Consider the following 86,869-nt stretch of genomic DNA (forward strand, 5'->3'; position numbering starts at 1 on the left):
CCAGATGCACGGTCTCGCCGGTGACGCTGGCGGTGACATAGAAGCCCTGGGTGACGTTGCGGTACTGGGTCTGGTTCTGCGGGCGACCGTAGGCGTCAGGCTGAGTGGTGGTCATTGGCACGCTCTGGCCGACCTGGATCAGCGCGGGCACGCCTTCGCTGGCCTGAATCTGCTGGATGCCGCCGTCGCGGCTGGCGGTGCCGTAGCTAATGATGCGGGTCTGGCTGTCGCCGCTGTTCTGCTGGTTGTTTTCATTGGTATCGACGGTGATCAGCAGACGTTTGGCTGGTGTATCCAGCTGGGCGAGCAGCGTGCGCAGGTCCTGGATCTTGCCGGGGGCAGCGTTAACGATAAGCTGGTTGCCGTAGGCGCTGACGGTGCCGTCCTTGCCGATGAAGTTCTGCGCAACCGGGAGCAGGTCGGTGCTGGTGCGGTTGCTCAGGTTGACGACTTCGGTGTCGGCCATTGCCGAGCAACTGGCGGTGAGGAGGAGGGCGGTGAGCAGGGTGCGTAGGGACATGTCCGTGATCTCTGCGAGTCATTTGGGCTTGATAGTGCCAGTTTGTCGGCCTGGAGTGTAGTAAGCGGGCTTGCCTGTGGTGAGCGGGCTTGCCCCGCGCTGGGCTGCGTAGCAGCCCCTATAAAAAACGCCGCGTTCTTACGGAAAGAATGCGGCGTTTGGTTTGGGGCTGCTGCGCAGCCCAGCGCGGGGCAAGCCCGCTTACCACAGGACCACAGGCAAGCTGGCTCACCACAGGCAAGCCCTTACAGCAGGGATCAGGCCCCGCGCACCATATCGACATGGGGAATCCCGACTTCCAGGAATTCCTCGCTGACGATCTTGAAGCCCAGTCGCTCATAGAACGGCGCCGCATACACCTGCGCGCTCAGGAACTGCTTGGTCTGGCCACGTTGCTCGGCCACGCCAATCACCGCTTCCATCAGCTTGTCGCCGACCTTCAGCCCGCGCCAGTCCTTGAGTACCGACACCCGGCCGATCTCGCCGCTGGGCAGCAGGCGCGCGGTACCAATCGGAAAGTCGCCTTCGAATGCAAGGAAATGCACTGCGTCTGCGTCGTCCGCATCCCACTCAAGTTCAGGTGGGACGGACTGTTCAGCGATAAATACCGCTTCACGAATGCGCCGAATCTCGGCGATATCCTTATGCCAGTCCGCGACACCTACGTGAATCCTATTCATCGGCAAACCCCAGGCTTCCTTGCTTGACCAGTTCGCACAGCAGGTCGCGGGCGTCTTCGTCCAACAGCCATTCGCCGAGGTTTTCGGCGTGCAGGGCATCGGCGGCGCAGACCAGTTTCAGCAGTTCGCGCAGTTTGCCCGGCAGGTAACGGCTCTGGCCGCTGGCGAACAGCAGGACGTCATCGTCGACTTCCGACCAGGCCATGCGCGCGCTTGGGTTGCGCACCAGGATCGCACCGTCCTGCAGGCTGTTGATGAAGTCGTCTTCGCCCAGTTCTTCGCCCGCCACCAGTTCCGGGTAGCGCGGCTCGGTCATGAATTGGCCGAACCAGGTCAGCAGCATGCGCTCGTCGCTCATGTGCTCGGCCAGCAGGCTCTTGAGGCGGTCGAGGGCGTCGCTCTGGATCTGGTGCGGGTCGCTGACCGGCTGCGCGTCGGCGTCGGTGTAGCGCTCTTCGTCGGTCAGGTACTGGGCGAGGAAGTCGGTGAAGTGGGTCAGCACTTCGGCGGCGCTTGGGGCGCGAAAGCCCACCGAGTACGTCATGCAGTCATCTTCGGCGATGCCGAAATGCGCCAGGCGTGGCGGCAGGTAGAGCATGTCGCCCGGTTCCAGCACCCATTCGGCGCTTTCTTCGAATTCGGCGAGGATGCGCAGGTCGGCGTGTTGCAGCAGCGGGCTTTCGGAGCTGCACATCTGGCCGATCTTCCAGTTGCGCTTGCCCTGGGCCTGCAGCAGGAACACGTCGTAGTTGTCGAAGTGCGGGCCTACGCTGCCGCCGGGTGCGGCAAAGCTGATCATCACATCGTCGATGCGCCAGCTTGGCAGGAAGCGGAACTGCTCCAGCAACTCGGCCACTTCCGGCACGAACTGGTCGACCGCCTGTACCAGCAGGGTCCACTCACGCTCAGGCAGGGTGCTGAAGGCGTCTTCGGCGAAGGGGCCGCGGCGCAGTTCCCACGGGCGTTCGCCGTGTTCGATCACCAGGCGCGATTCGACTTCTTCTTCCAGGGCCAGGCCGGCGAGTTCGTCGGCGTCGATCGGGCTTTCGAAGTCAGGGATCGCCTGGCGGATCAGCAGTGGTTTTTTCTGCCAGTAGTCGCGCAGGAATTCCCGTGCCGTGATGCCGCCCAGAAGTTGAAGAGGGATATCAGGATTCATGTGTAACCTATTGAAAAAAAGCACTTTTCAGACTGAAATAAAAACGCCCGGCGCGGCCGGGCGTCTCAAGGGGGCTTGCGCTAATCAGATGCGCTTGGCTTGCTCTACAGCGTTGCCGATGTAGTTGGCCGGGGTGAGCAGTTTCAGCTCGGCCTTGGCCGCGGCTGGCATGTCCAGGCCGTCGATGAAAGTTTGCAGTGCTTCAGGGCTGATGCCCTTGCCACGGGTCAACTCTTTCAGCTTCTCGTAAGGGTTTTCGATGTTGTAGCGGCGCATCACGGTCTGGATCGGCTCGGCCAGCACTTCCCAGCACGCGTCCAGGTCAGCGGCGATTTTCTGCGCGTTGAGCTCCAGTTTGCTGATGCCTTTGAGGCTGGCTTCGTACGCGATCACGCTGTGGGCAAAGCCCACGCCGAGGTTGCGCAGTACGGTGGAGTCGGTCAGGTCGCGCTGCCAGCGGGAGATCGGCAACTTGCTGGCCAGGTGCTGGAACAGGGCGTTGGCGATGCCGAGGTTGCCTTCGGAGTTTTCGAAGTCGATCGGGTTGACCTTGTGCGGCATGGTCGACGAACCGATTTCACCGGCAATGGTGCGCTGCTTGAAGTAGCCCAGGGAGATGTAGCCCCAGATATCGCGATCGAAGTCGATCAGGATGGTGTTGAAGCGCGCAATGGCGTCGAACAGCTCGGCGATGTAGTCGTGCGGTTCGATCTGCGTGGTGTACGGGTTGAAGCCCAGGCCCAGCTCGTCTTCGATGAAGGCGCGGGCGTTGGCTTCCCAGTCGATCTCCGGGTAGGCCGACAGGTGGGCGTTGTAGTTGCCGACAGCGCCGTTGATCTTGCCCAGCAGTGGGACTGCAGCGACTTGAGCGATCTGGCGCTCCAGGCGGTACACCACGTTGGCGAGTTCCTTGCCCAGGGTAGTCGGCGATGCCGGCTGGCCGTGGGTGCGCGACAGCATCGGCACGTCGGCGAAACGGATGGCCAGCTCGCGGATGGCTTCGGCGGTCTGGCGCATCAGCGGCAGCATCACGTCATCACGGCCTTCGCGCAGCATCAAGGCGTGGGACAGGTTGTTGATGTCCTCGCTGGTGCAGGCAAAGTGGATGAATTCGCTGACCTTGGCCAGTTCCGGCAGCTTGGCCGCCTGCTCCTTGAGCAGGTATTCGATGGCCTTGACGTCGTGGTTGGTGGTGCGCTCGATCTCTTTCACACGCTCGGCGTGCTCCAGGGAGAAGTTGTCCGCCAGGGCATCGAGTACAGCGTTGGCTTCGGCGGAGAACGCCGGTACTTCGCTGATGGCGGGGTGAGCGGCCAGGCGCTGGAGCCAGCGCACTTCAACCAGTACACGAGCACGGATCAGGCCGTATTCGCTGAAAATAGGGCGCAGGGCCTGGGTTTTGCCGGCGTAGCGGCCGTCAACAGGGGAAACCGCAGTGAGCGAAGAGAGCTGCATGGGGTGTTCTCGGACAGTCGGGCAACGAAATGGGGCGCGTATCATACATGAAAAAATTCGCCGGTCCGTTGCCAACTGACCGGCGTATTACGCGTAACGGCTTGAAAATAGCCTGTCGGTGCGACTTATTCGTTGCGCATCAACGGGTAAAGCTCTTTGAGCAATTTGCGTCGGCTGATCACCAGCTGCCAACGATGACCGCCCAATTGCCGCCACAACCGCGCCGACCGAATACCGGCCAGCAGCAGTGCGCGGATTTTCGAGGCGTTGTTCGGTTGCTGCAGGTTGCGCATGTCGCCGTGCACCTGGATGCGTTGGCGCAAGGTGCTCAAGGTGTCCTGGTACAGCGCACCGCAGGCGGCGATCACGTTTTCGTGGGCCGGGCCGAAGTGTTCTACCTGGGACTGGATCTGTGGCAGGCGTTTGCCGATGGTTTCCAGCATGTCTTCGCGCTTGGCCAACTGGCGCTCGAGGCCGAGCATCGACAGGGCGTAGCGCAGCGGCTCGCGCTGCAAGGTGCTGGGGTCGCGCTCCAGGGCGCCGATCAGGGCGCGATAACCTTCACGCAGTGCGAGGTCGTCGCCGCCGTAGACTTCCAGGGTGTCCTTGGGGTCGCGGATCAGCAGGCTGCCGAGCATGCAGGTCAGGCCGGCTTCGGTGACCTGGCCGGTCTTGGCGATCTTGTCCACCAGCACGGCGGAGAGAAATACCCCGCCGAGTGCCGTCAATTGCTCCTGGGTCGGGCTCATGCCGGGTTGCTCCAGGCTTCGGCGACTTCAATCACGCCGCCGCCCAGGCAGATTTCGCCGTCATAGAACACCACGGACTGGCCAGGAGTGACCGCACGTTGCGGGTCATCAAAGGTGGCGCGGTAGCCCGTCGCGGTTTTTTCCAGGGTGCAGGGCTGGTCGCCCTGGCGATAGCGCACCTTGGCCGTCAGGCGGCGCGGGGTGCTCAGGTCGATCGGGTTGACCCAATAGATCTCCGACGCCAGCAGCGCGCCCGAGAACAGCAGCGGGTGTTCATTGCCCTGGCCGACGATCAGCACGTTGTGCTCCAGGTCCTTGACCAGCACGTACCATGGCTCTTCGCCGGCATCCTTCAAGCCGCCGATGCCCAGGCCCTGGCGCTGGCCGATGGTGTGGTACATCAAGCCATGGTGACGGCCGATCACTTCGCCGTCGGTGGTCTTGATCTCGCCCGGTTGCGCCGGCAGGTACTGCTTGAGGAAGTCGCTGAAACGGCGCTCGCCGATAAAACAGATCCCGGTGGAATCCTTCTTCTTGGCGGTCGCCAAGCCGTGTTGCTCGGCGATCCTGCGGACTTCGGGCTTTTCCAGCTCGCCCACCGGGAACAGGGTCTTGGCGATCTGTTCACCGCCGACGGCGTGCAGGAAGTAGCTCTGGTCCTTGTTCGGGTCCAGGCCCTTGAGCAGTTCGGTACGGCCATCGATGTCGCGGCGACGCACGTAGTGGCCAGTGGCAATCAGGTCGGCGCCAAGGATCATGGCGTAGTCGAGGAACGCCTTGAACTTGATTTCGCGGTTGCACAGGATGTCCGGGTTCGGCGTGCGACCAGCCTTGTATTCGGCCAGGAAGTGCTCGAACACGTTGTCCCAGTACTCGGCGGCGAAGTTGGCGGTGTGCAGCTTGATGCCAATTTTGTCGCACACGGCCTGGGCGTCCGCGAGGTCGTCCATGGCGGTGCAATATTCCGTTCCATCGTCTTCTTCCCAGTTCTTCATGAACAGGCCTTCCACCTCATAACCCTGCTCCATGAGCAGAACGGCGGAAACGGAAGAATCCACGCCGCCGGACATGCCGACGATGACGCGCTTCTTTTGTGTGTCAGAAGGGGCTGGATCACGCATAGGGTTTCAACGGGTGTCTTGAAAAAGGACGCGATTCTAACAGGCCTGGGCCCGCAAGGCTAAAGAGAAGGGCGGATCAATTCCAGGCTGTGACGCTGGCCGGCCAGATAATCATCGATACAGCGGATGATCAGCTCGCTACGCCAGTCGTCGCGCACGGCCATCAGCTCGTCACGGCTCAGCCAGCGGGCGCGCAGGATGCCTTCGTCCAGTTGATAGTCCGGGTGGTGTTTCAGTGCCTTGGCAATAAAGCAGACGCGTTGATAGGTAACCCCGTTGCTGGGTGCGGTGTACAGGTAGATGCCGACGATGCCGGTGGCTTCCACGTCCCAGCCGGTTTCCTCGAGGGTTTCGCGCACGGCGGCCTCGGTCAGGGTCTCGTCTGGGTCGAGGTGGCCGGCAGGCTGGTTGAGCACGGCGCGGCCGCCCTTGAGTTCTTCGACCATCAGGAACTTGCCGTTGTCTTCGACGATGGTGGCGACGGTGATGTGGGGTTGCCAGGTCATGGGATGCCTCTCGATTCTGAATGCAGCGCAGTCTTGGAGCAGGATTACAGCAGTGTGGGAGGGGCAATCCCCCTCCCACAAGGATGATGCATAAGCAATCTGCATGATGCGCCTGACATTTTATGATTTTACCGATTTCAGCGCCTGGCGCAGCTTATCTCTCCAGAACCCTCAGTTTGGAGAGTGTCATGAACCCTATTGCCGATAAAAGCTACGAAGTACGCCTTACATCGCCACTGCCCATTGTCTTCATCCTGCTGTGGAGTTCCGGCTACATCGGCGGTGCGTACGGTGTGCGTTATGGCGAGCCCTTCACCATGACGTTCTATCGGTTTGCCCTGGCTGCCCTGGTGTTCCTGGGCGTTGCACTCGCCATCAAGGCGCAATGGCCTAAACGACTTGCCCCCTACCTCCATGCTGCGACAGTGGGGCTGCTGTTGCAGGCCCTGCAGTTCGGCGGCCTTTACACCGGCATCAGCCACGGCGTTCCCGCAGGGCAGGCGGCATTGATCGTCGGGCTGATGCCGGTGTTCGTGGTGATCGGTGCCTATTTCTGCCTGGGTGAACAATTGAGCTGGCGCGACCTGCCGGGTTCGATCCTGGGTGTTGGCGGCGTGGCCATCGTCGTGGCCAGCAGCTTTTTTGGCTCCGAGGCGTCAGTGGGTGGTTACGGCGCGGTGGGCTTGGCGCTATTGGGTATCACGCTTGGCACGCTCTACCAGAAGCGCTTTCTTGGCGGGGTGAATCTATGGGTGGGGTGTTTCATTCAGATGGTCACCGCGTCGTTGGTCATGTTGCTGCTGGCATACACCACTGAAACCATGCAGGTCACCGAGTGGGTTCCATTCGCAGCGTCGGTGGCCTGGATCACGCTGATGAACTCCGTGGGTGCGCTGACGCTGCTGTATTTGATGATTCGACGCGGGGAGGCGAGTAAGGCGACGAACTTGTTTCATGTGATTCCGGCGGTCACGCAGATCATGGCGTCGTTGGTGTTGGGTGAGGTGCCGAGTGGGGTGGCGATTGTAGGGTTTGTTGTTTCAGGGGCAGGGGTTTATTGGATGAATCATGTGCGCGCCAAGTAGGTAGTCTTGACAGGTATAGCGGGCGCCTTGCACTAATGGCAGGGAATAATTACTCACTCCCATGGGTGTGGCATGAGAGTCAATCTTGATATTCAGTCGCTGCGCAGTTTCCTCAAGGTCGCAGAACTGGGCAGTTTCACCCGGGCCGCGCAAGCGTTGAGCCTGACCCAGCCGGCAATCAGCCAGCAAATTCGACGACTTGAGGATTTGCTGGGTGTCGAGCTTTTTGCCCGCGACAATCGGCAGGTGTTGCTCACCCTCGAAGGAGAGCGCTTGACCGGCTATGCCCAGCAAATGGTCAGCGTCAACGACAAAGTGGGGAGCCTGTTTGATGCCAGTCGCACTCAAGAGTCCGTGACGCTGGGTATTCCCGAATATTTCAGCGAGGAAATCCTGCAGCGCGTTATTCCTGCTCTGGCGCTTGAATTACCTTCAGTGCGAATTGTGGTCAAGGTCGCGCGTTCCCTGTTGCTCGCGGAGGCGTTCAGTGAGGGACGAATCGATATTGGCCTGATGATTGATGAGTTGCCAAAAGTCGCTGGCGTGCCTTTGCATGCACTTTCGTTGATGTGGCTGGGTGGCGAGTGTGCGGCAGCCCCCATGGAAGGGCAGGAAGTTTCGCTGGCGCTGTTCAAGGCGCCCTGCGTGTTCAGGAGCCTGGCGATTCGGCGTTTGGAGGAGAGTGGCATCAGGTGGCGCTGCGTGTATGAGTCTGAAGACTTGATGTCGCTGCGTTCAGCGGTCCAGGCGGGAGTCGGTGTGACGCTTTTACCCTGGTTTGCCCAGGTGCCGGGCTTGAAAAACGTCGAAGCGCTCGCGCATTTGCCTGCGCTGCCGGGGTTTGGGGTTGAACTCAAGCAGCGGCCGGGCTGGGAGCCTTGGTACAAACCGCAGTTCCTGGCGATTATCGAGGCCGCATGGCGCGAGGAATACGGTGTTGCATAAACCCTGAAAACACAAACCCCGGCACGTGGCCGGGGTTTGTGATGCATCCCTACAACCTTACTTCAACTTGGCAATCGCCGCATTGAGGGTGTTGCTTGGGCGCATGGCCTTGCTGGTCAGCTCCGGGTTCGGCGCGTAGTAGCCGCCGATGTCCACTGGCTTGCCCTGTACGGCATTGAGCTCGGCAACGATGGTTGCTTCGTTCGCGGCCAGGGTCTTGGCCAGTTCGCTGAATTGACCTTGCAGTGCAGTGTCTTCGGTCTGGGCGGCCAGGGCCTGGGCCCAGTACAGCGCCAGGTAGAAGTGGCTGCCGCGGTTGTCGATGTTGCCGACTTTGCGCGATGGCGACTTGTTGTTGTCGAGGAACTGGCCGGTGGCCTGGTCCAGGGTCTTGGACAGCACCAGGGCTTTCGGGTTGTTGTACGTCACACCCAAATGCTCGAGGGAAGCGGCCAGGGCCAGGAACTCACCCAGGGAATCCCAGCGCAGGAAGTTCTCTTCCAGCAGCTGTTGCACGTGCTTCGGCGCCGAACCGCCGGCGCCGGTTTCGAACAGGCCGCCGCCATTCATCAGCGGTACGATGGACAGCATCTTGGCGCTGGTGCCCAGTTCCATGATCGGGAACAGGTCGGTCAGATAGTCGCGCAGTACGTTGCCGGTCACCGAGATGGTGTCCAGGCCTTTGCGGGTACGTTCCAGGGTGAACTTCATCGCGTCGACCGGCGACATGATGCGGATGTCCAGGCCTTCGGTGTTGTGGTCTTTCAGGTAGGCCTGGACTTTCTCGACCACGACGCCGTCGTGTGCACGCTTGGGGTCCAGCCAGAAGATGGCCGGGGTGTTGCTGGCGCGGGCACGGTTGACGGCCAGCTTGACCCAGTCCTGGATCGGCGCGTCTTGGGTCTGGCACATGCGGAAGATGTCGCCGGCTTCGACTTTCTGTTCCATCAGCAGGTTGCCCTTGCTGTCGGTCACGCGGACGACGCCGTCAGCCTTGACCTGGAACGTCTTGTCGTGGGAGCCGTACTCTTCGGCTTTTTTCGCCATCAGGCCAACGTTTGGCACGCTGCCCATGGTGGTAGGGTCGAAGGCGCCGTTGGCCTTGCACTCTTCGATCACCGCCTGGTAGATGGTGGCGTAGCAGCGATCCGGGATCACGGCCTTGGTGTCGTGCAGCTGGCCGTCGGTGCCCCACATCTTGCCGGAGTCACGGATCATGGCCGGCATCGAGGCGTCGACGATCACGTCGCTCGGCACGTGCAGGTTGGTGATGCCTTTGTCGGAGTTGACCATCGCCAGGGAAGGGCGAGCGGCGTAGACCGCCTGGATGTCAGCTTCGATCTGCGCCTGCTGCTCGGCCGGCAGGGCCTTGATGCGGGCGTACAGGTCGCCGATGCCGTTGTTCAGGTTGAAGCCGATTTGTGCCAGCACGTCTGCGTGCTTGGCCAGGGCGTCTTTATAGAATTCGGCAACGATCTGGCCGAACATGATCGGGTCGGAGACCTTCATCATGGTGGCTTTCAGGTGGACCGACAGCAGCACGCCTTGTTTCTTGGCGTCTTCAATTTCAGCGGCGATGAAGCTGCGCAGGGCGTTCTTGCTCAGTACCGCGCTGTCGATGATTTCGCCGGCCTTGACGCTGGTATTTTCTTTCAGGACGGTGGTGGTGCCGTCCTGGGCGACCAGCTCGATCTTGACAGCGTCAGCGGCTTCGATCTGCACGGCTTTTTCGCTGCCGTAGAAGTCGCCGTTGCTCATGTGGGCAACGTGGGACTTGGAGTCTGCAGCCCAGGCGCCCATCTTGTGCGGGTGCTTGCGAGCGTAGTTCTTGACCGACAGCGGCGCGCGGCGGTCGGAGTTGCCTTCGCGCAGTACCGGGTTCACGGCGCTGCCCTTGACCTTGTCGTAACGTGCACGGGTTTCTTTTTCCGCGTCGGTGGTTACGGTTTCCGGGTAGTCCGGCAGGGCGTAGCCCTGGGCCTGCAGTTCCTTGATCGCCGCTTGCAGCTGCGGGGTCGAGGCGCTGATGTTAGGCAGCTTGATGATGTTGGCTTCAGGGGTAACGGCCAGGTCGCCCAGTTCGGCGAGGTGGTCCGGTACGGCCTTGGTGCCCAGTTGCTCGGGGAAGCTTGCGAGGATGCGCCCTGCGAGGGAGATGTCGCGGGTTTCCACGGCAATATCAGCGGAAGCGGTGAAGGCCTCTACGATAGGCAGCAGTGAATAGGTGGCGAGGGCTGGGGCTTCGTCGGTGAAGGTGTAGATGATCTTCGAGCGGGTGGGCATATTCGGATTAACTCTCTTCTTTGCTGAAAGCGTGCGCAGAAACTCGAGATGCGCCGGGTGGAGCGCGTTCGTTCAAAGTCATCCATGAGCGAAAGGTCGAGGTTTCTTCGCGGTGATGTTGGGTTGCATCAGTCGAGCGTCAAGCGGGTGGACTATTGTATTAGTCCTGCTTTGTAGCGGAGGGCCCTGTTCCAGAGCGGTCTGCCATCGTGACTCTTTGGTCAGCGGCGGCATTATACATAGGTCGCTATGCTTACGCCGAGCCTTCATACAAAAGGTGTGTCGTCCATTGGTCTAAAGGTCGCAGGTACCGGGTTACGCCTAAAGTCGCACGAAGTGCTCAAGATTGGCGCTTTTCCCTTTGCTTTCAGGCTTGTAGGCGACAATTTATGCTGTTTTCGACGCAAATGAGCATGGCGCGAGGTTTCAGTCGCCATTTATCTGGAGTAGGCTCGAACGCAGCCAGATGTTCAATCCATAGATGGAGTTCAGCATGGGATACAAGAAGATTCAGGTTCCGGCAGTCGGCGACAAAATCACCGTCAATGCAGACCATTCTCTCAATGTTCCTGACCAACCGATCATCCCGTATATCGAAGGTGACGGTATTGGCGTCGACATCAGCCCGGTGATGATCAAGGTGGTCGACGCAGCTGTTGAAAAGGCCTACGGCGGCAAGCGCAAGATCTCGTGGATGGAGGTGTACGCCGGCGAGAAAGCGACCCAGGTCTACGACCAGGACACCTGGCTGCCCCAGGAAACCCTGGATGCGGTCAAGGATTACGTGGTGTCCATCAAGGGCCCGCTGACCACTCCGGTAGGGGGCGGCATTCGTTCGCTGAACGTGGCCCTGCGTCAGCAACTCGACCTCTACGTGTGCCTGCGCCCGGTGCGCTGGTTCGAAGGTGTGCCCAGCCCGGTCAAGAAACCAGGCGATGTGGACATGACCATCTTTCGCGAAAACTCCGAAGATATTTACGCCGGGATCGAGTGGAAGGCCGGCTCGCCGGAAGCGACAAAGGTCATCAAGTTCCTCAAGGAGGAAATGGGCGTCACCAAGATTCGTTTCGATCAGGATTGCGGCATTGGTATCAAGCCGGTATCGCTGGAAGGCACCAAGCGCCTGGCGCGCAAGGCCCTGCAATATGTAGTGGATAACGATCGCGACTCGCTGACTATCGTGCACAAAGGCAACATCATGAAGTTCACCGAAGGGGCCTTCAAGGAATGGGCCTACGAAGTGGCGGCTGAAGAATTCGGTGCGACCCTGCTGGATGGCGGCCCGTGGATGCAGTTCAAGAACCCGAAGACCGGCAAGAATGTAGTGGTCAAGGATGCTATCGCCGATGCCATGCTCCAGCAGATCCTGTTGCGTCCGGCCGAGTATGACGTGATCGCGACCCTCAACCTGAACGGCGACTACCTGTCCGACGCCCTGGCGGCAGAGGTGGGCGGTATCGGGATTGCGCCGGGTGCCAATCTGTCCGACACCGTCGCCATGTTCGAGGCGACCCACGGTACTGCGCCCAAGTATGCGGGCAAGGACCAGGTCAACCCGGGTTCATTGATCCTGTCGGCGGAAATGATGCTGCGTCATATGGGCTGGACCGAAGCGGCCGACTTGATCATCAAGGGCACCAACGGTGCTATCTCGGCCAAGACCGTGACTTATGACTTCGAACGCCTGATGGATGGCGCGAAGCTGGTGTCTTCGTCGGGCTTTGGGGATGCGTTGATTTCTCACATGTAAAAGCCTGGTACAAAAAAAACCGGCCAACCCAAGTCGATCGGGTGGCCGGTTTTTTATCGCATGTCACTCGCTTCGCGGGGTGTCAGGCCGTTTGTTTCTTTTCGTTATGAGCGGTTGATGGCGTGTTTTTTTCATGTGTTTCGGCTTTCACTGCACCGATATTCACGGCGTGCAGCCCTTTCGGTCCTTGAATGATTTCAAAGCTCACAGCTTGGCCCGCCTTCAGCGTTTTGTACCCATCCATGTTAATCGCTGAATAGTGCGCAAAAAGGTCCTCGGTTTTACCGTCTTCATTAACAAAGCCATATCCCTTGGCATTGTTGAACCACTTGACCTTGCCACTGATCTTGACGCCAGACATACCCATATCCCTCTGCACCAGACTCCATCACTGGAGTATCATCCAGTTTATCCGTCCTAACCCGAATAAATAAGGTTGACTGCGCGGACCTTTTTTACCCACTGTGGGTTCTATTGGTTGTAACACCGATTTGCCGATAGTCAAGGCGACTGAGCGGTCAGAGTTGAAATTCTGACAGGTCGCCCCCACCACTGTATTTGAACCACTGACGAACCTTTCTTTCCATGCATGCAATCAGCCAGATTCGACTAACATTCAATCAGGATCGACCGGATCACGAACACGATGACGACGGTTCTGCAGGCATTGCTGTTCAGGAGGCCAAGCCTGCTTTACAGGCGCCGCCGATGTACAAGGTGGTTTTGTTCAACGATGACTACACACCGATGGATTTCGTGGTCGAAGTGCTCGAGGTGTTTTTTAACCTGAACCGCGAGTTGGCGACCAAGGTAATGCTGGCCGTTCACACAGAAGGACGGGCAGTATGTGGAGTGTTTACCCGTGACATCGCCGAGACAAAGGCCATGCAGGTCAACCAGTACGCCAGGGAAAGCCAGCATCCGCTACTCTGTGAAATCGAGAAGGACGGTTAACGCCGACCACTTGGGTATGAGGTGAAGCTATGTTAAACCGCGAGCTCGAAGTCACCCTCAATCTTGCCTTCAAGGAGGCTCGTTCGAAGCGTCATGAATTCATGACCGTCGAACACCTGCTGCTGGCACTTTTGGATAACGAAGCTGCCGCCACGGTTCTACGTGCGTGCGGCGCCAATCTCGACAAGCTCAAGCATGACCTGCAGGAGTTTATCGACTCCACCACGCCACTGATCCCCGTGCATGACGAGGACCGTGAGACCCAGCCAACCCTGGGCTTCCAGCGGGTATTGCAGCGTGCTGTTTTCCACGTACAGAGCTCCGGTAAGCGTGAAGTCACAGGCGCCAATGTGCTTGTGGCGATCTTCAGCGAACAGGAAAGCCAGGCAGTGTTCCTGCTCAAGCAGCAGAGCGTTGCCCGTATCGATGTCGTCAACTACATCGCCCACGGTATCTCCAAGGTGCCTGGGCACGGCGATCATTCCGAGGGTGAGCAGGATATGCAGGACGACGAGGGCGGTGAGTCTTCTTCTTCAAGCAACCCGCTGGATGCCTATGCCAGCAACCTCAATGAGCTGGCGCGCCAGGGGCGGATCGATCCGTTGGTGGGGCGTGAGCTTGAGGTGGAGCGCGTAGCGCAGATCCTGGCGCGCCGTCGCAAGAACAACCCGTTGCTGGTGGGTGAGGCGGGCGTGGGCAAGACCGCGATTGCCGAAGGCCTGGCCAAGCGCATCGTCGACAACCAGGTGCCGGACCTGCTGGCCAATAGTGTCGTCTACTCCCTTGACCTGGGCGCGTTGCTCGCCGGGACCAAGTACCGTGGCGATTTCGAGAAGCGCTTCAAGGCCCTGCTCGGCGAGCTGAAAAAACGCCCGCAGGCGATCCTGTTCATCGACGAGATCCACACCATCATTGGTGCCGGTGCGGCATCCGGTGGGGTGATGGACGCTTCCAACCTGCTCAAGCCGTTGTTGTCGTCGGGTGATATCCGCTGCATCGGCTCGACCACCTTCCAGGAATTCCGCGGCATCTTCGAGAAAGACCGTGCCCTGGCGCGTCGCTTCCAGAAAGTCGACGTGTCCGAGCCGTCGGTCGAAGACACCATCGGCATCCTGCGCGGGCTCAAGGGGCGGTTTGAAGCGCACCACGGCATCGAGTACACCGATGAGGCGCTGCGTGCGGCCGCCGAGTTGGCGTCGCGCTACATCAATGACCGGCACATGCCGGACAAGGCCATCGATGTGATCGACGAGGCAGGGGCCTACCAGCGCCTGCAGCCGGTCGAGAAGCGTGTGAAGCGCATCGACGTGCCTCAGGTCGAGGACATTGTCGCGAAGATCGCGCGGATTCCGCCAAAACACGTCAACAGTTCCGACAAGGAGCTGCTGCGTAACCTGGAGCGCGACCTCAAGCTCACCGTGTTCGGCCAGGACGCAGCGATCGACGCGCTGTCCACCGCGATCAAGCTGTCGCGTGCGGGCCTCAAGTCGCCGGACAAGCCTGTCGGTTCGTTCCTGTTCGCCGGTCCTACCGGTGTCGGCAAGACCGAGGCGGCGCGGCAATTGGCCAAGGCCATGGGGATCGAGCTGGTGCGCTTCGACATGTCCGAATACATGGAGCGTCACACCGTGTCGCGCCTGATCGGTGCGCCTCCGGGCTATGTCGGTTTCGACCAGGGCGGCCTGTTGACCGAGGCGATTACCAAGCAGCCCCATTGCGTACTGCTGCTCGATGAAATCGAGAAGGCCCACCCGGAAGTCTTCAACCTGCTGCTGCAGGTAATGGACCACGGGACCCTGACCGACAATAACGGGCGCAAGGCGGACTTCCGCAATGTCATCCTGATCATGACCACCAACGCCGGTGCCGAGACGGCCGCGCGGGCTTCGATCGGCTTTACCCACCAGGATCACTCGTCCGATGCGATGGAAGTGATCAAGAAGAGCTTCACGCCGGAGTTCCGCAACCGCCTGGATACCATTATCCAGTTTGGTCGCCTCAGCCATGAGGTCATCAAGAGTGTGGTGGACAAGTTCCTTACCGAGCTTCAGGCGCAGTTGGAAGACAAGCGCGTGCAACTGGATGTCACGGAAGCGGCACGCAGCTGGATCGCCGAAGGTGGCTACGACGCGGCAATGGGCGCTCGCCCGATGGCGCGCCTGATCCAGGACAAGATCAAGCGGCCGCTGGCCGAAGAGATCCTGTTTGGCGAGCTTTCCGACCATGGTGGCGTGGTGCATATCGACCTGAAGGATGGCGAGCTGACCTTCGAGTTCGAAACCACGGCTGAAATGGCCTGATCGTTCTGCAATAACGCAAAAGGCGCCGAAAGGCGCCTTTTTGCTGTCTTGAAATGCAATTCTCAGAATGGGGCTTGCCCCCTCCCACAGGATCCCTTGGTGTTGGAGAAATCCCATGCACACAAAAACGCCCGGCATAACCGGGCGTTTTGTATTGACTTGCTTAGCGAGCGCGGTAAGTGATGCGCCCTTTGCTCAAGTCATAGGGCGTCAGCTCGACGCGCACTTTGTCACCGGTAAGAATACGAATGTAGTTCTTGCGCATCTTGCCGGAGATATGCGCGGTTACGACGTGCCCATTTTCCAACTCCACACGAAACATGGTGTTGGGCAGGGTGTCGACGACAGTGCCTTCCATTTCGAAGCTGTCTTCTTTCGACATGCAGTAAAGCCCTCGGTATCCAGTGAATGGCCCGGTGCAACTGCGCCAGGCAAAAGCGGCGTGCATTGTGCCCGAAAAAGGGTGTTTAAGCCAAGGGGTTCTAGTTAAGCGTGACCCATCTTTGATTAATCAGCAGTTCTATGGGGCGATATTGGGTCTTGTAGTTCATTTTTTTGCAGTTCTTGATCCAGTATCCGAGGTACACCGCCTCCAGTTCCAGGCGCAGTGCTTCACCGATTTGCCAGAGGATTGCAAAGCGCCCAAGGCTGCGACGCTCTTCGGCTGGCTCGTAGAAGGTGTAGACCGCTGATAGGCCGTTAGGCAGCAAATCGGTCACGGCGACGGCCACCAGACGGCCGTCCGCGCGAAATTCGTAAAAGCGCGAGAACGGCAGGTCACGCACCAGGAAGGTGGAAAACTGGTCGCGGCTGGGTGGGAACATATCGCCGTCGGCGTGGCGCTGCTCGATATAGCGCTGGTACAGGTCGAAATACTCTTCGGTGAATCGTGGCTTGGCAGCTGCCACCGTCAGGTCGGCATTGCGCTTGAGGATGCGCTTCTGATTGCGGTCCGGCAGAAACTGCGCCACGGGGATGCGTGCCGGCACGCAGGCATTGCAGTTCTGGCAGTGGGGCCGGTACAGATGATCGCCGCTGCGTCGAAAACCCATTTCCGAGAGATCGGCATACACGTGCACATCCATTGGCTGGCTGGGGTCGAGGAACAGCGTGGTGGCCTGCTCGTCGGGCAGATAGCTGCAAGAGTGGGGTTGAGTGGCATAAAACTTCAAGCGCGCCAACTCGGTCATGATCAACCCTCGGATAAGCTTTGAAATAAGTGTAAGCCAGGTGTGCGGATGTCGCCTAAGAAACCCATGGCCCGGAATTGCGTTGGTCCAGGTGGTCTTGTAGGAAATCGGCAAATTCACTGCGAGGAATGGCGCGAGCACCCAGGCTATGCAGGTGATCATTGGGCATCTGGCAGTCGATCAGTACAAAGCCCCAGGCCTGCAATTGCCGGGTCAATGTAGCAAAGCCGAATTTCGAGGCATTGTCGGCACGGCTGAACATGGATTCGCCAAAAAACAGCTGGCCCATCGCCAGGCCATACAGTCCGCCCACCAGCACGCCTTCGTCCCATACCTCAACCGAATGTGCATAGCCGCGCTGATGCAGTTCCAGATAGGCGCGCTGGATACCTTCGGTGATCCAGGTGCCATCGGCATACGCACGCGGCGCGGCGCACGCCTGGATGACGGCGGCAAAGTCCTGGTCGAAGGTCACGGTATAGCGCTGCTGGCGCAATAGTTTGCCCAGGCTGCGGGAGACATGCAGCTCGTCGGGGAATATCACGGTGCGCGGGTCCGGCGACCACCAGAGGATCGGCTGGCCCTCCGAGAACCAGGGAAAGCAACCGTGGCGGTAGGCTTGCACCAGTCGCTCGGCCGACAGGTCGCCACCGGCGGCGAGCAGGCCATTGGGTTCACGCATGGCCTTGGCCAGCGGGGGAAATGTCAGTGAGTCGCGTTGTAACCAGGTCAGCATGGCATCCAGGCTTGCGGAAGGGGAGGGGAGTGGCAGGCGGATCGCCTGCCCCAAGGGGTGTGATTATTGTCGACGCAGCGCTGTGGGGCCAGCCCGAATCGGCTGTTGGCGTGCATAAGCGTGAGCGGGTGTTTCTGCAACTCTCTGCGTGAGGCGTGGTCGTAATCGGGTCTGGCCCATGCAGGCCATTTGCCAAGCTTGCCTGGATTGGTAAAAACAGCTCATAAGCCTTTGTCAGCAAAGACAATGCATGCTCAAATTGAACATGTTGTGACACACAATTGGCTATGCTGCCTGAAGAAAGCCAAGTGGCGTGGCAACCGCAACACAAACCCGTACAATGCGGCCATTGTGGCGTTATCGCCATTTCATCCAGCAATCGCCCAGTGTTAAAAGTAGATTCCACGACGTTCGTTCATTTTTCAGCTGCTCGGATTGGGCAGTATTTGCAGTTATTCAACAGATGGACGCGCTAACAGGCGCAGGAAAAGACCCGTTTTGAAGAAATCCGCCGCAACACCTAAAGCAGCCGTCGTGCCGGCCTGGCGCCAGCACCTGCACTATCGACTCAAGGAAGGCGCGCTGATCGCTATCGGCGCGCTGTGCCTGTTCCTGATGATGGCCTTGCTCACCTATGGCAAGGACGATCCGGGCTGGAGCCACAACAGCAAGATCGAAGACGTGCAGAACTTCGGTGGGCCTGCCGGTTCCTACAGCGCCGATATCCTGTTCATGGTGCTGGGTTACTTCGCCTATATCTTCCCGCTGTTACTGGCGATCAAGACCTGGCAGATCTTCCGCCAGCGTCATGAGCCGTGGCAGTGGAGCGGCTGGCTGTTTTCGTGGCGCCTGATCGGCCTGGTATTCCTGGTACTGTCCGGTGCCGCCCTGGCGCATATTCATTTCCACGCACCCACCGGCCTGCCGGCGGGCGCGGGTGGGGCGCTGGGCGAGAGCCTCGGCGACCTGGCGCGCAAGACCCTGAATATCCAGGGCAGCACCCTGATGTTTATCGCGCTGTTCCTGTTTGGCCTCACCGTGTTCACCGACCTGTCGTGGTTCAAGGTGATGGACGTGACGGGCAAGATCACCCTCGACCTGCTGGAGCTGTTCCAGGGCGCTGCCAACCGCTGGTGGGCCGCCCGGGTCGAACGCAAGCGCATGGTGGCCCAGTTGCGCGAGGTGGATACCCGCGTCAACGAAGTGGTGGCCCCAAGCACACCGGACCGCCGTGAGCAGGCCAAGGTCAAGGAACGCCTGATCGAACGCGAGCAGGCCCTGAGCAAGCACATGTCGGACCGCGAGAAGCAGGTGCCGCCGGTGATCGCCCCGGCGCCGCCCAAGCCGGCCGAGCCAAGCCACCGCGTGCAGAAAGAGAAACAGGCGCCGTTGTTTGTCGACAGCGCCGTGGAAGGCACCTTGCCGCCGATCTCGATCCTCGACCCGGCCGAAAAGAAACAGCTCAACTATTCCCCTGAGTCCCTGGCGGCCGTCGGCCATCTGCTGGAAATCAAACTCAAGGAATTCGGCGTCGAGGTGTCGGTGGACTCGATCCATCCCGGCCCGGTGATTACCCGTTACGAAATCCAGCCGGCTGCCGGCGTCAAGGTCAGCCGCATTTCCAACCTGGCCAAGGACCTGGCGCGCTCCCTGGCCGTGACCAGCGTGCGCGTGGTGGAAGTGATCCCGGGCAAGACGACCGTGGGTATCGAGATTCCCAACGAAGATCGCCAGATCGTGCGCTTCTCCGAAGTGCTGTCGACGCCCGAATACGACAACTTCAAGTCGCCGGTCACCCTGGCCCTGGGCCACGACATCGGCGGCAAGCCGGTGATCACCGACCTCGCCAAAATGCCTCACCTGCTGGTGGCCGGTACCACCGGTTCGGGTAAATCGGTGGGCGTGAACGCGATGATCCTGTCGATCCTGTTCAAGTCCGGCCCGGAAGACGCCAAGCTGATCATGATCGACCCGAAGATGCTCGAACTGTCGATCTATGAAGGCATTCCGCACCTGCTCTGCCCGGTGGTCACTGACATGAAGGACGCCGCCAACGCCCTGCGCTGGAGCGTTGCCGAGATGGAGCGCCGCTACAAGCTGATGGCGAAGATGGGCGTGCGTAACCTGTCGGGCTTCAACGCCAAGGTCAAGGAAGCCCAGGACGCCGGCACGCCGCTGACCGACCCGCTGTACAAGCGCGAAAGTATCCACGACGAAGCACCGCTGTTGAGCAAGCTGCCGACCATCGTGGTGGTGGTCGACGAGTTTGCCGACATGATGATGATCGTCGGCAAGAAGGTCGAAGAGCTGATCGCGCGTATCGCCCAGAAGGCGCGGGCGGCCGGTATTCACTTGATCCTCGCCACCCAGCGTCCGTCGGTGGACGTGATCACCGGCCTGATCAAGGCCAACATCCCGACCCGCATGGCGTTCCAAGTGTCGAGCAAGATCGACTCACGGACCATCATCGACCAGGGCGGTGCCGAGCAACTGCTGGGCCACGGTGACATGCTCTACATGCCGCCGGGTACCAGCCTGCCGATCCGGGTCCACGGCGCCTTCGTCTCCGACGATGAAGTGCACCGCGTGGTGGAGGCCTGGAAGCTGCGTGGCGCGCCCGAATACAACGACGACATCCTCGCCGGTGTCGAAGAGGCCGGCAGCGGCTTCGACGGTGGTAGCAGCGGTGGCGACGATGATGCCGAAACCGACGCGCTGTATGACGAAGCCGTGGCGTTCGTGCTGGAAAGCCGCCGCGCCTCGATTTCTGCGGTGCAGCGCAAGCTGAAGATCGGCTATAACCGCGCTGCGCGCATGATCGAAGCCATGGAAAACGCTGGCGTCGTCACTGCAATGAACACCAACGGCTCGCGCGAAGTCATCGCCCCCGGGCAGATGCGCGACTGATTCCGTGCCGCGTGGCAGCACGCGGCGCGCCCTTACGACTCAATGAGGACTCCCATGCGTCTTATCCGCATGCTGTTGTTGCCGGCACTGGCCCTGACCGCTGTTTCGGCCCACGCTGACCCGGCCTCCGTCGCCAGCCTGAAAAACCTGTTGGACAAATCCCAGACCCTGACTGCGCGCTTCTCCCAGCTCACCCTGGATGCCGGTGGCACCCAGTTGCAGGAAACCGCCGGCGAGATGGCCGTGCAGCGCCCAGGGTTGTTCTACTGGCACACCGAAGGCAAGGCCGAGCAGACCATCGTCTCGGACGGCCAGAAAGTCACCCTGTGGGACCCGGACCTGGAGCAGGCGACCATCAAGAAGCTCGACCCGCGCCTGAACCAGACGCCGGCGCTGCTGCTGTCGGGCGATGTGTCGAAAATCAACGACAGCTTCGACATCACCTCCAAGCAAACCAGCAACGTGATCGAGTTCACCCTCAAGCCGAAATCCAAGGACACGTTGTTTGACACGCTGTCCCTGTCGTTCGGCAACGGCGTGATCAATAACATGCGCCTGGTCGACAGCGTCGGCCAGCGCACCGATATCCTGTTCTCCGGGGTCAAGGCCAACCAGCCGGTACCGGCGTCCAAGTTCAAGTTCGACATCCCCAAGGGTGCCGACGTGATCCAGGAATAAACTGCCCAGAGGTTTCAAACGCTGCCCATGGATCTGTTTCGAAGTGACCCGATTGCCCAGCCTTTGGCCGCGCGCCTGCGCTCGACCAACCTGGATGAGTACGTCGGTCAGGAACACCTGCTCGCTCGCGGCAAGCCTTTGCGCGAAGCCCTGGAGCAGGGTGCGCTGCACTCGATGATTTTCTGGGGGCCGCCGGGCGTGGGTAAGACCACCCTGGCGCGGCTGCTGGCAAAAGTCTCGGATGCACACTTCGAAACGGTCTCGGCCGTGCTGGCCGGGGTCAAGGAGATCCGCCAGGCCGTCGAGGTGGCCAAGCAGCAGGCCGGACAGTACGGCAAGCGCACCATCCTGTTTGTCGACGAAGTGCATCGCTTCAACAAGTCGCAGCAGGATGCGTTTTTGCCCTATGTCGAGGATGGCACGCTGATTTTTATCGGTGCCACCACCGAAAACCCTTCGTTTGAATTGAACAATGCGTTGCTCTCGCGGGCGCGGGTCTATGTGCTCAAGAGCCTCGATGAAGCCGCGATGCAAAAGCTGTTGCACCGCGCCCTGAGCGAAGACAAGGGCTTGGGCAAGCGCCAACTGAGCCTCAGCGATGAAGGCTTCAAGATTCTGCTAAGCGCCGCCGATGGTGATGGCCGGCGCTTTCTCAACCTGCTGGAGAACGCCTCCGACCTGGCCGAAGACGGCAGCGAGATTGGCGTTGACCTGCTGCAAAGCCTGCTCGGCGATACGCGTCGGCGTTTCGACAAGGGCGGCGAAGCCTTCTACGACCAGATTTCGGCGCTGCACAAATCCGTGCGCGGCTCCAACCCGGACGGCGCGCTGTATTGGTTTGCGCGCATGATCGACGGCGGCTGCGACCCGCTGTACCTGGCGCGCCGCGTGGTGCGCATGGCCAGTGAAGACATCGGCAACGCCGACCCGCGCGCCCTGAGCCTGTGCCTGGCGGCCTGGGAAGTGCAGGAGCGCCTCGGCAGCCCGGAAGGTGAGCTGGCGGTGGCCCAGGCCATCACGTACCTGGCCTGCGCGCCGAAAAGCAACGCGGTGTACATGGGCTTCAAGTCCGCCCTGCGTGCGGCCGCCGAACACGGCTCCCTCGAAGTGCCGCTGCATCTGCGCAATGCGCCGACCAAGTTGATGAAACAACTGGGCTACGGTGATGAATACCGCTATGCCCATGATGAGCCGGACGCCTATGCCGCCGGCGAAGACTATTTCCCCGACGAGCTTGAGCCGCAGCCGTTCTACCAGCCGGTGCCCCGCGGCCTGGAGCTGAAGATCGGTGAAAAGCTCAATCACCTCGCCCAACTCGACCGCCTCAGCCCCAAACAGCGGAGAAAGTAGTGTTCAAGACGATTCTTGCCGTGTCCGCAGCCGGCATCGCTGGTACATTATTGCGTTTCGCCACTGGTACTTGGGTGAGCGCCAATTGGCCGAAGCATTTTTATGCGGCGACCCTGGCGGTCAACCTGGTGGGTTGCCTGATCATCGGGTTGTTGTACGGCTGGTTCCTGTTGCGCCCGGAAGTACCGATTGAAATTCGCGCCGGCTTGATTGTCGGCTTTGTAGGCGGTCTGACGACCTTTTCATCCTTTTCACTGGATACGCTGCGCCTGCTGGAAAGCGGGCAGGCCCTGGTCGCCTTCGGGTACCTCGGCATCAGCGTGTTCGGCGGGCTGCTCGCCACCTGGGCCGGCCTGTCCTTGACCAAACTTTGATAAACGAGAGACCGACATGCTCGATTCCAAACTGTTACGTAGCAACCTTCAGGACGTAGCGGACCGCCTGGCTTCCCGTGGCTTTGCCTTGGATGTTGCGCGCATCGAAGCGCTGGAAGAACAGCGCAAGACCGTCCAGACCCGCACCGAAGCACTGCAGGCTGAGCGGAATGCGCGTTCCAAATCCATCGGTCAGGCCAAGCAACGTGGCGAAGACATCGCGCCGTTGATGGCGGACGTCGAGCGCATGGGCACCGAGCTGTCCGACGGCAAGGTCGAGCTGGAAGGCATTCAGTCCGAGCTGGATTCGATCCTGCTGGGCATCCCCAACCTGCCGCACGAGTCCGTGCCGATTGGCGAAGACGAAGACGGCAACGTCGAAGTGCGTCGCTGGGGCACGCCAACGGCCTTTGATTTCGAGATCAAGGACCACGTCGCCCTGGGCGAATTGACTGGCGGCCTGGATTTCGAAACCGCCGCCAAAATGTCCGGTGCGCGCTTTGCCTTGCTCCGCGGCCCGATTGCACGCATGCACCGTGCCCTGGCGCAGTTCATGATCAACCTGCACACCGGCGAGCACGGTTACGAAGAGGCTTACACCCCGTACCTGGTGCAGGCGCCGGCGCTGATGGGCACCAGCCAGTTGCCGAAGTTCGAGGAAGACCTGTTCAAGATCAGCCGTGATGGCGAAGCTGATCTGTACCTGATCCCGACCGCCGAAGTGTCGCTGACCAATATCGTTGCGGGCGAGATCCTCGATGCCAAGCAACTGCCGCTCAAGTTCGTCGCCCACAGCCCGTGCTTCCGCAGTGAAGCCGGGGCGTCGGGCCGCGACACCCGCGGCATGATCCGCCAGCACCAGTTCGACAAGGTCGAGATGGTGCAAGTGGTCGAGCCGTCGACCTCCATGGACGCCCTGGAAGGCTTGACCGCCAACGCCGAACGCGTCCTGCAGCTGCTGGAACTGCCGTACCGCGTGCTGGCGCTGTGCACCGGCGACATGGGCTTCAGCGCCGTGAAGACCTACGACCTCGAAGTGTGGGTACCCAGCCAGGACAAATACCGCGAGATTTCGTCGTGCTCCAACTGCGGTGATTTCCAGGCCCGGCGCATGCAGGCGCGTTTCCGTAACCCGGAAACCGGCAAGCCGGAGCTGGTGCACACCCTCAACGGTTCGGGCCTGGCTGTAGGTCGCACCCTGGTGGCGGTGCTGGAAAACTACCAGCAGGCTGACGGTTCGATCCGCGTACCTGAAGTGCTCAAGCCTTACATGGCGGGCGTCGAGGTCATCCGCTAAATGGAATTCCTGCCGCTGTTTCATAACCTGCGCGGCAGTCGTGTGCTGGTCGTCGGTGGGGGGGAGATTGCCTTGCGCAAATCCCGCCTGCTGGCTGACGCCGGCGCCGTGCTGCGGGTGGTTGCTCCCCAGATCGAAGACCAGTTGCGCGAGTTGGTGCAGGGCAGTGGCGGGGAATTGATTCTGCGCGGTTATCAGGAGGCCGACCTGGAAGGCTGCACCCTGATCATCGCGGCGACCGACGACGAGCCACTGAACGCGCAAGTGTCCAGTGACGCCAAGCGTCGTTGCGTTCCGGTCAATGTGGTGGACGCGCCGGCCTTGTGCAGCGTGATTTTCCCGGCGATTGTCGACCGTTCGCCCTTGGTGATCGCGGTGTCCAGCGGCGGCGATGCGCCGGTGCTGGCGCGCTTGATCCGCGCCAAGCTGGAAACCTGGATTCCGTCCACCTACGGCCAGTTGGCCGGGCTGGCGGCGCGCTTTCGTGCCCAGGTCAAAGGTTTGTACCCGGATGTGCAGCAGCGTCGGGCGTTCTGGGAAGAAGTGTTCCAAGGGCCGATTGCCGACCGTCAGTTGGCCGGGCAGGGCGATGAGGCTGAGCGTCTGTTGATCGAAAAGGTCAACGGCGCACCGCCTTATGCGCCGGGTGAGGTGTACCTGGTCGGTGCCGGCCCAGGCGACCCGGACCTGCTGACCTTCCGTGCCCTGCGCCTGATGCAGCAAGCCGACGTGGTGCTGTACGACCGTTTGGTTGCACCGACGATTCTGGAGCTGTGCCGTCGTGATGCCGAGCGCATCTACGTCGGCAAGCGCCGCGCCGACCACGCCGTGCCGCAGGACCAGATCAACCAGCAACTGGTGGACCTGGCCAGGCAAGGCAAGCGCGTGCTGCGCCTCAAGGGGGGCGATCCGTTCATCTTTGGTCGTGGCGGTGAAGAAATCGAGGAACTGGCGGCCCATGGCATCCCGTTCCAGGTGGTGCCGGGGATCACCGCAGCCAGTGGTTGCGCGGCGTACGCCGGGATTCCGCTGACCCATCGCGACTACGCACAGTCGGTACGCTTTATCACCGGGCACTTGAAGAATGGGACGTCGGACCTGCCTTGGAGTGACCTGGTAGGGCCGTCGCAGACCCTGGTGTTCTACATGGGCTTGATTGGCTTGCCGATCATCTGTGAGCAACTGATCAAGCATGGGCGTGCCGCGGATACCCCGGCGGCGTTGATCCAGCAGGGCACCACGTCCAACCAGCGCGTGTTTACCGGCACCCTGGCGGACTTGCCGCGTATGGTGGCGGAGCATGAAGTGCATGCGCCGACGCTGGTGATCGTCGGTGAGGTGGTGGTGCTGCGCGAGAAGCTGAAGTGGTTTGAAGGCGCCCAGTCACAAGTCTGAGCACCTGCGCACACATCGACTGTAGGATCGAGCTTGCTCGCGAAAATCGTCAACGATAACGCGCCCATCCTGAATGCACGCGGTGTTTTTGAGTTATTCGCGAGCAAGCTCGCTCCTACGGGTTTTGTATCAGCTCCAAATGCCTTTGCTGGTTAGCCGCGCTCGATCATGCCCGGCATCAAACGCCTGCAACGGCCCCTTCGGCACGATCGCCGTCGGGTTGATGGTGCGGTGGCTCCCATAGTAATGCCCCTTGATGTGTGTGAAATCCACCGTCTCGGCCACGCCCGGCCACTGATACATCTCCCTCAGCCAATTCGACAGGTTCGAATAATCGGCAATCCGCCGCAGATTGCATTTGAAGTGGCTGTAATACACCGCATCAAAACGAATCAGCGTGGTGAACAAGCGCACATCCGCCTCGGTCAGGTACTCGCCGGCCAGGTAGCGATGGTCGCCCAGGTGCTGCTCCAGGTGATCCAGTTCGGCAAACACATCATCAAACGCGCTTTCATACGCTTTTTGTGAGGTGGCAAAGCCTGCGCGGTACACGCCATTGTTCACGGCCGGGTAGATCCGCTCGTTGAGCCCATCGATGGTCGCGCGCAGCGGCTCAGGGTAGAAGTCCAGGGTGTTGCCGGTCAGGCCGTTGAACGCGCTGTTGAACATGCGGATGATCTCTGCCGATTCATTGCTGACGATGCGGTTGAGCTGCTTGTCCCACAGCACCGGCACGGTGACGCGGCCGGTGTAGTCGGCGGTGTCGGCGGTATAGCGCTGGTGCATGAATTCGAAACCATCGAGCTTATCGCCGGTGGAGCCGTGGGCCTTGTCGAAGGTCCAGCCGTTTTCCAGCATCAGCCAGCTGACCACGGACACGTCGATCACGCTTTCCAGGCCCTTGAGCTTGCGCAGGATCAGGGTGCGGTGGGCCCAGGGGCAGGCCAGGGACACATAAAGGTGATAACGACCGGCCTCGGCCTTGAAGCCGCCTTCGCCGCTGGGCCCCGGCTGGCCATCGGCGGTCACCCAGTGGCGGCGCTGGGCCTGTTCGCGCTGGAAAGCGCCATCTGCGCTACTTTCGTACCACTGGTCTTTCCAGTGTCCTTCGATCAGCAAACCCATGACTGGCTCCTTGGCTAATAAGCGTTGGAGCCCAGTCTAAAGGGATGAGTTCGAACTAAAAGCGCAAAGACCGGGCGTGAATGATCGATTAAATCGATTTGTCCCGTGCATCCCAGTATTGCCGGGCTAATTCGAACGCCTGTTCCCGTGGGTGGCCGAGGCCGCGCAAGGCCAGGGCCATGGTGGCGATCAGCGCCAGTTGCGGGTAGCTGTCTTCTACGTCGCCGCGCCACACGGCCTTCAAGTGATCAGGCTCCAGGGTTGCCGGCTTGACGTGGCGCTGGTCGGAGAGGGCAGGCCATTCTTCATCCCAGCTTTCGCCACCGGTGGTGCCATAGAGGTGGCTGATCGTGTCGGGGTTGATCTCGACTTCGCCGCCGTCGCCCTTGACCACGATCACATGATCGCCAAGCAGGCCGCTGGCATCGCGGTGCACGCCCTGGTAACCGGGGTGGAAAATGCTTTGCAGGCCGCAGCGCGCATTCAGCGGGTTGAGCAGGCGCGCCAGGGAGTGGATCGGCGAGCGCAGGCCGAGGGTGTTGCGCAGGTCGATCATGCGTTGCAGTTGCGGCGCCCAATCGCCCAGCGGGATAAACGCCAGGTTGCCTTGTTCAAACGCGGTCCCGACCTGCTGCCAATTACGGCACAGCGGGATGTGCAGGGTTTGCAGCAATTGTTCGGTGTACAGCCGGCCCGCCGTGTGTGCGCCGCCGCCGTGCATGAGGATGCGCACGCCATGTTGCGCCAGGCACTTGGCCGCCAGCAGGAACCACGGCAGGTGGCGCTTCTTGCCGGCGTAGGTCGGCCAGTCGACATCCACATTCAGTGCCGGGGCGTTCAAGCGTTCACGCACGGCTTCGGTAAAGCCGGCGAGTTCTTCCGGGCTTTCTTCCTTGTGGCGCAGCAGCATCAGGAAGGCGCCGAGCTGGGTGTCTTCGACTTTTTCGTCGAGCAGCATGCCCATGGCTTCGCGGGCCTCTTCGCGGGTGAGGTTGCGCGCGCCGCGCTTGCCTTTGCCCAGGATGCGCACGAACTGCGCAAACGGATGCTCGGCAGGGGTTTCAAGGGTCAGCGGGGCGAAGTCGGTCATAAGCAATTCGTCGGTCTGGGCAGGCCCGCCAGCTTGGCGGCGAGTTTGGCGGGAGTGCCGTTGAACAGTGTGTTGAGGTGCAGGCTGTTGCCCTTTTGCGGGCCGAGCTTCAAGGCCGTGTACTTGATCAGCGGCCGCGTGGCAGGGGACAGCTGGAATTCGGCGTAGAACTGGCGCAGCAGTTCGAGGATCTGCCAATGATCCGGGGTCAGCACCAGGGCCTCGGCGGCGGCCAGGGCATCGGCCACCTCAGGGGACCATTCGTTCAGGTCGACGAGGTAACCGTCCTTGTCCAGCTCGAGGGTGCGCGCGCCTACGGTCAGGGTGTTCATAGCCAGGTGTTGACCTTGCTGTAGTCGAGCGACAGCTGCACGAAACCCGGGTAGTCCACGCTGTCAGCCCAGTCCGGCAGCGGCAGATTGCGCGCCTGCATGTCTTCGGCCAGCACAAAAACCTTTATGCCCTTGGTGTGCAGGGCCGCGTTATGCAGCCCATAGGCGCCATCGCCGCAGAGCAGGATCGCGTCTTCGGCGCCACAGATACGCAGGCAACTGTCGAGGCGGCTGTCGGTAAACGGGGAGTGGGAAACCACATGTAGAGTCGACATCAGAGGGTCATCACCTGGTCGTAACGGTCAATCATCTTGGCGATCGCTTCGCTGTCCAGCGACTGGGCATTGGCCGGCTGCGTCAGCCCGCGCTCACCCAGGCTATGGCTGCAGGCGAACACGTCATCGATGCCGAACAGGCCCAACGCCTGCAAGTTAGCGCTGAGGTCCTTTTGCTGCACGGCCTTGGCATCCTGGTGCGGCGCCAGTTGGAACACGCCGTCATCCATGAACAGCACGCCGATCGGCAGATCGAATGCGCCTCCGGCCAGCACGATATCCAGCGCTTCGCGCGCGCTCGGCCCGGACCAGGGCGCCTGGCGGCTGATCACCAATAAGGATTTGGACATGTCACGGCCCTCCAAAACAGATCAGGCGGTCGGCAGCCTGGGCGGCGTCGTGCAATTGCCCCAGGCCCGACAATGCCCAGGGCGCATCCAGGTTGGCCGCGCTGCGTTGATAGCGCGTGGCTTCCTCGGCATTAAGCACGCCACGACGCAAGGCGGCAGCGATGCACACCACGCCGTCGAGTTGATGCACATTGACCAACTCGCGCCATTGGCGGGCGATGTCCTGCTCATCCTGGGGTGCAACGATGTTATTGGAGGCGCCGTAGACGCCGTCCTGATAGAAAAACAGCCGCACAATCTCATGCCCGCCGGCCAACGCCGCCTGTGCAAACAGCAGGGCGCGGCGCGAGGAGGGCGCATGGGCGGCGGAAAACACTGCAATCGCAAACTTCATGGAACACTCTGCAAGCAAACGTGGGGCAATGATAAAGCCGCCGCCACGAAAAAGCCCGCCATGATCAAAACGGTCACCCTCGATGATCGTTCTGACGATTGCCGGTAGGCGCCAGGCTGCCTAGTCTGTGGGAATCCGAAACCCAAATGGAGTCTCCATGTCAGGTCCCTTGGCGTCCCTCAAAGTGCTGGATTTTTCCACCTTACTGCCCGGCCCGTTTGCTTCCTTGATGCTGGCGGACATGGGCGCCGAGGTGCTGCGCATCGAGTCCCCTACGCGCATGGACCTGCTGCGGGTGCTGCCGCCCCATGACCGGGGGACTTCCGCCAGCCATGCCTATCTCAACCGCAACAAACGCAGTCTGGCGCTGGATTTGAAGCAGGCCCAGGCGCTGGAGATCGTGCGCGAACTGGTCAAGGACTACGACATTGTCCTCGAACAATTCCGCCCCGGCGTGATGGAACGCCTGGGTCTGGGGTACGAGGCGCTGAAGGCGATCAACCCGCGGCTGATTTATGTGTCGATCACCGGGTATGGCCAGACCGGGCCCTATAAGGACCGCGCCGGGCATGACATCAACTACCTGGCGCTGGCCGGGGTCGCCAGTTACACCGGGCGCCGGGACAGCGGGCCACTGCCCTTGGGCGTGCAGTTGGCGGACGTGGGCGGCGGTTCGCTGCATGCAGTGGTGGGGCTGCTGGCGGCCGTTATCGCCCGGCAGCAGAGCGGGGTCGGCCAATACCTGGATGTCAGCATGACCGATTGCTCGTTCAGCCTGAACGCCATGGTCGGCGCGGGTTACCTGGCGTGTGGTGTGGAGCCTGAGCGGGAGGGCCATGTGCTTAATGGCGGCAGTTTCTATGACTATTACCGCTCGCGGGATGGGCGTTGGATGGCCGTCGGCAGCCTGGAACCGGCTTTCATGCAGCAGTTGTGTGAAGCGTTGGGCCGCCCGGAGTTGGCCGCGCAGGGCTTGAAGCCTGAACAGCAGCCGGCGCTTAAGCAGGCCTTGCAGGTGGAGTTCGAGAAGCGCAGTTTCGAGCAATTGTGCGAGCTGTTTACCGGGGTGGATGCCTGCGTGGAGCCGGTGCTGACGCTCAGCGAAGCCGTGGCCCATCCGCAGTTGAAGGCGCGGGCGCTGGTCAGCCAGGTGCCCAGGGGTGATGGCTCTAGCCAGGCGCAGATAGCCTGCCCGTTGAAGTTTTCGGAAGGGTTGCCAGCGCCCCGGCACATTGGCGTCGCCGTGGGTGCGCACAGTGATGAAGTGTTGGCGGAGCTGGGCTTGAGCCCCCAGCGCATCAGCGAGCTGCGCAGCTCCAAGGTGATTATGTAGTGGCTGGGCGGACGCTATCGGGAGCAAGCCCCCTCCCACATTAGGCCTGTGAATACGATCAAAATGTGGGAGGGGGCTTGCTCCCGATGAGGCCTTTATTCCACTCTGGTTTCGCCGGTAAACACCAATGTCTGCCGACAGCGCCGACACAGGTACCGCCGCCCCTGAGCCACCATGCCATGGCGTTGCGACGAAAACGGAAAGTCACTGTCGGCACACGGGCAACGATAAATATAGCGGGTTACCTGGCGACGCTTCACGGCATAGGTGTGGCAGCGGTCCGGCGGCAGTTCATAGACCCCACGCATGATCAGTTGCCATTCCTCGCCATGGGGCTGGATGCGTTCGCCGAACAATTGGTGGGCAATCAGGTGCGCCACCTCATGGGCCACGGTCTGTTTCAGGAAGTGTTGGCTGTTTTCTCGGTACAACTGTGGGTTGAAGCGCAGCAGGTTCTCGTGCAAATGCGCGACACCGGCCTTCTGGCCCCGCAGCTTGAGGCTGACCTGGGGGCGTTTGAAGCTTCGTTTGAAAAAGGATTCGGCTTGCAGGAAACAATCTTCGACGCGGGTATTGAGTTGCTCGGGCATGCTGTACATATCTCCAGAGGCGTCCAGTATGCCGCAAAGCGGGGTGTTTCCGAATCTGTCAGGCGCCGAATGGTCATGCATAACGCACAAGGCCACCTTGCGGTGGCCTTTCCTTCACGATTGAACGGGTCAGTTAGTGTAGATCGGCCCCACGCCCAGCCCCCAGACAATCACGGTAAACGCCATGATCGCCACCAGCACCACCAGCCCTACGGCCAGTATCGAGCTGGAAAACAGGAAACCTTCATCCGGATCGATGCTCATGAAGGTCGGTACGCCGACATACAGCAGGTACACCGTGTAGCAGATCGCCGCAGTGCCCACCACCATGCCCAGCCACATATGCGGGTAGAGCGCCGCCAGCCCGCCGATAAACAGAGGTGTCGCGGTATAGGTGGCAAACGCCACGCACCGCGCCATGCTGGGGTTGGCGTCGTAGGTGCGGGCCATCCAGTGGATGAACGCGCCCATCACTGCCACGCCGCCGAGCATGGCCGCGTAGGACATGAGAGTCATCCACAGCGCACTTTCCTGGGTCAGCATGACCGGGGAGCGGTTGCCGATGACCCAGCCGACCTGGGTGGTGCCGATAAAAGCCGATACGGCGGGGATCGCCGCGAGAATCAGGGTGTGAGTGAGGTACATGTGGCCGATGCTTTCTTCTTTATCGCCACGAATTTCCCGCCATTCCTGGTCGGGATGGGTAAACAGCCCCACGACGTGATGGATCATGCCAGTCACTCCTGTCGTTATTACCATCGCCCCCCATCGGAGCGCCCACGGGCCAGATGGCCACAAAGGTCTGGATATATGTGTGCGACCTCAAGTCGCAGTATAGGAAGGGATGACCGGAATAACCGTAGGGCCTTTAGAGCAAATTGCGCTGTAAACAGGGGGCCTAATCGCGGCGGGGTCTTTTACTGTTAGCCCTTTAGCTGTTTTTTTTGCGTAAAATACCCGGCTTTTCGTCACACACCTCCAGCGGATCCAAGCGCCATGGGCACTCTTACGGTCAACCAGAACAAACTGCAAAAACGCCTGCGCCGCCTGGCCGGTGAGGCAGTCGCCGATTTCAACATGATCGAGGACGGCGACAAGGTCATGGTCTGCCTCTCCGGCGGCAAAGACAGCTACACCATGCTCGACGTGCTGCTGCACCTGCAAAAGGTCGCGCCGATCAAGTTCGACATCGTTGCGGTCAATATGGACCAGAAACAACCGGGCTTCCCCGAGCACGTGCTGCCGGCCTACCTCAAGGCGCTGGGCGTCGAGTACCACATCGTCGAAAAAGACACCTATTCGGTGGTCAAGGAACTGATCCCTGAAGGCAAGACCACCTGCTCGCTATGCTCGCGCCTGCGCCGTGGCACGCTCTACACCTTTGCCGATGAGATCGGTGCGACCAAGATGGCCCTGGGTCACCACCGCGACGATATCGTCGAGACCTTCTTCCTCAATATGTTCTTCAACGGCTCGCTCAAGGCCATGCCGCCCAAGCTGCGTGCCGATGACGGGCGCAACGTGGTGATCCGCCCGCTGGCGTATTGCAACGAGAAGGACATCCAGGCCTACTCCGACCTCAAGCAATTCCCGATCATCCCGTGCAACCTGTGCGGCTCCCAGGAAAACCTGCAGCGCCAGGTGGTCAAGGACATGCTGGTGGACTGGGAACGCAAGACGCCAGGGCGTACCGAAAGTATCTTCCGCAGCCTGCAGAACGTGCAGCCATCGCAATTGGCCGACCGCAACCTGTTCGACTTCACCAGCCTGAAAATCGATGAGAGCGCCGCGTCGCGCTTCGTCAATGTTGTGAACCTCTGAGCCCATTCAACGCTCTGACACACGGCGCTTGCGGGCGCCGTTTTCAATTCCATTGCCAGCATTCAACAGCAGGAGAGGGCATGCGCGATTACAAGTGGCTGCACGAATATTGTCTGAACCGCTTCGGTTCAGCGGCCGAGCTGGACGCCCACCTGCCGGTGCCCAAGACTCCGGCGCAGTTGCGCAAGATCAGTGATGATCGCTACCTGTCGACCTTGGCGCTGCGCGTGTTTCGCGCCGGCTTGAAACACAGCGTGGTGGATGCCAAGTGGCCGGCGTTCGAGCAAGTGTTCTTTGGCTTCGACCCGGAAAAAGTCGTGCTGATGGGCGCTGAGCATCTGGAGCGGCTGATGCAGGACACGCGCATCATCCGTCACCTGGGCAAGCTCAAGAGTGTGCCGCGCAATGCGCAGATGATCCTGGACATCGAGCAGGAAAAAGGCAGCTTCGGCGCATTTATCGCCGACTGGCCGGTGACCGATATCGTTGGGTTATGGAAATACCTGAGCAAGCACGGTCATCAGTTGGGCGGGCTGTCGGCCCCGCGCTTTTTGCGGATGGTGGGCAAGGATACCTTTGTGCCGAGCGATGACGTGGTCGCGGCATTGAATGCGCAGAAGATTGTCGACAAGGCACCCACCAGCCTGCGCGACCTGGCCACGGTGCAGGCTGCGTTCAACCAGTGGCATGCCGAGAGTGGGCGGCCGATGTGCCAGCTGTCGATGATGCTGGCCTATACGGTGAATCACTGACCGGGTTCTAGGGTGTGGCCAACCGGCGGTTCAACTGGTGCCGCCAGCGCACATACAGCAGCGCCGTGCAAAACACCGCCAGGCTGGCCAGCATCTCCAGCACCCCGAACCATTGCCGGTTCGGGTCATACGCCGCCAGCGCGCCCTTGATGAAATACAGGTTCACCGCAAAGCACATCCACGAATACCCGCGCGCGCTGCCGATGATCATCCCCGGCGCCAGCACCAGCAGCGGCACCAGTTCGATCAGCAGGATCACCCACGGGCGTGCGCCGTGCAGGTCGGCGACGAACAGGTAGTACCCGCACAACAAACCCACCAGGGCGAAAAACGCCAGCAGGCTTAACGCGCGTGCCGCCTTGACCCGTGGCTCCAGCCACGCTTGCGGCGGTAGAACCTTAGGCTTCCTGGCCACGGCCGTTCTCCAGCAGCGTGGCGGTCTTGGCCAGGCGCAGGCCCAGGGCCCGGCACAGGGTGATTTCATGCGGGTCGAGCAGGCGCTTGCCATCCGGCCCGGCATGGTGGCTGGCGCCATACGGCGTGCCGCCGCCCTGGGTGTCGAGCAGCGCCTGTTCGCTGTAGGGCAGGCCAGTGATCAGCATGCCGTGGTGCAGCAGCGGCAGCAGCATCGACATCAGCGTGGTTTCCTGGCCGCCATGCAGGCTGGCGGTGGAGGTGAACACCCCGGCCGGCTTGCCGACCAACGCACCGGTGAGCCACAGGTTGCTGGTGCCGTCGAGGAAGTACTTGAGCGGCGCGGCCATGTTGCCGAAGCGCGTCGGGCTGCCCAGGGCCAGGCCCGAGCAGTTTTTCAAGTCATCGAGGCTGGCGTACAGCGCGCCTTCGTCCGGGATGCTCGGCGCCACGGCTTCGCATTCGGTGGAGATCGCCGGTACGGTGCGCAGCCGCGCTTCCATCCCGCCTTGCTCGATGCCACGGGCAATCTGCCGAGCCATTTCGCTCACCGAGCCATTGCGGCTGTAATACAACACCAGTACATACGGCGCAGTCACGGCAGGATCTCCAGCACGTTCTCTGGCGGACGGCCAATGATGGCTTTATTGGCGGTTTCCAGGATCGGGCGTTCCATCAGCTTGGGGTGTTCGGCGATCGCGGCGATCAACTGCGCTTCGCTGAGGCTGGCGTCGGCCAGGTTGAGGGCCTTGTATTCGTCTTCGCCGGTGCGCAGCAGTTGGCGGGCGCTGATGCCCAGCTTGGCCAGCAGTGCCTTCAATTGCGCGGCATTCAGCGGGTTTTCCAGGTAACGCACCACGGTGGGGGCGAGGCCTCGGGCTTCCAGCAGTTCGAGCGCACCGCGGGATTTCGAGCAGCGCGGGTTGTGATAAAGCGTCAGATCGGTCATGTGCGGGTCGCATCTTGCGTAAGGTGGCGGGTATTCTACCTGCGCGGCGTCCTGTCCTTAAACCGTAAGAGGCGATAGGTCGCAGCCAACGTTCATTTTTGCGAAGGAATACCCCATGACAAGGCGACTGATCGGTGCATTGGCGATCATTACAACCCTGCTGCTCAGCGGCTGCGGCAATGACTACGGCGTTGACCAGTACGGCCAGAAGGTCGCGGCCGAGCGCCTGGACAAACAGTGGCTGGTGGTCAACTACTGGGCGGAATGGTGTGGCCCATGCCGTACGGAAATCCCCGAACTCAACGCCCTGGCGGAACAGTTGAAGGGGCAGGGCGTGGGGGTGTTCGGGGTTAACTTCGACAATGTGCAGGGTGCAGAGCTGAAAGAGGCCAGCGACAAACTGGGGATCAAGTTCACCGTGCTGGCACAGAACCCGGACGGGATCTTCGAGATTCCGCGCAGCGAAGCGTTGCCGGTGACCTATATCATTGATGACAAGGGCAAGGTGCGCGAGCAGTTGATGGGTGAGCAGACGGCGGAAGGGGTGTTGGCCAAGCTCAAGGCCTTGCGCGGCTAGAGTATTGCCCCCGATCAAATGTGGGAGGGGCGGTGCGACGATTCGACTTGCCCCGATAGCGGTGTGTCAGCCGACACACCTGCCAACCATGCCGCCGCCATCGAAGCCTCGCTAAAGCTCGACATCTCCCACAGGGGCCCAGCGGTGCCCACGAGATCTACAGCCGAGCAACTTCCCACCTGCCAACCCATCTCATTATTTAAATCTCACCAACCTGTAGGTCGGTGGAATCAGCCCTCTTCGAGCCATAGGCGAATCGGCTTGCCTTCGGTCGGCCAGAAGCGGGTCTGCTCGATCGGCGAGATGTCCCAGCGCTGTACGCCTTGCAGGGCCTGGAAGAAGCGCTGTTCCTGCTCCATCAGGGCCTCGGCGCAGAGCTTGCGGGTGCTGCCGAGCTTGCCGAAGCTGAGTTTGTCGCCCTCAAGGGTGTACGGCGCGAACCAGTGGTTGCAACCGCCGTTGCCGTAGGCACGCCCATCGGCGCCGAGGGTGACGGTCAGGTGTGCGTAATCCATCAACGGCCGCTCACCAATCCACTCCACCACGTAGCTGTGATCCTGCTTGAGCTTGGCCGCGTCACCGGCGCAGCCACTCAGGGCCGCACCGACGGCGGCGAGCAGAAGCAGGCCTTTCATTGCCCGGCCTTCTGGCATTTCGGGCAACGATGTTTGTCGCCTTCGCTGGCCCAACCCAACTCGGCAATGCGTGCATTGGCGGCCGGTTGCAGCGGCTCCTTGGTCAGCTTGGTTTCCACCGCGAATTCAAACTCCAGCACGGTGTCGCAGCTGTCGCAGTTGACCTTCCAGGTGTGAATCTCCAGCTCGCCGAACTTCGGCCCGCGGGCCATGGCGACCCACTGGCCGGCAGGGCGGATGGAGTAGCGCGCGTCACCTTCGACGGTAAGGCGCATGGACAAGGTTTTACTGCCGCGCAGGGTGACGATCAGCACGTCGTCATGCTTGATCGAGCCACCGTTGCCGGTGACCTGGTAACGGCCCGGCACCAGGGCACGGCATTCGATCAGGGTGTGTTGCGGGCTCAGCAAGCTGAAGCGGAAATCGTGTTCGGCCATGGATCCTCCAAATAGGCGCGGCATCCTATCACGGGTGCCTGCTGATCATGAGCCTGGTATGTGACCGCTGATCATCCTTCGACGAGGTTCTGCGCCCGGCCATCGGCCCATGCCGCAATATTGGCCAATGTGGTGCCGGCAATCGCCGCCAGGGCTTCGCGGGTAAGGAACGCCTGGTGTGCGGTGACGATCACGTTGGGGAAGGTCAGCAGGCGCGCGAGCACGTCGTCCTGCAGGGGCAGGTCGGAGCGGTCCTCGAAAAACAGCTGGGCTTCCTCCTCGTACACATCCAGCCCCAGGTAGCCGAGCTGGCCGTCCTTGAGTGCTTCGATCAGCGCTGGCGTGTCGACCAGGCCACCGCGACCGGTGTTGATCAGCATGGCGCCGGGTTGCATCCGCGCCAGGGAGTGCGCATTGATCAGGTGCTTGCTGTCGGCGGTCAGCGGGCAGTGCAGGCTGATGATCTGGGCCTGGGCCAGGAGCTCCGGCAGGTTCACATAGCGCGCGCCGAGCACCTGGACCTGGGGGTTGGGGAACGGGTCGTAGGCGAGCAACTGGCAACCGAAGCCCGCCATGATCCTGGCGAATGTGGCGCCGATCTGGCCGGTGCCGACCACGCCGACGGTCTTGCCCACCAGGTCGAAGCCGGTGAGGCCATGCAGGCTGAAATCGCCGTCGCGGGTGCGGTTGTAGGCGCGATGCAGGCGGCGGTTGAGGGCGAGGATCAGGGCCACCGCGTGTTCGGCGATCGCATGGGGCGAATAGGCCGGGACGCGCACGATGGTCAGGCCCAGGCGTTTGGCGGCAGGCAGGTCCACATGGTTGTAGCCGGCCGAACGCAACGCGATCAACCGCGTGCCGCCCTTGGCCAGGTGTTCCAGCACCGGGGCGCTGAGGTCATCGTTGATAAAGGCGCAGACTACCTCGTGGTGTTCGGCCAGGGCGACGGTGTCGAGGTTGAGCCGGGCGGGTTGGAATTGCAGTTCCAGGCCGCGCGGCAAGGGTTCGCCGAGGAAACTGTCGCGGTCGTAGGTCTGGCTGCTGAAAAGAATCACACGCATCAAAGGCGTCCTTTTTGATGAGTTCAGGCGCTGACCCGCGCTTCACTGGCCAGCCGTGCAATGGCCATGTCCAGCTCGTCCAGCGCGGTCATGGCCTTGGCGTCGTCCTGCTTGAGCAGGGTTTCGGCGCGCTGGCAGGCGGCGCGCAGTTGCGGCACGCCACAGTAGCGGGTGGCGCCGTGCAGACGGTGGACGCGTTCGATCAGGGCCAGGTTGTCCCTGGCCTCGCGGGCGACGTGAATGGCCTGGCGATCGGCTTCCAGGGAGGCCAGCAGCATGGCCAGCATGTCGGCCGCCAGGTCCATCTTGCCGGCGGCCAGGCGCAGGCCTTCCTCGTGGTCCAGCACCTGCAATTGCACCCCGGGGCCCAGGCCTTCGACGGCGCGCTCCGGCACCTGGTTGCGCAGGGCCAGGCCGGTCCATTTCAGCACCACCTGGGCCAGTTGCCGTTCGCTGATGGGTTTGGTCAGGTAGTCGTCCATACCACTTTGCAGCAGGGCGCGCTTTTCGTTGGCCATGGCGTGGGCGGTGAGGGCGACCACCGGCAAGGGCGTGCCATGGCGCTCGCTTTCCCACTGGCGGATCGCCTCGGTGCTCTGGCGTCCGTCCATGCCCGGCATCTGCACGTCCATCAGCACCAGGTCGAAGGTGTCCTGTTTCACCGCGTCGACCGCCGCGTAGCCGCTTTCCACTGCCCGGACCTGCGCGCCCATGTCTTCCAGCAGGGTTTGCACCAACAGCAGGTTTGCCGGGTTGTCGTCGACACACAGCACACGCGGCGCACGGCTGGACAACGGCTCACCCGGTTCACTGCGGGAGGGCCGCGGGCTGATCAGGTCGGACAGGGCACGGCGCAGCTTGCGGGTACACGCCGGCTTGGCCTGCAACTGGCTGTTGGGGTTGGGTACCGACTCGTTGAACAGCATCTGTTCGGTGGTGGGGCACAGCACCAGCACTTTGCAACCCAGGTGTTCGAGGTCCCACAGGTGCTGGTTGAGGCGCTCGGGCGGAATATCGTTGGCGGTCACGCCGAGTACCGCGAGGTCGATGGCCTGCTCGGTCTGGTGAGCGCTGGTGATGCCGTTGGTCAGGCTTTCCAGGGTATTGAACGGCGTTACTTCCAGGCCACAGTCTTCCAATTGGTGCTGCAGGGCCTGGCGCGCCAGGTCGTGGTTTTCCAGCACCGCTACACGATGGCCCAACAACGGCGCGCAGGGCAGGTCTTCGACGTCGTCGCGGGTCTTGGGCAGGTTCAGGCTGATCCAGAATTCAGAGCCTTCGCCCGGCGTGCTGTCGACGCCGATTTCACCGCCCATTTGTTCGATCAGGCGCTTGGATATCACCAGGCCAAGCCCCGTGCCGCCGGGCTGGCGCGACAGTGAATTGTCGGCCTGGCTGAACGCCTGGAACAACGCCCGCACGTCCTGGCTGGACAGGCCGATGCCGGTGTCCTGCACGCTGATGCGCAGTTGCACGCTGTCTTCCTGCTCGTCCTCGATCATCGCCCGGGCCACGATGGTGCCTTCGCGGGTGAACTTGATCGCATTGCTGATCAGGTTGGTCAGGATCTGCTTGAGCCGCAGCGGGTCGCCCACCAGCGCCAGCGGCGTGTCGCGGTACACCAGGCTGACCAGTTCCAGCTGCTTGGCATGGGCGGCGGGGGCGAGGATGGTGAGGGTGTCTTGCAGCAGATCCCGCAGGTTGAACGGGATGCTGTCGAGCACCAGCTTGCCGGCCTCGATCTTCGAGAAATCGAGGATCTCGTTGATGATGCCCAGCAGGTTGTCGGCGGATTTTTCGATGGTGCCCAGGTAGTCCAGCTGGCGCGGGGTCAGCTCGCTTTTTTGCAGCAGGTGGGTAAAGCCTAGTATGCCGTTGAGCGGCGTACGGATTTCATGGCTCATGTTCGCCAGGAACTCGGACTTGATGCGGCTGGCCTCCAGGGCCTCCTTGCGCGCCAGGTCCAGCTCGATGTTCTGGATCTCGATGGTTTCCAGGTTCTGGCGCACGTCTTCGGTGGCCTGGTCGATGCTGTGCTGCAATTCTTCCTGGGCGTTTTGCAGGGTTTCGGCCATGCGGTTGATGCCCGATGCGAGTTGATCCAGCTCCTGGCTGCCCAAGGGTGGCAGGCGGGTTTCCAGGTTGCCGTCCTTGAGTTGGGCCACCGCTTGCTTGATCAGGCCAATCGGCGCGTTGATCGTACGGCTGATGCGCAAGGCCAGGGCTGCGGTGCAGATCAGGCCGATGGCAATCAGCAGCAGGCTGGCGAACAGGCTGCGATAGCCGCGCAGCAACATACCGTTGTGGGACAACTCCACCTCGACCCAGCCGAGCAGGCGATCGGCTTCATCGGGGATCAAATCGCCCGCCAGGTTGCGATGGCGACCAAACACCGGCAGCAGGTAGCGCGTGGCGTCGTTGCCGGTGCGCTGCAGCAGGTGGGAACTGTTACCCACCGGCGGCTGGTTGAGCATGGTCGGGCCGGCGTGGGCCAGGGGCGTGCGGTCCGGCGCGAGGAACGCCACGGTGCGTACGTCCGTCTGTTCCAGGGATTGGGTGGCGATACGCTCCAGCAGGTCGGTATTCCTGCTGCCCATGGCCGGAGCCACCAGGGGCGCCAGCTGCTCGGCGATCATTTCGCCGCGTTGCAGCAGTTGGGCCTGCAACTCCGAGAGCTGCATCCAGGTGAAGTACCCTCCCAACAACAAGGCCATCAGGCTGGTCGGTAATAAGGTCAGCAACAGTACGCGGCCTTTTATCCCCATTCTTTTAAGCACGCCACTCTCCTGCTACCACACTGATATCAATCTTCCGCGCCGGCATCCGGCCCGCGCCACCTGCGCAGTGTAGCCATTTGCGCGGCCTGGAATCTTGCAAATTAATGACAGAGGGCAATCTTCGGGCCGTTGGACGCCGTGTGGCGATTGCCTGCGGCGGGGTTATCTTGAATAATCAGTGATTGAGAATGACTTGCAGACGCTAATGAATCCCGCAGCAGTTGGCCTACCCCGTATCCTCACAATTGAAGATGACCCCGTGCTGGGTGCCTATGTGCATGAGCATTTGGGGCGCTGTGGCTTCCAGGTCACCTGGTGCCAGAACGGTCAGCAGGGCTTGGAGATGGCGCGCGACCAGGCATTCGACGTGGTGTTGATGGATATTCTGCTGCCGGGCCTGGATGGCTTGTCGATCCTCACCCATCTGCGCCGGAGCCATTCGATTCCGGTGATCCTGATGTCGGCCCTGGGCGCTGAAACTGATCGCGTCAGCGGTTTTCGCCTGGGTGCCGATGATTACCTGCCAAAGCCCTTCAGCATGGTAGAGCTGCGCGTGCGTATCGAAGCCATCCTGCGGCGGGTGGCCCTGGATCGGCGCCCGTTGCCGACGCTTGAGCCCGTGCGCGAGGATACCCGCACCCTGCGTTTCGACGATGAACTGTGCGATGTTTTTCATCAAGGCCACTGGGCGGGCCTGACCCGCAGCGAATATCGCCTGCTGGAAACCCTGCATCGCAACGCTGAAGAAGTCCTCAGCAAAGCCTTCCTCTACCAGCACGTGTTGCAACGGGGTTATGCGCCCCATGATCGCAGCCTCGACATGCATATCAGCCAGATCCGCCGCAAGCTCAAGGCCATCGGCTACACCGAGCGTGAGGTACGCACGGTGTGGGGCAAGGGCTATGTGCTGAGCGGTCACGACGATGGGCTTTGAGGCATCACTGAAACGGCTGCCGGGCAGGCACTCGTTATTCTGGAAGCTCGCCTGCCTGCTGATCGCCTTCTGTTTGCTGATGATCTGGCTCAGTTGGTCCTGGGGCCGGTACATGGAGCAAAAGAACGCCTACCTGTCCGATGAGGCCAGGAGCACCTTGAGTGGTTATGCGGTCGGCGCCGAGCAGGCCTGGAACCAGAGCGGCAATGCCGGCGTTGATGCGTGGCTGCAGGCAATGGGCAAGCGCGAAAGCACGTGGATCGGGGTGATCGGCAATGACTTGCAGTCGTTGAGCAGCTACCCGCTGACCGACACGGAAAGCCAGCGCCTGACCTTTCTGCGGGGCCTGGATTGGCCGGTCAGCCGCCACGTCAAGGGGTTGCCGTGGTTGAAGATCCCGTTTGCGGTGGATCCGGGCGCCGGTTCGCTGGTGATTGAACTGCCGCAGCGTTTTATGCCGGGGCGCTACCAACTGTTCTGGCGGGTGCTGACCAACGGCGTGATTCCCGGCCTCTTTACCTTGTTGCTGTGCATCGGCCTCTATCGGTTGCTGATCATGCCCCTCAATCAACTGCGCGAGCAGGCCAACGCATGGCGTGCCGATCAATTGAATACGCGGATGTCCCACGACGCCACCAGCCGCCAGGACGAATTGGGCGAGCTGGGGCGCGCGTTTGATCATATGTCCGAGCGCTTGCAGGGTACGGTGATGCTGCAACAGCAGCTGTTAAGGGACATGTCCCATGAACTGCGCACGCCCTTGAGCCGTTTGCGGGTGGCCTGTGACAGTGAGCAGGATCTTGCGCGCCTGCGTGAGCGGCTGGGGCGGGAGATCGATGCCATGCAGCGCCTGGTGGAAGACAGCCTGCAACTGGCCTGGCTGGATACCGAGCGGGCGCCGCTGCCCAAAGAAGATATTCAGGTGCAGGCGCTGTGGGACATGCTGCGCGAGAACGCGTGCTTTGAAAGCGGTTGGCCGGCGTCGCGGCTGCCCTGCCTTCTGGGCGCCGACAGTTGGGTACGGGGCAACCTGAATGCCCTGGCCCAGGCCCTGGAGAATATCCTGCGCAACGCCATACGCCATTCCCCGGCGGAGGGGGTCGTGTGCCTGGATGGATGCCGCGAGGGGGAGTATTGGCACCTTTGGTTGGAAGACCAGGGCGGGGGAATCGATGAGCAGGATCTGGAGCGAATCTTTGCGCCGTTTACGCGGCTGGACGGTTCGAGGCCCGGCGATGGTGGCTTCGGGCTGGGCCTGAGCATCGCGCGCAATGCCGTGCAACGCCAGGACGGCAGCCTGTGGGCGGAAAATACCGGCCAGGGCCTGCGTGTGCACCTGCGGTTGCCGGCGCGATAGGTCTCAGCCTCGGCGCTGCTTGCGCTTTTTCCATTGGTGCGCGACCCACCAGCGCCAGTACCCCATGGTCAGGCAGTAGGCCAGTGCGCCCAGCACCAGCCCCAACACCACCGAACCCAGCAGGAAGGGCTGCCACAGCGTGCTCAACTGGCCGCTGATCCACTCCCAGGTCAGGTCGTCGGGCAGGCTGCGCGGTGGCACATTCATCAGCCAGGCGCCGGTCATGTAGGTGCAGATGAACACCACCGGCATGGTGATCGGGTTGGTCAGCCATACCAGGCTGATGGCGATGGGCATATTGCCGCGCACGGTGATCGCCAGCACTGCCGCCAGCAGCATCTGCAATGGGATCGGGATAAACGCCGCGAACAAACCCACGGCCATGGCGCGTGCCACGGAGTGCCGATTCAGGTGCCAGAGGTTCGGGTCGTGCAGCAACGTGCCAAGAAACTGTAATGACTTGTGTTCCCTGATACTGGTGGGGTCGGGCATGTACCGTTTGAATAAGCGCCGAGGCATAGGGGGTCCAGGTCAGTTCGAGGGGCAAGTATGCCCGCATTCTATAAACAGAAAATTCAGACTTTGTGACAAAACATCATAGGACACGCTGGGCCCTCGTCTAAGACTGAGTGGATCACTTGAAAAGGAGGGTTCATGAAGACAGGGATGTTCGCGCTCGCGCTGGGGTTGCTTGCCTTGCGCTTTCTACCGGCGTTGCCGTCGACGGGGTGGCTGATAGCCATGTTGGTGCTGGCATTGATGCTATTGCCTTTTCGTACGTCGCCACTGGCATTTTTCCTGCTGGGTTTGAGCTGGGCCTGCATCAGCGCGCAGTGGGCGCTGGATGATCGACTACGGCCGGTGCTGGATGGCCAGACGCGATGGCTGGAAGGCCGTGTAACCGGGTTGCCGCAGCAGACAGGGACGGGCGTGCGTTTTGAGCTGGCCGACAGCCAGGCGCGCAACGCCCGGTTGCCCAAGCGCATCCGGGTGTTTTGGCACGGCGGGCCGCCGGTACGCAGTGACGAGCGCTGGCGTCTGGCCTTGACGCTGAAACGGCCTGCCGGGCTGCTCAATTTTCACGGTTTCGATCAGGAGGCCTGGCTGCTGGCCCAGCGCATTGGCGCCACCGGCTCGGTGAAGGATGGTGAGCGCCTGGCGCCGGCGCGTCATGCCTGGCGTGACACGGTCCGCCAACGCCTGATGGCGGTGGATGCCCAAGGCCGCGAGGCGGGCCTGGCGGCTTTGGTGCTGGGGGATGGCTCCGGGCTGGCGGCCGAAGACTGGCAGGTGTTGCAGGACACTGGCACGGTGCACCTGTTGGTGATTTCCGGCCAGCACATTGGCTTGCTGGCGGGGTTGATCTACGGCTTGGTCGCGCTACTTGCACGCTACGGCTGCTGGCCCCGCACCTGGCCGTGGCTGCCGTGGGCGTGCGGCCTGGCGTTTGCCGCCGCGCTGGGGTACGGCCTGCTGGCAGGGTTTGGCGTGCCGGTGCAACGGGCCTGCGTCATGGTGGGGCTGGTGTTGTTGTGGCGCCTGCGCTTTCGTCATCTGGGCTTCTGGTGGCCGTTGTTGCTGGCACTCAATGGCGTGCTGATCCTGGAGCCACTGGCCAGCCTGCAACCCGGATTCTGGCTGTCCTTCATGGCTGTCGCGGTGCTGGTCCTGGGATTTGGTGGGCGCTTGGGGCCGTGGAGTGTCTGGCAGGCATGGACACGCCCCCAGTGCTTGATTGCCGTTGGTCTGTTTCCTGTGTTGCTGGTGCTCGGCTTGCCCGTCAGCGTCAGTGCGCCGCTGGCCAACCTGGTTGCCGTGCCGTGGATCAGCCTGGTGGTGTTGCCCCTGGCGTTGCTGGGGAGCACATTGTTGCCGCTGCCGTATGCGGGTGAGGGCTTGTTGTGGCTGGCGGGTGGGGCGCTTGACGAGTTGTTCCGGGGCTTGGCATGGCTCGCTGGGCTAATGCCTGCCTGGATACCGGCCGAAGTGCCCCTGGGTTACTGGCTGATCAGCCTGGTCGGCGCGGTGCTGTTATTGCTGCCCAGCGGCGTGCCGTTTCGGCCACTGGGCTTGCCGCTGCTGTTGTTGGCCGTGTTTCCACCCCGCGAGCTCGTGCCCCATGGGCGGGTGGAGGTGGTGCAGCTGGATGTCGGGCAGGGTCAGGCCTTGATCCTGCGTACCCGCCATCACACGTTGCTCTACGATGCCGGCCCGCGTTCGGGGACGGTTGACCTCGGTGCCCGTGTGGTAGTGCCCGCGTTGAAAAAGCTCGGCGTCGGGACGCTGGATATGATGCTGCTGAGCCACGCCGACGCCGATCATGCCGGTGGGGCGTCGGCTGTTGCCCGAGGGTTGCCGATCCGGCGTGTCGTGGGCGGTGAAACCGAAGGGTTGCCCGCGTTTCTCGCCACCCAGCCCTGTGTCAGCGGCGAACGGTGGGAGTGGGACGGTGTGGCATTCGAGCTGTGGCAGTGGCCTGATGCGATTGATGGCAACCCCAAGTCCTGTGTTCTGCAGGTCCAGGCCAATGGTGAGCGGCTGCTGCTCACGGGGGATATTGATCGGGCTGCCGAGCGAGCATTTCTCGCGTCTTCGTTGGCCGTGCACACCGACTGGCTGCAATCCCCTCACCATGGCAGCCGCAGTTCGTCGTCCTGGCCTTTTCTACAGCGGCTGGCGCCCACGTCGGTGCTGATTTCCCGTGGGCGTGGCAATGCGTTCGGCCATCCTCACCCGCAGGTGGTGGAGCGCTACCAGCGACTGGGCAGCCAGATATACGACAGTGCCGAGCTGGGCGCGGTGCGCGTGCAATTAGGGGCTTTCCAGCCACCCACTGTTGCGCGTAGTCAACGCCGTTTTTGGCGCGAAACGTTACCCTGAGCCGGCCATGCCAAAGGCCGGCGCCTGGGACAGACGGGTCCATGGCCGACGAACCCCGCCGCCGAACCTATATGGTAAAGTGGCGCACTTTTTCGAGGGGACATTCACTGTGTGGGAATTGGTCAAATCTGGCGGCTGGATGATGTTGCCCATCATCCTGAGCTCCATCGCCGCACTCGGCATCGTTGCCGAACGTTTGTGGACCCTGCGCGCCAGTCGCGTCACCCCCGAGCATCTGCTGGGGCAGGTCTGGAGCTGGATCAAGAACAAGCAGCTGGACAAGGACAAACTCAAGGAACTGCGCGCCAACTCGCCCCTGGGTGAAATCCTCGCCGCCGGCCTGGCCAACTCCAAGCATGGTCGCGAGATCATGAAGGAGTGCATCGAAGAGGCCGCCGCCCGGGTCATCCATGAACTGGAACGCTATATCAACGCCCTCGGCACCATCGCCGCCATGGCGCCGTTGCTCGGTTTGCTGGGGACGGTACTGGGCATGATCGATATTTTCAGCTCGTTCATGGGCTCGGGCATGACCACCAACGCGGCCGTGCTGGCCGGCGGTATCTCCAAGGCCCTGATTACCACGGCGGCGGGCCTGATGGTCGGTATTCCTTCGGTGTTCTTCCATCGTTTCCTGCAGCGGCGCATCGATGAACTGGTGGTCGGTATGGAGCAGGAAGCCATCAAGCTGGTGGAAGTGGTGCAGGGCGACCGTGATGTGGACCTGGTTGGGGGCAAAGCGTGAAATTTCGCCGCAAGCAACGGGAAAATGTCGACATCAACCTCGCGTCGTTGATCGACGTGGTGTTTATCCTGCTGCTGTTTTTTGTCGTCACCACCACCTTCACCCGGCAGACCGAACTGCGCGTCGACCTGCCGGAAGCCGTGAGTGGTTCGCCGGCCGAAGACCAGGAAGTCAAGCAACTGGACATCGCCATCAGCGCCGACGGCGCGTTTTCGGTGAATAACCAGGTGCTCGAGAAAAACGACCTCGCCAGCCTCATGGCGGCCCTGGAGAAAGAGTCCGGCGGCGATACCAAGATGCCGTTGTCCATCAGTGCCGATGGCAAGACCCAGCACCAGGCCGTGATCACTGCGATGGACGCTGCCGGCAAGCTCGGTTTCAGCCATCTGCGCATGAGCACTGTCGAGGCGGCGAGCCAACCCTGATGGCCATGTCCGATCGTTTGCTCAAGGCCTGGTACGAGGGCCATCCGGCACTGGCGTTGTTGCGTCCGCTGGAATCGTTGTATCGCCGGGTGGTGCAGCGCAAGCGCGCGCGGTTCCTGGCGGGAGAGGGCGAGATCTATCAATCGCCGGTGCCGGTGGTGGTGGTCGGTAATATCACCGTGGGCGGCACCGGCAAGACGCCGTTGATCCTGTGGTTGATCGAACACTGTCGGCGCAGTGGCCTGCGGGTGGGTGTGGTCAGTCGCGGGTATGGCGCCAAGCCGCCGCAGTTGCCATGGCGCGTCGAGGCGAGCCACAGCGCCACGGTGGCGGGCGACGAGCCTTTGCTGATCGTGCAGCGCTGCGGCGTGCCGCTGATGATCGATCCCGACCGCAGTCGTGCGGTGCAGGCCTTGTTTGCCAGCGAGACCCTCGACCTGATCCTCTCCGACGACGGGCTGCAACACTACCGCCTGGCCCGTGACCTGGAACTGGTGCTGATCGACGCCGCCCGGGGCCTGGGCAATCGCCGTTGCCTGCCGGCGGGGCCGTTGCGCGAACCGGTTGAGCGTTTGCACAGTGTGGATGCACTGCTCTACAACGGTGCTGGCTCGGATCGCGACGACGGCTTTGGATTTCGCCTGCAACCTACCGCATTGGTCAACCTGCACAGCGGCGAGCGCCAGTCGCTGGCGTATTTTCCTGAGGGGCAGCAGGTACATGCGGTTGCCGGTATCGGCAACCCGCAACGTTTCTTCAACACCCTCGAAACGCTACACTGGCAGCCGATTCCCCATGCTTTCGCCGACCATGCGCCCTACAGTGCCGAGGTCTTGAGTTTTACCCCGTCATTGCCACTGGTCATGACCGAGAAGGACGCGGTGAAGTGCCGCGCCTTTGCCCAGCCCGACTGGTGGTACCTTGCGGTGGATGCGGTGCCGTCGCCGGCGTTCGTCGCCTGGTTCGACACGCAGCTGATGCGCCTGCTGCCCGCCCGTCTTTTGCCTTAAACGCTTTTTTCCAGGAAACACTCATGGACACCAAACTGCTCGACATCCTCGCTTGCCCGATCTGCAAAGGCCCGCTCAAGCTCAGCGCCGATAAAACCGAGCTGATCAGCAAGGGCGCCGGCCTGGCGTACCCGATCCGTGATGGCATCCCGGTAATGCTGGAAAGCGAAGCCCGCACCCTGACCACCGACGAGCGCCTGGATAAATGACCACAGCCTTTACCGTTGTCATTCCTTCCCGCTACGCCTCGACACGCCTGCCGGGCAAGCCGCTGCAACTGATCGGCAGCAAGCCGATGATCCAGCTGGTGTGGGAGCAGGCCTGCAAAAGCAGCGCTGAGCGTGTCGTGGTGGCCACTGATGACCCGCGCATCATCGAAGCCTGCAAAGGGTTCGGCGCCGAAGCGGTGCTGACCCGTGAAGATCACAACTCCGGCACCGATCGCCTGGCCGAAGTGGCCACGCAGTTGGGCCTGGCGCCAGACGCCATCGTGGTCAATGTGCAAGGCGACGAGCCGTTGATCCCGCCGGGCGTGATCGACCAGGTGGCCGCCAACCTGGCCGCCCACGGTGAAGCGCGTATGGCGACCCTGGCTGAGCCGATTGAAGACATCGACACCCTGTTCAACCCGAACGTGGTCAAGGTGGTCAGTGATGTCAACGGCCTGGCGCTGACCTTCAGCCGTTCGACCTTGCCCTGGGCGCGCGACGCCTTCGCCAGGAACCCTGACCTGCTGCCGGAAGGCGTGCCGTATCGTCGCCATATAGGTATCTACGCCTATCGTGCGGGGTTTCTGCATGACTTCGTCAGCTGGGGGCCGTGCTGGTTGGAAAATACCGAATCCCTGGAGCAACTCCGAGCCCTTTGGCACGGCGTACGCATCCACGTGGGCGATGCTCTGGAAGCACCGCCTGCGGGTGTCGATACCCCGGAAGACCTTGAGCGCGTCCGTCGCCTGCTGGGGGCCTGATGGAGGTTCTGTTTGTCTGCCTGGGCAATATCTGCCGCTCGCCCACCGCTGAGGGCGTACTGCGCCATAAATTGCGCGAAGCCGGGTTGGCGGGGCAGGTCGACGTAGCGTCCGCCGGCACCGGCGAGTGGCATGTCGGCAACCCGCCGGACCAGCGCAGCCAACGTGCGGCGCTGGTGCGCGGCTACGATTTGTCGGCCCAGAGGGCCCGGCAGGTCTCCCGCGCCGACTTTGCGCGCTACGACCTGATCCTGGCCATGGACCACAGCAACCTGCGCAACCTCAAGGCCATGCAGCCCGGCCAGGGCAAGGCGGAGTTGGACCTGTTCCTGCGGCGCTATGAGGCTGAAGTGGACGAGGTGCCGGATCCCTACTACGAAGGCGAACAAGGCTTCGAGTGGGTCCTGGACCTGATCGAGCGGGCGTGTGATTTACTGGTGATCGAATTGAAGGGGCGGTTATGACCTTGCAAGTGCGGGCGCAGGTGTCGCTCAAGCCATTCAACAGCTTTGGCATTGATGTGCGTGCCCGACTGTTCGCCGAGGCCCGCAGTGACGCCGATGTGCGCGAGGCACTGGCCTATGCGTCGACCCAGGCGTTGCCCTTGCTGGTGATCGGCGGTGGCAGCAACTTGCTGCTGACCCAGGACATTCCTGCCCTGGTGTTGCGCATGGCCACCCAGGGTATTCGCGTGCTGCAGGATGATGGCGTGCAGGTGGTGGTCGAAGCCGAAGCAGGCGAGGCCTGGCACCCGTTTGTGCTGTGGACCCTGGAGCAGGGCTTCTGTGGTCTGGAAAACCTCAGCCTGATCCCCGGCACCGTCGGTGCCGCCCCCATGCAGAACATCGGTGCCTACGGTGTGGAGATCAAGGACGTCTTTGCCGGCTTGACCGCCCTCGATCGCCAGACGGGCGAGTTGCGCGATTTCAGCCTGGAAGAATGCAACTTTGCCTACCGCGACAGCCTGTTCAAGCACGAAACCGGGCGCTGGTTGATCCTGCGGGTACGCTTTGCCCTGAGCCGCGCCAGCCACCTCAAGCTCGACTACGGCCCAGTGCAGCAGCGCCTGGCAGGGCAGGGGATCACCGAGGCGACACCGAGCGATGTCAGTCGCGCGATTTGCAGCATCCGTAGCGAAAAATTGCCCGACCCGGCAGTGCTTGGCAATGCCGGCAGCTTCTTCAAGAACCCGTTGGTGTCCAAAGCCCTGGCTGAAGAGTTACAGGCACAGTATCCGGACCTGGTGGCTTACCCACAGGCGGATGGGCAGATGAAGCTGGCCGCTGGCTGGCTGATCGACAAGGCCGGCTGGAAGGGCTTTCGTGACGGCGATGCCGGCGTGCATGCCCTGCAGGCGCTGGTGCTGGTCAACTATGGCGGCGCCACAGGGCACGATATTGCCAACTTGGCCCAGCGTATCCAGCGCGACATCGCCCAGCGTTTCAAGGTCGAGCTGGAAATGGAACCCAACCAGTACTGATACCCCGAAAACAAAAATGCCCCGCATCTTTCGATACGGGGCATTTTTTATGCAGCGAGTAAATCAGTCGTCGCGGCTCATGATGCCGAAGATCTGCAACAGGCTGATAAACAGGTTGTAGATCGACACATACAGGCTGACGGTCGCCATGATGTAGTTGCGTTCACCGCCGTGGATGATGGCGCTGGTCTGGAACAGGATGCACACGGAGGAGAACAGCACAAAACCCGCGCTGATCGCCAGTTGCAGGCCGCTGATCTGGAAGAACATGCCCGCCACCACCGCCGCCAGCAACACGAAGAAGCCCGCGGTGATGAAGCCACCCAGGAAGCTCATGTCCTTGCGGGTGACCAGCACGTAGGCCGACAGACCACCAAACACCAGGGCGGTCATGGCAAACGCCGAGCTGACCACTTCCGCACCACCGGCCATGCCGAGGTAACGGTTGAGGATCGGGCCGAGGATAAAGCCCATGAAACCGGTCAAGGCAAACGCCGACACCAGGCCCCAGGCCGAGTCACGCAGCTTGTTGGTCAGGAAGAACAGGCCATAGAAACCGATCAGTACGACAAAGATATTCGGGTAGCCGACGTGCATCTGCTGGGCCACGAACGCCATTAAGCCGCTGAATGCGAGGGTAAGGGCGAGCAGGCCATAGGTGTTGCGCAACACGCGGCTGACTTCAAGCTGCTCAGCCTGCGCGTTACCATTCACTGCGTAATTCTGTTCGCGCATGGCGACACTCCTTCGGTTTTGAAACGTTCAGTCGCAAAGATCATAACAGACGCTCTGTAACAAGCGATGGCGAGAGTTTGACAGTGTGTTTCATTCGGGTATTATGGCGCCCGCTGAGACAGGATGGGCTACCCTAATCCTGTGATGCACAAGGGAAATTGGCAGAGTGGTTGAATGCACCGGTCTTGAAAACCGGCGAACGTTAATAGCGTTCCCAGGGTTCGAATCCCTGGTTTCCCGCCAAGATTCACACGAAAGCCCCGCGATTGCGGGGCTTTTGTGTTTAAGGGGTTTGGGTGGAGCGCTACGGTTTTTGAGGGGCGTTCCGAAACTTTCGGGTAGGCGTTCCGAAACTTTGCCTATTTTGATGGTTTAGCAGTGGCGCCAATCCTCCTGTAAACTCGCTTTGTGATCTCCTGCTTACTGTGTCCCAGTAGCAGGCTTGCGTCTCCAATATCGATGATTTCCGATGCTGCTTTCGGTCGGATGTCGCGAAACTGAAAACCGCCAATCTTCGCGGCGAGAAGCGGATCGCCCTCTTCGATTGCTTTGGCACAAGCTTTCTCCCGCGCCTTGTCCCAGCGCAAGCGCAGCATTCCCTTCGTCATTCGCTTTCCGTGCCTGTTTATCAGCAGGTACTTCGAGACGTGGCCGGCATTCCTCTCCGTAATTTCCCGAATCAACCTGCCCAAGCTGTTTTCTCCCTCCTCTGTGTACATCAGGATCCTAAGCTTAAGCCCTGTCTTGCCTTGCGTGACCAAGAAGTAATCGCCCTCAATGTCGTCCCTGCGCATGATGATCACGTCTGCTGGCCGCTGGCCTGACGGCCTGCTGAAAAAGTTAGAGACCAACCTCAGAACCCTCAAGGATCAGGGTGTGGAGGTTGGTAAGTTGCGCAACGAGTACCAGAAACTGGGGCAGGTGGCCCGTGGGGCTGAGCTTAAGGCGCTCGGCCACATTCAAATCAAGCAGGGTAAGGACGGGCTGAAAAGTTCGCTCGGCCAGGCGACGGCGCTGTCAGCGGCGGTCGCTATCCCCACCAAGATATCAGGCGACTATCAGGCGCAAATGCGCCAGATGTCGCTGTGGGCGCACACAGCCGGCACAGATGACGAAGGCAAGATGACTGCGATGGTCTCGACCATTGCGGACGACAAGGGCATGAGCCGTCAACTGCTCGCCAAGGCGGTTGGTGGCCTGATCGAAAAGGGTGTTGATTGGCAGGAAGCCAGTGCCTATGCCGGCCAGATTGCCGATCTGATCGATGGGCAGGGCATGGAAGCCGAAACCATTGCCACCTTGATCAACTCGTTCAAGGAGGCTGGGGTTAAGAAAGAGGACATGGCCGGCATGCTGGGCCAGGTCGCTGCAGCGGGGGATATCGGCGCCTTCGGTCCCAAGGACATGGCTCGGTATCTGCCGTCCATGCTCGGTAACATCAAGCGCCTGGGCATGGAAGGCCCGGAGGCGGTGCGCTTTCTGGGGGCCAGCTTGCAGTCGCAATATTCGCAAACGCAGGACTCTGCGGCCGCTGCGACCAACATGAACAACCTGTTGAACGCGGTGATCAGCAGTACCAGCCAGGAGCGCTTTGCCAAGGAAGGTTACGACCTGGCCGGCTCGATCCTGGCCGCGACGAAAAGCGGCAAGGCAGCCAACCCGGTTGACGCTTTCATCATGCTCAGTCAGGAAATGATCAAGCGTCAGGATCCGGCGAAGGCCAAAAAGATAGAGGCCCTCAAGGCCAAGATCAAGGCGGCAGCGGACGGCAGCGCCGAGGAACAGCAGGCCATGGTGGCCCTGACTGAAGCCGCTGGCCTAGCCAACATCGTCAGCGATCAGAGCGCCAGTGCGGGTTTGCTCGCGCAGATCAAATACGGCGACAAGATCAAGGCCGATATGGTCACGATCGAGAAAACCGACGGCAAGACCAAGATCGAGTCGGACGCCGCCAAGGCCCGCGAAACGTCCAACCGCAGATGGGCGGAGGCCACGGCGGGCATGGAAGCCTCCATGATTAGCCTGGGAGATGGTTTGCGGCCTTTGACCGATAAGGTCGCGGATGGCCTGGGGAAGGTTGGCTATGCGCTGGCTGACCTGGCCAACAAGTACCAACCAGTTACGGCGGTGATCGCTGCGGTTGCTGCAGGCGCAGTCACGTTGGGCGCCGCGCTGAGTGCGCTGAAGATCGGCAAGGGCCTGCTGAACGTCGGCCGTGGTTCGCTGATGGGTAACCCGAACATCCCGCAAAAGGTGATTGTCACCAATCTGCCTGCAGGTGGCTTGGGCGGCCTGGATGGTGGGGTAGACGGCGGCGGCAAAGGTAGGAGGGGCGGTAAGGCGGGTGGTCGCGGGTTGGGCTTACCCAAGGGCGCCAAGCTGCCTGCGGCCCTGGCGGTCATTGAGGCTGGCTACAAGATCAAAGATACCTACGACAACGCCACAACCCGCGATGAAAAGGCCAAAGGCTATGGCGAGGCCGCAGGGGGCTTGGCAGGCACACTTGCCGGCGCTGCGGCGGGTGCGGCGATTGGCTCGGCGGTGCCGATAATCGGCACGGTGGTCGGTGGGTTGCTGGGTGCCTACCTGGGCAGCCTGGGTGGCGACGCTCTGGGCGGATATTTGGGTAAGTCCTTCTTAGGCGGCGACGATGGGCTGAAGAAGATGCCCGATGCTGGTCCGTTGATGATGGTCAACGCCGGCAAAGACATTCCGCCTGTGATGGCTGATATCGCGACTTCTTTCGCGCCTAAAGGTGATGGCTCTCTGCTGATGCCTGGCGCCGTCAAGACGCCGGGGCCTGTGGGTGGTGACGTCGTTCGTTCGCTGGCTTCGCCGCCGGCATCGAGCACACCCGCTGGGGTTTCGCTGATGGCGGTACCGCCAAAACCGCCGGCGCCGAAGATCGAGCAGAAGGTTGATATCAGCGCGCCTATTCAGGTGACAGTGCAGGGGGATGTTAAGGATCCGGCGCAGCTCGCCCGTGAATTGCAGCCTTACATCGCGCAGCAACAGCGCGAAATCACACAGCAGCTGGAGAGCCGCAAGCTCTACGACGAAGCGCATCTTTGACCTGGGGGATTTATGGGCTATATGGAGCAGCTGCAATCAAGCGTGAAGTCCCTGGCGGCGGCGGGTGAGACTGGTCGCGGTAGCCTGGATGGGATGATCGCGCCGGTAGACGGGGCGATCAGTGAACTCAGCGGCGCGGCCTCGGAGTTGGAAGGTATTCCGTTTGTGGGGCCGGCCGTTGGCGAAAAGCTTCAGCGCGTTATGCGTGGTGTGACGGCGGCCCAGGCGAAGGTTGGCCAGGTGGTGTCGGTGTACAGCGCAGCCACCCGGGCGGCGTCTCAGATTGATGAGCGCTTGGGTGCGCTGAAGGAACAGGCGGGGCGGGCGGCGACGGCGATCAACAACATCGCCGGCAAGGTCAGCCCCTCGCTGTCGGGCATTCTCCCGACTGGGGCCTTTGCTGCTGATGCCACACCGGCGCCGGAGGCGGTGAAACCCTTCCCGCACCTGATGATCATGCAGCCGCGTGATCCGAAACAGCAGCCGTACTTCTTCAACCTGGACACGGCGGCCTTCGATGAATTGCGGCGCTCGACAGCTTTCCGCTGGGCCTCTCAGGAGCGCCTGACGCGTCGACCAGCCCAGCAAGCTATCGGTATGGGTGACGAAAAGCTGACGTTGAAGGGCGCCATCTTCCCGGGCTTCAGGGGCGGCATCAAGCAACTGGACACCCTGCGAACCCTGGGGGGCAAGTTGCAGCCCATGACGCTGACCACCGGCTACGGCGACGTGTTGGGCACTTGGTGCATGACAAGTGTCGAGGAAGAACAAAGCGCGCTGCTGGGCGGCGGCATCCCGCGTAAGCAAGGCTTTACCCTGGAGTTTGTACGCTATGGCGACGACATGCAGAACGTCTGACGGTGATCTGTTGGATACCATCTGTCACAACTACTACGGCCATCTGAGCGGCACGGTGGAGGCCGTGCTCGATGCCAATCAGGGGCTGGCCGATGAGGTTCAGCCGTACCGAGCTGGTGTGGTGATTGTCCTGCCGGACATGCCGGCACCCACTGAAGAACTTGTAATGCTTTGGGATTAGCCAGGCCTGGCTATCCTTTTCTTCCGTTATGCGTAACGGCCGCCAACATTCCCCCGCGTTGGCGGGGTAACTGGGTGAACCATGACCCCTCGCTTTCGCGTCGTTGCAGACGGTAAAGACATTACCGCGCTGATCAATGACCGTCTGTTATTGCTGAAAACCACTGACAAGCCTGGCATGGAGTCGGACGACTTTGAGCTGCGCATCGATGACCGCGACAGCGCCGTGGCGTTGCCCAAGCGCGGCGCCGGCATTGAGATCTACCTGGGCTATGCCGAAACGTCCATGGTGCGGCTGGGCCGTTACATGGTGGATGAGGTCGAAATATCCGGCCCGCCCAACACCATCGTCGTGCGCGGCAAGGCCGGCGACATGCGCGGTACCGGAAAGACGGTGCGCAGCGGTAGCTGGGAAGATGTGCCGCTGTCCAAGATCGTGGCCGACGTGGCTGCCCGCAACGGCTGGACGCCGGTGTGCAACGTCTCCACGAACGTGCCCCGGGCTGACCAGCTCAGCGAGTCGGATTTCAACTTCATCACCCGCATTGCCAAGCAGCACGACTGCACGGCTAAGGTGGCCGATGGGAAGTTGATTGTCATGACCCGCGACGGCGGCACCAGTGCGAGCGGCAAGACCTTCGGCGCCGTTACCATCACGCCCGCTGATGTCAGTCGGTGGCAATTCCGCTTAGGCGATCGCAACACGCACAAGGCGGTGGCCACCAAGCACCAGGACAAGAAAAGCGGTGAGCTGAAGCTGATCAGCTTGGACAACACGGATGCCCCCGACGGGCTCCCGGCGGTGCATACAGACCGTCATATTTACCCCAACAAGACCGCAGCTGAACAGGCAGCCAAGGCCCGTCTGACAGCCTTCAATCGGTCCTCAGCGAGTGTGCGCCTCGAGATGCCTGGCCGTACCGACCTGTTTGCCGAGCGGTCGGTAAACGCTACCGGCTTCAAAACCGGAATCGATGGTGAGTACCTGGTCGACTCGGTGGAGCAGGTATTCACTCAGGCCGGCTGGTCCACCACCGTTGAGTGCAATGGCGGTAAGAAAGGCAAGGCCAAAGCCAAAAGCAAGAAAACGAAAAAAACCAAGGAGGTGAAAGTCCTGGAGCTGTAACTGGCTGAACCCATATCACCATTCGCCGCCATCGAGTGGCATTTTTTTGCCTGGGAAAAAGCGATGTCCATCACTGAGCTGCAACTTCAAAGCATCATGCCCAACGCCCGCCGCAAAGCAGGCGTTTTTGTATCCGCGCTGAACGCGGCCATGACTAACCGCAAGATCGACACACCGAAGCGTCAGGCGGCATTCCTGGCCCAGGTCGGCCATGAGTCCGGCCAACTGCAATACGTGCGTGAATTGGGGAGCGATCAATACCTCAGCAAGTACGACACCGGGCCTCTGGCTGTCAAGCTTGGGAACACGCCTGCAGCTGACGGTGACGGCCAACGTTATCGCGGCCGTGGGTTGATCCAGATTACCGGTCACGACAACTATTTGCGCTGCAGCCTGGCGCTGTTTGGTGATGAACGTTTGCTGCGCACGCCTGCGCTGCTCGAGCTGCCGCAATGGGCGGCGGAGTCGGCAGCGTGGTTCTGGTCGGTGAACGGGTTGAACGCACTCGCGGATCAAGATCAGTTCAACACCATCACCCGCCGGATCAATGGCGGGCTCAACGGCCTGGAAGATCGGCTGCAGTTGTGGGGCAGGGCGAGGGCGGTGTTATGCGTCTCTTCGACCTAATCCCCCCGCAATACCGGCTCGTGGCGGTTAGCATGTTGCTGGTGATGTTGGCGGTCGGATCTGCTGCCTTGGCATGGACCGCTCAAGATTGGCGTTACGGCCAGCGGTTGGAGCGCCAGGCCCGGCTGCAGGCGGACACCCTTAGCGAGTTATCCCAAGCGTCTGCCGCCCTACAGCGGACCGAGCAAGAAAAGCGCCTGGCTCTGGAGCAGCGCCTGCAGAACAAAGACAAAATCCACCACAAGGAATTGACCGATGAGCAAACCAAGCAAGCTCGTCTGCGTGATCGCTTGGCTACTGCTGATCTGCGGTTGTCAGTCGTACTCGCCGCCACTGACGCCAACAGCAGCTGTTCAGTGCCAACCTCCACCCCCACCGGCCGCGTGGTTCATGGCGCCACTAGAGTCCAACTTGACACAGCGCATGCTCAACGAATTATCGGAATCACCGATGCCGGCGACCGAGGATTGATCGCTCTGCGGGCCTGTCAGGCCTACGCAAAAGAAGTTAATACACCGAAGTAAAAGGAGCGGCCGGGCAGGATGCGTCAACATCCTACCCAGCGGCCTTCCTCGCAGATCGTCCCTTCAAGTCAAGCCAAGGCTCCTGCCTCGTTCAAAAAGAGGAGCGAGCCTATATTTGTTTATCCATACAGTAATGGTCTTGCTTTTTATGCCACACCCATCGTCCCTTGCATGGGCGGCAAATGGTGCCTGGCCCAAAGTCTTCTCCCTCTCTTCCTAACCGGAATTCGACTCTCAGAATTTTGCTTTATCGCGTGTGCAATGGCCGTTCTTGATTCATTCGTCAAGCCAACATCACGCTCGTTGCGGCGGCAACCGCGATACCCACGGCGATACCGGCAGCAATTTCCATTCGGGTGTGCCCCATACGTTCGCGCAGCGCCTGATGGTCAGAGGTGTCGGCTGTCAACTTGTTGATGGCCACCGCATGTTTGCCTACCTCCCGACGCAGACTGCTTGCGTCCAGCATCACGATAAATGCCAGTGTTATGGCGACACCGAAGGCGGGGTGTCCGATACCCTCCTTGAGGGCAATGAGCGTGGCCATGCTGCTGACGATCGCACTGTGGTTGCTGGGCAAGCCACCGTAGCCGATTAGGCCAAACGCCAACTGCCTTGCTTTAATGCTGTTGATGATGAACTTTGAAACTCCGGCGACGAGCCAAGCCAGAAATGGGGTGAGGGCGTAAGAGACGTCCATGATCAACCCTGTACCGGCCACAATGCCCAACCGCAGGCAGCTACCCACAGCACCACAGTAAGCAACAGCTGCCAGTCAGCAAGCAGTGCATCTGTGGGCGACTCACCGCCATCAAGGACCTCCACCACGAACCAGTAACGGAATAGGCCAAACAGGACCAGTGGAACCGTGATGACCAACTCGGGCTTGGCAGACATCACGAACATGCTGTAAAAGAGCAGAGCGCCCGTTGCCGACATCTCTGCATAGCGATCCACCAGTGACACGGAGTACTTCTCGAGCACCTTGCGGCCCCCTGCGCCATTTTGGCTTATCTCCTGACGTCGCTTGACTGCGGCTAGGTAGAGCGCAAGGCACAGAGTCGTAATGAACATCCAGGATGAAACGGGCACATCCAGCGCCGTGGCGCCTGCGTAGACGCGCAGAACAAAACCGATTGCTATTGTGAAGATGTCGACCACAGGCTGGTGCTTGAGCACGAACGTGTATGCTAGGTTCAAAACCAAGTAGGCAGTGATGACCATCATCACCTTCGGGGTGACGAACCAACCCCATACCAGCGCGGTGTAGAGAGCTGCGAGCAGGATCAGGGCAGTGGGGGCCGAGACGATCCCAGCTGCGAGAGGGCGGGTCTTGGACTTCTTGGGGTGGCGACGGTCACTTTTGATGTCGTGCATGTCGTTGATGATGTAGGTCGCCGACGATGCGATGCAGAACAGTAGCAGAGCCAATAAGGTGTGGGTGACGGGGCCTTCATACAGGAACGATCCAGAGAACAACAGTGGAGCCAGAACAAAACCGTTCTTTACCCACTGCTTTGGCCGCATCAGCTTTATTAATCCCAGCGTCTTCGCTAGAGGTGAGCGGGCTATTACGGTATCATGCATTATTTTTGAATCTCGGCGATATAAATTATATGTTTGCTTCAACTAAGCTGGCGTTTTACTATGCGATTTTCGCACTAATTGCAACGGCAGCGAATATCGGCGCTCAGGATTTTGTCATTCGTAACTATAGTGGCGCCTTCGATATTCTGGCGTCTGTAGTGGTGGGTACTGGGGTGGGGCTTGTCGTCAAGTACGTCCTCGACAAGCGCTATATCTTTCGCTTCCGGGCGCGTAACGTCGCCCATGATACCCACACTTTCGTCCTCTACTCTATCATGGGTCTGGCAACGACCGTGATCTTCTGGGGCTTCGAGTTTGGCTTCAATCACATATTCGAGACCAAGGGAATGCGCTACCTCGGCGGCGTTATTGGTCTTACTATCGGGTACTTAACCAAGTACCACCTCGACAAACGTTATGTCTTCCGCTCAGAACCCGTATGAAGCCTATTACTTCCTGGGGACGTTTGAGCGCCGATCCTCACCATGTCGTCGGTCTGAATGATCCTTCAACGGTCAAGGCGCTTATTTGCGCCGGACCTTATCCGGGTCTGGCGCATGGTATGGGGCGTAGCTACGGTGACTCCTGCCTGAATCCAGAAGCTACTCTCTGGGTCACAACTGGGCTCGACCATTTCATTGCTTTCGACGACAGCACTGGCCGCCTGGTGTGTGAGACCGGGGTGCTGCTGCGCGACATCCAGCGACTAGTCATTCCTCGCGGTTGGATTCTCCCGGTAACGCCGGGTACCCAGTTGGTAACAGTTGGTGGCGCGATCGCCAACGATGTGCACGGCAAGAACCATCATGTATTAGGTTCTTTCGGTGATCAAGTCCAGAGCCTTACCCTCGTCCGTACCGATGGAGAGTCCATCCAGTGTGGCCCAAATGAGCGGCCGGATTGGTTTGCCGCCACTGTCGGTGGCCTGGGCCTGACAGGTGTTATTACGCAGGCCGAGATCCAGTTGTGCCGTGTGGCTGGGCCATGGCTAGACACCGAGACTGTTCCCTATGCGAACCTGAACGAGTTCTTCCAGCTTGCGGATGATTCCGAGCTCAATTGGGAGCACACGGTGTCCTGGATTGACTGCATCACAGAGGGGGGAGGGCGCGGCTTGTTCATGCGTGGCAATCCGATCGATATAGGAGATCGTCCGGTACCTCAAGGGCGTAAGCTGACCATGCCGCTGGTGCCGCCTATTTCCTTGGTCAATCGACTATCGTTACGCCCGTTCAACATGGCCTACTACCACCTCAAGAAATGCAGGGCAGGACGCGCCATCACGCACTACGAGCCGTTTTTTTACCCCCTCGACAACCTGCTCGAGTGGAACCGGATGTACGGACCTAAAGGCTTCTTTCAGTACCAAAGTGTGGTGCCACGAGAAGTTGGGCAAGATGCCGTTCATGCCATGCTCAAAGAAATTTCCCGGTCGGGGGACGGCTCATTTCTTGCTGTCCTGAAGACCTTTGGCAACCGCCAGCCGTTGGGGATGCTGAGCTTTCCGCAACCGGGAGTGACGTTGGCGCTTGATTTCCCGAATCATGGAGATCGTACGCACAAGCTCTTTGATCGCCTGGATGCAATCGTGCGTGATGCCAATGGTCGCCTTTATCTGGCCAAGGATGCTCGAATGCCCAGAGAACTCTTCGAGGCAGGCTATCCGCGCCTGGCCGAATTCATGAAATACCGCGACCCGGGCATCAGCTCAGGGCTCTCACGCCGTTTGATGGGAAGCTGAATGAACAATAAGCAGGGAATCGTCATTATCGGCGCCACCTCGGCTATTGCCGAGCACTGTGCAAGGCTCTGGCTGGAAAAGCAGCCGGCTGATCTGACTTTGGTGGGGCGCGATGCGCCGCGTATCAAGCGGATTGCAACAGACCTCAAGGTACGTAGCCCTGAATCAGAGATTCGGGGCGTCCAAGCTGAGTTCCTGAATCCTGAAGCCATAAGCGTCACAGTCGGGAACATCGTCAAATCAGGTCGCGTAGATATCGTCCTGATTGCGCACGGATTGCTGCCTGAGCAGAGCGAGTGTCAGAACAACCTTCAGTCTTGCCGCGATGCGCTCGAGATCAATGGTATATCTCCCGTCCTCTATGCCGAAGCCTTTGCCAAAGAAATGGAAAAAACCAACCACGGCACCATTGCCCTGATCGGCTCCGTTGCGGGCGACCGGGGGCGCAAGTCCAATTATGTGTACGGGGCAGCCAAAGGGCTAGTTGCTCGCTACGTCCAAGGCTTGCAGCACCGTTTCGCGGGCACAGGGGTCAAGGTGGTACTGATCAAGCCTGGCCCTACTGATACCCCGATGACGGCTCACCTCAAGAGTAAGGGGGCCAAGTTAGCGTCTGTTGAAAGTGTGGCGAAGCAGATTATCGCGGGAATAGAAGCTGGCAAGCCTGTCATCTATGCTCCCGGAAAGTGGCGGCTAATTATGATGATTATTAGTCACCTACCAGCGGTCATTTTCAATAAAATAAATATTTGAAGTGGTTGTTATATTAACTTTGCAAGTCAGAGATAATAGCCCGTCATAGCATCTATAAGCAGTAGTTTAGTGGTTTTCTAAAAAAGCACTTCAGTTTATTTGAAGAAATACTTAGGGCAGTTGTCGCTGAAGAGCTAAAAATACAGGAATTTATATAATGTTTGCGATGGGCATGAAGGGGGCAATAAAAAATAGAGTGTGCCAGTCTCTATTTTTAGCTCTAATAGCAATTGCTATAACGTTCGTTTTGGGGAAGCCTCCAAGCTTGTTTATAGTTGGCTCAGACAAAGATCAAAGCAAGATTGAGAGGGTAGTCAGCGCGCCCCTTCATTTGGATGACGATGTCATGATATCTCTTAGGTCAGGATATATGATTCGGGAGGTAGGGATTCCCGTATATAATCGAAGTGATAAAGCGCAGCCGTCAACATCATACGTTGCGCCCTATGTGTATGCAGGTTTGACAAGTTTTTTTAGCGGAAACTTGGCGACTTTAATATATGTCGCTCTCGGACTGGCGGCAGTATTTTTCACTTTTTTAATCGTGTTTATATATTCATCTAGTCTGATTAACGCTAGTTTAATGGTTTTTCTTTTGGCCTTGAGTTCAACCAATCTTGAGTTTGCGTTAAATGGTTGGGATCATTTGTTTCAAGCTCTGTTTTTATGTTTTGCATTGGTTTCTGCCTTAAAGAAGCGTCAGACAAATTTATCTCTTCTTCTACTTTCGGTTGTTTTGTCTATAGGGGCTCTTTATAGGCCTGATGGGATACTGATCGCTATTGGTATTCTTTTGGCGGCAATACCAGTTGGTGAAAATAAAAAAATCAACTTAAGTAAGGCACTATTCTTAATAATTCCTTTTATTTTTGTTGTTGGGGGGGTTGCTTTTCTAAATTATAAATATTTCGGGTATATTACGCCGACAACTGCTAGGCTCAAACTTGGTGCCAGTCCTGGCCTGTTTTATTCGTTTAAATACTTTTTTGTTAATGGGGTTTTAAGTTTTTCTTCAATAACATTTATATTTATAGTTTCGGCTCTATTATTCTTGATGCGCAAAGCTATTTCCTTTGATCGTAGAACATGTATAGTGATATCTTCCGTTGCTCTAACGGTTCTTGCTGTATTTGTTAATAGTGATGTTTTTCCTGGGGCTAGATTGTATTGGGTTTCCGCAACTGTCTTGGCGACATTATTCGCAATGTTGAGTCCTGGAATATTTTATTTTAATTTAAAAAGCTTAATTGTTTTGGAAGAGAAAACTCCATATCAGAAGCATATTAAAAATGTGCTTGGTTTGATTTTTACGTTGTTTTTTGTTTTGGTTATAGTGAGAGGTGCGGTAAATTCTCTTTATGATAATGTTGAAAAAGGTGCGATAACATCTAAGAATTTTTATGATAGCTATACTGGTCAGCAATACCTGATAACAAAATGGATTAAGGCCAACCTATCTCCTTCTGATGGCGCAATTGGTTTCTACTGGCTTGGTGTTGCGTATCACCTTCCGGAATTTGAAGCTGCTGATTTTCTAGGCAAGGCTGATGAAGCAATTGCACAAACTCCAGTTAAGTGGGGGCCTCCCGGGCATAACAAGTGGGATGAAGAGCTCACTTTAAAAAAATGGAATCCACAGGTGATCATTCCCCCAGGAAATACAGATCCATCGAGGGAGGGAATGACCGAATATGCCAAAAAAGCAATGCATGATCGCGTACCATATGCTTTTGCTCCTAGCTTGATGCTCAATAAGTCTATCAACGAAAATTATCTTTATTGTTATCTAAATAATGTAGATCTTCCGTATAAAGATACATGGGGTTTCTTGATTAGAAAGGATATATATCTTAAACAGCGCAACACAATTATCTGTCATGATATATGAAGTAATTTTTGTGCAAGGAGAGGTATATATTGTTCTCCTGTGAGCAATAATTACAAGTGGCACTGCTCATGCAAAACTACAAGACTTCACACATGAACATCTCGGTATGTTCATGTGTGATATTAATGTGTATGAGCTTTCAAGCTCGATAGAACTAATGCTGTGAGGATTCTGTTTAAGGGCAGGAAATCATTTAAGAGTGCTTTTCTGCGCTGTGATGGTTGCTGACGGGGGTAAACCCACTGATGCTTGCTTAGAAACTGCTAAGGTAGAAGTAGCCTAACGCCTTGCAAGCAAGGTCTGCGGGTAGTTTGGGGAGCGCTACGTTCAATCCATGATCGGAGCTAGGGATAGGTTGAACCCGAGCTGTATCCATGGGGCAAAAATGGGGCAAACCGTACGCCAATCTATGCCATTTATGCAATCATATGCGAACGGGCGGTAGGGCCAGCAACCACGAGCTTATCCGTTAAAACCGCCCCCATACCCCTACGCAGTCGGGGTGTGCGATTGCGACGACCGAAAGGCTGCTTTTCGGTCTCACGTCCCCCTTGACGAATGTTGGTAATCGACAATTAGCGGTCACGCTCTTTGATCTCATGCTCATTGCAAACACGATCACAGATATGTCCTCTGAAGCGGTTTGTGGCGTTGCCCGATACGTTGGCTACTCGGTGAACGCTGCGCTGTTATCAGTCAAGACGGTATGGATTGGGTATGGAAAGGCCTCAATCACTTGGCGTAAAAACGCGGTACCGTTGTGCTTAGTCGCGGCATCGAAAAACGTGACATAGGTGAATTTCGTCACCCGGGCGATAGGTACTAACACGTGTTTTTTGCTGCTTTCCAGACGTAGCTCCGAGCTGTCGATGTGCAGATAGTCCATCTCATTCGGCACGAACTTGCCGCGTTTGGTCGCGTTGGTGCTTTTGGGGATTTGGCTGATCCCGTGACGCACCAGGCAACGATGCAAGGCCCTTCGGCTCAACTGGGTAAAGCGCTGATAAAGATGTCCCTGAATCTCGTCCAAAGGCAGCATCGTCCGCTGGCGGAACTCAACCACCATCGCCTCTTCAGCCGCAGTCAGCTTGGCACTAAGGGTCTGAGCAGGCCCATTCGCGAATCTTGGGTTGTTGACTGCGAGCGCCATTTGGCGATGATTTTTACGTTCAGCCTTTAGCGGGCTGCAAGCTTGCGATTCGACTCTTGCCACACTTGGAGCTCGGCTCGAATTCGCGGCGTTGTTCGGGCTGAGCCATGAAGACTTCCTTCCATTAAGCATCCTCTTGTTCGATGGTTAAGGATGCGCCATGACTCTCCGAGACTGAACACCTAGATCAAAAGGCATTAGGATGCAAATCTAGCAGAAGCCAGCTATAATCTCGCGCTTTGGTACGACTCGCATGATTATTCGAGAGCCTGGTACCAATAAGTCAATACAGCTTAACCAGAATGGTGAATTTAAATTTTAGTGTTTGTTGGCCAGCTTTAAACACTAATCATACGCAAAGGATTGAAAATAACACTGATGTTTAAAGACTTATTAAGGTTAGCAAGACCTTACCAATATAGTAAAAACCTATTTATTTTTATACCTGCATTTTTTGATTTTCAGCTAACAAATGCTAACCTAATGCTTGAAGCCCTAACTGCTTTTGTGGGGTTCTCACTGATAGCGAGTGCTGTTTATATTTTCAATGATTGGATAGATCGCCACGAAGATGCACTGCACCCAGAAAAGAAAAACCGTCCACTTGCTGCTGGTAGAATAAAAACACGCTTAGCTTTTGTTATGTTGGCACTTTTGATGGTCGGGGGCGTCAGTGCAGCTCTTTTGGTGTCGCCAGGTGTTTTCTTTTTGATTTTAACCTATCTAGCTGTAAATTTCGCCTACACCTTAAAACTCAAGCATATAGCCATTATTGATATTGTTATCATTGCCAGCGGGTTTGTTATTCGTTTGTTGGTCGGTGCAGAAGCAACACAAGTTTCCCTTTCGCACTGGATAATCGTTATGACTTTCCTGCTTGCACTTTTTTTATCCCTTGCTAAACGCCGTGATGATGTAATGATTTACCTAAAAACCGACAAAAAAATGCGTAAGGTTATTGATGGCTATAACCTAAAGTTTTTAGATGCCGCAATGGTGATGTCAGCCTCTATTGTTGTGGTTGCTTATATTCTCTGGTCAATCTCTCCCGATGTCGCTGAGCGGCTTAATACCCAGAATATTTATCTTAGCGCCGTTTTCGTTGTGCTCGGGATTATGCGTTATATGCAAATTGCATTTGTGGAGGAAAAAAGCGGAAATCCTTCCAAGGTATTGCTAAAGGATAGGTTTATTCAGTTAACATTATTGGGCTGGGTGAGCGTCTTTGTTTGGTTTATTTACTTGAGTTGAATGCGATGTATAAAAAAGATGCACTTTTCCTATCGCTACTGTTAATTTTACCTTTCTTTTTTTTAGTGTTCTTTGGTCGTTTTGGTTTCGAAGATTCTGATTCAGGCTTTCTTGTAGGAATGGGCTGGCGTATTTTGAATGGTGAGCTTCCTTACAAAGATTTTTATTATGTTCGACCTGTGGCCTCACCACTGATATCAGCTTTCTGGCTTGCCATTTTGCCTGAGTTTGGACAAGTCATCATGATGCGTTTGATAAATTACTACCTGCTACTGCTCCAGGTATTCCTAACCATAGTTGCACTGAGCAAATACTACGACTTTGAAGAGTTGAAACTAAACATCTATGTGCTAACTTTTATTTCATTCTTAATTACATCGACTGGCACCCTAAACTTTCAATGGCATACAACAGACGGGATTATCTTTGCAGTACTTGGTTTTTTTGTCATCGCACAATTCAAGCATAGAAACTTTATTTATTTGATTTTGGCAGGCTTCCTATTAGGCGCTTCTGCGCTAACCAAGCAGAACTTCATGCTGACTCCATTGTTAGGTGTGTTTTTTGTTTATCTGCAATACGGCCATAAGAAAGCTTTTTTTGTATTAATCGGTATTTTGATAGCCCTATTTTCTTTCTGCCTTTATTTGTTAGATAACGGACTGTTAACGCTCTATTTAAATCAAACTACAGGCGCTACAAACGCCAAAGATTTATTTGTGGCGGGCGTCGCTGCTTATTTTGTGGGTGGTGATTATATCTTGGTGTTTATTACAGCAACCTTTGGTTTGTTTATGCTTTTGCTCTATTTTGCAAGATTACATATTAACGTATGGGGGAAGCTTTTTATCTCGTCAGTTTTTGTTTTGGTTTTTGTTAATTTGAGCGCCTTTTTATATCTAAAAAAATCTGCAAGGCTTATAGAGTTTGACCATTTCATACCTGTACTTCTAACGTCTGCTTTTATTTATGTGCTGGTTTTTAAAAAGGAAAAAATTAAAGAGCACTACTTCTTAATTGCTTTGACTGGAATTTCTTGGTCAGCATCAATTAGTTGGGGGGGCATGACTCCATTGATGTATTTTACGCCAATTATTTTTGCGTCTTATTATTTGATGCAAAAACAACTTCATGTTTTTGATAAAAAAATCAATGCAATCTTTGTCGCCCTTGTAATATTTTATTCGATAATTGCAAATGCAAAGCCATATAGAGATGAGTTTGTCTGGGCGATTTCAAATGATGCTTCTGAAATTTCAGAAAAATTAGCGTTTATAAAAGCCAATGATACAGTTTTCAATAAACATTTAGAGTTGAAGAGGGTGTTTGAAAAATATCACAACACAACAATCCTGCCCTCAATGCCTGGCGCATATTACATTCACGGACAAAGAAATGCCTTCTCTATTGACTGGGCCATGGATGTAGAGGCTGCCTTTGATCGAAAAGGCCTGATAGAAAAATTAGAGAAATGCTGCAGTTATTATATCATTGAGAAAAAAGCATTAGGGCAGCCAATTGGTGAATCCGGGAAGTTTTACTCATCCGTTACGGATTATGCTTTAAAAAACTTTAGACTAGTTGATTCCAGTTTTGAGTACTTTGATATTTACACGAAATAAATGGCATGTTTTATATTTTGCTCCGGCTATCGTTGCTACATTAACCTAGCTCTTAACCCAAAGGGCTTTTTATTAATAAGCGTCTGGCGCGTTATTTGTTTGGCTTTGCTTTTGCCCAATTGTTAGATGGTGCCTTGGGTTGCTAATGGTGGTGGCGCTGATTTAAAATTGACCCCCTCGCCGAAACTTCACTGACCCAATCTGACTCCTAGTAAATTACTGTCTTGCTAGACTTATGCAGTTTTGGAGGCGGGACAGTCTTGTGTCGGCGCTTGGGGCAAATAAACCCTCCAACGTCTTAACAGCCGCCTTCAAGTCATCGGAGAGACGTTGTGAACTTCTGAAATTGGCCGATTCTGTTGAAAAAGTCGGCCGTGGTTCCCACGGCAGAAAAGTACGCGCTTGATATTGAAATCTTTACTTTGTGCAGAGGATTCCGAGCTCAGATTTCGCGTAGTTGCGCGCAAAAAAGGCGTTTTCAGCAGTCAGTACGCGGGCAGTCTGGAAGGACCGACTGTTTTCAACAGAAGCGGCCGATAGCTGCGATAGGATTTGTCTTGCGAGTACTAGGCTATTGATGTTTTGTTTTCATTCGGCAGAGCGCCGAGGGAGGGGTAAAAACAGTTCCCAAACCAAAACCGCTCCCCTCGCAGAATACGGCCTGTAGCTTGGTTGGTAGCTGCGAGTAAAGGAACGCCGAAGGTCCTAAGGTACCAGCCCGCTTGAGTTTGCATAGCGGTCTTGAAAACCGGCGAACGTTAATAGCGTTCCCAGGGTTCGAATCCCTGGTTTCCCGCCAAGATTCAAACGAAAGCCCCGCTATGCGGGGCTTTTGCGTTTCTGGGGTTTGGCGATCTTCTGCTTACTGTGCCCTGTAGCAGACTCGCGCAGCCAATACTGATGATTGCCGATGCAGCCCGGGACCTGAATCAAGCAACTGAAGCCACTTCCACTGGCTCATTTAATTCGTGGTTTTTTCAGCCAGCTTTTGCTCGTCATCTTTTTATTTTTTTACTACTATCGTTCATCTGCGCACTCAAGGAAGAGAGGCTGAGCGCCTTGAGGCTGGTAGAAAAATTACACTCGATCATTGAATGAGTTATTACTTTTACCCAGAACCTAACGACTCAGCCATCCGTAATTACCTCTTGGTGGAACCGATGGATAAAATGTGTGGCATCGTTGTAGTGGTAGGGCTTGCCCTCTCTGGATGCGCTACGAAAACTCCCGAAAAACCTGATGTGACTCCACCTCCTGCCGTCGTCCGGGAAGCACCGCCTGAGGTCGCACCTTCGACTCCAGAAAAGTGGACTGTGCGATACGAGGCTGCACCTGCGAACGCCAGTGCTGACGCCCCAAAAGCAGCTTCTCTGGAGTCTGCTCAGTCAGAAACAGAAACAAATTTGAACCAAAATCGCGCTGAGCAATGCCGTAAAGAACTGGATGTTTTAAAGGTCTACAACAAAGCGTCTTACGATAAATACGAGGCGCAATACCAGGCCATTGCTGCCAAGACTGCCAAATACATGGAAATTAAAGACTCATTGGGTCCCGATTTAAACTACATGGTTATGCCCGCTTATCAATTTCAAATTCGTGAGTTCTGCTTCCGAGTTAAGACCCGTCTGTCGGAGCTTGTGCTTCGCCAAGCCCGATAATGATTCCGCGTCCGGGGACGTCTTTTGCCAGTTGGTGAAACAAGCGCTGCATTGTCCGAAAGATGACGAGGGTCCCAGGCGTGGTTTCCCGCCAGGACTTAAACGAAAGCCCCGCCTTAGCGGGGCTTTCGTGTTTCCGGCCCCAATGTCGTGAAGGTTGTGAACCCGTTGGCATTAACCCATATGCACAGGGAACGATGTTAATGAGCCATGTTCCAACCTGCCGTGCCAAGCCCGCCCAATGACGGCAGGGTTCAATCGGCCCCGCATAAACAGCGGTGCGCGCAACCCCATTACAAGGACGCAAGCGTTATGCAGTCATCCCCCTCCCAAGCGCCTTCCGCCACCGGCGAACTGATCGCCAGTTTCCGTCACGGCAAGGGTTTTCTGATTTTCAGTTTGATATTTGGCGTTGTGTTGTTAGGTCTCGCCGGGTTTGTGTTGTATCTGAGCACGATCCTGCCACCGGGCAATGAAGGGCCGGTCAGCCTCCAGACGTCCCGTGGCATGGCCTTCAGCTTCAGCAGCCCCCATACCTTGATTTACGCCACCAGCGCTTTGCTGGCGGTTCTCGGGCTGGGTGTATTTGCCGCTTACGCCTGGCACAGGAAACTGCGTGCGCCGCTTTACGACGTGTATGAACATGGTATCGAGCGCATCATCAACGATCAGCGTGAATACACCGCCTTTGCCGAGATCGATGACCTGTATCTGTTCGGCTCCGGGCAAACCGTGCTGACCGGCATGATCACCAACGTGGCTTACCGTCGTAATGCCACGGAGCCGTTTCATCGAGTGATCGAGAGCCTCAAGGGCTTTCACGATTTCCAGCAGTTGGTCCGTGAGCTGCACGTACGTGCACGTCTGCCGGGGGTGCTGGCGACGCTGGAGTCGGGTGGGGCAGTCAGGTTCAATTGCATCAGCTCCGGGCAGGTCTGGGGCAAGCGTGTCAGCGGCGACTTCCTCAAAGTCACCACGACGCCGATTGTGGTGAGCCAGGATCTCCTCGAATACCAAGGGCGCAAGGTGCCGATGTCGTCGCTGCGTACCGTCGACCTCAACGTCTGGACCGAAAAGGTGGTGATCAAGGACGAGAGCGGCAAACCCGTGTTGTCGACCATCGCCACCGGCATTCTGAGCCATGACCTGTTCCTCAACACACTCGATGCCGTGTTTGCGGCTGAAGAGCAAGCACGCGAGCCGGCTTGAGCCAATCGTGTCATTCATGAGGATTAAACGATGATCTATCGCGGCGCAGGCTGGCTGACACTGTTCACGCCGGTGGCCATGGTGTTGCTGCTGATGGGGGTGTGGCCCGACCCCAGCGTCAAACCCGGCAATACCTCACTGATGCAACTGTTGATGGGTGTGGGGATTGGCTCGGCCATCAATACCGTGCTGGGCTTTGTCCTGAATCGGCAGGTGCATGAAGATGGCGTGCGCCATCACTTCTTTTTCATGCCCATGCAGTGGCCGGCGCTGGCGATCATGATTGTCTGCGCGGTGATTGCCCTGCTCAAGTAAGGCCGCCCGTAGGCGGGCGTCCAACTAACGGTTTGAGGGGAACGCAAAGGTTCCTGGCTTTTCGCCCATTATTGAACGCTGCAACCCCTGGAGCCTGTTGGATGAACCGTCAAGACCCACCTCACCTCGTCGCCACGCTTCCCGGAGCGCCACGCACTGGAAGCCCTGTCGCGCACCCACCCACCTGGTATTACGGCCCGGATCTACCGAGCGTTGGCGGCAGTGGTCGGGGGATCCTGGGGTTCTACATTGCGCTACTGATGCTGTTGCCGGGCTATGGGCTGGTGATGTTGCTCCTGGCCGGGCTCGGAGCGCTTCAGGGCACGCCGCCCAGCGCTGAATCGAGTTTTACGACGTCGGCGCTCATCCTGTTCATGCTCGGTACCGCAGTGCTCATCGGTGCGATGTTTGCCTGGATGGCCTCTACGCCTCATGTGGAGGCCTTCACGTTCGATGAAAACCAGCAACTGCTTAGCCTCATGGTTATCCGTTGTGGCCGCAGGCCCTACGAAGTGCGGGTGCCATTCAGCAACATCATTTACGTCTGCCCCTACGTCCTCGCCCGGTTTGATCGCCATGGGCATTTCCACCTCGTGGGTCAGGTACCCAAGGACAAGGTTTTCGAATATCGGTTGGGTGAGGGTATCTCTCTGGACGAAATGGCGTTTCACGCTGAATGGTTGCGGGGAATGATAGGGGCGCGGATGCACGAGCTGGTGAATCTGGATAAATGAAACATTCGCGTTAATACCAGACGCGTAGTGTCGGGCCGTCCGCGCTTGAAACCCGCGCGAACGCTACTGCGGCAGCAATGGCATTTAAGTTGATGGGCCCAAATACAGGGCGAAAACTGCCCCAGCCACACGCGCAGCTGATCTTAAAGGCAGTGACCCATGGCTCAGCAGAAAAGCTGAGCCACCGAAAGCAGGCAAATCACCTGGACAAAAATCTGAGCTCGAATGGGATGTTTCATCTGTGCGACCCTCCTGAACAGCTGCGGGGGAAGTGCCATACGCGATGTAGATCCTCCCTGGATCGCCAACAACACTCGCAACTGTTCCATGGAGTATAGGCCCTGAAACGAATCTTTCACGATTGGGCCGATTCAGTCCCCGGCGGGCTCTGCTTACAACTATATGCCCAGCCCATTGCACTTTTTTTCATTTATCCAATCTATCTTTGTCCCAGCCCTGCCGATTTCCCGCGTGGGCAAAAGAACCAGATCGGGTGCCGATGGATCGCACGTTACTTTTATTCAAGACTCGACGAGTGCCTCGGCCCCTGTGGCTGGCCGTGGTGTTGATACTCTGTGCCAGTGGCTGTACCCAGCAGCAGGGGCGGGACATCGCCAAGCAGTTCAGTGATGGCAAACCCGATGAATTCTTCCAGACCAGTGTCGATCGCATGGCGACCCTGGGTATGCGCGACAACTTGCAAAGCCTGTATTTGCTCATGAACAAGCTCTACCTGCGCAACCCCAACCAGTGGCGCCAGTCGGGTTATCCGGATGCGGTGAGCGCTGCGCGGGAGATCCGCCTGGCCATTGAGCAGCGCCGCTCATTGCCTGCCCTCGGGGAGCGTCGCGACCTGGCGGCGCTGAGCTACTCCTTGAGCCCTGAGTTTCAGGGCGATCGGGTCGGGGCGTTTATCTATGCCATCGGCAGTATGATCGTGACCGCCCACGGTGGGCGTACCGAGTTCTACATTACCGACTCGATCAACCCGCAGTTCGTCAGCAATGCCGCGCGCAATATCGAGAAGGCCACCTGGTTGCTCAGCAAGCGTCAGGATGCAAACGGTGTCCTGCTCCTGTTTTCCAATGAGATCTCGGAGGAGGGCAGCAACCTGAGTTTCGCCGTCGAATTCGGCAAGATTGTTGCGCGTCTGGACCTGTTGACCCAGATGCTCGATGAGCGCTACCGCCGTATTGGCCTTAACTATGCACAAAGCTTGTTGCTGATGAATTTCCTGCCGGTGCAGTAATTGGGTTGTTCGGTATGCTGTTTCTGCTTTGGATGTAGGAAGCGGCCTATCTTGCATTCCGATGCTTGAAACACCTCCCTGTGCGCAATAGCCTCGGATTTTTCTGAAAAAACGAGGCCCTACCTTGGGTAAGCGAAAAACGGCTTGGCCGACGGACCGCGAAATACGCCTGCGCTTTATCCTCTTTGCTGTGATCGACGCCGCGAGCGTTCACGGCGTTCCCTCTGAGCTGTTGCTGCCCGCGCATAAATTGCTGCGAGACTCGCCGACAGAGGCGCAGTTGCTCGCTGCTCTGGGGGAAATTCTGGCCACTGATGAAATGCATGGGTTCAGGCTACCACCAGGGTCGGAGGCCGATGAATTGATGCAGTCGCTGGAAAAGCCCGACGGCTAGCGTCATCCGTTAGACCGTTTATTTCCTTAAGATTGGACGAGATTCCTCAATCGAATATCCATGACGTCCATATCCGCCAGGTAACGGATATAAGTAACGCAATAGCGTCCTAATCACTGTTATCACGCCAAATACAGCTGTCTTGTTCGACTAAGCGTGCCTGGGAACACCCATTCCTGCTGCTCTGCCGGCGTCTTGCGCAGCCCTCCGGTCTCTCTAGAATCGGCGCCAGAACCTAGCCATTTCCTGTCGATTACGGAGTTTCGAACATGATGAATGCAATGCAGATGCCGATGAACACCTCCATGCCAATGATGCCGATGATGGGCATGCCGATGATGATGGCAACCATGAAATGCGAAATGGCCGCTGACGCCATGATGTGCACCATGAAGCCGGCAGCCGGCATGGACATGGCCCAGTTCAAGACCAATGCCGAAATGATGGCGATGATGATGAACTGCGGCATGCCGATGATGATGCAGTGCGCCAACATGTCGATGATGTGCATGTCGGCCGACGCCATGGCCATGATGACCGGCATGAACATGATGCCGATGATGGGCATGCCGATGCCGATGATGAAGTGCGTCATGGAATGCACCATGATGGCTGACGGCATGATGTGCAAAATGATGCCGATGCCGGGCATGAGCATGGACATGATGAACAACTGCTGCATGCTCATGAACAAAATGATGAATGACTGCGCCATGCCCATGATGATGAGCTGCAACGGCATGCCGATGATGTGCTGCACCTGCTGACAGGTCCCGCGCGATGAAAAAACGCCCCGATAAGTCGGGGCGTTTTTTTTGCCGTGATTAATCCAGCCGTTCGGGGTAGGTGATCACCAGGAACGCCACGGCTTCGCTGTCCGCCGGGTTGCGGTAGCGGTGGGGCTGGTCGGCGTAGAACAGGATTGAATCGCCGGTGGACAGCAGGTAGCGCTCGTCATTGACGCTGACTTCCAGTACGCCTTGGGCCACCACCAGGTTTTCCTGGATGCCCGGGCCGTGGCCTTGGGACACTTCCTCGCCGAGTGCCCGCAGGCGAATCTCGTAGAACTCGGACTGGCGTGCCGTATCGTAGGGAAACAATGCGCGGCTGATAAACGCGCCATCGGCACTCACCAGGCGCTTGCTCTGCTGCGCCGGCAACACTTCCACCCCTTCGAACGCGCGGTCTTCCAGGAACGCCGCCACCGACACCTTCAAGCCCTTGGCAATTTTGCACAACACCTTGATCGACGGCACGCTGCGCCCGGATTCGATCTGCGCCAGCATTGCCCGGCTCACGCTGCAGGCGCGTGCCAGGGCGTCCAGTGACAAGTGCCGTTTGCTGCGCAGGCGTTGCAGGTTATGCGCAACACACAGGCTGATCACATCGTCATCGGTGTTGGGCTTGGGCAGCGGTTCGGGCGGTTCGGGAATCACATGCAGGAAATTCATTGGCCTACGCCCGGCGTGTATCGCTGGGCGTTGCGGCGTGGGTGGTAAACACCGCCAACCCTGCGCGCGCCGCGTACATCGCCCACATCAACTCGGCCGCAGCACGTGCCTGGCGGCGTTTGCGGTGGAGGGTAAAGTCGATGACGGTGGCGGATGCAGGCATGGGAGGCGATCTCGTAGGTGACTCGATGGCTCCACAGTAATGCGTACTGGTTATTTCTTTAAATACTGAGTTTGCATGTATTAATTCGATTTTGGACTTAAAAAATAAATCCGGTCCGACGCTGTTGTGGGAAGCGTCTGGTCCGTTATTAAGGCGTGACTTGGCGGGCATCGTTGTCTTCCCATCACTGTTCGCGTGACGGCCCAGCCTTTCACGCCCCCGAATTCCAAGGATCCGCCCATGCTGCTGCGCCCACCTCCGTTCCTGTTCGCCGCCCTGACCTTTAGCTCCCTGGTGCACGCCGAAGACCTGCAATTGGCGCCGGTCGAAGTTACCACGCCCGAGGCCGGCGCCGGCGAAGTCGCCCAGGCGCAGCTCAAGAGCGTGCCCGGTGCTACCAATTACATCGACATGAGCAGCGTGCAGCAGGGGCGGGTGAGCACCAATGAAGACGTGTTCAAGTACCAGCCTGGGGTGTATGCCAAGGCGGCAAACAATGAAGGGGTGAAGCTGTCCATTCGTGGTTCGGGCCTGAACCGCAGCCCAGGCGCCCATGCTTCAGGGCTGTACGAAATGTTCGATGGCTTGCCGCTGACCGGCCCCGGCGGCACCCCTTATGAACTCAAGGACCCGCTGTGGCAAAGCCGCGTCGAGGTGCTGCGTGGCGCCAACGGTTTTGATCAAGGCGCGTTGGCTCTGGGGGGCGCGGTCAACTACGTGACCCATACCGGCTACGATGCGCCCAAGCTGCAAGTGCGCTATGAAGCCGGCAGCCGTGGCTATGCCCAGCGCGAGATCAGTTCGGGCCAGGTGCTGGGGGATGCCGACTACTACATCAGCCTCACCGACTCGGAATCCGACGGCTACCAGCGCCAGAGCGCCGCCACCGGCAAGGGCATGGCCGCCAACTTCGGCTACCGCTTCAACCCGGACCTGGAAACCCGCTTCTATTTCCGCTACCGCGAAACCACCAACGACACCCCCGGCAAACTCACCCGCGACCAGATCAGCCACGACCCGCGTGCCGCCAACAGTCTCAACGCTGCCCGCGATTCCAAGCGCCTGCAGCCGGGTTCCACCTGGATCGCCAACAAGACCACCTTGCAGTTGGACGACAATTCGCGCCTGGAAGTCGGGCTGGCCTATCACGATTACCCGATGGACCTGCGCGAAGGCACCAACCGTCTCAAGGTGGCCTACACCGATATCAGCAGCACCTTGAATTACATCCGCCAGGACACGCTGTTCGGCCACGACAGCAAAACCACCCTCGGCCTGCGCACCACCCAGGCGATGCCCAACAACGGCACATCGGAATACGTGCGCACGCCAGCCGGCAACACCGCAACCTATGCCCCAGGCACCAAGACCCGCGACTACAGCTACCTGGGGTCAGACACCGTGCTGCATATCGGCAATGACCTGGAGCTGGTCCAGGACCTGTGGCTGACCACCGGCCTGGCCGCGATCTACACCCGCCGTGAAACCCAGGTCACCTATCCCGAAGGCCAGGCGCCGCTCAGCCAGCATGACTGGGACTACGCACCGCGCATCGGCCTGCGCTATGACTTCACCCCGCAGTTGCAGGTGTACGGCAACCTGAGCCGCTCGGTCGAGCCGCCGCATGCGTGGTCGATGATCTGGGGTTCCAACAAATACTTTCCAGCGGGCAGCGGCCCGGCCACTGGATTACAGCGCGAAGGCGTCAGCCTGAAAAACCAGACGGCCACCACCCTGGAAATCGGTGGCCGTGGCGAAGCATGGCTCGGCCAGTGGGACCTGGCGCTGTACCGCTCCGAAGTGCGCCACGAACTACTCACCGTGGAAACCCAGGCCCAGACCTCGACCAGCAATGCCATCGTCGCCGAATCCAATGCCAGCCCCACCGTGCATCAGGGCGTGGAGCTGGGCCTGCTCAGCCCGCTGTGGGACGGCGGCCGCAGCGGTAAGCTCGACCTGCGCCAGGCCTATACCTTCAGCGACTTCCACTACCGCGACGACGACCGTTTCGGCGGCAACCGCTTGCCGGGCATCCCCCAGCACTACTATCAGGCGCAACTGCGCTACGGCCACCCGACGGGCTTCTACACCAGCCTCAATACCGAGCATTCCTCGCGGGTGGCGGTGGATTACGCCAATTCCTATTACGCCGCGTCCTACACCCTTCTGGGCGCGACCTTCGGCTACGACGCACCCGAGCAGGACTGGCAAGCCTGGGTCGACCTGCGCAACCTCACCAACCGCCGCTACGCCAACACCGTCACGCCGGGCTACGACGACAAGGGCCTGGATGTCGCACGCTCCACCCCGGCGGACGGACGCGGGATCTACACCGGTGTCTCATGGAGCTGGCGCTAAGCCGCAGCTATCCAGCCCCCTGTGGCGAGCGGGCTGCGACGGGGAGGGCCTTGCTCCTACACCGTTTTACTGGCATTGTTTGCGCAATTGGTAACTCTTCCCATTTGAGACTCTTTTGCGCATGCATGACATTCCGGCCGCGCTGGGCGATTCAGTGCGTCAGCAGACCCTTACGGCGATGTACCGCGAGCACCACGGCTGGTTGCATGGCTGGCTGCGCCGAAAACTGGGGTGTTCCCAGCACGCCGCCGACCTGGCCCACGATGCCTTCATCCGCGTGCTGATGCTGGCCGAGCCGCAAAATATCCAGGAACCCCGGGCCTTCCTGGCCACCACGGCGGGGCGTTTGCTGATCGATGGCGCCCGGCGTCGACGCATTGAAAAAGCCTACATGGAAGCCCTGGTGGTCCAGAGCGAGGACGCCGGCATGCCCGACCCGGCCGCGATCCATATCGCCCTGCAAGCCCTGGAACGCATCGCCGAAATGCTTGCCGGCTTGCCCGCCAAGGCCCGCGAAGCCTTCCTGTTGAGTCGCTTGGACGGGTTGACCTACAGCGAAATCGCCACGCGCCTGGAGGTGTCTGCCAGTACCGTCAAAAACTACATCTCCAGCGCCCTGGTGCACTGCTATCACAGCCTGCACGCGGCAGACCCGCTGGCATGAACTCCGAACAGATCATCCAGCAAGCGGCAAATTGGCTGACCCGCCTGCACGACGACGAGGTCAGCGACGCCGAGCGTCAGGCCTTCAACGCCTGGTGCCAGGCAGACCCTCGTCACGCCGTCGCCATCGACCGCATGCGCGCGCTGTGGGGAAGCCTCGATGCCTTGCCTGCACAACCTGCACGCGTGGCCCTGAACCGCGCATTTGCCCCGCGTCGCGCGCGCGGTGCCCAGGCGATGGGCGTGCTCGGCGTATTACTCTGCGGCTGGCTGGGCCTTACGCACCTGCCGGTGTGGATGGCCGACCAGCGCACCGACGTGGGCGAGCGGCGCCAGATCGTCCTTGAAGACGGCAGCCAGTTGCAACTCAACAGCAACTCGGCGGTGGACGTGAAATTCGACGGCCACCAACGGGTGATCGAACTGCTGCAAGGCGAGCTCTGGGTCGACGTGGCCAAGGATGCGACGCGGCCCTTCGTGGTGCGTACCGACCAAGGCACGGCGACGGCACTGGGCACGCGTTATTTGGTCAAGCGCGCGCCAGACGGCACGACGGTGGTGACGGTGATCGAGTCCACCGTGGCAGTCAAAGGGGACAGCAGCGAAGGGGTCAAGGTCACTGCCGGCCAGCGTTCGATCCTCGACCATGGTCGCGCCCAATCGCCCCAGGCCACCGACGACACCGACCCGGACGCCTGGACCCGTGGCCTGCTCAAGGTCAACGACCAACCCCTGAGCGAAGTGCTGCAAACCCTGGCCAGCTACCGCCACGGCCTGCTGCGCTTCGACCCCCAGGCCTTGCAGAACCTGCGGGTGACGGGGGTGTTCAAGCTGGATGACACGGCGGCGGCGCTGTCGACCCTGGCGGATAACCTGCCGATCCAGGTGGAGTACTTCACCGACCTGCTGGTGGTGGTCAAGCCGCGCTAGCGTTCGTTCTGGCGCAGGCGCTTGTACAGGGTGTTGCGGCTCACCCCCAGCTCCCGCGCCAGGTGGGAAATATTCCCGCCAGCGGCCTTCAAGCGCTGGGTCAGGTCGATGCTGGCATCCAGGTGTTCACTGGCGGGCAGTGGCGCCGTCACGTTCAAATCGACAAAAAAATCGTCCGGCAGATGCTCCGGGCGGATCGGCTGTTCCTCGGCCATCGCCAGCGCCACCTGCAGCACGCTGCTCACCTGGCGCAGGTTGCCGGGCCACGGGTGCTGTTCGAACAGTGCCAGCACCTCGGCGCTGAGCCCGGCCCACTGGCCTGGCTCCCGGTGTTGCTGCCACAGTTGCTGGAACAGCGCCCGTTTGTCGCTGCGCTCGCGTAGCGGTGGCAATTCAAGGGTCAGGCCGCCGATGCGGTAGTACAAGTCCTCGCGAAAGCGCCCGGCCTGGACCTGCTCGCGCAAGGCCCGGTTAGTGGCCGAGATGATGCGCAAATCCACCGGGAACAACTCGCTGCTGCCCACCGGCTGCACACAACGCTCCTGCAATACCCGCAACAGGCGCGCTTGCGTCGGCAGCGGCATGTCGCCGATTTCATCGAGGAACAGCGTGCCCTTGTCGGCCTTGCGGATCAGGCCAATGCTGCCTTTCTGGTTGGCGCCGGTGAACGCGCCTTTTTCGTAGCCGAACAGTTCCGATTCCACCAGCTCGGCGGGAATCGCCGCACAGTTCACCGCGATAAACGCCTGCTGGCTGCGGGAACTGGCCTGGTGCAGGGCCTTGACGAAGACTTCCTTGCCCACGCCGGTTTCGCCGTGGATCAGCAGCGGGATGTCCTTCTCCAGCAGGCGCTCGGCCTGGCGCACGGCTTTTTCCACGCGCACATCGCCAAAGTGCAGGGTCTTCAAACCAATCGCGGCGGGCTTTGGCGCAACGGGTTCGCTGAACACGCGGGCCTGCACCGGCATCTGCTTCGGTCGCTTCAGCAGGCACTGGAAGCGATTGCGTCCCGCCGCCTGCAACGAAAAGGGCAGGCCCTCCGGTTGATTGAGCAACTCCAGCAGCGACACCTTGAACAAACTGTCGATCATCACCCGCGACAGGCTGATGCCCAACAGGTTGTCGGCCCGGCGGTTGGCCGAGAGCACCTGGCCGCTCTCGTCAAAGATCAGCAGGCCCGCCCATTGGCTGTCGAGGTTGCTCAGGCCGGTGTTGAAGGTCAGTTGGAAATGCTCACCGCGAAACAGGTTGAGGATCAGCCGATTCTCCACGGTCTGGCTCATCATCTTGACCATGCCCAGGGTGTGGGAGGGCGGCAGGTAGCTGTCACTGGAGACATCCAGCACCGCGATGATTTCGCGCTGGGCATCGAAGATCGGTGCTGCCGAGCCGGTCATGAAGCGGTTGGCCTTGAGGAAGTGTTCGTCATGTTCGATATGCACCGCCTGGGCACAGGCCAGTGCGGTGCCGATGGCATTGGTGCCGCTGGAACGCTCCATCCAGCTGGCGCCGGCGCTGAACCCCCGGGCCAGCTTGGGCTCGATAAAGCGCTGAGTGCCCCAACTGGTCAGCACCTGGCCCTGGTTGTCGGCCAGCATGATCAGGCAGTTGGAATTGCTCAGGATGTTTTCGTAGTAGGGCAGGACTTCCTGGTGCGTGGTCTGCACCAGGGAATGCTGGCTTTCCAGCAATTGGCTGATGCCCTCGGCGGGCAGTTGATCGAAGCTGGGCGTGCTCTGGTGGTCCAGGCCGAAGGCGCGGCAACGGCGCCAGGATTCCTGGATAAGGGTGTCGTGAGCCAGGGGTTCGGCCATGGGGCGACCTTCTTTTTATTGTTTTGGGGTCTTGCACAATCAACGGATGCAACCACGTCAATCGGGTTCAAAGAGTGTTGTTCATAACTGTTCATTGTCAACCCCCGGATTGTTCAGTTGTTCAGCCAGACCTGTTCATTTCTGTTCGCTCCTGAACATCCCGTTTCACCCATTTCCTTGCGGATCAAGCACCTGCCGTTTTTGGCATGAAACTCGCTCTGACGACTGGCCAGATTCATTCCAATAATAAAAAGGTCGTGTCATGTCATTGACCCTGGAACATGTCTCCCGCGTCGTCGAAGGCCAAACCTGGATCGACGACGCCAACCTGCGCTTCGAAGCCGGCTCCTTCAACGTCTTGCTTGGTCGCACCCTGTCCGGCAAGACCAGCCTGATGCGCCTGATGGCGGGCCTGGACAAGCCCGACAGCGGGCGCATCCTGATGAACGGCGTGGATGTCACCCACAAACCGGTGCGCCTGCGCAACGTGTCGATGGTGTATCAGCAGTTCATCAACTACCCGACCATGACCGTGTTCGAAAACATCGCCTCGCCGTTGCGCCAGGCCGGTGTGTCCAACGAGCTGATCCAGAGCAAGGTGCTGGAAACCGCGCGGATGCTGCGCATCGAGAAGTTCCTGCAACGTCACCCGCTGGAGCTGTCCGGTGGCCAGCAGCAACGCACGGCCATGGCCCGCGCGTTGGTGAAAGACGCCGAACTGATCCTGTTCGATGAGCCGCTGGTGAACCTGGACTACAAATTGCGCGAAGAGCTGCGTCAGGAAATGCGCGAGCTGTTCAAGGCGCGGCACACCATCGCCATCTACGCCACCACCGAGCCCAACGAGGCCCTGGCCCTGGGCGGCACCACCACCATTCTTCACGAAGGCCGGGTGATCCAGAGCGGCAAGGCCGCCGAGGTGTATCACCAGCCACAGACCGTGTTGGCCGCCGAGCTGTTTTCCGAGCCGCCGATCAACCTGATGCCGGGACGTATCAGCGGTAACGAGGTGAGCTTCGCCAATTTCGTGCACTTCCCGCTGAACGTTGACCTGCGTCCCATCGGCGAAGGCGAATTCCGCTTTGGTGTGCGCCCCAGCCATATCAGCCTGGTGCCGAGCAACGACGACGACCTCGAACTGGCGGTGACCGTGGAAGTCGCCGAGATCAGCGGCTCGGAAACCTTCCTGCATGTGCGCAGCGAGCATTTCCTGCTGGTGCTGCACCTGCCGGGGGTGCATGAGTACGACGTCGACGCGCCGATCCGCGTGTACATCCCCACCCATAAACTGTTTGTGTTCGATGGCCAGGGCCGTTTGGTCCAGGCCCCCGGGCGCCGCGTCGCGAGGGTTGCCTGATGGCCGAGATCCATTTGCAGAACCTGGCGCACAGCTACAGTCCCACGCCGAGCGGCCCTGAGGACTACGCCATCCGGGCAATGAACCACGTGTGGGAGCAGGGCGGTGCCTACGCCTTGCTCGGGCCGTCGGGCTGCGGCAAGTCGACGTTGCTCAATATCATCTCCGGCCTGCTGAGCCCGTCCGAAGGGCAGGTGCTGTTCGATAGCAAAGTGGTCAATGACCTCACCCCGGAAAAACGCAACATCGCCCAGGTGTTCCAGTTCCCGGTGGTGTACGACACCATGACCGTGTTCGATAACCTGGCCTTTCCCCTGCGAAACCAAGGCATGGCCGAGGCGAAAATTCACAGCAAGGTGCAGGAAATTGCCGAAGTCCTCGACCTGCAAAACCTGCTGAGCAAAAAAGCCCGCAACCTCACCGCCGACGAAAAACAGAAAGTCTCCATGGGCCGTGGCCTGGTGCGGGATGACGTGTCGGCCATCCTCTTTGACGAACCGCTGACGGTGATCGACCCGCACCTGAAGTGGAAGCTGCGGCGCAAGCTCAAGCAGATCCATGAGCAGTTCAATATCACCATGGTCTACGTCACCCATGACCAGCTTGAGGCCTCGACTTTCGCCGACAAGATCGCGGTGATGTACGGCGGGCAGATCGTGCAGTTCGGCACGCCCCGTGAGTTGTTCGAACGGCCCAGCCACACCTTTGTCGGCTATTTCATCGGTAGCCCTGGGATGAATCTGATCGAAGTGCAGGCCGAGGCCGGCGGTGTGCGCTTTGCCGGTACGCTTCTGCCGTTATCCGAGGCCTTGCAGCAACGCATTGCCGGCAGCGACTACAAGACGCTGCAGGTGGGGATCCGCCCGGAATTCATTCACGTGTGGGACGAGTACAACCCTGACGCCCTGCAGGCCGATGTCACTCACCTCGAAGACCTCGGCACCTACAAGATCATGACCCTCAACCTTGACGGCGCCACCCTCAAGGTGCGCCTGGCCGAAGACAAACCGGTGCCCGAGGGCAGGGCGTCCATCAGCTTTCCCGCGCAGTGGCTGATGGTGTATGCCGACGACTACCTGCTGGAGGTGCAGCCATGAACAAGGTGCAGAACAACAGGGCCTGGTGGCTGGTGTTGCCGGTGTTCCTGCTGGTGGCGTTCAGTGCGGTGATCCCGATGATGACGGTGGTCAACTATTCGGTGCAGGACATCTTCGACCAGTCCAGCCGCTACTTCGTCGGCGCCGACTGGTACAAGCAGGTGCTGCTCGACCCACGCCTGCATGACTCGCTGCTGCGCCAGTTCATCTATTCGGCTTGCGTGCTGCTGATCGAAATCCCCCTGGGTATCGCCATCGCCCTGACCATGCCGACCAAGGGCCGCTGGTCATCGCTGGTGCTGATCATCCTGGCCATTCCGTTGCTGATTCCGTGGAACGTGGTGGGCACCATCTGGCAGATTTTCGGCCGTGCCGATATCGGTCTGCTGGGCTACAGCCTCAACGCCCTGGGCATCAGCTACAACTATGCGGCCAACACCATGGACGCCTGGGTCACCGTGCTGGTGATGGATGTGTGGCACTGGACCTCACTGGTGGCGCTGCTGTGTTATTCCGGGCTGCGAGCGATCCCGGATGTGTACTACCAGGCCGCACGTATCGATCGGGCTTCGGCGTGGGCGGTGTTCCGGCATATCCAGTTGCCGAAGATGAAAAGCGTGCTGCTGATCGCGGTGATGCTGCGCTTCATGGACAGTTTCATGATCTACACCGAGCCCTTCGTCCTCACGGGGGGCGGACCGGGGAATGCCACGACGTTCCTCAGTCAGACGCTGACCCAGATGGCCGTAGGCCAATTCGACCTGGGCCCGGCGGCGGCGTTTTCCCTGGTGTACTTCCTGATCATCCTGTTGGTGTCCTGGCTGTTCTACACCGCCATGACCCACTCCGACGCCAACCGCTGAGGCCGCCAACATGAGCAAGCGCAAGGTTATTCCGCTGCTGATCTACATCCTGTTCCTGCTGGTGCCGATCTACTGGCTGCTGAACATGTCCTTCAAGAGCAACACCGAAATCCTCGGCGGGCTGACCCTGTTTCCGCAGGATTTCACCCTGGCCAACTACAAGGTGATCTTCACCGACCCCAGCTGGTACACCGGTTACCTCAACTCGCTGTACTACGTGAGCCTGAACACGGTGATTTCCCTGAGCGTGGCGTTGCCGGCAGCCTATGCCTTCTCGCGCTACCGCTTCCTGGGTGACAAGCACCTGTTCTTCTGGCTGCTGACCAACCGCATGGCGCCACCCGCGGTGTTCCTGCTGCCGTTTTTCCAGCTGTATTCGTCCATCGGCCTGTTCGACACGCACATCGCCGTGGCCTTGGCCCACTGCCTGTTCAACGTACCGCTGGCGGTGTGGATCCTGGAGGGCTTCATGTCGGGGGTGCCCAAGGAAATCGACGAAACCGCCTACATCGACGGCTATAGTTTTCCCAAGTTCTTCGTGAAGATTTTTATCCCGTTGATCGGCTCTGGCATCGGTGTGACCGCGTTTTTCTGCTTCATGTTTTCCTGGGTCGAGCTGCTGCTGGCGCGCACCCTGACCTCGGTCAACGCCAAGCCCATCGCCGCGGTGATGACCCGCACGGTGTCGGCGTCGGGTATCGATTGGGGGGTGCTGGCAGCGGCGGGGGTGTTGACCATCCTGCCCGGCATGCTGGTGATCTGGTTTGTTCGCAACCATGTGGCCAAGGGCTTTGCCCTGGGCCGGGTCTGAGGAGTCGATGATGGAATGGATGGCCTGGACCACCCCCACTGCACTGTTCTTTGGCGGCATTGCCCTGATTCTGGCGGGCATGACCACCTGGGAGCTGCGCTCGCCGAGCATTCCGCGGCGCGGCGTCCTGCCGATCAGCACCACCCGTGGTGATCGCTTGTTTATCGGTCTTCTCGGCAGCGCCTACCTGCATTTGCTGGTGATCGGCGTTACCGACTGGAGCATCTGGGTAGCGTCCGCGCTCTCCCTGGTATGGCTGTTGAGTGTGATGCGTTGGGGCTAGTGCCCCGACACCTTGTAGGAGCGAGCTTGCTCGCGAAAATCGCCAACGATAACGCGGGCATTCTGGATGTACGCGGTGTCCTCGGGTTTTTCGCGAGCAAGCTCGCTCCTACAGAGGGTTGTGGCGTTTGTAGTCCTTTTTGAAATTAACCAGGAGGTCTCTATGTTGAATAAAAACAATAAGCTGCGACATAGCATTTCATTGGCCGCCGTACTGGCCCTCAGCGGTTTGAGCGCTTCGGCCTGGGCTGATGCGTATGAAGATGCGGCGAAGAAATGGATCGGCAGCGAGTTCAAGCCGTCGACCCTCACGGCCGACCAGCAGTTGGAGGAGTTGAAGTGGTTTATCAAAGCCTCGGAACCGTTCCGTGGGATGAAGATCAACGTGGTGTCGGAAACCCTCACCACCCACGAGTACGAATCCAAGGTGCTGGCCAAGGCCTTCAGCGAAATCACCGGCATCAAGCTGACCCACGACCTGCTGCAGGAAGGCGACGTGGTGGAGAAACTGCAAACCCAGATGCAGTCCGACAAGAATATCTATGACGGCTGGGTCAACGATTCCGACTTGATCGGTACGCACTTTCGTTATGGCAAGACCGAATCCATCACCGACCTGATGGCCAACGAAGGCAAGGCCTTTACCTCGCCAACCCTGGATATCAAGGACTTTATCGGCATCTCCTTCACCACCGCGCCGGACGGCAAGATCTACCAGCTGCCCGACCAGCAGTTTGCCAACCTCTACTGGTTCCGCGCCGACTGGTTCGAGCGTCCGGAGCTGAAAGCCAAGTTCAAGGAAAAATACGGCTATGACCTCGGCGTGCCGGTGAACTGGTCGGCCTATGAAGACATCGCCAAATTCTTCAGCGAAGACGTCAAGGAAATCGACGGCAAGCGCATCTATGGGCACATGGACTACGGCAAGAAAGACCCGTCCCTGGGCTGGCGCTTCACCGATGCCTGGTTCTCCATGGCCGGTGGCGGCGACAAGGGCCTGCCCAACGGCTTGCCGGTGGACGAGTGGGGCATCCGCGTGGAGGACTGCCACCCGGTGGGCTCCAGCGTCACCCGTGGCGGCGACACCAACGGCCCGGCGGCGGTGTTCGCCACGCAGAAATACGTGGACTGGATGAAAGCCTACGCCCCCCCGGAAGCGGCGGGGATGACCTTCTCCGAATCCGGCCCGGTGCCGTCCCAGGGCAACATCGCCCAGCAGATATTCTGGTACACCGCGTTTACCGCCGACATGACCAAGCCGGGCCTGCCGGTGGTGAACGCCGACGGCACGCCGAAATGGCGCATGGCGCCGTCGCCGGTCGGACCGTATTGGGAAAAAGGCATGAAGAAGGGGTACCAGGACGTGGGTTCCTGGACTTTCCTCAAGTCCACCCCGGAGAAACAGAAACTCGCGGCCTGGCTCTACGCGCAGTTCGTGACCTCGAAAACCGTGTCCCTGAAGAAAACCATCGTCGGCCTGACGCCGATTCGTGAGTCCGATATCAACTCCCAGGCCATGACCGACATGGCGCCGAAACTCGGTGGCCTGGTGGAGTTCTACCGCAGCCCGGCGCGGGTCGAGTGGACCCCGACCGGCACCAACGTGCCGGACTACCCACGTCTGGCGCAACTGTGGTGGAGCAACATCGCCGCCGCCGCCAGCGGCGAGAAAACCCCGCAACAGGCCCTCGACAACCTGGCCAAGGAGCAGGACGCGATCATGACGCGCCTGGAGCGCTCCAAGGTGCAACCGGTGTGCGGCCCGAAAATGAACCCCGAGCGTGACGCGCAATACTGGTTCGACCAGCCGGGCGCGCCGAAACCGAAACTGGCCAACGAGAAACCGAAAGGCGAGACCGTGGCCTACGGCGACCTGCTCAAGCAGTGGGAGGCAGCGCGTAAGTAAACGTGCCGGGGCGTGGAACACAAAACGGCACCCAGGTGCCGTTTTGTTTTGGTGCAAACATGAAGGCGCAGCTCTGTGACCGATGACGCGCGGTGGTCAGGCAATCCTGAGTATGGGCAGCTTACTTTCGTGGCGGCCTTCGGGCCGACCATGTCGTTGGAGTTGACCGAGTACATATCCGTTGCTGCGGTCACGGCTGCCTACGGTTCCGCTCTTACAGCGGGTCACTTTTGGAAAGACCCAAAAGTAACACACATAACTCTGTGGTGAGCGGGCTTGCCCCGCGCTGGGCTGCGAAGCAGCCCCAAAACCTTCACCTCGATTGATTCTGGCACTCTGCGGTGACCTTATTGG

88 protein-coding genes, 1 tRNA gene and 1 pseudogene (1 of these 90 only partly in view) are annotated in these 86,869 nt (G+C 59.2%); 53 read left to right on the top strand and 37 right to left on the bottom strand.

The window, feature by feature from the left end; translation table 11 throughout:
* From BFQ01_RS23255 to BFQ01_RS23285, 7 genes are all read right to left on the bottom strand, one after another.
* Positions 1 to 520, bottom strand: the 5' portion of a protein-coding gene (locus tag BFQ01_RS23255; RefSeq protein ID WP_065927065.1) for a secretin N-terminal domain-containing protein. It extends 218 nt beyond the left edge of the window; only the first 520 of its 738 coding nucleotides appear in the window; the start codon lies at positions 518 to 520; its stop codon lies beyond the left edge, outside the window.
* A gap of 257 nt (positions 521 to 777) precedes the next feature.
* Positions 778 to 1,200: a GNAT family N-acetyltransferase gene (locus BFQ01_RS23260; RefSeq protein ID WP_065927066.1), complete on the bottom strand. Its 423-nt coding sequence runs from the start codon at positions 1,198 to 1,200 to the stop codon at positions 778 to 780.
* A complete protein-coding gene (locus BFQ01_RS23265; RefSeq protein ID WP_027606329.1) occupies positions 1,193 to 2,359 on the bottom strand; it encodes a ribosomal protein uL16 3-hydroxylase in 1,167 nt (388 codons plus the stop codon). Before BFQ01_RS23265 ends, BFQ01_RS23260 begins: the two co-directional genes overlap by 8 nt.
* Before the next feature lie 84 nt (positions 2,360 to 2,443).
* On the bottom strand, positions 2,444 to 3,814 hold the full coding sequence (purB, locus tag BFQ01_RS23270) for an adenylosuccinate lyase (RefSeq protein WP_065927067.1): 1,371 nt from the start codon (positions 3,812 to 3,814) through the stop codon (positions 2,444 to 2,446).
* A 125-nt stretch (positions 3,815 to 3,939) separates the two neighbouring features.
* Positions 3,940 to 4,563, bottom strand: a complete 624-nt coding sequence (gene hflD, locus BFQ01_RS23275; protein WP_027606331.1) for a high frequency lysogenization protein HflD — start codon at positions 4,561 to 4,563, stop codon at positions 3,940 to 3,942.
* On the bottom strand, positions 4,560 to 5,684 hold the full coding sequence (gene mnmA / locus BFQ01_RS23280; RefSeq protein WP_065927068.1) for a tRNA 2-thiouridine(34) synthase MnmA: 1,125 nt from the start codon (positions 5,682 to 5,684) through the stop codon (positions 4,560 to 4,562). Before mnmA ends, hflD begins: the two co-directional genes overlap by 4 nt.
* Before the next feature lie 59 nt (positions 5,685 to 5,743).
* Positions 5,744 to 6,190, bottom strand: a complete 447-nt coding sequence (locus BFQ01_RS23285; RefSeq protein ID WP_065927069.1) for an NUDIX hydrolase — start codon at positions 6,188 to 6,190, stop codon at positions 5,744 to 5,746.
* Between the two features lie 188 nt (positions 6,191 to 6,378).
* Between BFQ01_RS23285 and BFQ01_RS23290 the strand changes: the two genes are divergently transcribed.
* On the top strand, positions 6,379 to 7,275 hold the full coding sequence (locus BFQ01_RS23290; RefSeq protein WP_065927070.1) for a DMT family transporter: 897 nt from the start codon (positions 6,379 to 6,381) through the stop codon (positions 7,273 to 7,275).
* Between the two features lie 72 nt (positions 7,276 to 7,347).
* Positions 7,348 to 8,220 carry a LysR family transcriptional regulator gene (locus BFQ01_RS23295; protein WP_065927071.1) on the top strand — a complete coding sequence of 291 codons (873 nt, stop codon included), beginning with the start codon at positions 7,348 to 7,350 and terminating at the stop codon, positions 8,218 to 8,220.
* 57 nt (positions 8,221 to 8,277) lie between these two features.
* Here BFQ01_RS23295 and BFQ01_RS23300 read toward each other — a convergent pair whose 3' ends face one another.
* Positions 8,278 to 10,503, bottom strand: coding sequence for an NADP-dependent isocitrate dehydrogenase (locus tag BFQ01_RS23300; RefSeq protein ID WP_065927072.1), 2,226 nt, complete (start codon positions 10,501 to 10,503; stop codon positions 8,278 to 8,280).
* 493 nt (positions 10,504 to 10,996) lie between these two features.
* On the opposite strand from BFQ01_RS23300, the gene icd reads away from it, so the two are divergent.
* Positions 10,997 to 12,253, top strand: coding sequence for an NADP-dependent isocitrate dehydrogenase (gene icd, locus BFQ01_RS23305; RefSeq protein ID WP_027606337.1), 1,257 nt, complete (start codon positions 10,997 to 10,999; stop codon positions 12,251 to 12,253).
* 82 nt (positions 12,254 to 12,335) lie between these two features.
* On the opposite strand, the gene cspD is transcribed toward icd, so the two are convergent.
* Positions 12,336 to 12,614, bottom strand: a complete 279-nt coding sequence (gene cspD, locus BFQ01_RS23310) for a cold shock domain-containing protein CspD (RefSeq protein ID WP_043293603.1) — start codon at positions 12,612 to 12,614, stop codon at positions 12,336 to 12,338.
* 224 nt (positions 12,615 to 12,838) lie between these two features.
* On the opposite strand from cspD, the gene clpS reads away from it, so the two are divergent.
* Positions 12,839 to 13,207 carry an ATP-dependent Clp protease adapter ClpS gene (gene clpS / locus BFQ01_RS23315; RefSeq protein ID WP_010567912.1) on the top strand — a complete coding sequence of 123 codons (369 nt, stop codon included), beginning with the start codon at positions 12,839 to 12,841 and terminating at the stop codon, positions 13,205 to 13,207.
* A 29-nt stretch (positions 13,208 to 13,236) separates the two neighbouring features.
* On the top strand, positions 13,237 to 15,507 hold the full coding sequence (gene clpA, locus BFQ01_RS23320) for an ATP-dependent Clp protease ATP-binding subunit ClpA (protein WP_027606339.1): 2,271 nt from the start codon (positions 13,237 to 13,239) through the stop codon (positions 15,505 to 15,507).
* A 163-nt stretch (positions 15,508 to 15,670) separates the two neighbouring features.
* Here the strand turns inward: clpA and infA are convergent, their stop codons facing one another.
* The 3 genes from infA to aat form a co-directional block, all read right to left on the bottom strand.
* Entirely contained in the window at positions 15,671 to 15,889 is a 219-nt protein-coding gene (infA, locus tag BFQ01_RS23325; RefSeq protein ID WP_002553999.1) for a translation initiation factor IF-1, read from the bottom strand.
* Between the two features lie 100 nt (positions 15,890 to 15,989).
* On the bottom strand, positions 15,990 to 16,697 hold the full coding sequence (locus tag BFQ01_RS23330) for an arginyltransferase (RefSeq protein ID WP_027606340.1): 708 nt from the start codon (positions 16,695 to 16,697) through the stop codon (positions 15,990 to 15,992).
* A 55-nt stretch (positions 16,698 to 16,752) separates the two neighbouring features.
* On the bottom strand, positions 16,753 to 17,433 hold the full coding sequence (aat, locus tag BFQ01_RS23335; RefSeq protein ID WP_065927073.1) for a leucyl/phenylalanyl-tRNA--protein transferase: 681 nt from the start codon (positions 17,431 to 17,433) through the stop codon (positions 16,753 to 16,755).
* A 498-nt stretch (positions 17,434 to 17,931) separates the two neighbouring features.
* Between aat and BFQ01_RS23340 the strand changes: the two genes are divergently transcribed.
* Genes BFQ01_RS23340 through cysG form a run of 6 tightly spaced genes read left to right on the top strand, consistent with a single transcriptional unit; the run spans position 17,932 to position 25,434 of the window.
* On the top strand, positions 17,932 to 20,340 hold the full coding sequence (locus tag BFQ01_RS23340) for a DNA translocase FtsK (RefSeq protein WP_065927074.1): 2,409 nt from the start codon (positions 17,932 to 17,934) through the stop codon (positions 20,338 to 20,340).
* Between the two features lie 54 nt (positions 20,341 to 20,394).
* Positions 20,395 to 21,018, top strand: a complete 624-nt coding sequence (gene lolA / locus BFQ01_RS23345) for an outer membrane lipoprotein chaperone LolA (protein ID WP_016975527.1) — start codon at positions 20,395 to 20,397, stop codon at positions 21,016 to 21,018.
* Between the two features lie 27 nt (positions 21,019 to 21,045).
* Complete coding sequence (locus tag BFQ01_RS23350) at positions 21,046 to 22,368, top strand: replication-associated recombination protein A (RefSeq protein WP_027606344.1); 1,323 nt, start codon at positions 21,046 to 21,048, stop codon at positions 22,366 to 22,368.
* Complete coding sequence (gene crcB / locus BFQ01_RS23355; RefSeq protein ID WP_027606345.1) at positions 22,368 to 22,742, top strand: fluoride efflux transporter CrcB; 375 nt, start codon at positions 22,368 to 22,370, stop codon at positions 22,740 to 22,742. The genes BFQ01_RS23350 and crcB overlap by 1 nt, the downstream gene beginning before the upstream one ends.
* A 16-nt stretch (positions 22,743 to 22,758) precedes the next feature.
* Positions 22,759 to 24,039 (top strand): serine--tRNA ligase, encoded by a 1,281-nt coding sequence (gene serS / locus BFQ01_RS23360; RefSeq protein ID WP_065927075.1) that lies wholly within the window; start codon positions 22,759 to 22,761, stop codon positions 24,037 to 24,039.
* Positions 24,040 to 25,434: a siroheme synthase CysG gene (gene cysG / locus BFQ01_RS23365; RefSeq protein WP_065927076.1), complete on the top strand. Its 1,395-nt coding sequence runs from the start codon at positions 24,040 to 24,042 to the stop codon at positions 25,432 to 25,434. It begins immediately after the preceding gene.
* Between the two features lie 129 nt (positions 25,435 to 25,563).
* Here cysG and BFQ01_RS23370 read toward each other — a convergent pair whose 3' ends face one another.
* The 6 genes from BFQ01_RS23370 to tusD form a co-directional block, all read right to left on the bottom strand.
* Positions 25,564 to 26,559, bottom strand: coding sequence for a glutathione S-transferase family protein (locus BFQ01_RS23370; protein ID WP_065927077.1), 996 nt, complete (start codon positions 26,557 to 26,559; stop codon positions 25,564 to 25,566).
* Positions 26,560 to 26,647: 88 nt separating this feature from the next.
* Positions 26,648 to 27,649 carry a glycosyl transferase family protein gene (locus BFQ01_RS23375; RefSeq protein WP_065927078.1) on the bottom strand — a complete coding sequence of 334 codons (1,002 nt, stop codon included), beginning with the start codon at positions 27,647 to 27,649 and terminating at the stop codon, positions 26,648 to 26,650.
* Complete coding sequence (locus tag BFQ01_RS23380; RefSeq protein WP_065927079.1) at positions 27,646 to 27,981, bottom strand: TusE/DsrC/DsvC family sulfur relay protein; 336 nt, start codon at positions 27,979 to 27,981, stop codon at positions 27,646 to 27,648. The genes BFQ01_RS23375 and BFQ01_RS23380 overlap by 4 nt, the downstream gene beginning before the upstream one ends.
* The gene (gene tusB, locus BFQ01_RS23385; RefSeq protein WP_053128523.1) at positions 27,978 to 28,256 is read right to left on the bottom strand and encodes a sulfurtransferase complex subunit TusB; all 279 of its coding nucleotides are present in this window, start codon (positions 28,254 to 28,256) and stop codon (positions 27,978 to 27,980) included. Before tusB ends, BFQ01_RS23380 begins: the two co-directional genes overlap by 4 nt.
* Complete coding sequence (gene tusC / locus BFQ01_RS23390; RefSeq protein ID WP_065927080.1) at positions 28,256 to 28,606, bottom strand: sulfurtransferase complex subunit TusC; 351 nt, start codon at positions 28,604 to 28,606, stop codon at positions 28,256 to 28,258. The genes tusB and tusC overlap by 1 nt, the downstream gene beginning before the upstream one ends.
* Before the next feature lies 1 nt (position 28,607).
* Positions 28,608 to 29,000, bottom strand: coding sequence for a sulfurtransferase complex subunit TusD (gene tusD, locus BFQ01_RS23395; RefSeq protein ID WP_065927081.1), 393 nt, complete (start codon positions 28,998 to 29,000; stop codon positions 28,608 to 28,610).
* 157 nt (positions 29,001 to 29,157) lie between these two features.
* Between tusD and BFQ01_RS23400 the strand changes: the two genes are divergently transcribed.
* Entirely contained in the window at positions 29,158 to 30,333 is a 1,176-nt protein-coding gene (locus tag BFQ01_RS23400) for a CaiB/BaiF CoA transferase family protein (RefSeq protein WP_065927082.1), read from the top strand.
* A gap of 95 nt (positions 30,334 to 30,428) precedes the next feature.
* Here BFQ01_RS23400 and BFQ01_RS23405 read toward each other — a convergent pair whose 3' ends face one another.
* Entirely contained in the window at positions 30,429 to 30,923 is a 495-nt protein-coding gene (locus BFQ01_RS23405; protein WP_027606355.1) for a SprT family zinc-dependent metalloprotease, read from the bottom strand.
* Between the two features lie 129 nt (positions 30,924 to 31,052).
* Entirely contained in the window at positions 31,053 to 31,655 is a 603-nt protein-coding gene (locus tag BFQ01_RS23410) for a Yip1 family protein (RefSeq protein ID WP_027606356.1), read from the bottom strand.
* Positions 31,656 to 31,919: 264 nt separating this feature from the next.
* Between BFQ01_RS23410 and ttcA the strand changes: the two genes are divergently transcribed.
* Positions 31,920 to 32,744 (top strand): tRNA 2-thiocytidine(32) synthetase TtcA, encoded by an 825-nt coding sequence (gene ttcA / locus BFQ01_RS23415; RefSeq protein WP_065927083.1) that lies wholly within the window; start codon positions 31,920 to 31,922, stop codon positions 32,742 to 32,744.
* An 80-nt stretch (positions 32,745 to 32,824) separates the two neighbouring features.
* On the top strand, positions 32,825 to 33,496 hold the full coding sequence (locus tag BFQ01_RS23420) for a DNA-3-methyladenine glycosylase I (protein WP_027606358.1): 672 nt from the start codon (positions 32,825 to 32,827) through the stop codon (positions 33,494 to 33,496).
* Between the two features lie 7 nt (positions 33,497 to 33,503).
* Here the strand turns inward: BFQ01_RS23420 and BFQ01_RS23425 are convergent, their stop codons facing one another.
* Genes BFQ01_RS23425 through arsC form a run of 3 tightly spaced genes read right to left on the bottom strand, consistent with a single transcriptional unit; the run spans position 33,504 to position 34,859 of the window.
* Positions 33,504 to 33,911: a DUF2069 domain-containing protein gene (locus BFQ01_RS23425; protein WP_065927084.1), complete on the bottom strand. Its 408-nt coding sequence runs from the start codon at positions 33,909 to 33,911 to the stop codon at positions 33,504 to 33,506.
* Positions 33,895 to 34,509, bottom strand: coding sequence for an NAD(P)H:quinone oxidoreductase (gene wrbA, locus BFQ01_RS23430; protein WP_027606360.1), 615 nt, complete (start codon positions 34,507 to 34,509; stop codon positions 33,895 to 33,897). Before wrbA ends, BFQ01_RS23425 begins: the two co-directional genes overlap by 17 nt.
* Positions 34,506 to 34,859, bottom strand: coding sequence for an arsenate reductase (glutaredoxin) (arsC, locus tag BFQ01_RS23435; RefSeq protein ID WP_065927085.1), 354 nt, complete (start codon positions 34,857 to 34,859; stop codon positions 34,506 to 34,508). The genes wrbA and arsC overlap by 4 nt, the downstream gene beginning before the upstream one ends.
* Before the next feature lie 115 nt (positions 34,860 to 34,974).
* Between arsC and BFQ01_RS23440 the strand changes: the two genes are divergently transcribed.
* Positions 34,975 to 35,436, top strand: coding sequence for a TlpA disulfide reductase family protein (locus BFQ01_RS23440; RefSeq protein WP_032889653.1), 462 nt, complete (start codon positions 34,975 to 34,977; stop codon positions 35,434 to 35,436).
* Positions 35,437 to 35,666: 230 nt separating this feature from the next.
* Here BFQ01_RS23440 and BFQ01_RS23445 read toward each other — a convergent pair whose 3' ends face one another.
* The 4 genes from BFQ01_RS23445 to BFQ01_RS23460 all read right to left on the bottom strand — a co-directional run bounded on the left by BFQ01_RS23445 (position 35,667) and on the right by BFQ01_RS23460 (position 40,346).
* Positions 35,667 to 36,071, bottom strand: coding sequence for an META domain-containing protein (locus BFQ01_RS23445; RefSeq protein WP_065927086.1), 405 nt, complete (start codon positions 36,069 to 36,071; stop codon positions 35,667 to 35,669).
* Positions 36,068 to 36,508, bottom strand: a complete 441-nt coding sequence (locus BFQ01_RS23450; RefSeq protein ID WP_027607327.1) for a hypothetical protein — start codon at positions 36,506 to 36,508, stop codon at positions 36,068 to 36,070. Before BFQ01_RS23450 ends, BFQ01_RS23445 begins: the two co-directional genes overlap by 4 nt.
* 71 nt (positions 36,509 to 36,579) lie before the next feature.
* Positions 36,580 to 37,569 (bottom strand): 2-hydroxyacid dehydrogenase, encoded by a 990-nt coding sequence (locus BFQ01_RS23455; RefSeq protein WP_065927087.1) that lies wholly within the window; start codon positions 37,567 to 37,569, stop codon positions 36,580 to 36,582.
* Positions 37,570 to 37,592: 23 nt separating this feature from the next.
* Positions 37,593 to 40,346 (bottom strand): response regulator, encoded by a 2,754-nt coding sequence (locus BFQ01_RS23460; protein WP_065927088.1) that lies wholly within the window; start codon positions 40,344 to 40,346, stop codon positions 37,593 to 37,595.
* Positions 40,347 to 40,551: 205 nt separating this feature from the next.
* Between BFQ01_RS23460 and BFQ01_RS23465 the strand changes: the two genes are divergently transcribed.
* Positions 40,552 to 41,280, top strand: a complete 729-nt coding sequence (locus BFQ01_RS23465) for a response regulator transcription factor (RefSeq protein ID WP_065927089.1) — start codon at positions 40,552 to 40,554, stop codon at positions 41,278 to 41,280.
* A complete protein-coding gene (locus BFQ01_RS23470; protein WP_065927090.1) occupies positions 41,270 to 42,637 on the top strand; it encodes a sensor histidine kinase in 1,368 nt (455 codons plus the stop codon). The genes BFQ01_RS23465 and BFQ01_RS23470 overlap by 11 nt, the downstream gene beginning before the upstream one ends.
* A gap of 3 nt (positions 42,638 to 42,640) precedes the next feature.
* On the opposite strand, the gene BFQ01_RS23475 is transcribed toward BFQ01_RS23470, so the two are convergent.
* A complete protein-coding gene (locus BFQ01_RS23475; protein ID WP_027607322.1) occupies positions 42,641 to 43,156 on the bottom strand; it encodes a DUF2062 domain-containing protein in 516 nt (171 codons plus the stop codon).
* A 135-nt stretch (positions 43,157 to 43,291) separates the two neighbouring features.
* Here BFQ01_RS23475 and BFQ01_RS23480 point away from each other — a divergent pair, with 135 nt between their 5' ends.
* From BFQ01_RS23480 to murB, 8 genes are all read left to right on the top strand, one after another.
* Positions 43,292 to 45,517, top strand: a complete 2,226-nt coding sequence (locus BFQ01_RS23480; RefSeq protein WP_256097773.1) for a ComEC/Rec2 family competence protein — start codon at positions 43,292 to 43,294, stop codon at positions 45,515 to 45,517.
* Between the two features lie 109 nt (positions 45,518 to 45,626).
* The gene (locus BFQ01_RS23485; protein ID WP_027607320.1) at positions 45,627 to 46,262 is read left to right on the top strand and encodes a MotA/TolQ/ExbB proton channel family protein; all 636 of its coding nucleotides are present in this window, start codon (positions 45,627 to 45,629) and stop codon (positions 46,260 to 46,262) included.
* Entirely contained in the window at positions 46,259 to 46,687 is a 429-nt protein-coding gene (locus BFQ01_RS23490; RefSeq protein ID WP_027607319.1) for an ExbD/TolR family protein, read from the top strand. Before BFQ01_RS23485 ends, BFQ01_RS23490 begins: the two co-directional genes overlap by 4 nt.
* On the top strand, positions 46,687 to 47,697 hold the full coding sequence (lpxK, locus tag BFQ01_RS23495; RefSeq protein ID WP_065927092.1) for a tetraacyldisaccharide 4'-kinase: 1,011 nt from the start codon (positions 46,687 to 46,689) through the stop codon (positions 47,695 to 47,697). Before BFQ01_RS23490 ends, lpxK begins: the two co-directional genes overlap by 1 nt.
* A gap of 23 nt (positions 47,698 to 47,720) precedes the next feature.
* Positions 47,721 to 47,906: a Trm112 family protein gene (locus tag BFQ01_RS23500; protein WP_003174668.1), complete on the top strand. Its 186-nt coding sequence runs from the start codon at positions 47,721 to 47,723 to the stop codon at positions 47,904 to 47,906.
* A complete protein-coding gene (gene kdsB, locus BFQ01_RS23505) occupies positions 47,903 to 48,667 on the top strand; it encodes a 3-deoxy-manno-octulosonate cytidylyltransferase (RefSeq protein ID WP_065927093.1) in 765 nt (254 codons plus the stop codon). The genes BFQ01_RS23500 and kdsB overlap by 4 nt, the downstream gene beginning before the upstream one ends.
* Positions 48,667 to 49,131, top strand: a complete 465-nt coding sequence (locus BFQ01_RS23510) for a low molecular weight protein-tyrosine-phosphatase (RefSeq protein WP_065927094.1) — start codon at positions 48,667 to 48,669, stop codon at positions 49,129 to 49,131. The genes kdsB and BFQ01_RS23510 overlap by 1 nt, the downstream gene beginning before the upstream one ends.
* Positions 49,128 to 50,147, top strand: a complete 1,020-nt coding sequence (murB, locus tag BFQ01_RS23515; protein ID WP_065927095.1) for a UDP-N-acetylmuramate dehydrogenase — start codon at positions 49,128 to 49,130, stop codon at positions 50,145 to 50,147. The genes BFQ01_RS23510 and murB overlap by 4 nt, the downstream gene beginning before the upstream one ends.
* Positions 50,148 to 50,210: 63 nt before the next feature.
* On the opposite strand, the gene BFQ01_RS23520 is transcribed toward murB, so the two are convergent.
* A complete protein-coding gene (locus tag BFQ01_RS23520; protein ID WP_027607314.1) occupies positions 50,211 to 50,882 on the bottom strand; it encodes a Bax inhibitor-1/YccA family protein in 672 nt (223 codons plus the stop codon).
* 152 nt (positions 50,883 to 51,034) lie between these two features.
* On the opposite strand from BFQ01_RS23520, the gene BFQ01_RS23525 reads away from it, so the two are divergent.
* A tRNA-Ser gene (locus BFQ01_RS23525) sits at positions 51,035 to 51,125 on the top strand.
* 116 nt (positions 51,126 to 51,241) lie between these two features.
* On the opposite strand, the pseudogene BFQ01_RS23530 reads toward BFQ01_RS23525, so the two are convergent.
* Positions 51,242 to 51,706, bottom strand: a pseudogene (locus BFQ01_RS23530) (tyrosine-type recombinase/integrase); the annotation flags it as partial.
* Between BFQ01_RS23530 and BFQ01_RS23535 the strand changes: the two are divergent.
* The 6 genes from BFQ01_RS23535 (at position 51,660) to BFQ01_RS23560 (ending at position 57,269) form a co-directional block, all read left to right on the top strand.
* On the top strand, positions 51,660 to 53,954 hold the full coding sequence (locus BFQ01_RS23535) for a phage tail tape measure protein (protein ID WP_083244922.1): 2,295 nt from the start codon (positions 51,660 to 51,662) through the stop codon (positions 53,952 to 53,954). The pseudogene BFQ01_RS23530 and the gene BFQ01_RS23535 sit on opposite strands and share 47 nt — an antisense overlap.
* A 12-nt stretch (positions 53,955 to 53,966) precedes the next feature.
* Complete coding sequence (locus tag BFQ01_RS23540) at positions 53,967 to 54,812, top strand: phage tail protein (protein ID WP_065927097.1); 846 nt, start codon at positions 53,967 to 53,969, stop codon at positions 54,810 to 54,812.
* Positions 54,787 to 54,993, top strand: a complete 207-nt coding sequence (locus tag BFQ01_RS23545; RefSeq protein WP_065927098.1) for a tail protein X — start codon at positions 54,787 to 54,789, stop codon at positions 54,991 to 54,993. Before BFQ01_RS23540 ends, BFQ01_RS23545 begins: the two co-directional genes overlap by 26 nt.
* Positions 54,994 to 55,074: 81 nt before the next feature.
* A complete protein-coding gene (locus BFQ01_RS23550; RefSeq protein ID WP_065927099.1) occupies positions 55,075 to 56,118 on the top strand; it encodes a phage late control D family protein in 1,044 nt (347 codons plus the stop codon).
* Positions 56,119 to 56,181: 63 nt separating this feature from the next.
* Positions 56,182 to 56,745: a glycoside hydrolase family 19 protein gene (locus BFQ01_RS23555; protein WP_065927100.1), complete on the top strand. Its 564-nt coding sequence runs from the start codon at positions 56,182 to 56,184 to the stop codon at positions 56,743 to 56,745.
* On the top strand, positions 56,727 to 57,269 hold the full coding sequence (locus BFQ01_RS23560; protein WP_065927101.1) for a lysis system i-spanin subunit Rz: 543 nt from the start codon (positions 56,727 to 56,729) through the stop codon (positions 57,267 to 57,269). The genes BFQ01_RS23555 and BFQ01_RS23560 overlap by 19 nt, the downstream gene beginning before the upstream one ends.
* Positions 57,270 to 57,552: 283 nt before the next feature.
* Here the strand turns inward: BFQ01_RS23560 and BFQ01_RS23565 are convergent, their stop codons facing one another.
* Together BFQ01_RS23565 and BFQ01_RS23570 are read right to left on the bottom strand one after the other, a co-directional pair.
* Positions 57,553 to 57,969: a divergent PAP2 family protein gene (locus BFQ01_RS23565; protein WP_065927102.1), complete on the bottom strand. Its 417-nt coding sequence runs from the start codon at positions 57,967 to 57,969 to the stop codon at positions 57,553 to 57,555.
* 2 nt (positions 57,970 to 57,971) lie between these two features.
* On the bottom strand, positions 57,972 to 58,856 hold the full coding sequence (locus tag BFQ01_RS23570) for a decaprenyl-phosphate phosphoribosyltransferase (RefSeq protein WP_065927103.1): 885 nt from the start codon (positions 58,854 to 58,856) through the stop codon (positions 57,972 to 57,974).
* Positions 58,857 to 58,885: 29 nt separating this feature from the next.
* On the opposite strand from BFQ01_RS23570, the gene BFQ01_RS23575 reads away from it, so the two are divergent.
* The 4 genes from BFQ01_RS23575 to BFQ01_RS32455 all read left to right on the top strand — a co-directional run bounded on the left by BFQ01_RS23575 (position 58,886) and on the right by BFQ01_RS32455 (position 63,238).
* On the top strand, positions 58,886 to 59,299 hold the full coding sequence (locus BFQ01_RS23575; protein ID WP_065927104.1) for a GtrA family protein: 414 nt from the start codon (positions 58,886 to 58,888) through the stop codon (positions 59,297 to 59,299).
* Positions 59,296 to 60,597 (top strand): FAD-binding oxidoreductase, encoded by a 1,302-nt coding sequence (locus tag BFQ01_RS23580; protein WP_065927105.1) that lies wholly within the window; start codon positions 59,296 to 59,298, stop codon positions 60,595 to 60,597. The genes BFQ01_RS23575 and BFQ01_RS23580 overlap by 4 nt, the downstream gene beginning before the upstream one ends.
* Entirely contained in the window at positions 60,598 to 61,350 is a 753-nt protein-coding gene (locus tag BFQ01_RS23585) for an SDR family NAD(P)-dependent oxidoreductase (RefSeq protein WP_065927106.1), read from the top strand.
* 157 nt (positions 61,351 to 61,507) lie between these two features.
* Positions 61,508 to 63,238 carry a hypothetical protein gene (locus BFQ01_RS32455; RefSeq protein ID WP_141691299.1) on the top strand — a complete coding sequence of 577 codons (1,731 nt, stop codon included), beginning with the start codon at positions 61,508 to 61,510 and terminating at the stop codon, positions 63,236 to 63,238.
* Between the two features lie 667 nt (positions 63,239 to 63,905).
* Here the strand turns inward: BFQ01_RS32455 and BFQ01_RS23590 are convergent.
* The gene (locus tag BFQ01_RS23590) at positions 63,906 to 64,388 is read right to left on the bottom strand and encodes a hypothetical protein (protein WP_083244923.1); all 483 of its coding nucleotides are present in this window, start codon (positions 64,386 to 64,388) and stop codon (positions 63,906 to 63,908) included.
* Between the two features lie 378 nt (positions 64,389 to 64,766).
* Between BFQ01_RS23590 and BFQ01_RS23595 the strand changes: the two genes are divergently transcribed.
* From BFQ01_RS23595 to BFQ01_RS23630, 8 genes are all read left to right on the top strand, one after another.
* Complete coding sequence (locus BFQ01_RS23595) at positions 64,767 to 65,639, top strand: decaprenyl-phosphate phosphoribosyltransferase (protein WP_065927107.1); 873 nt, start codon at positions 64,767 to 64,769, stop codon at positions 65,637 to 65,639.
* 5 nt (positions 65,640 to 65,644) lie between these two features.
* Positions 65,645 to 67,261, top strand: a complete 1,617-nt coding sequence (locus BFQ01_RS23600) for a hypothetical protein (protein ID WP_065927108.1) — start codon at positions 65,645 to 65,647, stop codon at positions 67,259 to 67,261.
* Between the two features lie 1,094 nt (positions 67,262 to 68,355).
* Entirely contained in the window at positions 68,356 to 68,919 is a 564-nt protein-coding gene (locus BFQ01_RS33040) for a hypothetical protein (RefSeq protein ID WP_235865594.1), read from the top strand.
* A gap of 312 nt (positions 68,920 to 69,231) precedes the next feature.
* Complete coding sequence (locus BFQ01_RS23610) at positions 69,232 to 70,128, top strand: hypothetical protein (protein WP_065927110.1); 897 nt, start codon at positions 69,232 to 69,234, stop codon at positions 70,126 to 70,128.
* Between the two features lie 30 nt (positions 70,129 to 70,158).
* Positions 70,159 to 70,443: a hypothetical protein gene (locus BFQ01_RS23615; RefSeq protein WP_027607310.1), complete on the top strand. Its 285-nt coding sequence runs from the start codon at positions 70,159 to 70,161 to the stop codon at positions 70,441 to 70,443.
* Positions 70,444 to 70,544: 101 nt separating this feature from the next.
* A complete protein-coding gene (locus BFQ01_RS23620) occupies positions 70,545 to 71,177 on the top strand; it encodes a hypothetical protein (protein WP_065927111.1) in 633 nt (210 codons plus the stop codon).
* 499 nt (positions 71,178 to 71,676) lie between these two features.
* Positions 71,677 to 72,426, top strand: coding sequence for a hypothetical protein (locus tag BFQ01_RS23625; protein WP_027607308.1), 750 nt, complete (start codon positions 71,677 to 71,679; stop codon positions 72,424 to 72,426).
* 124 nt (positions 72,427 to 72,550) lie between these two features.
* Complete coding sequence (locus BFQ01_RS23630) at positions 72,551 to 72,820, top strand: hypothetical protein (protein WP_065927112.1); 270 nt, start codon at positions 72,551 to 72,553, stop codon at positions 72,818 to 72,820.
* 253 nt (positions 72,821 to 73,073) lie between these two features.
* On the opposite strand, the gene BFQ01_RS32625 is transcribed toward BFQ01_RS23630, so the two are convergent.
* The 3 genes from BFQ01_RS32625 to BFQ01_RS32630 form a co-directional block, all read right to left on the bottom strand.
* Complete coding sequence (locus tag BFQ01_RS32625) at positions 73,074 to 73,580, bottom strand: hypothetical protein (protein WP_065927113.1); 507 nt, start codon at positions 73,578 to 73,580, stop codon at positions 73,074 to 73,076.
* A 64-nt stretch (positions 73,581 to 73,644) separates the two neighbouring features.
* Positions 73,645 to 74,271, bottom strand: a complete 627-nt coding sequence (locus BFQ01_RS23640; RefSeq protein ID WP_065927114.1) for a helix-turn-helix domain-containing protein — start codon at positions 74,269 to 74,271, stop codon at positions 73,645 to 73,647.
* Between the two features lie 4 nt (positions 74,272 to 74,275).
* Positions 74,276 to 74,434, bottom strand: coding sequence for a hypothetical protein (locus tag BFQ01_RS32630; protein ID WP_162844266.1), 159 nt, complete (start codon positions 74,432 to 74,434; stop codon positions 74,276 to 74,278).
* A gap of 240 nt (positions 74,435 to 74,674) precedes the next feature.
* On the opposite strand from BFQ01_RS32630, the gene BFQ01_RS23650 reads away from it, so the two are divergent.
* The 3 genes from BFQ01_RS23650 (at position 74,675) to BFQ01_RS23660 (ending at position 78,385) form a co-directional block, all read left to right on the top strand.
* Positions 74,675 to 76,792: a TonB-dependent receptor family protein gene (locus tag BFQ01_RS23650; RefSeq protein ID WP_065927115.1), complete on the top strand. Its 2,118-nt coding sequence runs from the start codon at positions 74,675 to 74,677 to the stop codon at positions 76,790 to 76,792.
* Positions 76,793 to 76,913: 121 nt separating this feature from the next.
* Positions 76,914 to 77,456 carry a sigma-70 family RNA polymerase sigma factor gene (locus tag BFQ01_RS23655; RefSeq protein ID WP_065927116.1) on the top strand — a complete coding sequence of 181 codons (543 nt, stop codon included), beginning with the start codon at positions 76,914 to 76,916 and terminating at the stop codon, positions 77,454 to 77,456.
* Positions 77,453 to 78,385 (top strand): FecR family protein, encoded by a 933-nt coding sequence (locus tag BFQ01_RS23660; protein WP_065927117.1) that lies wholly within the window; start codon positions 77,453 to 77,455, stop codon positions 78,383 to 78,385. Before BFQ01_RS23655 ends, BFQ01_RS23660 begins: the two co-directional genes overlap by 4 nt.
* Here the strand turns inward: BFQ01_RS23660 and BFQ01_RS23665 are convergent.
* A complete protein-coding gene (locus tag BFQ01_RS23665) occupies positions 78,382 to 80,199 on the bottom strand; it encodes a sigma-54-dependent Fis family transcriptional regulator (RefSeq protein WP_065927118.1) in 1,818 nt (605 codons plus the stop codon). The genes BFQ01_RS23660 and BFQ01_RS23665 overlap by 4 nt on opposite strands.
* Positions 80,200 to 80,461: 262 nt before the next feature.
* On the opposite strand from BFQ01_RS23665, the gene BFQ01_RS23670 reads away from it, so the two are divergent.
* From BFQ01_RS23670 to BFQ01_RS23695, 6 genes are all read left to right on the top strand, one after another.
* Positions 80,462 to 81,556: an ABC transporter ATP-binding protein gene (locus tag BFQ01_RS23670; RefSeq protein WP_027607299.1), complete on the top strand. Its 1,095-nt coding sequence runs from the start codon at positions 80,462 to 80,464 to the stop codon at positions 81,554 to 81,556.
* A complete protein-coding gene (locus BFQ01_RS23675; RefSeq protein WP_065927119.1) occupies positions 81,556 to 82,653 on the top strand; it encodes an ABC transporter ATP-binding protein in 1,098 nt (365 codons plus the stop codon). Before BFQ01_RS23670 ends, BFQ01_RS23675 begins: the two co-directional genes overlap by 1 nt.
* Positions 82,650 to 83,516 (top strand): carbohydrate ABC transporter permease, encoded by an 867-nt coding sequence (locus BFQ01_RS23680; RefSeq protein ID WP_065927120.1) that lies wholly within the window; start codon positions 82,650 to 82,652, stop codon positions 83,514 to 83,516. The genes BFQ01_RS23675 and BFQ01_RS23680 overlap by 4 nt, the downstream gene beginning before the upstream one ends.
* Before the next feature lie 10 nt (positions 83,517 to 83,526).
* Positions 83,527 to 84,327: a carbohydrate ABC transporter permease gene (locus tag BFQ01_RS23685; protein WP_003174634.1), complete on the top strand. Its 801-nt coding sequence runs from the start codon at positions 83,527 to 83,529 to the stop codon at positions 84,325 to 84,327.
* A gap of 10 nt (positions 84,328 to 84,337) precedes the next feature.
* Positions 84,338 to 84,610, top strand: a complete 273-nt coding sequence (locus tag BFQ01_RS23690; protein WP_027607297.1) for a DUF2160 domain-containing protein — start codon at positions 84,338 to 84,340, stop codon at positions 84,608 to 84,610.
* A gap of 162 nt (positions 84,611 to 84,772) precedes the next feature.
* Positions 84,773 to 86,515, top strand: a complete 1,743-nt coding sequence (locus BFQ01_RS23695) for an ABC transporter substrate-binding protein (RefSeq protein WP_065927121.1) — start codon at positions 84,773 to 84,775, stop codon at positions 86,513 to 86,515.
* Positions 86,516 to 86,869 lie beyond the last annotated feature (354 nt).

It is taken from the genome of Pseudomonas sp. 8 R 14 (assembly GCF_900005955.1).
Lineage (GTDB): Bacteria > Pseudomonadota > Gammaproteobacteria > Pseudomonadales > Pseudomonadaceae > Aquipseudomonas > Aquipseudomonas marginalis.

Excerpts from the sequence above, each read along its gene's own strand:
- BFQ01_RS23500 (WP_003174668.1), top strand. The coding sequence starts at position 47,721 with ATGGACACCAAACTGCTCGACATCCTCGCTTGCCCGATCTGCAAAGGC.
- BFQ01_RS23655 (WP_065927116.1), top strand. The coding sequence starts at position 76,914 with ATGCATGACATTCCGGCCGCGCTGGGCGATTCAGTGCGTCAGCAGACC.
- BFQ01_RS23455 (WP_065927087.1), bottom strand. The coding sequence starts at position 37,569 with ATGCGTGTGATTCTTTTCAGCAGCCAGACCTACGACCGCGACAGTTTC.
- BFQ01_RS23475 (WP_027607322.1), bottom strand. The coding sequence starts at position 43,156 with ATGCCTCGGCGCTTATTCAAACGGTACATGCCCGACCCCACCAGTATC.
- BFQ01_RS23640 (WP_065927114.1), bottom strand. The coding sequence starts at position 74,271 with ATGAATTTCCTGCATGTGATTCCCGAACCGCCCGAACCGCTGCCCAAG.
- BFQ01_RS23670 (WP_027607299.1), top strand. The coding sequence starts at position 80,462 with ATGTCATTGACCCTGGAACATGTCTCCCGCGTCGTCGAAGGCCAAACC.
- clpA (WP_027606339.1), top strand. The coding sequence starts at position 13,237 with ATGTTAAACCGCGAGCTCGAAGTCACCCTCAATCTTGCCTTCAAGGAG.
- BFQ01_RS23610 (WP_065927110.1), top strand. The coding sequence starts at position 69,232 with ATGCAGTCATCCCCCTCCCAAGCGCCTTCCGCCACCGGCGAACTGATC.
- BFQ01_RS23550 (WP_065927099.1), top strand. The coding sequence starts at position 55,075 with ATGACCCCTCGCTTTCGCGTCGTTGCAGACGGTAAAGACATTACCGCG.
- BFQ01_RS23690 (WP_027607297.1), top strand. The coding sequence starts at position 84,338 with ATGGAATGGATGGCCTGGACCACCCCCACTGCACTGTTCTTTGGCGGC.
- BFQ01_RS23520 (WP_027607314.1), bottom strand. The coding sequence starts at position 50,882 with ATGCGCGAACAGAATTACGCAGTGAATGGTAACGCGCAGGCTGAGCAG.
- mnmA (WP_065927068.1), bottom strand. The coding sequence starts at position 5,684 with ATGCGTGATCCAGCCCCTTCTGACACACAAAAGAAGCGCGTCATCGTC.
- tusB (WP_053128523.1), bottom strand. The coding sequence starts at position 28,256 with ATGTCGACTCTACATGTGGTTTCCCACTCCCCGTTTACCGACAGCCGC.
- BFQ01_RS23420 (WP_027606358.1), top strand. The coding sequence starts at position 32,825 with ATGCGCGATTACAAGTGGCTGCACGAATATTGTCTGAACCGCTTCGGT.
- clpS (WP_010567912.1), top strand. The coding sequence starts at position 12,839 with ATGCATGCAATCAGCCAGATTCGACTAACATTCAATCAGGATCGACCG.
- tusD (WP_065927081.1), bottom strand. The coding sequence starts at position 29,000 with ATGAAGTTTGCGATTGCAGTGTTTTCCGCCGCCCATGCGCCCTCCTCG.
- BFQ01_RS23260 (WP_065927066.1), bottom strand. The coding sequence starts at position 1,200 with ATGAATAGGATTCACGTAGGTGTCGCGGACTGGCATAAGGATATCGCC.
- BFQ01_RS23575 (WP_065927104.1), top strand. The coding sequence starts at position 58,886 with ATGTTTGCTTCAACTAAGCTGGCGTTTTACTATGCGATTTTCGCACTA.
- BFQ01_RS23565 (WP_065927102.1), bottom strand. The coding sequence starts at position 57,969 with ATGGACGTCTCTTACGCCCTCACCCCATTTCTGGCTTGGCTCGTCGCC.
- BFQ01_RS23440 (WP_032889653.1), top strand. The coding sequence starts at position 34,975 with ATGACAAGGCGACTGATCGGTGCATTGGCGATCATTACAACCCTGCTG.
- BFQ01_RS23295 (WP_065927071.1), top strand. The coding sequence starts at position 7,348 with ATGAGAGTCAATCTTGATATTCAGTCGCTGCGCAGTTTCCTCAAGGTC.
- BFQ01_RS23545 (WP_065927098.1), top strand. The coding sequence starts at position 54,787 with ATGGCGACGACATGCAGAACGTCTGACGGTGATCTGTTGGATACCATC.
- BFQ01_RS23405 (WP_027606355.1), bottom strand. The coding sequence starts at position 30,923 with ATGCCCGAGCAACTCAATACCCGCGTCGAAGATTGTTTCCTGCAAGCC.
- BFQ01_RS23290 (WP_065927070.1), top strand. The coding sequence starts at position 6,379 with ATGAACCCTATTGCCGATAAAAGCTACGAAGTACGCCTTACATCGCCA.
- BFQ01_RS23540 (WP_065927097.1), top strand. The coding sequence starts at position 53,967 with ATGGGCTATATGGAGCAGCTGCAATCAAGCGTGAAGTCCCTGGCGGCG.
- BFQ01_RS23410 (WP_027606356.1), bottom strand. The coding sequence starts at position 31,655 with ATGATCCATCACGTCGTGGGGCTGTTTACCCATCCCGACCAGGAATGG.
- BFQ01_RS23510 (WP_065927094.1), top strand. The coding sequence starts at position 48,667 with ATGGAGGTTCTGTTTGTCTGCCTGGGCAATATCTGCCGCTCGCCCACC.
- purB (WP_065927067.1), bottom strand. The coding sequence starts at position 3,814 with ATGCAGCTCTCTTCGCTCACTGCGGTTTCCCCTGTTGACGGCCGCTAC.
- BFQ01_RS23580 (WP_065927105.1), top strand. The coding sequence starts at position 59,296 with ATGAAGCCTATTACTTCCTGGGGACGTTTGAGCGCCGATCCTCACCAT.
- serS (WP_065927075.1), top strand. The coding sequence starts at position 22,759 with ATGCTCGATTCCAAACTGTTACGTAGCAACCTTCAGGACGTAGCGGAC.
- BFQ01_RS23685 (WP_003174634.1), top strand. The coding sequence starts at position 83,527 with ATGAGCAAGCGCAAGGTTATTCCGCTGCTGATCTACATCCTGTTCCTG.
- BFQ01_RS23300 (WP_065927072.1), bottom strand. The coding sequence starts at position 10,503 with ATGCCCACCCGCTCGAAGATCATCTACACCTTCACCGACGAAGCCCCA.
- BFQ01_RS23660 (WP_065927117.1), top strand. The coding sequence starts at position 77,453 with ATGAACTCCGAACAGATCATCCAGCAAGCGGCAAATTGGCTGACCCGC.
- BFQ01_RS23470 (WP_065927090.1), top strand. The coding sequence starts at position 41,270 with ATGGGCTTTGAGGCATCACTGAAACGGCTGCCGGGCAGGCACTCGTTA.
- lpxK (WP_065927092.1), top strand. The coding sequence starts at position 46,687 with ATGGCCATGTCCGATCGTTTGCTCAAGGCCTGGTACGAGGGCCATCCG.
- BFQ01_RS23380 (WP_065927079.1), bottom strand. The coding sequence starts at position 27,981 with ATGAACACCCTGACCGTAGGCGCGCGCACCCTCGAGCTGGACAAGGAC.
- tusC (WP_065927080.1), bottom strand. The coding sequence starts at position 28,606 with ATGTCCAAATCCTTATTGGTGATCAGCCGCCAGGCGCCCTGGTCCGGG.
- BFQ01_RS23330 (WP_027606340.1), bottom strand. The coding sequence starts at position 16,697 with ATGACCGAGTTGGCGCGCTTGAAGTTTTATGCCACTCAACCCCACTCT.
- BFQ01_RS23285 (WP_065927069.1), bottom strand. The coding sequence starts at position 6,190 with ATGACCTGGCAACCCCACATCACCGTCGCCACCATCGTCGAAGACAAC.
- BFQ01_RS23375 (WP_065927078.1), bottom strand. The coding sequence starts at position 27,649 with ATGACCGACTTCGCCCCGCTGACCCTTGAAACCCCTGCCGAGCATCCG.
- lolA (WP_016975527.1), top strand. The coding sequence starts at position 20,395 with ATGCGTCTTATCCGCATGCTGTTGTTGCCGGCACTGGCCCTGACCGCT.
- BFQ01_RS23680 (WP_065927120.1), top strand. The coding sequence starts at position 82,650 with ATGAACAAGGTGCAGAACAACAGGGCCTGGTGGCTGGTGTTGCCGGTG.
- BFQ01_RS23560 (WP_065927101.1), top strand. The coding sequence starts at position 56,727 with ATGCGTCTCTTCGACCTAATCCCCCCGCAATACCGGCTCGTGGCGGTT.
- BFQ01_RS23665 (WP_065927118.1), bottom strand. The coding sequence starts at position 80,199 with ATGGCCGAACCCCTGGCTCACGACACCCTTATCCAGGAATCCTGGCGC.
- BFQ01_RS23465 (WP_065927089.1), top strand. The coding sequence starts at position 40,552 with ATGAATCCCGCAGCAGTTGGCCTACCCCGTATCCTCACAATTGAAGAT.
- BFQ01_RS32455 (WP_141691299.1), top strand. The coding sequence starts at position 61,508 with ATGTTTGCGATGGGCATGAAGGGGGCAATAAAAAATAGAGTGTGCCAG.
- kdsB (WP_065927093.1), top strand. The coding sequence starts at position 47,903 with ATGACCACAGCCTTTACCGTTGTCATTCCTTCCCGCTACGCCTCGACA.
- BFQ01_RS23595 (WP_065927107.1), top strand. The coding sequence starts at position 64,767 with ATGTTTAAAGACTTATTAAGGTTAGCAAGACCTTACCAATATAGTAAA.
- BFQ01_RS23570 (WP_065927103.1), bottom strand. The coding sequence starts at position 58,856 with ATGCATGATACCGTAATAGCCCGCTCACCTCTAGCGAAGACGCTGGGA.
- arsC (WP_065927085.1), bottom strand. The coding sequence starts at position 34,859 with ATGACCGATCTGACGCTTTATCACAACCCGCGCTGCTCGAAATCCCGC.
- BFQ01_RS23590 (WP_083244923.1), bottom strand. The coding sequence starts at position 64,388 with ATGGCGCTCGCAGTCAACAACCCAAGATTCGCGAATGGGCCTGCTCAG.
- BFQ01_RS23370 (WP_065927077.1), bottom strand. The coding sequence starts at position 26,559 with ATGGGTTTGCTGATCGAAGGACACTGGAAAGACCAGTGGTACGAAAGT.
- BFQ01_RS23695 (WP_065927121.1), top strand. The coding sequence starts at position 84,773 with ATGTTGAATAAAAACAATAAGCTGCGACATAGCATTTCATTGGCCGCC.
- BFQ01_RS23400 (WP_065927082.1), top strand. The coding sequence starts at position 29,158 with ATGTCAGGTCCCTTGGCGTCCCTCAAAGTGCTGGATTTTTCCACCTTA.
- hflD (WP_027606331.1), bottom strand. The coding sequence starts at position 4,563 with ATGAGCCCGACCCAGGAGCAATTGACGGCACTCGGCGGGGTATTTCTC.
- BFQ01_RS23555 (WP_065927100.1), top strand. The coding sequence starts at position 56,182 with ATGTCCATCACTGAGCTGCAACTTCAAAGCATCATGCCCAACGCCCGC.
- BFQ01_RS23350 (WP_027606344.1), top strand. The coding sequence starts at position 21,046 with ATGGATCTGTTTCGAAGTGACCCGATTGCCCAGCCTTTGGCCGCGCGC.
- BFQ01_RS23625 (WP_027607308.1), top strand. The coding sequence starts at position 71,677 with ATGGATCGCACGTTACTTTTATTCAAGACTCGACGAGTGCCTCGGCCC.
- BFQ01_RS23600 (WP_065927108.1), top strand. The coding sequence starts at position 65,645 with ATGTATAAAAAAGATGCACTTTTCCTATCGCTACTGTTAATTTTACCT.
- BFQ01_RS23675 (WP_065927119.1), top strand. The coding sequence starts at position 81,556 with ATGGCCGAGATCCATTTGCAGAACCTGGCGCACAGCTACAGTCCCACG.
- BFQ01_RS23650 (WP_065927115.1), top strand. The coding sequence starts at position 74,675 with ATGCTGCTGCGCCCACCTCCGTTCCTGTTCGCCGCCCTGACCTTTAGC.
- BFQ01_RS23535 (WP_083244922.1), top strand. The coding sequence starts at position 51,660 with ATGTCGTCCCTGCGCATGATGATCACGTCTGCTGGCCGCTGGCCTGAC.
- BFQ01_RS23265 (WP_027606329.1), bottom strand. The coding sequence starts at position 2,359 with ATGAATCCTGATATCCCTCTTCAACTTCTGGGCGGCATCACGGCACGG.
- BFQ01_RS23480 (WP_256097773.1), top strand. The coding sequence starts at position 43,292 with ATGAAGACAGGGATGTTCGCGCTCGCGCTGGGGTTGCTTGCCTTGCGC.
- ttcA (WP_065927083.1), top strand. The coding sequence starts at position 31,920 with ATGGGCACTCTTACGGTCAACCAGAACAAACTGCAAAAACGCCTGCGC.
- murB (WP_065927095.1), top strand. The coding sequence starts at position 49,128 with ATGACCTTGCAAGTGCGGGCGCAGGTGTCGCTCAAGCCATTCAACAGC.
- BFQ01_RS32630 (WP_162844266.1), bottom strand. The coding sequence starts at position 74,434 with ATGCCTGCATCCGCCACCGTCATCGACTTTACCCTCCACCGCAAACGC.
- icd (WP_027606337.1), top strand. The coding sequence starts at position 10,997 with ATGGGATACAAGAAGATTCAGGTTCCGGCAGTCGGCGACAAAATCACC.
- BFQ01_RS23445 (WP_065927086.1), bottom strand. The coding sequence starts at position 36,071 with ATGAAAGGCCTGCTTCTGCTCGCCGCCGTCGGTGCGGCCCTGAGTGGC.
- BFQ01_RS33040 (WP_235865594.1), top strand. The coding sequence starts at position 68,356 with ATGAGTTATTACTTTTACCCAGAACCTAACGACTCAGCCATCCGTAAT.
- aat (WP_065927073.1), bottom strand. The coding sequence starts at position 17,433 with ATGCTGACCTGGTTACAACGCGACTCACTGACATTTCCCCCGCTGGCC.
- cysG (WP_065927076.1), top strand. The coding sequence starts at position 24,040 with ATGGAATTCCTGCCGCTGTTTCATAACCTGCGCGGCAGTCGTGTGCTG.
- infA (WP_002553999.1), bottom strand. The coding sequence starts at position 15,889 with ATGTCGAAAGAAGACAGCTTCGAAATGGAAGGCACTGTCGTCGACACC.
- cspD (WP_043293603.1), bottom strand. The coding sequence starts at position 12,614 with ATGTCTGGCGTCAAGATCAGTGGCAAGGTCAAGTGGTTCAACAATGCC.
- BFQ01_RS23615 (WP_027607310.1), top strand. The coding sequence starts at position 70,159 with ATGATCTATCGCGGCGCAGGCTGGCTGACACTGTTCACGCCGGTGGCC.
- BFQ01_RS23585 (WP_065927106.1), top strand. The coding sequence starts at position 60,598 with ATGAACAATAAGCAGGGAATCGTCATTATCGGCGCCACCTCGGCTATT.
- BFQ01_RS23620 (WP_065927111.1), top strand. The coding sequence starts at position 70,545 with ATGAACCGTCAAGACCCACCTCACCTCGTCGCCACGCTTCCCGGAGCG.
- BFQ01_RS23450 (WP_027607327.1), bottom strand. The coding sequence starts at position 36,508 with ATGGCCGAACACGATTTCCGCTTCAGCTTGCTGAGCCCGCAACACACC.